The organism is Pseudomonas sp. S5F11, from assembly GCF_019641515.1.
Lineage (GTDB): Bacteria > Pseudomonadota > Gammaproteobacteria > Pseudomonadales > Pseudomonadaceae > Aquipseudomonas > Aquipseudomonas rhodesiae.
The window spans coordinates 4694572-4809914 of record NZ_JAIFJZ010000001.1 but is presented as its reverse complement, the minus strand read 5'-3'; the positions used below and the strand labels follow the sequence as shown (position 1 = coordinate 4809914).

The window sequence follows — 115343 nt, the reverse complement described above, 5'->3', positions numbered from 1 at the left end:
TGGCATACCAGCAGAATGCCTGTCGCCGCATAACTTCTGATCAACCAAAATTAAACGTGGGCCCCTTCTCCACAGGTTGATTTGCACCGTGTCAGGCCTTGTTACAATTCCACGCCCCTTCCTATAATCCCTGCGGCTTATCCAAGCTCTGCCAGACCGCGTGCTACCCGCACTCAGCGCGTCCAGGCATCGATTCACCATGTCCGACCGGTGTTCGCTCCCATCCCGAGCCGCCCCGCGTGCAACCCTGATCCATGGGTGTTCGACCAATAATAATCCGCGTCCAAACGCGCAACGACCGTCAGGGATACCGCCATGAGCACCACCTATAACGAGGCCGCAACAGCCGCCCCGAGCAACTCCACCGCACGGGTCGCTACCGCGAGCATCGTCGGCACTGCCATCGAGTTCTATGATTTCTATATCTACGCCACCGCTGCGGCACTGGTGATCGGCCCGGTGTTCTTCCCGCAGAGTTCGGGCACCGCGCAGATGTTGGCGTCTTTCCTCACTTTCGGTATCGCCTTTATTGCCCGCCCGCTGGGCTCGGCACTGTTCGGCCATTTCGGCGATCGCATCGGCCGCAAGTCCACACTGGTGGCTTCGTTGCTGCTGATGGGCGTGTGTACGACGCTGATCGGCTTGCTACCCGGCTATGACAGCATTGGAGCCTGGGCGCCGATCCTGTTGTGTGTGCTGCGTTTCGGGCAAGGCCTGGGCCTTGGCGGCGAATGGGGTGGCGCGGCGCTGCTGGCCACCGAGAACGCGCCCAAGGGTAAGCGCGCCTGGTTCGGTATGTTCCCGCAACTAGGCCCTTCCATTGGTTTTCTGGCAGCCAACGGCCTGTTTCTGATCCTGGCCATGAGCCTGAGCGACGAACAGTTCCGCAGTTGGGGCTGGCGCATCCCATTCATCCTCAGCGCCGCGCTGGTGATGGTCGGTTTGTATGCGCGTCTGAAGCTGCATGAAACGCCGGTGTTCGCCAAGGCCGTAGCCAAGCAAGCACCAGTGAAAGTGCCGCTGGTGGAGCTGTTCAGCCAGCATTGGTTGCCAGTGCTGCTGGGCGCCGCGTCGATGGTTGTGTGCTATGCGCTGTTCTACATCACCACCGCATTTTCTCTGAGCTATGGTGTTTCCACCCTGGGTTACAGCCGCGAGACGTTCCTCGGCCTGCTGTGCTTCGCCGTGTTGTTCATGGGCCTGGCCACGCCGATTGCCGCCTTGGCCAGCGACCGCTATGGCCGCAAACCCGTGCTGATCGTCGGTGCGATTCTGGCGATTCTGTCCGGTTTCACCATGGAACCACTGCTGACCCATGGTTCCACCTGGGCCGTGGCCTTGTTCCTGGCATTGGAGCTGTTTCTGATGGGCGTGACGTTCGCACCGATGGGCGCCTTGCTGCCGGAGCTGTTCCCGACCCGCGTGCGTTATACCGGGGCTTCGGCGGCGTATAACCTGGGTGGCATCGTTGGCGCATCGGCCGCGCCGTTTTTCGCGACCAAGCTGGTGGCGATGGGCGGGCTGAGTTATGTCGGTGGATATGTGTCGGCAGCGGCACTGCTCAGTTTGATTGCCGTGCTGTGCCTGAAGGAGACGCGGGATAACGATTTGAACAGGGTGGGCTGATAGGCCGCTATCGGGGGCAAGCCCCCTCCCACTTTGATTTGTGAATACAGTCAAATGTGGGAGGGGGCTTGCCCCCGATGCTTTTAGAGTTCTACAACAACCGCTTTGGAAGCACGGGTAGCCTTGGCCCGAGCCGCTTCAATCGACTCATCCCGCGCCAACGCCACACCCATGCGGCGCTGGCCATTCACTTCTGGCTTACCGAACAGACGCAATGCCGTATCCGGCTCGCTCAAAGCCGCGCCGAGATTGGCGAAAGCGGTCTGGGTCGACTGCCCTTCCACCAGGATCACCGCCGACGCCGATGGCCCGAACTGACGGATCAACGGGATCGGCAGGCCGAGAATGGCGCGTGCGTGCAAGGCGAATTGCGACAGGTCCTGGGAAATCAGGGTCACCAGGCCGGTGTCATGCGGGCGCGGCGATACTTCGCTGAACCACACTTGATCGCCCTTGATGAACAATTCCACGCCGAACAAACCACGTCCGCCCAGAGCCTCGGTCACGGCCTTGGCCACGCGCTCGGATTCGGCCAGGGCAATCGGGCTCATGGCCTGTGGCTGCCAGGATTCCTGGTAGTCGCCTTTTTCCTGACGATGACCAACCGGCGCGCAGAACGTGGTGCCGCCGATATGGCGCACGGTCAGCAAGGTGATTTCGTAGTCGAAATCGATAAAGCCTTCGATGATCACCCGGCCTTTACCGGCACGTCCGCCTTCCTGGGCATAGTCCCAGGCTTTCTGCACGTCATCGGCGCTGCGCAACAGGCTCTGGCCCTTGCCCGACGAACTCATCACCGGCTTGACCACACACGGGAAGCCCAGGTCCTGAACGGCCTTGCTGTAGTCCTCGAAGGTGTCGGCGAAGTGGTACGGCGAGGTCGGCAGGTCCAGCTCCTCGGCGGCCAGGCGACGGATGCCTTCACGGTTCATGGTCAGCGACGTGGCGCGTGCGGTCGGGATCACGGTGAAGCCTTCGGCCTCCAGCTCCACCAGGGTAGCGGTGGCGATGGCTTCGATTTCCGGCACGATGAAGTGCGGTTTTTCCGCTTCGATCACCGCACGCAAGGCGGCGCCGTCAAGCATGTTGATCACATGACTACGATGGGCCACCTGCATGGCCGGCGCATTGGCGTAACGATCCACGGCAATCACTTCAACGCCCAGGCGTTGCAGTTCGATTACCACTTCCTTGCCCAGTTCACCGCAGCCACACAGCAAAACGCGGGTCGCGGTTGGCGACAATGGAGTTCCGATTCGGGTCATCTCAGGTCCTCAGGGGAGCGGATCATGGGGAGAAAGGCCGGCATTTTACATGAACTGTAAAAATTGGCCTCAGTTGGCGACCGCCCGTTTGCGCACGCGCCAGGCCATGATCAGCCACACCGCAGTGACCCCGGCGAATTTCGACACCAGCGCGGTGCCCACCACCATCGGCGTCAACGCGCCGATCAGGCCGAAGAAGATAAACGTATCGAGGGGGATGCTCAGCGCCGAACTTATCCACAGGCGATCGTGGAGCGGGCGCTTGGTGATGGTGAATACCAGCCAGTCGATGCACTCGGACACCGCGAATGCCGTGGCACTGGCCAGGGCGATGGACGGGTCGGAGGTGATATAGGACAGCACCAGCGCGGCCAGCATGGCGATGATCGCACCGTGGCCGAAGCGGGTTTGCACCATGTCGCGAAGGATAAACACCAGGCCACCCCAGGCGGACCAGATCACATCCAGGTGAGGGGCGGTGGAGAAGGCGAAGTTGATCAGCACGACGCTGCTGATATAGGCGATCAGGAAGAGCATGGCGGGATGGGCCCTGTGTATAAGGGGCACAGGGTACTTCACATTAAGACAGATGTCGTCTGGGGGGCCTTATCGGGGGCAAGCCCCTCCCACACGCTTTCAAATGTGGGAGGGGGCTTGCCCCCGATAGCAATAGTTCAGGCGCCAGATTTACCAGAAGCCATAAACACCAACCCATTCGCCAAGGCCCGCTCATGGCACAAGCCCAACACTACCCGGCGCTCGGCATTAGCCATGCGACTCCAACGCGTGATTTCATCCACGGTGCGCTGGCAGCCGGTACAGATGTCGTCATCATCCAGCGCGCAAATGCTCACGCAGGGCGATGCAACAGGTCGTTCAACTGCACTCATTCTTCCTGCTCAGCCAGGTCACGGGCATAACGCTGCGAATTGTGTACATAGTGCGCGGCGCTGGCCTCTAGCATCCTCTTCTGCGCCTCGGTCAGCTCACGCACCACTTTGCCCGGCGACCCCATCACCAGCGAGCCATCGGGAATCTCCTTGCCTTCGCCGATCAGCGAGTTGGCGCCGATGATGCAATGCTTGCCAATCTTCGCGCCGTTGAGCACCACCGCATTGATGCCGATCAGGCTGTAATCGCCGACGGTGCAGCCGTGCAACATGGCGTTATGGCCGATGGTCACGCCGGTGCCGAGGGTCAGCGGGTAGCCCATGTCGGTGTGCATCACGCTGCCATCCTGCACGTTGCTGTTCTTGCCGATCAGGATCAGTTCGTTGTCGCCGCGCAATACCGCGTTGAACCAGACGTTGGCGCCCTCCTCCAGTTTGACCTTGCCCACCAGCGTGGCGTTGGGCGCCACCCAGCTGTGTGGATGGGTCTCGACGCGGGCATCGCCCAGGCGGTATTTCATGGTGTTCCCTCACGGCGTTGCCATTGAATGGATGGCTTATTTATGGATAAAGCTCTTGGGCGGCTGGTGCAGGCTGATCTGCGCGTCGTCATAGAGCAGGTTGATCAGCTCGACGATCATGATCGCCGTCAGCCCCCAAATCTTGTATTCACCGAAACGGTAGCTGGGCACGTACCAACTGCGGCCCTGGTAATCGATTCGGTGGGTATGCTCCCGCGGGTCCTGTCGGAAAAAATCCAACGGGACGCTGAAGACCGCGGCAATCTCGGCATCGTTGGCCAGGTACTCCACGTAATCCGGAATCACACCTACGTAGGGGGTGACGCGGATACCGTGCAAGGAGATCAGCGGACTGAGTGGCCCGATGACCTCCACCAGGCCCGGCGCCAAGCCGATTTCTTCTTCGGCTTCACGCAGGGCGGTAAAGACCAGGTCCGGGTCTTCCGGGTCGCGACGCCCGCCGGGAAAGGCCACTTCGCCACCATGGGTCGACAGGCCGCTGGCGCGCAGGGTCAGGATCAGCTCAGGTTCGTCACTGCGGGTAATCGGCACCAGCACGGCGGCCTCGGGGAAACGTCCGTCGGTCTCCAACGTGTGCGGCGTGTGGTTGCTTACCCGGCGAAGTAGCTCGTCCAGCATGAGTCATCTCGATCTGTTGGCTACCTGGCATCATGCACCAAAGCGTGCAGGCGCCCAACCCCAAAACCATGACCGTGTCGCGAAACGACAACTTGCAGGAACGCCTGACCCCAAGCCAAGATGGATGGACTTTCCAGGAACCCCAGCATGAAATTCTGCAGCCAGTGCGGTAAACCGGTGACCCAACGCATTCCCGACGGCGACGCGCGCCTGCGCTATGTGTGCGATCACTGTTCGACCATTCATTATCAGAACCCCAACATCGTCGCCGGCACCGTGCCGGTGTGGGGCGATCAAGTGCTGTTGTGCCGCCGCGCCATCGAGCCGCGCCTGGGTTACTGGACCCTGCCCGCCGGTTTCATGGAGAACGGCGAAACCGTGGAACAGGCCGCTATGCGCGAAACCCTGGAGGAAGCCTGCGCCCGCGTACGGGACTTGAGCATCTATACCTTGATCAATGTGCCGCATATCAGCCAGGTGCATATTTTCTACCGTGCCGAGCTGATCGACCTGGACTTCGCCGCCGGCGCCGAAAGCCTGGAAGTGAAGCTGTTCGCCGAGGCTGACATCCCTTGGTCCGAGCTGGCTTTCCGCACCGTCGGGCGTACCTTAGAATGCTTCTTCGCTGACCGCCGCCAGCACGCCTACCCAGTGCGCAGCGAGTCGGTGCCGCCACTTGCCAAACCCGCCCAATAACAACGGCAGACGGCCTTCAAAGGGAAATCGTTTCAATGCGTTGGTTGCTTGCTCTGTTCTGCCTGTCGTTCGCCATGTTGTCGTCAGCCTCCACCCTGCAAACCGCGAGCGGTAAAACGGTCGAGAAGGTGCTGGTGCTCAAGTCCGCTCATCAATTGCAGTTGATCAATGACGGCAAGCCTTTCAAGACTTATCGCATTTCCCTGGGCAAAAACCCCAAAGGCCACAAACTGATCGAAGGCGACCGCCGTACCCCCGAAGGGCTGTACTGGATCGACTGGCGCAAGACCAGCGAGCGCTTCAACCTGGCCATGCACATTTCCTACCCCAATATCAGCGATGCCGCACACGCGCGCCGTGAAGGCGTGAAGCCCGGCAGCATGATCATGATCCACGGCACCCCCGACACCGAGGACTACCCGGAGCAGTGGTTTCATACCCTGGACTGGACCGACGGCTGCATCGGCATGCGCAACGTCGACATGCGCGAAGTCTGGAACCTGGTCAAAGACGGCACCCTGATCGAGATCCGGCCGTAACCGTCGACCGCTCGTAAAATAATTCAAAAACTTCTATCGCCCCTGGCGAGGCCTAACGGTGAATACCAGTTCACCGCGCGGGCCTGTGCATTTCTGCGCGCCACAAAGACCTCTCTAATACCACTTACCAAACAGCACCAATATCGCGCCCTAAATCATGGATTCGCACCGTTTTGGCAGCATTGACATGGTATCTAAGTGGTATTAGCTTGCGCCCCATACCGAGTGCCAAAACACCAATAACCGCATCGGACACCTCACAAATGAACCACATCCTCACCCTGCGCCCCGACGACAAACAATCCACGCCGCTGTACCTGCAATTGGCGCGCAATCTGGAGGCCGCCATTCATGCCGGTCGATGGACGTCCGAACAAGCCCTGCCGTCGGAGCGAACACTCAGCGAGCAGTTGAGCATTTCGCGGGTTACTGCGCGCAAGGCGCTGGAAGTGTTGCTCAGCCAGGGCCTGATCCGCCGCAGCCAGGGCTCCGGGACGTTTATCACGCCGCGCCTGGAGCAGCCGTTGTCGCGCCTGTCGGGGTTCAGCGAGATGTTGCGCCTCAAGGGGTTCGTGCCCAGCTCACAGTGGCTGGAGCGCGAGATCACCCCGCCGACCCATGAAGAACTGATCCGCCTGGGCCTGTCGCCCACCGACAAAGTCGCGCGGCTCAAGCGCCTGCGTAAGGCCGATGACACGGTGATGGCGATCGAGATGACCACCCTGCCCGCCAGCGTACTGCCGCAGCCGCAGTCCGTCGGCAACTCGCTGTACGAATACCTGGACGGCGTCAACAAACCCATCATGCGCGCGCTGCAGCATATTCAGGCGATCAACGCCTCGGACGAGTTCGCCACCCTGGTGGGCATCGCCCCCGGCACCGCCATGCTGCTGATGACCCGGGTCGGCTACACCGCCGACAACACACCGATCGAAATCACCGACACCTACTGTCGCAACGACTACTACGACTTCGTCGCCGAACTTCGACGTTAAAACGCCCTGCGGCGCTGACGTTGCGACCCCTTGCGAGACACAGAGAACTGCCCATGTCCGAAGACAATATCCTTACGCCCCAAGGCTGGGTGCGCGGCCGCCTGGTGCACGAGCACGGCAAGGTCGTCGCCGTCCACGGCCAGCCGTGCGACCCGGCCGACAACGACCTGCCCTACCTGCTGCCCGGTTTTATCGACCTGCATGTACACGGCGGTGGCGGCAAGGACATCATGGAAGGCGCCACGGCCTTCGAGACCATCACCCGCACCCATGTGCGCTTCGGCACCACCTCGCTGCTGGCCACCACCATGACCGCACCGGTGGATGAAATCTCCAGTGTCCTCGGCCAGCTCGGCGCGTTCTGCGAGCAACGCCCCGTTGGCTGCGCCCGGGTACTTGGGGTGCATCTGGAAGGGCCCTACATCAATCCGGGAAAACTCGGCGCCCAACCCAACTTCGCCCACACCGCGCTGATGGTCGAAGTGGAAGCCTATCTGCGACTGGCGCCGATCCGGGTGATCACTATTGCTCCGGAAATCGCCGGCCATGACGGCCTGATCCGCGCCCTCAGCCAACGCGGCGTGCGCATGCAGATCGGTCACACCCTGGGCAGCTATGAAGAGGGCGTTGCGGCCCTAGCCGCCGGCGCTACCAGCTTCACCCATTTGTACAACGCCATGAGCCCCCTGCATCACCGCGAACCCGGCATTGTCGGCGCCGCGCTGGCCCATGCCACCTACGCCGAATTGATCCCGGATTTGCTGCACGTACACCCCGGCGCCATCCGCGTGGCGTTGCGGTCGATCCCGTGCCTGTACTGCGTCACCGACTCCACCGCCGCCGCCGGCATGCCCGACGGTGAATACAAGCTGGGCAGCCACACCGTGACCAAATGCCTGGGCGGCGTGCGTCTGGCCGACGGCACCCTGGCCGGCAGCACCCTGACCATGGATCAGGCGCTGCGCAACCTGGTGAAGATCGGCCTGCCGCTTCACGAAGCCTCGCAGCGCCTGTCGCAATTCCCCGCGGATTACCTGGGCCTGGAAGAACGCGGCCGCCTGCAACCCGGCAGCTTTGCCGACTGCGTGCGCCTGGACCGTTCCCTGCACCTCACTGACGTAATGGTCGAAGGAGACACCATTGACTTCAAAAATGCTTGAAGAGGCCCTGGCCTCCGCTGACGCGGTTGCCGCGCAGTTGCAACGTTTGGATCCGTTGCTGGAAGAGATTGCCGGTCGCCTGCGTCGCCAGCCGCCGCAAGTGGCGATGACCATCGCCCGCGGCAGCTCCGACCATGCCGCCAGTTACTTCGCCTACTTGGCCATGCAGCATGTGGGTGTGCCGGTGGCGTCGTTGCCGATGTCGGTGGTCACGTTGCTGCAAGCGCCGTTGAAGGTCAGTGGCCAGGTGGCGTTCGGGTTTTCCCAATCGGGCCAGAGCCCGGATCTGGTCAACAGCCTGCGCCTGCTGCGCAAGCGTGGCGCCTTGAGCATCTCGTTGGTCAATGCCGAAGATTCGCCCCTGGAAGCCGCGTGCGAATTCCACGTACCGCTGTGCGCCGGGCCGGAACTGAGTGTCGCCGCCACCAAGAGTTTTATCGCCACCCTCAGCGCCACGGCGCAGTTGATCGGCCACTGGAACCAGGAAGCCGAGCTGCTGCGCGCCTGCCGCGCATTGCCCGATGAATTGCGCGCCGCCGCCAAGCAGGATTGGACCCCCGCCATCAACGCCCTGCGCGACAGCCAACGCCTGATGGTGATCGGTCGTGGCGCCGGTTTCGCCATTGCCCAGGAGGCCGCGCTCAAGCTCAAGGAAACCTCGGCGATCCAGGCCGAAGCCTTCAGCAGCGCCGAAGTACGTCACGGCCCGATGGCCTTGATCGATGACAACTACCCGCTGTTGGTGTTCGCCCCGCGCGGCGCCGAGCAGGCTGGTCTGCTGAGCTTGGCCACCGACATGCGCCAACGCGGCGCCCGCGTGCTGCTGGCCGCGCCGGACGATATCGCCGAACGCGACCTGACCCTGAGCCGCGCCGAACACCCGAGCCTGGACCCGATCCTGGCGATCCAGAGTTTCTACGTGATGGCGGCCGGCCTGGCGGTGGCGCGAGGCATGGACCCGGACCAGCCGCGCCACCTGAGCAAAGTCACCCGCACCCACTGAGTCGCTTGCCGTGTTTTCCTGATGAGTACCGTGCCCATGTCCAATAACAACAATGACCTGACCCTCAGCGCCCCTTTAAGCGGGCCGGTGCTGGCCCTGCGCAATGTGCCCGACGAGGTATTCGCCAGCGGTGCCATGGGCGACGGCCTGGCCATCGATCCGTTGAACGATTGCCTGCACGCGCCGTGCGACGGCGAGATCATCCAAGTAGCCCGCACCGGCCATGCGCTGACGATCCGAGCCGACAACGGCGCCGAACTACTGATGCACGTGGGCATCGACACGGTGGCGCTCAACGGCCAGGGCTTTGCCCTGCGCGTAGAACAGGGCGCGCGGGTCAGCCGGGGCCAGGTGTTGCTGCAGTTCGACCTGGACCGCGTCGCACGCCACTGCAAAAGCCTGATCAGCCTGATCATCCTCACCAATGGCGAGCACTTCCAATTGCATCCGCTGGGGATTGATTCGGTCAAGGTCGGCGAGCCGTTGATGCAGATTACGGCGCGCGCGGCCGCTTCGGTGCGCACGGCTGTGGACAACAGCGACGCTGAAGCCAGCGCCCAGGTGCGCGTCACGCATCGGGGCGGTTTGCATGCGCGTCCGGCGGCGCTGATCCGCAAGGCGGCGCAGGGGTTCAGCAGCCAGTCACGCCTGCATTTTGCCGGGCACTCGGCGGCGTGCGACAGCTTGATGGGCGTGATGGGGCTGGGCGTGGGAGAAGGCGACGAGGTGCGCGTGACATGCCGCGGCAAGGATTGCGAAGCCGCACTGCAAGCGTTGGTGGCGGCGCTGTCCCAGCCCATCGGCGATGCCCCTCACGCGCCAGCCGCCGCCGCGCCCGTGCGGGTCACTGCCGAGGCCGGCGTGCTGCAAGGCGTGTGCGCGGCGCCCGGGCTGGTGTGCGGGCCGCTGTTGCGCATGGCCGGTGTGGAGCTGGCGCCCGATCCCGGCAATCATCAAGCCGATGAACAACTGCAGCGCCTGGACGCGGCGCTGGAACAAGTGCGCGGAGAAATCCGCGCCACCCTGGCACAGGCCCGCCACCGTAAAGCCGTGGAGGAAGAAGAGATCTTCTCCGCCCATTTGGCCTTGCTGGAAGACCCCGCGTTGCTGGACGCCGCCAACGCCGCCATCGAACGCGGCAGCGCGGCCACCCACGCCTGGCGCGATGCGATCCAGGCCCAGTGCCAGGTGTTGCTGGGCTTGGGCAAGCCGCTGTTCGCCGAACGCGCCAATGACCTGCGCGACCTGCAGCAACGGGTGCTACGTGCATTGCTTGGCGAAGCCTGGCAGTTCGAACTGCCCGCCGGGGCCATCGTCAGCGCCCATGAACTGACCCCATCGGACCTGCTGCAATTGAGTGCACAACACGCGGTGGGCCTATGCATGGCCGAAGGCGGCGCCACCTCCCATGTGGCGATCCTCGCCCGAGGCAAAGGGCTGCCGTGTGTGGTCGCCCTCGGCGCTGAAGTGCTCGACGTGCCCCAAGGCCAACGGGTGGTGCTCGACGCGGCCAATGGGCGCCTCGAATTGGCGCCCAGCGAGGCACGTCACGCCGAAGTGCATCGGATTCGCGACGCGCAAAAACGGCGGCGCCAGCAGCAACAAACCCAGGCACACCAGCCGGCGCAGACCCGCGACGGGGTGAGCATTGAAGTGGCGGCCAATGTCGCCTCCAGCGCCGAGGCACAGGTAGCGTTCGAGAACGGTGCCGATGGCGTCGGCCTGCTGCGCACCGAATTCCTGTTCGTCGACCGTCGCACCGCGCCGGATGAGCAGGAGCAACGCCAGGCCTATCAAGCGGTGCTGGATGCCATGGGCGACAAATCGGTGATCATCCGCACCATCGATGTGGGCGGTGACAAACAGCTCGACTATCTGCCGCTGCCGGCGGAAGCCAACCCGGTGCTGGGCTTGCGTGGTATTCGCCTGGCCCAGGTACGGCCCCAATTGCTCGATCAACAACTGCGCGCGCTGTTGCAAGTCACGCCGCTGGAGCGTTGCCGCATCCTGCTGCCGATGGTCAGCGAAGTCGACGAACTGCTGCACATCCGCCAGCGTCTCGACCAACTGTGTATGGAGCTGGAACTGAGCGTGCGTCCGGAACTGGGCGTGATGATCGAAGTGCCTGCCGCCGCGCTATTGGCCGAGCAACTGGCCCGGCATGCGGATTTTCTCTCCATCGGCACCAACGACCTGTCCCAGTACACCTTGGCCATGGACCGCGACCACGCGGGGCTCGCGGCCCGCGTTGATGCCCTGCACCCGGCGCTGTTGCGCCTGATCGCCCAAACCTGCGCCGGCGCGGCCAAGCACGGGCGTTGGGTCGGCGTGTGCGGCGCCCTGGCCTCCGATCCGCTCGCCACCCCGGTACTGGTGGGGCTGGGGGTCAGCGAGCTGTCCGTCAGCCCGCTTCAAATAGCCGAGATCAAAGACCGCGTCCGCCATCTGGAGGCGGCGCACTGCCGGCAACTGAGCCAAGGGCTGCTCGACCTGAGCAGTGCCGCGGCCGTTCGCCAAGCCTGTCAACGCCACTGGCCGCTGAGCTGACAACAACAAGAAAAAGGGAGACATGCCATGTACCAGCACTTTATCGAAGGCCTGCAACGCCTGGGCCGTGCACTGATGCTGCCAATTGCGATCCTGCCGATCGCCGGCCTGCTGCTGCGCCTGGGCGACACCGACCTTCTGAACATTGCGGTGATGCACGATGCCGGTCAGGCGATTTTCGCCAACCTGGCGCTGATCTTCGCCATCGGTATCGCCGTGGGTTTTGCCCGCGACAATAACGGCACCGCCGGCTTGGCCGGGGCCATCGGCTATTTGGTGATGATCTCCACCCTCAAGGTGATGGACACCACGATCAACATGGGCATGCTCGCCGGTATCGCCAGCGGCTTGATGGCCGGGGCGCTGTACAACCGCTTCAAGGACATCAAGCTGCCGGAGTACCTGGCGTTTTTCGGCGGCCGGCGGTTTGTGCCGATTGTCACCGGGTTCTCTGCCGTGGGCCTGGGCGTGGTGTTCGGCCTGATCTGGCCACCGATCCAGCATGGCATTAACAGCTTCGGCGTACTGCTGATGGAAAGCGGCAGCCTCGGCGCATTCGTATTCGGCGTGTTCAACCGCCTGCTGATCGTCACCGGTCTGCACCACATCCTCAACAACATGGCCTGGTTCGTGTTCGGCAGTTTTACCGACCCGGCCACCGGCGCGGTGGTCACGGGCGACCTGACCCGCTACTTTGCCGGCGACCCCAAGGGCGGCCAGTTCATGACCGGCATGTTCCCGGTGATGCTGTTCGGCCTGCCCGCCGCGTGCCTGGCGATGTACCGTAACGCTTTGCCGGAGCGGCGCAAGGTCATGGGCGGGATTTTCCTGTCGATGGCCCTGACATCGTTTCTGACCGGGGTGACCGAGCCGATCGAATTCGCCTTCATGTTCCTCGCGCCATTTTTATACCTGATCCATGCGGTACTGACGGGTCTGTCGATGGCCGTCACCAATATGTTGAACATCCACCTCGGCTTTACCTTCTCCGGTGGCTTTATCGATATGGTGCTGGGTTGGGGCAAGTCCACCAATGGTTGGTTGGTGGTCCCGGTCGGCTTGGCGTATGCGCTGATCTACTACAGCGTGTTCAGCTATTGCATCCGCCGCTTCAACCTGAAAACGCCGGGGCGTGAAGATATCCAAGCCGCGCCGACGCAAAACCTGACCGACGACCAACGCGCCAGCGCCTACATCCGCGCCCTGGGCGGCGCGGACAACCTGCTCAGCGTCGGCGCCTGCACCACCCGCCTGCGCTTGGACATGGTGGATCGCAACAAAGCGCTGGATGCCGACCTCAAGGCGCTGGGCGCCATGGCCGTGGTGCGCCCCGGCAACGGTGGCAGCCTGCAGGTGGTGGTCGGGCCGATGGCCGATAGCATCGCCGATGAAATTCGCTTGGCCATGCCGTCATTCGTCGCTACCGCACCGGTGGCAGCGGCACCTGTGGATAAACCGAAAGCCGTGAATGAGCAGCACGCCGAGCAATGGCTGAACGCCTTGGGCGGACGCGCGAATGTGCGCCAATTGGAAGCGCTGGCCATGACCCGCCTGCGGGTGGTGCTGGGCGATGATTCAGCCTTGTCCGAAGCGCAACTGACGGCGCTGGGCTGCCAGGGCATCAGCCAGCTCGACAGCGGCGTTTGGCACCTGCTGGTCGGTGACAAGGCAGCCGGATTGGGCGAGGCGCTGGAACGCCTGACCCGCCCGCTCAACGCCTGACCGGCGGGGGGCACCACTGACTTATCTACAGCCCGTTCACGGCGCCATTCTCCAAGCTAAGGGTTCTTTCCCTCAGCATGGAGAATGTGCCCGTGAGCACGTCCAGCCCCCCTATTGCCCCGACGTTCGATGAGATAAAGGCCTACCTCAATCAAATCGGCCAGCATCTGCTCGAATCCCCCACACTGTTGATCCCGGAGAAAGCCCCCTCGCCCGACCTGCGTTATCTCGAACGCTTGAACGGGCTGATCCGTGGTGCCCGCCGGCAATACCTTGAACATGCGCGTGTCCACTACGGAACACTGCGCGACAGCGATCTGCGCAGCGAAGCAGGACAAGCCTTGCTCGCCACCCTCAAGGCCAACCTCGATACCCGGTTGCGACAACTGGATCTGGCCCACCAGATCGACGGCAAGCCGCGCAAATCCTTTATGACCTTCGACGCCGGCTTCATCGCCCTGACCCACGAAGCCAAGCTCGGCGTGCAGGATCGGCTGTTGCACCCGCAAGAAGGCGCGATGCTGGAAAAGGTATCGCTGTACCCGACCCTGCGCCCGGGGCTGTATGCGTTGCGCTTCAGCTATCAGGAGCAGACCGTCGAGCTGGCCGGTGCGTTTGTGGTGACCGAAAAAAACCATCCCCTGCCGAGCAGCCTCACCGCCCCGCAGGATGTCGGCCAGGTGCTGCTGTTCACTCCAGCGCGGGGCGTCGAGTCATTCGATTCATTGGCGCTGCTGGACAGACGCCTGCACCAGCAGTTCGAACACCCCGCCAGCACCGAGGAATTCAGGGCGCTGCTGCCAGTGCGCTACCAAGCATTGGGCAGCAGTGGAATCTGGCCGCTGACGCTGTCGCCCATCAGCGATAAGCCGCTGTTCGAGCACGTCAACCAAGTGCTGATCGACCGGCGCACCCTGGACATCGAGCGCGCGTTAAGCCTTGTGGACAACCCGGACCAGAACGCCGCGCAACTCATTGAGGCTGTCGAGCATGCCATCGAGGCCGCCCTGCCCGACCTCACCGCCCGCCTTGAACTGCGAGCCCAGACCCTGCTCGAACGCTGCCTGCGTTACAGCGCGCCGGACTGGTACCGCAGCGCCAGCGAGGTTGCGCGCAGCACCCTGGCCGAGCGCCTCAAGGGCTACGATCAGGCGCGCCGGGCAATGCTGGAGGTGTTGAACCCGGCCACCACCCCCCGCACGCTGGCACGCTATCAATGGCTGGAACGGCTGGCGGACGAGTTGGACATCCACGACCTGGAACCCCAGCACCTGCTGGTCAGCACCCGACGCTTCGTCCCCAATGTCGGCCATTACGATCACGACCGCACGCTGATCGAGCTGGCCTTGCGCGGCCTGCACACCGACGATGAAAAGCCGGGCTCCGACTTCCTCGCCAACACCGTCCTCACCTACCAGGATGCGCCCCTGCCAGCGGCCTATCAGGATCTGAACGTCGCCTGGCTGGCGCAGCAAATGGTCACCCTGCAACCGCGCCTGGACTTCGCCGATGCACAACGCGATTTGCATGGCCGGGCAGAAGTGCGGCGCGCGGTTGAGCACATGCTCGATCAACGTATCGTCGCATTGGCGTATATCGCCCACCTGCAGGGTCATCTGCTGGAGAGCGACCTGCAACTGCTTGAGCGTCTGCGCGAAGGCACCGACCCGCAGCTCAGCGCCGCCACCGTAGGGGCCAATACCCTGTCGCTGCACGGCGCACAGCTTCAGGACCTGTGGGTGCTGCGCCGTACGAACGCCAGCGGCGTCGTGGACCGCGTGCTGCTGTGCACCCCTGAAGCGCCACGCGACCAGCAATTCAAGGCCTTCGACACGGAACGGGCCTGCCAGCAACATATCCTCGGCTGGACCCTGGACAACGGCCTGAAGGCCGCGCCGGGGAGCATGACCGATTACCTGATCACCCGCGTGCCGCTGCGTTTTCGCGCGGCCATGCAGCACGTATTAAGCAACCTGAGCCTCAAATACCACGCCGAGGAATACAAAGAGGTCACCTTCAGCACCACCGCCAGCCACGCCGAATGCCTGCAAGCGATGTCGCGCCATGTGCTGTCGGCGCGTATCGACGACTATGCGTTCAGCACCCCGAACTGGTACCGCTCGACCACCGATGAGGTGCGCAAACAACTGGTGACCGCCGCCGAGGACGCCGAAGGGGCGCTGCAGGCCTACCACGAACATCCGCTCTCGGAGGCTAATTTCCACAGCTTCAACACCTACCTCCATGACCAGGCCCGACAACGCTTGAATGGCCTGCTGGGCCGCCCAGGGAATGACGTCGACCCGGATACCGTCTGGGTCTATGCCCCGCCGACATTAGTTCTTGCCTCGCGCCCCGAACCGTTGACCTACACCCAATTGTTTCGCGACGGCTACGCCGACGGGGTGGGCTTTCTCGATGAGAAATTTTCCCGCTCGGCCACCTTCAGGGGCCCGGAGGGTATCGACCTGAGCGCACTGACCGCCGAAAAGGTCGCGCGCTCGGTCACAGGGGTGTGGATCGGTCAGCGCTATACAGACAAAGTCAGACGCGAGCTGCTGAATGCCGACAGCCCGGCCTATGACTTCCGGCGCAATGCCATTCTGGCCATCACCCAACGCCAGTTGCTCAGTGCCGCCATCGAGGCGCAGCTCAAAGGCGACATCGCCGGGGTGGACTTGAATTGGCTGAAAAAAAGCATCGCCAGCCTGGGCGACACCACCGTGCAAACCCGCAAGACCTACGCCATCCACCGCTTGATGATCGATGGCGATTGGGTGATCGACACCTACCTGTTCAGCCACGCCGACAACCCGGTCCTGCTGTACACCCCGCAAGCGCCCGACGGCATCAGCTTTCGCGAGGCTCGGCTGTTCAATTACCTGCTCAAGACCCAGCCCGGCTGGATCGGCTACCTGGTCAACCGGGTCGGCGTTCAATCCCAGGCGCGAGTACGCAGCTTTCTGGAAGAAGCGCGGCGCCTACTGCCCGCGCACTTGGATAGAACCGGCCTCAGTCCGGCGCGCTACGACCCCATAGCCGGCGTGCCGCCTGTTACCGACCTGCGTCAGCTGCTGTACAACATGAAACTGCAACGCAAGATCGACAACGTCACGGGCACCACGGTCAACCGCACGCAAATGGTGACCGGCATTCTCTGGACCTGTGTGGAATGGGTCACCGCTATCGCCACCGCGCCCTACCCGGTGCTGAGCCTGAGTACCGGGATGTTGCTGGCTTTCAAGGACGCCATGCTCGCCCTGCACGCCTATCACCAGGGCGACACCGGCGCGACACTGGAACACCTAGCCGGGTACCTGTTCAACAGCGCCGGCGCGGTGTTCACCGACTTGCGCCCGGTATTGCGCGGCCTCAAGCCGACTGGCAAACCGTTGCGTCTGGCCGCAGCCAAGAACGAACACCTGCGCGCCATGAAATTGATCCGGCAACTGGAGCCCGCCCCTGCGGTGCCCGCCAACATGCAGCCGGTGATGTTCGAAGGGCAAGCCTTGTGGGCGAGCCGTACGCCGGATGTGATCGGGCGCTATTTGCTGTATCGGCTCGATCCGCTCAGCGGCAAGTTGGTCTCGACCACCCGCGTGGCCGCCCCCAATGCCGAGGGCGTCTGGCGTCGTACCGGAGTGGCCGGCGGCGGCCCGAAATATGAAGCGCTGCCAGAGACACCACAACCGTTTGCCCAGTATGAAATGCCGGAGAAACACTGGCGCGACCTGACGACGGTGATCAACCCGAACGTGCGCGAAGAACTCATACGGCTGGGCCGCGAACGCGACGTGCCGGCCTATACGGTGTTGTCGTCCGCGGCCGACAGCGTGAAACACTTGCAGCCGGTTTACGTGCAAAAAGTCGAGCAGCTGATCAAGGATGCGCGCAATTTTTTCCGATTCCTCGACCCGATCCCCACACGCGCGCCCGCGCCCCCCAAAGAGGCGAGCACAACCTTCAGGCAACTGCTCGACAGCGATGTGTTCGCCGGCAACAAGAACCTGGTCATTGGGGCGGTACCCGGCTCCATCGCCAGTAAACAGGTGCTGATGCAACAGATGGACGCCCTGATCGAAAAAGGCTTCAAGCGCCTGTACGTGGAATACCTGCCGGGGGACGTGTTCCGGCCGAAACTGGAGAAATTCAACAAGGGCCAGTCCTGGCGGCACATCCAACAGCATATGCGGAGTATCGACAGCGCCTTCGGCATCGCCGACGACGCCGAGTTTTCCTACGCTGCCCTGCTAGGTAAAGCGCAGGAAAAAAAGGTGAAAATCTGCGCCCTTGATGCCACGACGTCCTATCAACTCGAAGACTCGCTGACCCTGCTCGGTAATACGCCGTCCACCACGCCACGGGGCAATGACCTGAGAAACTTCTACTCCCATAAAGTGATTCAAGCCGACAGCGTCGACGCCATGGATGAACGCTGGGTGGCCTTGGTCGAACCGTCCCGGATGCGCAGCTTCAATCAAACCCCGGGGCTGGCCGACCTGCACAATGCGGTGGCGTTGCGCATCGACGACGTGGGTGCGAACCAACCTGTCGGCCTTTGGCTGGATACTCCCGGCGCGATTCCCGGCGATGGACTGGCCAAGGCCGATTACCGTATGACCCTGCACACCGGCTACAAAGCCCCCCAACCCAGTATCGCGGAGAGTGCACCCCAGCCCGGTCACTTCAGTGAGTTCGACATTGCGCCGACCTTCAGGGACGACATCGCCAGCCTGGCCGAACACCCCAGGGGCCTGGACACGCGTTACGCCCCCAGCGGTGCCCGCAGTCGTGAAGCATTCGATGCCTTTGTGGCGCTACGCACGCAGTTGAAGGCCAAGGCCCGAGCGTTTTTTGCCGACTATCACGCCACGCCCCGACCGGAACTGCCGCACCTGAGAACGGACACCACACCGGAAGCTTTCCTCAAGCAGGTCAGTGACAGCACGTTCTCGGGGCTGGTGATTGGCGAAGCCCACTCGGCCCAGGCCAGCAAAGCGTTCCTGCGCAAACAGATGAAGACCCTCAAGCAACAAGGCTTCAAAACCTTATATGTCGAGCACCTGCTGACCGACCTGCATCAGGCACAACTGGACCTGTTCCATCGCACCCAGCGCCTGCCCGACGAACTCAAGGCTTACCTCAAGCGCCAGGACAGCGGGCATATGCCGCTGTACCGAGGCCCTAACAGTTATTCCGAAGTGATTCAGGCCGCCGGCAAATATGGCATTCGCGTTCGCGCCCTGGACTGCACCGCCAGCTATCACGTCAAAGGCCTGGAGGGCATCACCGATCGCAATCAACTGTTCAGCTATTTTGCCGCTCAGGTAATCAAGGCCGACCAGACGGCCCATGGCCCGCACAAATGGGTGGCGTTCGTAGGTAGCGGCCACACCAATACCCAGCTCGGGGTGCCGGGGCTGGCCGAATTGCAGGGCGCCATCAGCCTGCATATTCGCGACGTCGCGCCCACCCTGTCGCGCAGCCTGCATCGCGGTTATTGGGAGACGGACATTCAGGGCGCCTACTGGATTGCCGTGCGTAGCGACTTCAAGCTGGACGTCGGTATCGCAGGCACCCAGACGCCCCTGCCCTTTCCTGCCGCTGACCGCTCGAAACTGACTCGACCCGGTTTCTTTCTGGTGGAACGCCCATCAGCTGCCGAAACCAACATCCTGCACCGCTCCCGTAGCGGCGAGATCGTTTCCACGCCCATCCAGGTGGATGACAACGGGCTGTTTTTCATCGACCGCTGGAACATGAAAGAACAGCGCTTCGAGTTCCAGAACACCCTGATCGAAGCCTTGAGGGAAGAGGTGAAACTGACACCGGCCCCCTGAACACCGGCCACAAAAAACCCGCCGACCATAAAGGCTCGGCGGGTTGCTTGGAGTGGCTGCCGGCAGATCAGAAATCCGCCAACGACCACACTTCATACGCAGGTGTTTCGTAGGGATGGCTGACCTTTAACGCAGCCACTGCGGCTACGATCAAATCGTCCGCCACCACCATCTCAACTTTCCACTCATCGACCACTTCAACCTCGCCGACTTGCCCGAGAAACGGCTGGCTGCCGTCCAACGCGCGAAACTGGCCGCGGCCCAGTACTTTCCAGGCGCAGCTGTCGTAGTCGCCGATGCGCCCGCCGCCAGCTGCAAAGACGGCGGTTTTCACCGTCTCCACATGGCTGTCGGGCACAAAGAAGCTGAGCTTGTACACCGCCTCAGTTCACCCACACGCGCGCGTTGCGGAACATGCGCATCCAGGCACCGTCTTCGTTCCACTCTTCAGGACGCCACGAGTTCTGCACCGCGCGGAACACGCGCTCCGGGTGCGGCATCATGATGGTCACGCGGCCGTCGCGGCTGGTCAGGCCGGTGATCCCACGCGGCGAGCCGTTCGGGTTGGCCGGGTAGGTCTCGGTGACCTTGCCGTGGTTGTCGACGAAACGCAGGGCCACGGTGCCGGACAGGTCGGCTTCCAGCAGTGCCTCTTCGCTTTCGAACTCGGCATGGCCTTCACCGTGGGCGATGGCGATCGGCATGCGCGAACCGGCCATGCCTTGCAGGAAGATCGAGTTGGACTCCTGCACCTGCACCATGGCGACACGGGCTTCGAACTGCTCGGAGCGGTTGCGCACAAAGTGCGGCCAGAACTCACTGCCCGGGATCAGCTCGTGAAGGTTGGACATCATCTGGCAACCGTTGCACACACCCAGGGTGAAGCTGTCGTTGCGCTCGAAGAAGCCCTGGAACGCATCGCGGGCACGGCTGTTGAACAGCGCCGACTTGGCCCAGCCTTCGCCGGCACCCAGCACGTCGCCATAGGAGAAACCGCCGCAGGCCACCAGGCCCTTGAACTCGTTGAGGTCGACGCGACCGGCGAGGATGTCGCTCATGTGCACGTCGATCGCATTGAAGCCGGCGCGGTCGAACGCCGCCGCCATTTCCACCTGACCGTTGACGCCCTGCTCACGCAGCACCGCCACCTGTGGGCGGATGCCTTTCTTGATGTACGGCGCGGCGATGTCCTGGTTGACGTCGAAGCTGAGCTTGGTGCTCAGGCCCGGGTTGTCTTCTTCCAGGATCACGTCGAATTCCTGCTCGGCGCAGTCGGCGTTATCGCGCAGGCGTTGGATCTGGTAGCTGGTCTCGGCCCACTGGCGTTGCAGCAGACGACGCTGGCCGCTGAACACGGTGTCGCCGTTGAAGGAGATATTGATTTCGCCGTTGTTGATCGGCTGACCGATCACCGCGACGCAATCGGCCAGGCCGGCCGCGCTGAACTGAGCCAGCACATCCGGAGTGGCGTCCTGACGGACCTGGATCACTGCACCCAACTCTTCGTTGAACAGGATGCCGTTGATCTCGGACGCATCCTCGGCAACGCTGTCGAGCACGATGTTCAGGCCGCAGTGACCGGCGAAGGCCATTTCCACGACGCTGGTCAGCAAGCCGCCGTCGGAACGGTCGTGGTAGGCCAGCAGGTGGCCGTCGGCGTTAAGGCCCTGGATCACGGCGAAGAAGGCTTTGAGGTCTTCGGCGTCGTCGACGTCCGGGGCCTGCTTGCCGAGCTTGCCGTGGGTCTGCGCCAGGATCGAGGCGCCCATGCGGTTCTGGCCACGGCCCAGGTCGATCAGCACCAGGTCAGTGGTGCCCTTGTCCATGCGCAGTTGCGGGGTGAGGGTCTGGCGGATGTCGGTAACCGGCGCAAAACCGGTGACGATCAGCGACAGCGGCGAGGTGACGCTCTTGTCGGTGCCGTCTTCGTTCCAGCGGGTGGCCATGGACATCGAGTCCTTGCCCACCGGGATGGTAATGCCCAGCTCAGGGCACAGCTCCATGCCGACGGCTTTCACGGTGTCGTACAGGCGCGCGTCTTCACCCGGGTGGCCGGCGGCGGACATCCAGTTGGCCGACAATTTGATGTCAGACAGCTTGCCGATGCGCGATGCGGCGATGTTGGTGAGGGTTTCGCCAATGGCCATGCGGCCCGACGCCGGAGCGTCCAGCAGGGCCAGCGGGGTACGCTCGCCCATGGCCATGGCTTCACCGGTATAAACGTCGAAGCTGGTGGCGGTGACGGCCACGTCAGCCACCGGGACCTGCCACGGGCCGACCATTTGGTCACGGGCCACCAGGCCGGTGATGGTGCGGTCGCCGATGGTGATCAGGAAGCTCTTGCTCGCCACGGCCGGGTGATGCAGCACGCGTTCGATGCTGTCGGCCAGTTCCAGCTTGCTTGGGTCGAAATCATCGCCCAGTTCGGTTTCACGTACCGCCGAACGGTGCATGCGCGGGGCTTTGCCCAGCAGCACTTCGAGGGGCATGTCCACCGGGCTGTTGCCGAAGTGGCTGTCGGTGACGGTCAGTTGCGGTTCGGCAGTGGCTTCGCCGACCACGGCAAATGGGCAGCGCTCACGCTCGCAGATGGCCTGGAAGCGCGCGAAGTCGTCGGCGCCGACGGCCAGCACGTAACGCTCCTGGGATTCGTTGCTCCAGATTTCGTGCGGGGCCATGCCCGGCTCGTCGTTTGGAATATTGCGCAGTTCGAAGCGGCCGCCACGGTCGCCATCGTTGACCAGCTCCGGGAAGGCGTTGGACAGACCGCCCGCGCCGACGTCGTGAATAAAGCTGATGGGGTTCTTGTCACCCAGTTGCCAGCAACGGTCGATGACTTCCTGGCAACGGCGTTCCATTTCCGGGTTTTCGCGCTGTACGGACGCGAAGTCCAGGTCCGCCGAGCTGGTGCCGGTGGCCATGGAGGAAGCAGCGCCGCCGCCCAGGCCGATCAGCATCGCCGGGCCGCCGAGCACGATCAGCTTGGAGCCGACCAGGATCTCGCCTTTCTTGACGTGTTCTTCACGGATGTTGCCCATACCGCCGGCCAGCATGATCGGCTTGTGGTAACCGCGCACTTCATCGCCACGGGGGGTGGTGATGGACTGTTCAAAGGTACGGAAGTAGCCGGTCAGGGCCGGACGGCCGAACTCGTTGTTGAACGCGGCACCGCCCAGCGGGCCTTCGATCATGATGTCCAGCGCGGTGACGATGCGCTCGGGCTTGCCGTACGGCACTTCCCACGGCTGTTCGAAGCCCGGGATCTGCAGGTTGGAGACGGTAAAACCGGTGAGGCCGGCCTTGGGCTTGGCGCCGCGACCGGTAGCACCTTCGTCGCGGATCTCGCCGCCGGAACCGGTGGCTGCGCCTGGGAACGGGGCAATCGCGGTCGGGTGGTTGTGGGTCTCGACCTTCATCAGGATATGCACCGGCTCCTGCACCGCGCCGTACTGGCGGGTCTCGGGGTCCGGGAAGAAACGGCCGGCGACGGAGCCGACGATTACCGAGGCGTTGTCCTTATAAGCAGAAAGAACGCCTTCGCTGTGCATCACGTAGGTGTTCTTGATCATGCCGAACAGGCTTTTTTCCTGGCTTTCGCCGTCGATGTCCCAACTGGCGTTGAAGATCTTGTGGCGGCAATGCTCGGAGTTGGCCTGGGCGAACATCATCAGTTCGATGTCGTGGGGGTTGCGCTTGAGGCCGTTGAAGGCGTTGACCAGATAGTCGATCTCGTCTTCGGCCAGGGCCAGGCCCAGTTCGGTATTGGCCTTCTCGAGGGCGGCGCGGCCACCGCCGAGCACATCAATCGCGGTCAGCGGCTTGGGCTCGGCATGGCTGAACAGACCGGCGGCCTGTTCCAACTGGCCGACGATGATCTGGGTCATGCGGTCGTGCAGGCTGCTGGCGATCAGCTCGGCTTCGGCCTCGCTGAACTGCCCGGCGACGTAGAAGGCGATACCGCGTTCCAGGCGCTGGATATTCGACAGGCCGCAGTTGCGGGCAATGTCGCTGGCCTTGCTCGACCAGGGCGAGATGGTGCCGAACCGTGGCAGAACCAGGAACAAGCGGCCGGTCGGCTCTTGAACGGGAACGCTTGGGCCGTACTTCAGAAGGCGTGCCAGCACTTGCTGTTCGTCGGCGGTCAAAACGCCGCTCACGTCGGCGAAGTGAGCAAATTCAGCGTACAAGCCTGTAACAGCTGGAACCTTCTGGCTCAGTTGCTCAAGGAGTTTGCTGTGGCGAAAGGCAGAAAGGGCAGGAGCGCCGCGCAGGATCAACATCTTCGGGACAGCCTCGGGAAGGGGTGTGCTTTGAGGCCGTGCATTCTAGCGTAAACCGCCGCCAACGGCACCCGAAACGGTATCGCTGGCCGCTGCCGAACGTCAGTTGGCCGCGATTGCACCTTATCGCGGCGTCATCCGCTGCATTCCGCGCAGTTATTTTAACCGTCACAAACGCCCGCCAACGCCCATTTCTGCGGGCTGCAGCACAGTTTTGGCGGCGCTAGCAGACAAGTCCTGCGCTGTCGAGATATGGCGCCGTGGGCCGTTTGCGTATACTGCGCAGATGTTCTCCCCAACTGCTTTGCGCCCGCGATGCGCCAGATGGCTCATCGCAACCGGACTCTTCCTGATGCTCAGCGCCTGTGTTGATAAACCCAGCACGCTCGAGCGAATCAAGGAGGATGGCGTATTGCGGGTGGTTACTCGAAACAGTCCAGCCACTTATTTCCAGGACCGCAACGGTGAAACCGGTTTCGAGTACGAACTGGTCAAGCGCTTTGCCGATGATCTTGGGGTGAAGCTGGAAATCGAGACCGCCGACAACCTTGACGACCTGTTCGGCCAGTTGGGCAAACCCAACGGCCCGGTGCTCGCCGCCGCGGGCCTGGTGAGCAGCGAACAGCGTCAGCAACAGGTGCGTTTCTCCCATCCTTATTTGGAAGTCACTCCGCAGATCATCTACCGCAACGGCCAATCGCGGCCGACCAACGCGGCGGATCTGGTGGGCAAGAAGATCATGGTGCTCAAGGGCAGCACCCACGCCGAACAACTGGCCGATCTGAAAAAGCAAAATCCTGCCATCGAATACGAAGAATCCGACGCGGTCGAGGTGGTCGATTTGCTGCGCATGGTGGACGAGGGCCAAATCGACCTGACCCTGGTGGACTCCAACGAAGTGGCGATGAACCAGGTGTATTTCCCCAATGTGCGCGTGGCCTTCGACTTGGGCAATGCCAGCAACCAGAGCTGGGCCGTGGCCGCCGGGGATGACAACAGCCTGCTCAACGAGGTCAACAGTTACCTCGACAAGGTGCAGAAGAACGGCACCCTGCAACGGCTAAAAGACCGCTATTACGGGCATGTCGACGTACTGGGTTACGTCGGCGCCTATACCTTCGCCCAGCATTTGCAGCAACGCCTGCCCAAATATGAAAAGCACTTCCGGGCATATGCCAAGGCAGAAAAGGTCGATTGGCGCCTGCTGGCGGCCATCGGTTACCAGGAATCACTGTGGCAGCCGGCCGTCACCTCCAAGACCGGCGTGCGCGGCCTGATGATGCTGACCCAGAACACCGCCCAGGCGATGGGCGTGTCCAACCGCCTGGATGCCCGGCAAAGCATCATGGGCGGCGCCAAGTACCTGGCCAAGATCAAGGACGAACTGGACGACAAGATCGCCGAACCGGACCGCACCTGGTTCGCCCTCGCCGCCTACAACGTGGGCACCGGCCATCTGGAAGACGCTCGCACGTTGGCCAAGCGCGAAGGCCTGAACCCGAACAAATGGCTGGACGTAAAGAAAATGCTACCGCGCCTGTCCCAGAAGCAGTGGTATAGCAAAACCCGCTACGGCTACGCGCGGGGCGGCGAACCTGTGCACTTCGTGGCGAACATCCGGCGCTACTACGACATTCTCACCTGGGTGACCCAGCCGCAGCTGGAAGGCAACCAGGTGGTCGAAGGCAACCTGCATGTGCCGGGTATCGACAAGACCAAGCCGCCGGAAGACACCCCGCCACTCTGAGCGCAATATTTCAGACGCCGCCAATTGGCTTTACTTGGCTCAAAGGCCGGTGAGCAGATGGACTACGCCGCCCGGTAACACCATCACGCCAGCAATACCCGACGCCCTTAACCCCGCCTCATCCAGCCGCCCCGCATCCTCCAATTGCACCCGCACCCGCGTCAGTGCCACGCGCTGTTGCGACTTGAGGTTATCCGCCCCGCCCAACGCACTCAGCACCGCGGCCGACAACTCATTCTGCGTTGGCGCGGCTACGGTTTCCGCCACCAGATCCGGAGTAAGGGCCTTCCAGAACGCCCGCTGCAATTTCTCGAACATGCTCAAAGCTCCACGACAGGTGAGGTTTCAACGGTGGCCGCCTGGTACATGCGCAATGCCTCGCGCACTTGGGCGGCTTCTTCCAGGCCCAGGACCTGACGGGCGATGATCTGGCAGTCAGCCAGGTCCAGTTCGCGCACCGTGGCCTTGATAGTGGGGATCAACGGGACGCTGACCGACAGCTCATCCACCCCCAACCCGATCAACACCGGCACCGCCAGCGCTTCGGACGCCAGCGCACCGCACACGCCCACCCACTTGCCGTGGGCATGGGCAGCCTTGACCGTTGTGTCGATCAGCCGCAATACCGCCGGGTGGAAGCTGTCGGCCTGACTGGCCAGGCGCGGATGGTCACGGTCCATGGCCAGGGTGTATTGGGTCAGGTCATTGGTGCCGATGGAGAAAAAGTCCACATGGGGAGCGAAGACGTCCGCCATCAATGCAGCGGACGGCACTTCGATCATGATGCCCAGTTTCGGTAGCGTCGCGAGCCCGAGCGCCGACGCTTCTTCTTGAAGAATCCGCCGAGCAAGGTGCAACTCAGAGAGCAGGCTGACCATCGGCAGCATGATATGCAGCCGTGCGAAACCGGCGCTGGCGAGGATCGCGCGGAACTGTTCGCGCAACAATTGCGGCCGCTCCAGGCATAGGCGAATGCCGCGCAGACCGAGGAATGGGTTGTTCTCGGCGTCCATCGGCACATAGGCCAAAGGTTTGTCACCGCCGACATCCAGGGTGCGCACCACCAGATTGCGCTCGGTGCCCAAGGCACGGGCGATGGCGGTGTAGGTGGCGGCTTGTTCGTCGGGGCTGGGGGCGCGGTTGCGGTCCAGGTAGAGAAATTCCGAACGCAGCAGGCCGACGCCTTCGCCGCCCAGGCCCAGGGACTGCTCCACTTCCGGCAACGAAGCAACGTTGGCGGTGACTTCGACATGATGCCCATCGCGGGTGATTGCAGGAACACCGGCCTGCGCCATGTCCCGCTGATGACGCAGCAGCTGTTGCGCGCGCGCCGTTTCCAACTGCTCGATTTGCGCCAGGTCCGGGTCCAACTGCAACGTACCCTGATCGGCGTCCAGCAAGACATACCGAGCATTGGCCAGCGCCAGCACTTCAGGCGACACGCCGCAAATCGCCGGCAGGCCAAGGGCCCGGGCGAGGATGGCGACATGGCTGGTGGCGCCACCGCCGACCGTGACAAAGCCCAGCACCTTGCGCGTGTCCAGGCTGGCGGTTTGCGAAGGGGTGAGTTGCTCGGCGATCAGGATCGCGCGCTCGGGCAAGTCCCAAGCGCTGTCTTGAATGCCTAGGATCAGTTTCAACACACGCTGGCCGACATCCGCCAGGTCCGCGGCCCGCTCGGCGATCAGCGCATTGCCCAAGCCCTGGAAGAGTTCCACGGTGGCGGCGGTGGCACGGTTCCAGGCAAAGGCTGCGCTCTTGCCCTCGGCCAATAATCCGTGGGCTTGTTCCAGTAATGTCGGGTCTTCAAGCAGTTCCTGATGGGCACGAAAGATCTCCGCCTGGGCACTGCCGACGGCATCGTCCTGCAAGGCTTGAAGCGCTTGGGTCGCGGCCGCCAGACCACGGGCCAACGCTGCCTGCTCAACGGCCTGCCCGGCGCCCTGCTCAGTGATGTTCAACACAGGCTCGGCCACTTGAAACACTTGGCCGAACGCCGCCCCCGGCGATGCACACACGCCCCTTAGTAGCGTGGCCGGCAACACCGGTTGCTCCGGTGCTGTCGGTGTCGTAACGGCCTCGCCACAGCCTTGCGTCAACAACGCAACCAACGCCGCGATCGCGGCCTCGGCGTCTTCCCCCGCCGCACTCACTTGCACGCTGTCGCCCTGCACGGTTTGCAGGGCCATGATCGCCACCAGCGATTTGGCATTGGCGCTCTGGGTTTGCTTGTGCAGGTAGATGCTTGCGCTAAACGCTTTCGCGGTCTGGGCCAATACAGCCGCCGGGCGGGCGTGCAGGCCGTTGGCATTCGGCAAGGTCAGCGGCTTGGAGAACAGGGCGTCGCCCTCCTCCTCATCGGCCTCTTCTATCCGATTGCCAGGGGCTACCTGCAACACGGGCTGGCCCAGTTCCACCAGGCCGCTTGCCAGAGGCGTGAAGGGCTCGCCGCTGACCACCAGCATCAGGGTCAGCACACTGCGCGCGTTGAGCGCCACATAGTCGGCATCGAATTCGATCAGGGCTTGCCCCGCCTCCACCCGCTGGCCTTCCTCGACCAGACGGATGAAGCCCTTGCCGGCCAGGCTTACAGTGTCCAGGCCGATATGCATCAGCACCTGCACGCCGTTGTCATCGGTGATGCTGACCGCATGCCCAGTATCCTGGATATTGCTGATCACCCCGGCCAGCGGCGCGCAGAGGGTCTGCGATGTTGGGTCGATGCACAGGCCGTCGCCGATCATGCGGCTGGCGAATACCGGGTCGGGCACCTTGTCCAGCGCCAGCAGTACACCCGACAAGGGCGCCCGCAATTCCAGGGTTTGCGTTGCGATCATGACTTCACCTGCTGTTTTGTTCTGTAAAAATCACGGGGTGGATGCGTATGCCAGGGGTGTCTTACTTCCACCAGTATTCAACCTGCACACCCACGTTCGACCCATGCCGCGCCGTGCCATAGGAACCGGTGTCGGACAACGCCGAGCCCGCCGCCAATTCATTCGCCGCACGCTTGGCCGCTTCGTTCCAGGTCGCATAGGTGTAGTACAAGCGCACTTCCGGTCGCGCCCAGAAATCCGGGCCTTTGGGCGACCAGGTCGGGGCGAAGGTAAATTTGCTCAGTTTGCGCGTGCCGCCGGTGGCGTCGACTTGATCGTGCCCCAGTTCGGTGACCAGTTTGAATTGTTCGCTGAGCGCATACGCAGGCCGTACGCCGATGGACATCCAGGTCTGATCCTGGCTGCCGGGCCGAATGTCCTTCTGGTACACCGCCTCGATCTGCCCACCGAAACGCGGGGTCACCTGCCAGTCGAAAAACTCCACGGCGCGATAACTTTTGCTGCTGTTGTCCAGGAAGGTATTGCCGGTGTAGCCCAGGCCGGTGCCGGGGCCTTCGCCGTACTGCACGGCGAATTTGTTCTTGCCGCCCAGGAAGGGTTTTTGCACATGCTGCGCGGTCAGCGCCCAACCGCTGTGGGTATCGCGCCCACCGGCCTTTTCGATATAGCTCAAGCCCAGCTCCAGCTCGCCGCCGGGGTTGGTCTTGAAGCCCGCGACGTTGAAATCGTGACGGGTGGCGTATTCCTTCTGGTACAGGTTGTCCTTGCGGGAAATTGCATAGCTGTACTTGAGGTCGCCGATCAGCACGTCCTCGATACCGCCGCCCGTGGCGCTCTGGTTCCAGTAGTAGAAGTCGGAAATATGGATGTCGTTACGTTTGTAGTAACGCCGACCGGCCCACAGCGAACCGCCGTTGAGGGCAGGCAGGTTCGACCATTGCGCATACATCTGCGGCATGCGCGCGGAGCCGTTGTCTTCGCCTTGGAATTTAAGGGCGCGGTCGTACTTGTTGTAGAGCGAGGCCATCGCATCGACGCTGAGTACCGAGCCATCGTCGAAGGTCAACAGGTCCTGACGCAGTTCCAGTTCGGCGTACTGCTCGCATTCGTTGCCCAGGCGGTATTTGGTTTGCGCCCCCGGCAACTGGAAACACTGCTGTGGGCCACTGCCCGTGGAAGTCCCCGCGCCACTGCGCAGGTAACCGGCGAATTCCAGGGCCTGGGCGCCGAATGGCAGACTCAGGCAGGAGGCAACGAGGCCGAGCTTTACGGTGGTTTTCATGAAGCACTCCAATATTTTTATTATGTTTTTTTGCAGCGCCCCTGCACTCCCATACAGGGGTTACAGCGGGTCTCAGTCCTTCAAATGCAGCACAAAAGATTCGTACGGACGCAACACCACCGTGGTGGTGCGTTGCGGGCAGTCGGGGTAGTTGCTGATCAGCAGGCGTTGCTCGGTCGCCGCACCAATCACCTCGTCAGGCAGTTGGATCTCACAGGGCTGGCCGTAGAAGTTGTTCAGCACCAGCAGGCGCTCGCCGAGGCCTTCGCGCAGGTAGGCCCAGACCTGCAAATGGTCTTGCAGCAGTGGCCGGTAAACGCCCTCTTGGATCAGCGGTTCGTGACGACGCAAGGCGATCAGCGCGCGGTAGTGGTGCAGCACGGAGTCGGGATCGTCGAGTTGGTGTTCGACATTGATGTGCGCCGCACTGGCCGGGATGCCGATCCACGGCTCGCCGCTGCTGAAACCGGCATTTGGCTGCGCGTTCCATTGCATGGGCGTACGGCCGTTGTCGCGGGACTTCTGCATGATCGCGGCCATGCTCGCCGCTTCGGATTCGCCCGCATCGCGCTTGAGGCGGAAGATGTTCAGGGTCTCCACATCGCGGTACTGCTCGATCCTGTCGAAGCCCGGATTGGGCATGCCCAGTTCTTCGCCCTGGTACACAAACGGCGTGCCTTGGAGAAAGTGCAGCGCAGTGGCGAGCATCTTGGCCGAGACCACGCGGTACTCGCCGTCATCACCGAAGCGCGAGACCACTCGCGGCTGGTCGTGGTTACACCAGAACAGCGCGTTCCAGCCGCCGCCGGCCTGCATGCCCAGTTGCCAGTCGGAAAGGATCTGCTTGAGTTGCAGGAAATCGAAGTCGGCCTTCACCCACTTTTGCAGGTTCGGGTAATCCACTTTCAAGTGGTGAAAGTTGAAGGTCATCGACAGCTCTTTCGACTCGGGCCGAGAGTAGCGGATGCAATGTTCCAGGCTGGTGGACGACATTTCGCCGACATTGATCAAGTCATGCCCCTCGAAGACTTCGCGGTGCATTTCCTGCAGGTACGCGTGCACGTTCGGGCCATCGGTGTAGAAACGGCGGCCGTCGCTGCTGTCTTCAGGGAAATCGGCGGGTTTGGAGATCAGGTTGATCACATCCAGGCGGAAACCGCCCACGCCTTTGTCACGCCAGAAGCGCATGAGCTTGAACACTTCGGCGCGCACCTTGGGGTTGTCCCAATTGAGGTCCGCCTGGGTGTGATCGAACAGATGCAGGAAATACTGGCCGGTTTGCGCCTCGTACTCCCAGGCCGAACCACCAAACTTGGATTCCCAGTTGTTCGGCTGGTCGCGCCAGATATAGAAGTCGCGGTAGGGGTTGTCGAGGCTGCTGCGTGCCTGCTGGAACCATTCATGCTCGATGGAGGTGTGGTTAACCACAATGTCGAGCATCAACTTGATGCCGCGCTTGGCCGCTTCGGCGATCAGCAAGTCGCAGTCGGCCATGGTCCCGTAGCTGGGGTCGATGGCGTAGTAGTCGCTGATGTCGTAGCCGTTGTCCCGTTGCGGCGAACGCAGGAACGGCGTGATCCACAAACAATCCACGCCTAGCCATTGGAGGTAGTCGAGCTTGTCCACGATGCCCAGCAGATCACCGGTGGCGTTACCCGCGTGACTGTGGAAGCTTTTGGGGTAGATCTGGTAGATCACCGAGTGTTGCCAGTCTTGCATGGTGGGTTCCTTTAGTAGGGTTTTGTGCTGGCCTCTCGGGCCTCATCGGGAGCACGTCGAACCGTCGCGCCGCCCTCCCACAGGGTGTAAGCATTCCAACTGTGGGAAGGGGGCTTGCCCCGATAGCGATAGTTCAGGCGACGCGATAACCCGGCCGAACAATCTTCATGCTCAACGCACAGGTCAAAACAAACGGCACGACCATCGCGATGACCATCCCGATCACAAAAACCGCGATGGATTGCGGCACGATCGAAATAAACCCAGGCAAGCCTCCCACCCCGATGGCCGAGGCCTGCACCTTGTTCAGCGACAGGAAAATGCTGCCCAGGGCCGACCCCACCAACGCCGCATAAAACGGAAACTTGAAGCGCAGGTTCACCCCGAACATCGCTGGTTCCGTGATGCCGAAATACGCGGAAATCGCAGAGGTGGAGGCCATGCTTTTGTCCCGCGCATTGCGGGTGGTGTAGAACACGGCGAGTGCGGCACTGCCCTGGGCCAGGTTGGACATCACGATCATCGGCCAGATAAAGGTGCCGCCCTGGGTAGAGATCAGTTGCAGGTCCACGGCCAGGAACATGTGGTGCATGCCGGTGATCACCAGCGGCGCATACAGCAGGCCGAAAATCGCCCCACCGACCATCGGCGCCAGGTCGAACAGGGTGACCACGCCTTCGGTGATCAGGATGCCAAGGTGACGGGTCACCGGGCCGATGATCGCCAAGGCCAGCACACCGGTGACCACGATGGTGGTGATGGGCACTACCAGCAATTGAATCGAATTGGGCACCCGTGCCCGCAGCCACTTCTCGATCACGCTCATCACATAGGCGGCCATCAGGATCGGCAGGATCTGCCCCTGGTAGCCGACTTTTTCGATCCTGAACCAGCCGAAAATGTCGAAGTACGGCAGGCTCTGGCCATCCAGACCGGCGACGGCCTTGCCGTAGTTCCAGGCGTTGAGCAGGTCCGGATGCACCAGCATCAAGCCGAGTACGATGCCGAGGATTTCACTGCCGCCGAAACGCTTGGCCGCCGACCAACCCACCAGCGCCGGGAGGAACACGAACGAGGTATTGGCCATCAGGTTGATCAGGCTCCACAGGCCATCCAGGTTCGGATAGGCCTCCAGCAGCGTCTTGCCCTCGATGAACATGCCCTTGGCGCCCATCAGGTTGTTGATGCCCATAAGCAGGCCGGCAATGATCAGCGCGGGCAGGATCGGCATAAACACATCGGAGAACACGCGGACCAGGCGCTGCATGGGGTTGGTCTTGTCGCCGCCGGCTTTCTTGACGTCGGCGATGGTCGAGGCGGCAAGGCCGGTTTGCTCGCGCAGGGCGGCGTAGACCTTTTCCACTTCACCCGGACCGATCACCACTTGAAACAGGCCGCCGGTAAAGAACGAACCCTTGACCAGATCGACCTGGTTCAGCGCGCTGCCATTGACCCGGCTGGGGTCCTTGAGCGCCAGGCGCAGGCGGGTCACGCAGTGTGCGGCTTGCTCCAGGTTGTCGCTGCCTCCGAGGTGCTCGAGGATCTCGCGGGCGATATTCGAATAGTCGTGGCTCATGCTTGGTTTCCACTTTGGTTTTTTTATTTGGGGGCAGTCATTGGCAGCACGCCGAAAGCAAAAGTACTCGTACAGACGAGTTAAAGCAACAACTCGTCTGTACGAGTTTGAAATTGTTTTTTCCTGATTTTCTGTAGGAATCTGCTGAGCCCCATGGAAGCCGCAGCAACCAAGGGCTCAATGGACAAACCCTATCGGTAGCACTAAGGTTCGAGCCTGAATAAGCCGGGCACAGAGCCATCCCCATGAGCAAATACAACCAGATCTATAGCGATCTGCTTGCCAGCATCACCACTGAACGCCTGCAACGTGGTACGCGCCTCCCCTCCGAAACCGAATTGATGGAAAGCTACCAGGCCAGCCGAGGCACCGTGCGCCGCGCCATCGAACAATTGCAGGAGCGTGGGTTTGCGCAAAAGATCCACGGCAAGGGCACGTTTGTGTTGTCGCCCAACCCGATCGAGTTTCAGCTGGGCGGCATTGTCAGCTTCCACGAAACCCACGCCGACCTCGGCGATGACGTCCTGACCGAAGTGGTCGAATTCACCCAGATCCCGCTGGAGGGTTCGCTGCTGCAACACATCGAAGCCGAACCCGGCACGCTGATCACCCGCATCAAACGGGTACGACACATCGATGGCAAACGCGTGATCCTCGACATCAACCACTTCGTCGCCGACCTGATCCCAGGCTTGGACCGCACCATTGCCGAGCAGTCGATCTACGCGTTCATCGAACAGACGTTGCAGCTGCAAATCAGCTACGCCCAACGCACCATCAAAGCCCTGCCACGCAGCAAAGACGACCAGGCCCACCTGGACCTCGACGGCCAGAGCCATGTGATCGTGGTGAGCAACCAGACATTCTTCCAGGATGGACGGCAGTTCGAGTACACCGAGTCGCGGCATACGCTGGATAAGTTTTACTTTTCGGATATTGCGCGGCGGTGAGCCGAGTCAGGAAAAAGCAATGGCGTTAAGTCATCTGCTGCGAACTCCCCCTATGTTGAGTAGAGACTTTTCCTGCCGTCGGCCATTGGCCGGCGTCTGTAAAGCCTGGTTGGTGATGCTCAGCGCGCTTCTCATCGCCTGCCAGACGCCGCGTGAGGCGCTGCAACAACTAGCTCAAGAGCATGGCCGACACTGGGAGGTCTTGCCGGGACATGCGTTCCCCCTCTTCATCCTTGCACCGCGAACTGCCGAAAAAATGACTCGCCTGCGTGTCTATTTGGAAGGCGATGGGCATTCCTGGGCCACGGCCACACAACCCAGCCTGGACCCAAGCCCGCATAATCTCTTGGTGCCACGGTTGGCGGTCGACGATCCGACGCCGAACGTTTACTTGGCACGCCCCTGCCAGTTCGTGATGGCCGCAACCTGTCAAACCTCACTCTGGACCGATCGACGATTTTCTCAGGCAGTGGTCGACCGTCTCAGCCAGGCCATGGACCAACTGAAACAGCGATATGGCAATCGTGAGTTCGAACTGGTGGGGTATTCAGGAGGCGCCGCTCTGGCATTATTGCTGGCGGCGCAGCGCAATGATGTGACCCAAGTGCAAACCCTTGCCGGCAATCTCAGCCCACGTCTGTGGGCGGCGATGAAAGGGTTGTCCCCGCTCGACGGTTCACTGGAACCGCTGGACTACCGTGATCGACTCGTCTTAATACCCCAGCGTCATTTCATCGCAGAAGCTGACTCAATCATTCCGAGTCATTTAGCCGATCAGTACCAACAGGCACTTGGCTCGCCCCTCTCCCAATGCGTGCATGTACCAGGGGCAAGTCATGATGAGGGGTGGGAAGCGGCATGGAGCCGATGGGCTAAAACTCCGTTGGCGCATCAGCGTCTTGAGACTGAGAGTAGGCAGATCCCTTTGAAACAACCCACTACCTCCCCCATCAGGCTCCGCGCGGCCCGTGACAGCGCCAATGACCCTGAAGTTCCAGCTATTGCTGATTAATTCCGTAAAGTTTAAAAAAATAACTGAAACGTCGCATTTTTTAGCTTTTTTCCCGGCCTTAGTCATTTTCTTGATGAATTGTCCTACACGCATCGTGTAAATTCGGCCGCGCTTGAATCAGCACTCACTGACAAGCTGGCAGGGATGCCTAAAAGACGGACGCTGACGCGCGCGTTATTCCCTGTCAGTTTCCGCCCTGTAAGGATACTGCCTTGAACATTTCCCACCTGCGCCGCTCGTTGTTGGCGCTGTCCGTTGCGGCTGCCACTGCCACTGCCACGGTCCATGCCGCACCCGCACCCGACTTCAACTATGACCTGAGCAACGGGGCCTACAACAGCGACGGCGATGTTTTCAATAACGCCACCCTGGCCGGGACCTCGCAAAACGCAGGTGTCGGCCTGCTCAACGTGACCCTGGCGGGCAATCTGATCAATCAGGGCAACATCAACCTGACGACCACCAGCCCCAGCGACGTCCCGTCCGGCATCGCCGTACTTCTTAATTCCAACATCGCGGGCGACCTGGTCAATAACGGCGACATTACGGTGAGCGGCAACGGCGCGATGGGGCTGGACCTGTATCAGGCGAATATCGCGGGCAACGTAAACAACAACGGCAAGATCAGTGTGACTGGCCAAAACGCCAACGGCATGATGATCACCTCGACTCAGGCGCGCATCAATAACTCGGGCACGATCACCGCTCGCGGCCTCGATTCAGCGGGCATCGAGATCGAGAACGCGCGCTTCACCGGGCAGATGACAGGCGCGCCCTTCACAAGCGATATCAACAACAGCGGGACTATCTCCGGCGAAGGCATGGGTATCCACTTCGTCAACCTCGACACCTCCGGCGGCTTCGACACCCTCTCCATCAGGCAGACAGGTGGCCTGATCGAAGGCGGCATTGCGGCAATTCTGGTGAACGACAACGCCTCACCCTCGTATTTCTACTGGCAAGGTGGTCAGGTCAAGGGTGACCTGCTGGGCCTCAGTGGCGTGCTGGTGCAAGGCGAGGCGATGTTCGATGGCTCGACCATCCGCGCCGGTTTCGTTGATATCGACGGTGGCCGCCTGACGCTGCTTCGCCCGCAGACCACCATCGTCGGCGACCTCGACATGGACAGCGACACTGCGCGCCTGCGTCTGCTGCTTGATAACGACACGCTGCCCAACGCGCCGATCCTGAAAGTCACCGGCAATACCTTCTTCTCTGCAGGCAGCCAGATCGAATTGCAGGCCCGCTCCGATGACTTCCGCACCTCGGCCGCGGGCAACCGCTACACCCTTATCAATTCCGGTACGTGGGAAGACCCGGAGAACCTGTCCGTGGTTTCCTCCTCGGCCCTGCTTGAAGTGAAGAACTTCGGCATTGAAGGCCAGGACGTGAAAGCACTGGTTGCCACCCGCAATGATGAAGTCGTCACACAAGACCTGCTGGGTGCCCACGGCTCGCGTAATGCGGTGAATGCCATCAAGCCGTTCAAGAACACGGTGATGGGCCAACTGGACGAAAGCGACCCGGTATTCCAAAGCTTCGCCAACGCCGCCACCGCCGAAGAGCTGGCCAAACTGGCCGAAACCCTGACGCCGGATGTCAGCCGTGGGGCGATCAACGCTGCCACCAACAGCCAGAACTTGGTCGCAAGCGCCATCAACCGTCGTGCCAGCAAAGCGCGCAGCGGTTTGTCCTCCGGTGACGTGCTGGCAGAACAAGGCGTATGGCTGCAAGCGCTGTCCAGCGATGCCGACCAAGACAGTCGCCACGGTGTCGCAGGCTACGACGCCAACACCAACGGCATCGCCGTGGGCGCCGACGGCAAGGTCAACGCCGAGACCACCGTAGGCCTGGCTTACAGCTACCTGACCAGCGACGTCAAATCCGACCTGGGCAACAAAACCGATGTCAGCGGCCACGCATTGACCCTGTACGGCAACTGGGCCCGTGACAACTTCTTTGTCGACACCTCGCTGATGTATGGCTGGAACGACAACGAATCCAAACGCTACATCGCCGGCACCCGTGCCAAGGCCGACTACGACAGTGAGATCTTTGGCGTCAACGCACTGGCCGGCTACACGTTCCAGCTCAACAAGCAGTGGCTGCTGGAACCTCAGGTCGGTGCGCGCTATGCAAATGTGTCGATGGATTCGTACCACGAGAAAGGCAGCTCAGCCGCCCTCAACGTCGGCAGCCAGCGCTATGAAATCGGCGAAATGGGCCTGGGCGCTCGCCTGGCGGCCGCTTTTGACCTAGGTGCAGGCAGCCTGGAACCGGAAGCCAAGCTGATGGCCTGGCACGACTTCATCGGCGACAAGGCCGGCACCACCTCCACCTTCGTACTCGGCGGCACCCCATTCACCACCACCGGCGCCACACCAGCGCGCGACAGCTACGAGCTGGGCCTGGGTGCAAACTACCGAGTGGGCGCTTGGAGCGTGGGAGGGACATACAACTACCTGACCAGCAGTGGTTTCGACGCCGACACTTTCAGTGCGAACGTGCGTTACGACTTCTGATAAACCCCTTCGCTAGAAACAACAAAACCCGCCAATGCGGGTTTTGTTGTTTCAGGCTGGTGGTTTGCGGCGGGTGGGCGCCGTAGCCGACGCATCGTAGGCATCGCCAACAGCTGCTAAGTTTCGTAGGAAATTTTGTAGGTCTTGCCTAGCCGTTCGACACGTGCAAACCCGAGTTCGCCAAGGTGCATACCCGCGATAACAATCTTATCCGAGCTAACAACACTCAATAGTTTGGATCGTGTTTCGGCGCTAAGAAGCGGATCTTGGTCGAATGCAATGGACACATCGGGACGAGCAATCTGAATTTGGGGGAAATGAACGATATCCCCCCAAACCAGCAGACTACGATCATTGGAATCGAGACGATAACCGCAATGTCCTGCGGTATGCCCCAGAAGAGGCATCGCACTGATGCCAGGCAGAACTTCGTTATCAGTAAACGTGCGCGTCTTCTCCCGATACTGATCGAACACCTTGCGAGCAAACAGAAAGTTGCCACGAGCCCGCTCACTCGCTCGGCTGAGGTTGCCATCATCCTTCCAAAAAGAAACCTCGCGCTGGTGGACGACTAACTCTGCATCGGGAAAGGCTGCTTCCCCTGAAGAGTCAAGCAGGCCACCAACATGGTCGGGATGTGCATGGGTCAGAAGAATGGTGTCAATGTCAGCGGGTTGCACCCCAGCAAGCGCGAGATTCGCCTTTAACTTTCCGCCCCACTGCTTGAAACCACCAGCCCCCGCATCGATGAGGATCGTGCGGCCCCTTCCACGCACCAGGTAACAGTTGATGTGAATCGAGGATGGGTCGCTCACACCTGCGTCCTGCTGCAACTTGTAAGCCTGCGTAGAATTAATGTTGGAGAGAAGATCCAGACTTGCGCAAAGGTATCCATCACTGATGGCCGTAATCGAAAAGTCGCCGATCTGCTGGCCCGGAAATTTCATGTCGTTCATTGCGGCACTCCTTGCGAATCATCAGTTCCGCGCGTAGAGGGTATCGGCTGGATAGCCGAAGCAACGGATGTGTGCCGTGAGCCCGGCATGGCGTTTTATTGCCTCATCCAGTCGCGCCATGAAATCGTCCATGACCGATGGCGTTCTGAACGGTTCGAGGCGGTACTTGATTTGCGCGTAAGCAGGATGCCCACGCCCCTGGCGAGCAGCGACATAGATGACATGCACGTTGTCCAGCGCAGCCTGGAGGACGTCCGTGCAAAGCCGGGTGCATCGTTCGGTGAGTTCCGCCAGATTCGCTTCGGGCGGCATCTTTTGCGCCTGGATAAAGATCGTCAGGTTAGGCATATCGATTCTGCCCCTGCGTCTGGGGCGCTGCTCCATTACCACTGGTCAATTGCGCAGCCATCGGGGCATAGAGGTGTACGTTCTTTGGAAGGGTATTTGCACCAAGACTAATGGCGCTATCCAGCTTCGCCAGCCACCTGTTTTCAGGACATTTCTCCAGTGCGACCGCCCACATCTGCTCAGGCGTAAGCCCCATCTCGATGAGCGGCTCGGGACCGACTGCGCTCACGATCAGATACTCGCCTTCACCGATGGCAGGCGCGCGCTCAGGGCCGCCGTAAAGATTGCGGTGCCAATCGGTAATGTACTGCTGCCAGCGTGCGAAGTTGCCCCCGCCCTTCTGGCGATACTCATCACTTTCAAGCACAGCCAGACCGTCGATCGAGTGCATGGCCAGGTACACAGGGCAACCAGCGCTAATCGCTTTGAAGCGTTGCGAAGTATGGAACCCACTCACGGAAATAAGCGCGGGTAGCTTTTCCAGGCTATAGAAATCATTCCACTGTGCTTCGCTGACTGGGTCGGCAAAGCTGCACTCGACGGTATAGATCATGGATAGCTTGCTACCGGCCTTTTCGTAGGTCCGGCCCTCCGTGTTGATGTCTAGTCATGCTATGACCTTGATCACGGCGTATAAAACGATTATTCGGTATGCTTCAGTGACGAAAGATCAAGCTAAGCTGGATCGCCATCATCAGAACGGGAACGCTCATGCGAAGGAAGATCCCCAGCAGCACGGCACTGACAGCATTTGAAGCCGCCGCCCGCCACGGCAGTTTCGCGCGCGCGGCAGAGGAACTGTCTTTGACTGAAGGAGCTATCAGTCGCCAGATCGGCCGGTTGGAAGCCTTCCTCGGGGTCACGCTGTTTGAGCGGATCGGCAATCGTGTCCGACTCCTTCCTAACGGAGAGCGTTACGCGGCGCAGGTTCGCGAATCACTTGACCGCTTGGATCGGGACAGTCAGTACTTAATGGGGCAGCCGAACGATGGCGCAAGCCTGGACATTGCCACTATCCCAACGTTCGCGATGCGATGGCTCATCCCTCGCTTGGGACGCTTCCAGCAGAAGCATCCGAACATTACTGTGCATTTGGCCGAGCGCATGGAGCCCTTCGTCCTGGCCGGCAGCGGATTCGATGCTGCCATCCATTTCGAACACCCGGCGTGGACGGGCATGCAAACTCACCAACTTTTGCATGAAGTGCTGGTTCCGGTTTGCCATCCTGGACTTCTGACAGGACGCAATCGAACAACCGCATTGGACGAATTACCGCGCCTTCACCGACGACAGAACCCTGACGCTTGGCAACACTACTCCCAAGAGGTGGGAAGCCCGCTGACCAATCCTGCAATTGGCGCACGCTTTGATCTCCATGGAATGTTGATAGAAGCCGCATTGGCCGGCCTCGGCGTTGCGCTAGTACCGCGCCTGTACGTTGAGACCGAACTGGCGTCAGGAAGCCTGATCGCCCCGTGGCCGGACGGAAAAACCATCTCTAAAACCTTCTGCCTCATCCTCCCTGAGCCCATCGAATTGGGTAGAGAGCCAATACAAGCTTTTGCTCAATGGCTGCTCGACGAAGCAAAGAAGGGAACAGAACTTGCCCGCGGCGATCATCTTCTTCGCCTCCCCTAGACGCTCACACGCTTGAGCCAGGGTGATTCCGCCTAAGCCGTAACGACCGGAGCTGACGTCACACAGACACGCTGCCTGGCGATGCACAAAGCTGCCAGAATTTGCCAACCCCAAAAAGCCAAAAGCCCGCAGTTACGCGGGCTCCAGGGCATTTTTTGCTAGTGGGTGCCGGACAATGCCGGACGTCCAATCATTCCCACTCAATGGTCGCTGGCGGCTTGCTCGACACGTCATACGTCACGCGCGAGATACCTTCGATCTCATTGATGATACGGCCGCTGACGGTTTCCAGCAGTTCGTACGGCAGGTGTGCCCAGCGGGCGGTCATGAAGTCGATGGTTTCCACTGCGCGCAGGGCCACGACCCAGGCGTAACGACGGCCATCGCCGACCACGCCAACCGACTTGACCGGCTGGAACACCACGAACGCCTGGCTGACTTTGTGGTACCAGTCGGCCTTGCGCAGTTCTTCGATGAAGATATGGTCGGCGCGACGCAGCAGGTCGGCGTATTCCTTCTTCACTTCACCAAGGATACGCACGCCCAGGCCCGGGCCTGGGAAGGGGTGACGGTAGACCATGTCGTACGGCAGGCCCAGTTCCAGGCCCAGGCGACGGACTTCGTCCTTGAACAGTTCGCGCAGCGGTTCGACCAGCTTGAGGTTCATTTCCTCAGGCAGGCCACCCACGTTGTGGTGGGACTTGATCACGTGGGCCTTGCCGCTCTTGGCGCCGGCCGACTCGATCACGTCGGGGTAGATGGTGCCCTGGGCGAGGTACTTGATGTTGTCCAGTTTGCTGGACTGGGCATCGAACACGTCGATGAAGGTGCGACCGATGATCTTGCGCTTCTTCTCCGGGTCGGACTCGCCGGCCAGGTTATTCAGGAATTGCTCTTCGGCGTTGGCGCGGATCACTTTGACGCCCATGTTCTCGGCGAACATGGCCATCACTTGCTCGCCTTCGTGCAGGCGCAGCAGGCCGTTGTCGACGAACACGCAAGTCAGTTGGTCGCCGATGGCCTTGTGCAGCAGCGCAGCAACCACGGAGGAGTCAACGCCGCCCGACAGACCGAGCAGCACGTTGTCGGTACCGACCTGGGCGCGTACTTGGGCGATGGCGTCTTCAGCGATTTTCGACGGGGTCCACAGGGCTTCACACTCGCAGATATCGAGGATGAAGCGCGACAGAATGCGCCCGCCTTGCTTGGTGTGGGTCACTTCCGGGTGGAACTGCACGCCGTAGTAGCGACGCTCGTCGCTGAACATGCCGGCGATCGGGCAGCTCGGGGTGCTGGCCAGGATGTGGAAGTCTTCCGGCATCTTGGTGACCTTGTCACCATGGCTCATCCATACGTCGAGGCCGAACAGGCCGTCGGCGTCGACGTGATCTTCGATGCCGTCCAGCAGGCGGCTCTTGCCGACCACGTCCACACGGGCGTAACCGAACTCACGCAACTCAGAACCTTCGACCTTGCCGCCCAGTTGCTCGGCCATGGTCTGCATGCCGTAGCAAATACCGAAGACCGGCACGCCCAGGTCGAACACGGCTTGTGGGCAGCGCGGGCTGTTGGCTTCGTGCACGGACTCGGGGCCGCCGGCGAGGATGACACCTTTAGGGGCGAATTCGCGGATCGCTTCGTCGTCCATGTCGAACGGATGCAGTTCGCAATACACGCCGATTTCACGCACGCGGCGGGCGATCAGTTGGGTGTACTGGGAACCGAAGTCGAGGATCAGGATGCGGTGGGCGTGAATGTCGAGGGCCATGAAGTCAGTCTCGTCTAATGAATCAGAAACAACTCGGGGCTGAAGAACAGCCCCGGTTACTTAACATTTTGCTGGAAGCTTCAACCTACGCGGTAGTTTGGCGCTTCCTTGGTGATCTGCACGTCGTGGACATGGGATTCAGCCATGCCGGCGCCGGTGATCCGTACGAACTCTGGCTTGGTGCGCATTTCGTCGATGTTGGCGCTGCCGGTGTAGCCCATGGAGGAACGCAGGCCACCCATCAGTTGATGGATGATGGCGCTCAGGGTGCCCTTGTACGGCACACGGCCTTCGATACCTTCCGGAACGAGCTTCTCAGCGCCAGCCGAGGAGTCCTGGAAGTAACGGTCGGAAGAACCTTGCGCCTGGGACATGGCGCCCAACGAACCCATGCCGCGGTAAGCCTTGTACGAACGGCCCTGGAACAGTTCGATTTCGCCCGGCGCCTCTTCGGTACCGGCGAACATCGAGCCCATCATCACGCAGGAGGCACCGGCGACGATGGCCTTGGACAGGTCACCGGAGAAACGGATGCCGCCGTCGGCGATCAACGGTACGCCAGTGCCTTCAAGGGCAGCGGCGACGTTGGCGATGGCGCTGATTTGCGGCACGCCCACACCAGCGACGATCCGGGTGGTGCAGATCGAGCCAGGGCCGATACCGACCTTGACCGCATCCGCGCCCGCTTCGGCCAGAGCCTTGGCGGCAGCGCCGGTGGCGATGTTGCCGCCGATCACTTGCACTTCAGGGAAATTCTGTTTGACCCAACGTACGCGGTCGATCACGCCTTTGGAGTGACCGTGGGCGGTGTCGACCACCACCACGTCCACACCGGCAGCGACCAGGGCCGCAACGCGGTCACCCGTGTCTTTACCGGTGCCGACGGCGGCGCCGACGCGCAGACGACCTTGGTCATCCTTGCTCGCCAGCGGGTAAGCCTTGGCTTTTTCGATGTCGTTGACGGTCATCATGCCCTTGAGGGCGAATTTGTCGTCGACGATCAGCACGCGCTCGATGCGGTGCTTGTGCAGCAATTCGCGCACGTCGTTCTTGTCGGCGCCTTCCTTGACCGTGACCAGACGCTCTTTAGGCGTCATCACTTCGCGGACGGTGACTTCAAGACGGTTCTCGAAACGCACGTCACGGGAGGTAACGATGCCGACCAGGTCGCCATCGTGCAGTACCGGAACGCCGGAGATGTTGTGCAGGCGGGTCAGGTCGAACAGGTCACGCACGGTAGCGTCGGCTTCGATGGTGATCGGATCCTTCACCACACCGGCTTCGTAACGCTTGACCTTGCGCACTTCGGCAGCTTGCTGCTCGATGGTCATGTTCTTGTGGATGATGCCGATGCCGCCTTCCTGAGCCATGGCAATGGCCAGACGGGCTTCGGTGACGGTGTCCATGGCAGCGGAGACCAGGGGAATATTCAGCTCGATGCCACGGGTTAGGCGGGTCTTGAGACTGACTTCGTTAGGAAGCACCTCGGAATAACCAGGCACTAGGAGAATGTCGTCGAATGTCAGAGCTTCTTGGCTGATACGCAGCATCGCGGGGGCTCCCGAGCGGGAAAATGGAAGCGCGCCATTATATACATGCACCCTGCCTGGCTCAATGTAAAACTCTGACAAACTTGGTAATACTGATAGATGGATTAAAGTTCGACCTTGACCCAACTGATCTTCTGGTCCAGCCAATCGGCAAATTCGTCGATAAAGCTCTGCTTGAAGCCCGCTTCGGCCCAGTTATTGAAGATAAATCCCAGGTTGGAAAACCCGCACTCCTGCAAGAACAGAAAGCCGTTGATGTCATCTTCATGCCCGCACAGTGGGCAGGTGAAGTTGTCGGTGTGGCCGGGCATCCAGTCTTCCAGGCTTTCGAACAACGCCTCCCCCACTTCCCGCCGACACTCCGGGCAGCCGGCCTCGCCAAGAAAGCCTTTGGCGGGCGTGTAGATACAGCGTTTATAGATAATTTCCAGCCCATTGACCGGCTCGTTGAACGGTAGCGCTTCGGGATACAACACCACGGCGCGGGCGCCGTCGGCCAGGGCATAGCCCATGCGGTTGCCGGTGCGGCCGCAGGTGGTCAGTTCTTCCTTGACGATATTCTTGCGCACCAGCCAGCGCACGATTGCCCGAGCGCGGGGTTCGTGCACGGGCAAAGTGGAGATTTTCGGAACAAGGATGCTTTGGGAATTCATGGGAGTCCTGCGGTGTGGCTTCTGACGCCTGGGAGGACGGCAGCTTAATCCCTGAAGAAATCAGGTCAAGTATTCAAATACCGTCCAATCAACGCAATGCCGCTGGCCAGCACCAGCCAAGTCACCAAGCGCACGAATGCCTCCCGCGACAGGCGCATCGTCAACCTGCGCCCTGCCCACAACCCCACAGCCATCGCCGGCAACAAGCACACAGCGAGCAGCAACAGCGGTAAGTCCGCATACACGCCGGCGATCAGGAACAGACTCAAGCGCACCACAGTGCTGCAACTGATCAACGCACTTTGAGTGGCGCGCGCCGCGTCCTTGGGCAGACGACTGTTCAGATAGATCGCATACAAAAAACCGCCGCTGCCGAACAGCGCACCAAAAAGCCCGCCGATCGTCCCCATCGGGATCGACCAACCCGCAGCCAACTGCGTCGGGCGGGCCTTTATCGCCAGGCTATAAAGGGCGTAGGCACTGATAAACAACCCCATCAACAGCAGCAATAGGTCGGAATGCAGATTGAGCAAAAACACCACGCCCAAGGTACAACCGACGGCCATGCACGGCAGCAGGCGCAATAACTCGGGCTTGCTCACGTCTCGTCGGGTTTGCAGCAAACCGCCAAATGCCGCGACAAAATCCAACAGCACCAGCAGCGGGATGATCTTCGACAGCGGCATAAACAAAATCAACACCGGCCCGGCCACCAGCGCCGTGCCAAAGCCGGCGATGCCGAACACGATATAGGCAACGGCCACGCCCACGCCGATCACGAGCCATTCCAAACCGCTAAACGACCACTGACTCATCAGCTCAACCGGGCCCATGGGTGATTCCTTGCAAGAGATGGCGTTCACTTTAGCCATCGACGAGCGTTGCGACTAATATCTTCAAATCCTTCAAGCCATCTTAAAAAGGCATAACGTGTGATCTCCACCCGTCAATTGCGCTACTTCGTTGAAATCGCCGACAGCGGCAGTTTCAGTGCCGCGGCCGAGCGCCTGTTCGTCGCGCAATCGGCCTTGAGCCGGCAAATCAAGGCGCTTGAGCACCAACTGCAAACGCCGCTGTTCGAACGCACGGCGCGTCAACCGAAGCTGACCGCGGCGGGCGAAGCGTTTTACCCTCGGGCGCGCAACCTGCTGAGCGAACTGCATAAGGCCAGTGAAGTGGCGACCCAGATCGGCAGCGGCCAGGTCGGCACCCTGCGTCTGAGCCATTCGAGCACCGTGCCGATGAGCGGCGTGCTGCTGCGCGGCATCAGTGCCTGGCTGGAGCGCTGCCCTGGGGTGTCGGTGGATATCGCCAAGATGTCCTCCGAAGCGCAGCTGGAAGAGATCGCCGACGGCCGCCTGGACATCGGCCTGCTGCGCTTGCCGGTGTTGCGCCAGCGCGAAGGCGTGCGTGTACAGCCTTTATACAGCGAGCCCTTGATGCTGGCGGTGCCGCCGAACCATGCGCTGGCTGGCCGTGATGCGCCCATTGAGCTGGCGCAGCTGCGGGATGAGGCGTTTATTTCGATCCCCCATCCACAGCGCGGCGGTTTGAGTTATCTGTCCGCCGAGCTGTGCATGCGCGCCGGTTTCTTCCCCAAGGCGGCTCGGGTGATGTCGCGCAAGACCACGCAGTTGCAGTTGATCCAGGCCGGTTTCGGTATTGCCTTGTTACCAAAATCCATGCAGGACATTGCACCTGCCAACCTGCGTTTTTTACCCCTGGCCGAGCCGGACTGCCTCAGCACCGTGGCCCTGGCCTGCGCGCAATGGCCGAGCGCGCTGGTCGAGCAATTCTGCCAAACCCTAAGCGAATGCCTATAAACTGCCGCCCATGATTAAAGACCTGTTGCCATGATTAAAGACCCGTTTGCCCGTCTGGGCCTGGACCGGGAAGTTCTGACTGTCAGCCAGCTCAACGGCCGTGCGCGGGTGTTGCTGGAAGACGTGTTCGCCAATATCTGGGTCGAAGGCGAAATCTCCAACCTCGCCCGCCCGGCGTCCGGCCACGTGTATTTCACCCTCAAGGACAGTGGCGCCCAGGTGCGCTGCGCATTGTTTCGCAGTAACGCCGCACGGGTTCGGCAGGCCTTGAAGGATGGCCTGGCGGTGAAGGTGCGCGGCAAGGTCTCGTTGTTTGAGGGCCGTGGTGATTACCAGTTGATTCTCGACACCGTGGAGCCCGCCGGCGACGGTGCGCTGCGCTTGGCCTTCGATGCGCTGAAAGAAAAACTCAGCGCCGAAGGTCTGTTCAGCGCCGAGCGCAAAGTGCCGCTGCCGGCCCACCCGCAGCGCATCGGCATCATCAGCTCACCCACCGGCGCGGTGATCCGCGACATCATCAGCGTATTCCGTCGCCGTGCGCCGCAGGTGCAACTGACGTTGATCCCCACCGCCGTGCAAGGCCGCGAAGCCATCCCGCAAATTGTACGGGCGCTGAAACTGGCGGATGCGCGCGGCTTCGACGCATTGATCCTGGCCCGTGGCGGCGGTTCGCTGGAGGACCTCTGGTGCTTCAACGAAGAAGCCGTGGCCCGTGCGGTGGATGCCTGCGTAACCCCTATTGTCAGCGCCGTCGGCCATGAAACCGATGTGTCGATCAGCGACTTCGTGGCTGACGTGCGCGCACCCACGCCGTCCGCTGCCGCCGAGCTGCTGGCGCCGGATTCAAGCCATCTGGTGCGCCAAGTGGAGAACCTGCATCGGCGCCTGGTGATGCTGATGCGCAACCGCCTGCGGCACGACCGCTTGCGACTTGAGGGCATGGCCCGCCGCCTGCGTCATCCGGGCGAACGTCTGCGCCAACAGGCCCAACGCCTGGACGACCTGGACATGCGCCTGCGCCGTGCCTTCGAGCGTAGCCTCAACACCCGTCGCGAGCGCTTGATCCGCCTGGAAACCCGCCTCGCCGGCCAGCATCCGGGACGCCAACTGGCCCTATTGCGCCAGCGCTTGGACAGCCTCGCCGAACGCCTGCCGCGCGCCATGCGCGAAGGCCTCAAGGCGCGTCGTCTGCAATTGCAAAGCCAGGTGCAGACGCTGCAGGTGGTCAGCCCGCTGGCCACCCTGGGCCGCGGCTACAGCATCCTGCTGGACGAGCGTGGCCAAGCCATTCGCAATGCCGCGCAGACCCACACCGGCCAGCGTCTGACCGCGCGACTCGGTGAAGGCCAATTGCAAGTGCGGGTGGAAGACAACCACCTGACACCCGTTACCCTTTCGTTACTGGATTGATCGATGCCACGTCTTTTTAGCCTGTTGATGCTGCTATGCCTGACCTTTAACGCCCACGCCGACAGTTACATCAGCCGCACCCTGAACAAACCGGTGCCGGGCGGCGTAGCAGTGGTCGAGCTGGGCCCTTCGGCAACGGCGCCCAAAGCCACGTATCAAGGCAAGCCGGTGCTGGTGGTCAAGGAACAGGACAATTGGCTGGCGATCGTCGGCATTCCGCTGACGGTCAAACCCGGCAACGAGCGCATCAGCAGCGGCGGCCGCAGCCTGCCCTTTATCGTCGGCTATAAAAAGTACCCGGAACAGCGCATCACCTTGAAGAATAAAAGCCAGGTCAACCCTGCCCCGGCGCAGCTCAAGCGCATCGAGGCCGAGCTGGCGGTACAGATCAAGGCTTACCGCAGTTTCAGCCCGAACCTGCCGAGCAATCTGGTGCTGGACAAACCGGTCAACGGTCCGCTGTCGAGCAAGTTCGGCGTGCGCCGCTTTTTCAACGGCGAAGAGCGCAACCCGCATTCGGGCCTGGACTTCGCGGTGCCCGCCGGCACGCCGATCAAAACGCCCGCAAACGGCAAAGTGATTCTGGTGGGCAATTACTTTTTCAACGGCAATACCGTGTTCGTCGATCATGGCCAAGGCTTTATCAGCATGTTCTGCCACATGTCCACGATCGACGTGAAGGTCGGCCAGCAACTGGTGCGAGGCGCGGTGGTGGGCAAGGTCGGCTCGACCGGTCGCGCGACGGGGCCGCACATGCACTGGAACGTCAGCCTTAACGATGCGCGGGTGGACCCAGCGATCTTTATTGGCGCATTCCAACCTTGATATCCGCGATTGCGCGCCTAAGAATTGGCGCGCAATAAAAACCACATCACACCCGAATAATTGGCAGAAAATCTCGATCAGGCTGCACAATAAAGAACTTCTATCAATTTTTTTCGACTGCTTGCCATCATTCACCTCGGCGGTTAGGGTTGGACCTATGAAAACCTCTCACACCCTCATTCAGCTCCGCCAGCACCGCAGCCTGTGCCTTGTCAGCGCACGACTGCCAGGCTGAATCGATCTGCCTCGTCTTGTGCTTTATCCCCAATAACAGTTCCACGGCAGGCCGCCTCTTCTCGGCCCCTACACAAAGGATTTCCCGATGAGCATGCTCAAAGACCCGTCTTCGAAGTACCGCGCGTTCCCGACCATCGATATCCCGGACCGCACCTGGCCATCGAAAACCATCACCGCCGCGCCAATCTGGTGCAGTTCCGACTTGCGTGATGGCAACCAATCGCTGATCGAACCGATGGATGCGGTAAAAAAATTGCGCTTCTGGAAAACCCTGGTCGCAGTGGGCGTGAAGGAAATCGAGGCCTCATTCCCGGCGGCCTCGCAGACCGACTTCGACTTTGTGCGCACCCTGATCGAAGACAACCACATCCCCGAGGACACCACCATCCAGGTGCTGACCCAGGGCCGTGAAGACTTGATCGCACGTACCTTCGAATCTCTGCGCGGAGCCAAGAAGGCCATCGTGCACTTGTACAACGCCACCTCGCCGTCGTTCCGCCGCATCGTGTTCAACCAGGACAAGGACGGTATCAAGGCGATTGCAGTCAACGCCGCCAAGCTGTTCGTCAAATACGCCGCCCAGCAACCGGAAACCCAGTGGACTTTCGAGTACTCGCCTGAGACCTTCAGCGCCACCGAACTGGAGTTCGCCAAGGAAGTCTGCGACGCCGTGATCGAGGTGTGGAACCCGACACCGGAGCACAAGGTCATCCTCAACCTGCCGGCCACCGTGGAGTGCGCCACGCCGAATATCTATGCCGACCAGATCGAGTGGTTCGGTCGTCATATCAACCGCCGTGACAGCGTGATCATCAGCCTGCACACCCACAACGACCGTGGTACCGGCGTGGCTGCCACCGAATTGGGCCTGATGGCCGGTGCCGACCGTGTCGAAGGCTGCCTGTTCGGCAACGGCGAGCGCACCGGTAACGTCGATCTGGTCACCGTGGCCCTGAACCTCTATACCCAGGGCGTGGACCCTGAGCTGGATTTCTCCGATATCGACGGCGTGCGTAAAGTCGTTGAAGAGTGCAACCAGATCCAGGTCCACCCACGTCACCCGTACGTCGGCGACCTGGTTCACACCGCGTTCTCCGGCTCCCACCAGGATGCGATCCGCAAGGGCTTTGCCCAGCAGAAATCCGACGCGCTGTGGGAAGTCCCGTACTTGCCGATCGACCCTGCAGACATCGGCCGCAGCTACGAGGCCGTGATCCGCGTCAACAGCCAGTCAGGCAAGGGTGGCATCGCCTACCTGCTGGAACAGGAATACGACATCAGCTTGCCGCGTCGCATGCAGATCGAGTTCAGCCAAGTCGTGCAGGCCGAAACCGACCGCGTGGGCCTGGAGATGACCGCACCGCAAATCTATGCGTTGCTGCAGCGTGAATACCTGCAAGCCAACACACCGTATGCGTTGGTCAGCCATCGCTTGCAGGAAGAGAACGGCAACAGTTTCGTCGAGGTGGAAGTCTCCGGCAAAGGCCAGGGCGAAACCAACCTGCACTGGAAAGGCAAAGGCAACGGCGCGCTGGAAGCCTTGGTGGCCGGCCTGCCGGTGGCGGTCGAGATCATGGACTACAACGAACACGCGATCGGCGCGGGCACCAACGCCAAGGCTGCGGCCTATATCGAACTGCGCGTGAACGGCGAACGCCCGGTGCATGGCGTGGGCATCGATGAAAACATCACCACGGCCAGCTTCAAGGCATTGTTCAGTGCACTGAACCGCTCGTTGAGCCAGTTGGAAGCTAAGGCGGCGTAAACGTCGACCGCTGAGTGGCAAAGGCCCCTAGGTGTGAATCCAGGGGCCTTTTTATTGAGCGTCAGATTTGGGTTGACTGTCAGGGACTCATCGGGGGCAAGCCCCCTCCCACAGGTTGATTTGTGAATACACACAAAATGTGGGAGGGGGCTTGCCCCCGATAACTGTCAGTCAGACGAACTGAAAACTATCGGCATCCAGATGCGCCGGAAACCGGGCGCGATACGCCGCCAACTCCGCCGCCTCCAGCTTCACCTGAAACACCCCGTCAGCCTCCCCCGCACTGAGCAGTGTCTCTCCCTGGAAGTCCAGCACCTGACTGTCGCCGGTGTAGGCAAAGCCTTTACCGTCGGTGCCGACCCGATTCACCGCGGCTACATAACACAGGTTTTCGATGGCCCGCGCCGGTAGCAAGCGGTTCCAGTGCTGGCGCCGGGCGCCGGGCCAGTTGGCCGTGTACAACAGCAGGTCAGTGTCTTGGGCGTCGCGGCTCCATACCGGGAAGCGCAGGTCGTAGCAAATCAACGGGCGTATACGCCAGCCCTTAAATTCGAACTGCACTTGGCGCTCGCCGGGGGTGTAGTGATTGTGCTCACCGGCCATGCGGAATAGATGGCGCTTGTCGTAGTGCAACACCTCGCCATCCGGCCGTGCCCATAGCAAGCGATTGCGGTGGCTGCCATCGGCGGCCTGGATGATCACACTGCCGGTGATCACTGCGTCGTATTTGACCGCTTGGGATTGCAACCACTGCTGGGTGGGACCGTGTTCCGGTTCGGCGAGGGCCTGGGACTCCATGGAGAAACCCGTGGTAAACATCTCGGGCAGTACGATCAGATCGGCTCCCCTGGCCTGCTCCAGCAGCAGTTCAAAATGCTCAAGGTTGGCCTGGCGGTCGTGCCAGGCCAGGGTGGTCTGGATCAGGGCAATCGTCAGATCGGGCAGTGCAGTCAGATCACGCATAGTTTTTCGGCTGCCTGGCGCAGCGTGTCCTCACGTTTGGCAAAGCACAAGCGCACCAGGCGCTGGCCTTGGGGTGGGTGCTGGTAGAACACCGAGATCGGAATGCTCGCCACGCCATGTTCACGGGTCATCCACAGCGACATGGCGACGTCATCCAGATCCGGGCGTATCTGTGAGTAGTCCACCAATTGGAAGTAAGTACCGGTCACCCGGGTAAAGCTCAAGCGCGACGGCGCCAGCAAGTCGCAGAACAGGTCGCGCTTGGCCTGATAGAACGCCGGCAGTTCGTCGACATGCTCCGGGTGTTCGGCCATAAAGTCAGCCAATGCGCACTGCAACGGTGTCACACCACAGAAATTGACGTATTGGTGCACCTTGCGCAGTTCGGCCGTCAGCGCCGGTGGGGCGACGACATAGCCGGTTTTCCAGCCGGTGACGTGATAGGTCTTGCCAAAGGAGCTGACCGCGAACGCACGTTGGTACAGCTCCTCATGGGCCAACACGCTGACGTGAGAGACCCCGTCGAATACCAAGTGCTCGTAAACCTCATCGCTGACCAGGTAAATATCGCGATCGCGGATCAGTTCAGCCAATTGGTCCAGCTCAGCACGGCTGATCAACGCGCCGGTCGGGTTGTGGGGGGTGTTGAGGATGATCATGCGCGTGCGCGGCGAAAGCGCCGCCTTGATCCGTTCAAAGTCCAGCGCGAAGCCTTGCAGGCTCAGTTGCACATGCACGCAACGGCCGCCGGCCAGCTCCACCGAGGGTTCATAGCTGTCGTAGCACGGGTCGAACACGATGACTTCGTCGCCGCTGCGAATCACTGCCTGGATGGCGCAAAAGATCGCGGCAGTCGCGCCAGGCGTGATGGTCACTTCGGTGTCGGGATTGACCGTAACCCCATAGCTACGGGCGATCTTGGCCGCCACTTGCTGACGCAGAGCCGGCAAACCCGTCATAGGCGAATATTGGTTATGGCCGGCGGCAACATGCTTGCCCACCGCGTCGAGCAAACCTTGAGGCCCGTTGAAATCGGGGAAACCCTGGGACAGGTTGAGGGCGCCGGTTTCAGCGGCGAGTTGCGACATGGTGGTAAAAATGGTCGTGCCGACCGTTGGCAGCTTGCTGGTGATCATCGAAGGCCCCTGCGGATGAGCCCCAAGTTTTAAGCTGCCAACCCGGTTGGGTCAAGGCACAAACCGGCGCGCACAAAAAAGGGCTCATCAAGAGCCCTTTCTGCGAAGTCGATATCAGCGCTTGTCGCGGCGCTTTTTGTCGGCTTTTTTGTGGTGAGTCATCAAACGACGCTTCTTGTTCACCTGACGGTCAGTCAGTGTGTTCTTGTTGCCTTCGTATGGGTTCTCGCCACCTTTGAACTCGATACGAATCGGCGTACCGACCAGTTTCAAGACGCGGCGGTAGGTGTTTTCCAGGTAACGCACGTAGGACTTGGGCACCTTCTCGATCTGGTTACCGTGGATCACGATAATCGGCGGGTTGGCACCACCCAAGTGGGCGTAACGCAGCTTGATCCGACGGTTGTTGACCATCGGCGGCGCGTGCTCGCCCACTGCGTCTTCCAGGATCTGGGTCAGACGGTTGGTCGGCCAACGGGTGACCGCGGACTTGAACGAGTTCTGTACGGAGGCATACAGGTTACCCACGCCAGTGCCGTGCAACGCCGAGATGAAGTGGATATCCGCAAACTCGACGAAGAACAGCCGACGCTGCAGCTCGACCTTGACGAAGTCGCGCTCGCTCGGCGTCATGCCGTCCCACTTGTTGATCGCGATCACCAGTGCCCGACCGGCCTCCAGGGCGAAGCCCAGCAGGTTGAGGTCGTGGTCCACCACGCCTTCACGGGCGTCCATCACAAAGATCACCACGTTGGCGTCCTTGATGGCTTGCAGGGTCTTCACCACGGAGAATTTTTCAACTTCCTCATGGATCTTGCCGCGCTTGCGCACACCGGCGGTGTCGATCAGCGTGTACTTCTCGTCGTTGCGTTCGAACGGGATGTAGATGCTGTCGCGGGTGGTGCCTGGCTGGTCATAGACGATAACGCGGTCTTCACCGAGCATGCGGTTGACCAGGGTCGACTTGCCCACATTGGGGCGGCCGATAATGGCGATCTTGATACCGTCTTTTTCGCTCGGGCCAGGAATGCGCTTGGCTTCCTCGCCTTCGGCGACGATCTCTTCTTCGCCCTCTTCTTCCTCGACATCATCTTTCGGGAAGTCGCGCAGAGCGATTTCCAACATCTGAGTGATGCCGCGACCGTGGGCACCGGCAATCGGGATCGCGTCACCCAGGCCCATCGGGCTGAATTCGGCACGGGCCTGCTCAGGATCGATGTTGTCGATCTTGTTGGCGACCAGGTAGGAGCGTTTGTTGCGCTTGCGCAGGTGCTCGCCGATCATTTGGTCGGCAGCGGTGTAGCCCGCGCGGGCGTCCACCAGGAACAACACGACATCGGCTTCTTCAATGGCTAGCAGCGACTGCTCGGCCATTTTTTCGTCCATGCCATGCTCGTCACCGGAGATACCACCGGTGTCGACGATAATGTAGGAGCGCCCTTGCCACTTTGCCTCACCGTATTGGCGATCACGGGTCAGACCGGACAAGTCGCCGACAATGGCGTCGCGAGTCCTGGTCAGGCGGTTGAACAAGGTGGACTTGCCGACGTTAGGTCGGCCCACCAGGGCGATTACGGGAACCATGCGGCTCTCCACTTCGTTATTTCAGAAAATACAAAAGCCGCTGCAGGGCAGCGGCTGGTGCTCGGGGCAGCATATTCATGCCGCATGCCCTGCCGAAGCAGGGCCGCCTGGGGGTGACCCCAAGCATAGTCAAACCTTTACTTGATGGTCAGGGCTTCCAGCTTGCCGCTGTTGCCATACACATAAAGCATGTTACCCACCACCAGCGGACGCGCACGCAGGCCGTCGCTGTCGATACGCTCGCGACCGACAAAACGACCGTCCACCTGGCTCAGCAGGTGCAGGTAGCCTTCGAAGTCGCCGACCGCCACATAGCTGGAGAATACTTCCGGCGCCGACAACTGACGGCGAGCCAGCGAGTCGTTGCTCCACAACGCAGTGGTAGTACGCTCGTCGACGCTTTCCACGGTTCCCGACGCCAGGCTTACATAGACGCTGCCAAGCCCCTGCGCGACACCGGCGTAGCTGGAAGCATCACGCTGCCAGTTCACACGACCGGTCTGCAGGTCCAGTGCCGCGACACGGCCTTGGTAAGTGGCGACGTAGAGGGTTTCGCCCGACAGCAGCAAGCCGCCATCGATATCCACAACGCGGTCCAGCTCGGAACGACCTTGTGGGATGGCCACGCGGGTTTCCCAGGCCGGTACGCCGTTAAGCGTATCAAGCGCGACCACTTTACCGGTCGACAGACCTACCACGGCAAGATTATTGGTCACTACCGGACCGCTGGTACCGCGCAAGGTCAACACCGCCGGGGTACTGTCGTACAACCAGCGCTGTTCGCCGGTGCTGGCGTCCAGGCCAATCACACGGTCGTCCTGGGTCTGCACCACGACCACATTGCCATTGGTGGCAGGGGGTGCGAGTACTTCACTGGTCACGCGAGCGCGCCATTTCTCTTCACCGGTGCTGGAATCCAGCGCCACGACTTCGCCCTTGAGCGTGCCCAGCATTACCAAGCCATAACCCACGCCAACGGCGCCGGACACTGGCAGTTCCAGGTCTTTCTTCCACTTGACGTCGCCGTTCATGCGATCCATGGAGATCACAACGCCGGTCACGTCAGCGGCAACGATGTTTTCACCGTCGATAGCCGGCACCAACATATTGTAGGTTTCGCCCTGACCGTCACCGATGGAGCGGCTCCACTGCTTTTGCAGGACCACTTCTTCCTTGAAGCTGGTCAGCTCGGCCGGAGGCAGTTCTTTTTTACTGTTGCTGCTGCAACCCGCGGCCAGAACGGCCAGAGCCAGCAATGCTGCATGTTTCCAACGGATCACGTCACGCATCCCCTTTGGCCAAGTCGTCCAGCTTGATTTGTAAGCCACCGACCGCCGCTTCATCAGACAGCGCCGCCTTGGCTTTTTGGTACGCAGCATTCGCTTCGTCGGTACGACCCAATTGGACCAGCAGGTCGCCCTTGAGCTCTTCGCGAGTGGCTACAAATGCTTTGTCAGCATCGCCGTCGAGCAGTTTGAGTGCTTCGTCAGCTTTGTTCTGTGCCGCCATCACCTGAGCCAGGCGCTGACGCGCGATTTCACCCAGGGTCGGGTTGGTCGGCTTGTCGACGATGGCTTTCAGCTCGGTGGCTGCATCATCCAGCTTGCCGGTATCGACCGCGACTTTCGCGACGAACAGGCTGCCGTACTGGGCGTAGGTGCTGCCGCCGAATTCGTTCTTCAGCTTGCCGGCCAGGTCGGCCACGCGCGCCGGATCGGGCTTACCGTCCGGTGTCAGGGTGGTTTCCAGCAATTGCTGATAAACGATCGAGGCGCCTTGGGATTGGTTGGCCTGATACTTGGTCCAGGCTTGCCAGCCGAACACCACCACTAAAGCCAGCAGACCGCCGGTAACCAGGGGCTTGCCGTTACGCTGCCACCAGTCCTTGAACTCGGCCAACTGCTCATCATCAGTACTCGACACCCCAATACTCCTTAATCGCTAAATTCGGCTGTTCGACAGCTTCAACCCTGCACGACGCAGGTGGCCAAGTGCGCTGCGAGCGCATCAAAGGCAATATTCTGTTGCTCGCCCTGGCCACGCAGGGGTTTGAAACCTATCACTTGCTGGGCCAACTCGTCATCGCCCAGGATCAATGCGTACAACGCACCGCTCTTGTCGGCTTTCTTGAACTGACTCTTGAAGCTGCCCGCGCCGGCGTTGATCTGCAGGCGCAGGTTTGGCAGTTGGTCGCGCACCTTTTCGCTCAAGGCCAGTGCAGCCAACTCGGCGGCCTCGCCAAAGGCGCACAGGTACACATCCACCTGACGGGAAATTTCTTCCGGCACCTGCTCCAGGGTTTCCAGTAGCAGGATCAAGCGCTCGATGCCCATGGCAAAACCTACGCCGGTGGTCGGCTTGCCGCCCATCTGCTCGACCAGGCCATCATAACGGCCACCGGCACACACGGTGCCCTGGGCGCCGAGCTTGTCGGTAACCCATTCGAATACGGTTTTGCTGTAGTAATCCAGGCCACGTACCAATTTCGGATTGATCACGTAGGGAATACCGGCCGCATCGAGGCGAGCCTTGAGGCCTTCGAAGTGCGTGCGGGATTCGTCGTCCAGGTAATCGGCCATTTTCGGCGCATCGACCAGGACCGCCTGGGTATCGGCGTTCTTGGTGTCCAGCACGCGCAGCGGGTTGGTCTTCAGACGGCGCTGGCTGTCTTCATCCAACTGATCCACGCGCGCGGACAGGAATTCAACCAGGGCTTCGCGATAGCGCCCACGGGACTCGCTGGTGCCCAGGCTGTTGAGTTCAAGCTTGACCGCATCGCGGATGCCCAGCATGCCCCACAGGCGCCATGTCAGCACGATCAATTCGGCGTCAATGTCCGGGCCATCGAGGTTGAACACTTCCAGGCCGATCTGATGAAACTGGCGATAACGGCCCTTCTGCGGACGCTCGTGACGAAACATGGGGCCGATGTACCACAGTTTCTGCGGCTGGCCGCCACCGGTCAGGCCGTGTTCGAGTACTGCGCGCACGCAGGCGGCAGTACCTTCCGGACGCAGGGTCAGGGAGTCGCCGTTGCGGTCTTCGAAGGTGTACATCTCTTTTTCGACGATGTCGGTCACTTCACCGATGGAGCGCTTGAACAACTCGGTGAACTCGACGATTGGCATGCGGATCTGCTTGTAACCGTAGTTATCCAGCAGGCGCGCGACAGTTCCCTCAAAATAGCGCCACAGTGGCGTCTGGTCGGGCAGGATGTCGTTCATGCCACGAATGGCTTGCAGAGACTTGCTCACATCAAATCCTTAAATTCGTTCTTAGCCGCGTGCGATCAGCGCTGCGTCAGCCGCGACCTTCTCGGCCGCTTTCTCGCGGATCAGCCGTTCAAGCTCATCCACCAGATTGTCATTCGTCAACTTCTGCGACGGTTTGCCGTCGATGTAAATCAGGTTCGGTGTACCGCCGGTCAAGCCAATATGGGCTTCCTTGGCTTCACCCGGCCCGTTGACCACACAACCGATCACCGCGACATCCAGCGGTACCAGCAGATCTTCGAGGCGCCCTTCCAGATCGTTCATGGTTTTCACCACGTCGAAATTCTGCCGCGAGCAGCTCGGGCAGGCGATGAAGTTGATGCCTCGGGAACGCAAATGCAGGGATTTGAGAATGTCGTAGCCGACTTTCACTTCCTCTACCGGGTCTGCCGCCAGGGAGATGCGGATGGTATCGCCAATCCCTTCGGCGAGCAGCATACCGAGACCCACAGCAGATTTCACTGTGCCTGAGCGCAAACCGCCCGCTTCGGTGATACCCAGGTGCAGCGGCTGCACGATTTCCTTGGCCAATAAACGGTAGGCTTCTACCGCCATGAACACATCGGAGGCCTTTACGCTGACCTTGAAGTCCTGGAAATTCAGGCGCTCCAGATGTTCAACGTGGCGCAACGCCGACTCAACCAGCGCCGCCGGGGTTGGCTCGCCGTATTTTTTTTGCAGGTCTTTTTCCAGGGAACCGGCGTTGACGCCGATACGGATAGGGATCCCACGATCACGCGCGGCATCCACCACCGCACGCACGCGGTCTTCGCGACCGATGTTGCCCGGGTTGATGCGCAGGCAGTCCACACCCAGCTCGGCAACGCGCAACGCAATGCGGTAGTCGAAGTGAATGTCGGCCACCAACGGCACTTTGACCAATTGCTTGATACGACCGAATGCCTCAGCGGCATCCATGTCCGGCACGGACACCCGCACGATGTCCACGCCGGCAGCTTCCAGGCGATTGATCTGGGCAACGGTTGCGGCCACATCATTGGTGTCGCTGTTGGTCATGCTCTGCACCGCGATGGGAGCATCGCCGCCCACCGGCACCGAGCCGACCCAGATCTTGCGCGATACGCGACGTTTGATTGGAGATTCGCCGTGCATGACTATTGTCCCAACTTGAGGCGAGCGGTCTCGCCACTGGTGAACGGCGCCACGTCCACAGGCTGGCCGTTATAGGCCACTTGTGCGCCTCGGGCGTAGCCCAGACGCAGCGTCAAAGGAGGCTTGCCGCCCTGGTCCAGCGTATCGCCCTTGCGCTTGAGACCGCTAAACAGCACTTTGCCATTGCCATCGGTGAGCTGCGTCCAGCAATCAGCGATGAAAGTGATCTGTACGCGCCCGTCACCGGCAATCAACGCAGGCGTGGTGGGCGGCGAAATCGCCGGGGTGGCCGGAGCAGCCGGGGCGGCGGTTGCTGGAGCCTGTGCGGGCACGGCAGGCACATGGGCTTGAGCGGCAGGCGCAGCCGGTGTTGCGGGGGCCGCAGGCGCGGTCGCAGCCGGAGCGGTTTCCGATGCGAGCGGTTGCTCAGTGGCCAACGGCGCCTCAGGCGTGGTCTGCCCCTCGACAACGGCCTGGTCTTCCGGCTCATCCAGCGGATGAATCTGGGTGGTGCCATCGGCGCTTTCGACTTCGACATGCTCCATGGCGTTACTGGTCATGTCCTTGGTGCGCTGGGAGGTCTGGTCTTGCCACCAGACAAAACCGCCGCCAATTACGGCGATCAGCAGCAAAAGGCTAACAATTCGCAAAATAGTGTGAGAAACGCGTACCGGCTCTTCGATACGTCCCAGGCCATGCACGCTGCTGCCTTGGGAGTCGGTGCCGGTGTACTGGTCGAACTCCTGAACCAATACGGTCTGGTCGATACCGAGCAATTTGGCATAAGCGCGGATATAGCCACGGGCGAAGGTATGCCCAGGCAACTTGTCGAACGCGCCTGCTTCAAGGTTAGACAGGGACGTAGTGGTCAAATTGAGCTTGAGGGCCACTTCCGCCAGCGACCAACCATTGCTTTCGCGGGCCTGACGCAAGGTCTCGCCTGGGTTTACGCGATTAGCTGCTACAACTTCCGGGTGCGCCGCTTTCATCATTGCTCCGACAGGTATTGCTGATATTCCGGGGTACCGGGATAGAGTCGTTCGAGTTGCTGGCCAAACCGTGCGGCCGTGTCGCGTTCTTCATGAACCGTCGCCAGGCGCACGCCGAGCAATAGACTACGTGCATTTTGCCCGCTGAGCAGGCTAAAACGTTCGTAATAGTCGCGGGCCGGCACATAATGCCTGTCTTCATAAGACAACTCAGCCATTTCGAGCAAGGCACGCGGCTGGCGAGCGTTCAAATGCAGAGCCTTTTCCAGATGCCGGCGGGCGTCTTCACGCTGGCCGAGGCGCACCGCAGTAACCCCGAGATTTTCGAATACCCGCGAGCGCTCAGGGTAGAGAGTATCAACGCTTGCTCGTTGGAAATAATCGGCGGCCTGCTCATATCGTTTCTGCGCGAACAGGAAGCTACCGTAGTTGTTCAGCAACCGTGGGTCGTCAGGACGGGCAGCCAGGGCCTTCTTGAAATAACCGTCAGCCAGCTCCGGCTCGGCCTGGGCTTGAAAGACCAGCGCCAACGCTGCATTAGCATCGGCATCATCGCCGTCCAGCTCAAGGGCCTTTTTCAACGGCACCTTGGCCTGTTCGCTCATGCCCTGCTGCAAATAGCCCAACCCCAACTGCACATAAGCGACTCGCGCTTCGTCACGGCCCTTGCCGGTTTGCAAAGGGTGGTCATGGCCCGATGAAACACACCCGGCGATACCGGTAATCAGCAGAAGCAGCGCAAGGCGCAAGGGCATAGAGATCCTCTCTCAGGTTCGATTCACAGCGCTTTGCGGCATATCGTCGGCGGCGCTCAGTTCGCGCACCGCAATATAACGTTCGCTGCGACGGGTGCGATCCAGCACCTGTCCTACCAATTGGCCACAGGCGGCGTCGATGTCTTCACCACGGGTGGTGCGTACGGTGACATTGAAGCCGGCCTGGTGCAGTTGATCCTGGAAACGACGGATGGCGTTGTTGCTCGGCCGCTCGTAGCCAGAATGGGGAAACGGGTTAAACGGAATCAGGTTGATCTTGCACGGGATGTTCTTGAGCAACTCGATCATCTCGACGGCGTGTTCGACCTTGTCGTTGATGTCTTTGAGCAAGGTGTACTCGATGGTCAGCACGCGCTTTTCGCCCAGGGACGACATGTAGCGCTGGCAAGATTCGAGCAGCATCTTAAGCGGATACTTCTTGTTGATCGGCACCAATTGGTTACGCAATGCGTCATTGGGTGCGTGCAGCGACAACGCCAGGGAGACGTCGATGTGCTTGGACAGCTCATCGATCATCGGCACCACGCCGGAGGTCGAGAGGGTCACACGGCGCTTGGAGATGCCGTAGCCCAGGTCGTCCATCATCAGGTGCATGGCCGAAACGACGTTGTCGAAGTTCAGCAGCGGCTCACCCATGCCCATCATCACCACGTTGGTGATGGCACGGTCGACGGTTGCCGGGACGCTGCCAAAGGATTTGTTGGCAATCCACACCTGGCCGATGACTTCGGCGGCCGTGAGGTTGCTATTGAAGCCTTGCTTGCCGGTGGAGCAGAAACTGCAATCCAGGGCACAGCCTGCCTGGGACGAAACGCACAATGTGCCGCGCTTGCCCTGGGGAATGTAAACGGTCTCGACGCAGCTGCCGGACGCCACACGCACCACCCACTTACGGGTGCCGTCGCTGGAAATGTCCTCGCTGACCACTTCGGGACCACGGACCTCAGCAATGGCCTTGAGCTTGTCGCGCAAGGCCTTGCTGACGTTCGTCATGGCGTCGAAATCGTCGACGCCAAAGTGGTGAATCCACTTCATTACCTGACCGGCACGGAAACGCTTCTCCCCGATTGAGTCGAAGAATTTTTCCATTTCCTGTTGAGTCAGACCCAGCAGGTTGGTTTTTACAGTCGATGTAGTCATGGATTCACCTTCACTCTTAAGCCGATGCTTAGCGAGTGGTTACTTCAGTAGCTGCGAAGAAGTACGAGATTTCGCGAGCGGCAGCGGCTTCGGAGTCCGAACCGTGTACAGCGTTGGCGTCGATGGATTCAGCGAAATCGGCACGGATGGTGCCGGCAGCTGCTTCTTTAGGGTTGGTAGCGCCCATCAGCTCACGGTTCAGAGCGATAGCGTTTTCGCCTTCCAGCACCTGAACGACAACAGGACCGGAGATCATGAAAGCAACCAGGTCACCGAAGAAACCACGCTCTTTGTGCTCAGCGTAGAAGCCTTCAGCTTCAGCTTTGGACAGTTGCTTGAGTTTCGAAGCTACCACCTTCAGGCCGGCTTTTTCGAAACGAGTGGTGATCTCGCCGATGACGTTTTTTGCAACAGCGTCAGGCTTGATGATGGAGAAAGTGCGTTGAACAGCCATGGTGTAACTCCAGAAACGGTAATTTACGAAAAATTAAACCCGCGAATTATACGCGGGTTATTGGGTATTGCCTAACTGCGTAAAAAGGCGGTTCAGTCTGCTTCTTCGATCCACAGGCCTTGAATCGCCTCCAGAACCTTTTCGCCGCCCCGGTCCGGGACGTCGTCAAAGTCAGGCAGCTCCAATACCAAATTACGCAACTTGACGAAGTTGACCGTTAGAGGATTGACCTCAGGGTGAGCTTCAGCAAGTTGTATAGCGATTTCTTGTACATCAACCCATTTCAGGCTCATGACATTTCCTTGAATCAATGCGGCGCTTCGGCTGCATGGTTGAGCGAATATTTCGGGATTTCCACAGTGAGATCTTCAGTTCCCACTCTCGCCTGGCAACTCAGGCGCGATGTCGGCTCAAGGCCCCACGCCCTGTCAAGGTAGTCTTCTTCCAGATCGTCGGCCTCGTTGAGGCTATCAAAACCTTTACGAATGATGCAGTGGCAGGTGGTACAGGCGTTCACGCCACCACAGGCACTTTCGATCTCGATGTGGTGGTCATGGGCAACTTCAAGAAGGGACTTGCCGGTCTCAGCCTGCACGACCATGCCATCCGGGCAATGCTCGGCGTGCGGTAGAAAAGTGACCTGCGGCATCAGTTATTCCTCAATTTCATTCAGGTTGCGGCCCGCCAGCGCGGCTTTAACCGTCTGATCCATACGGCGGGCGGCAAAGGCATCGGTGACTTGCGACAGGCGCTTGGTCTGCTGTTCGATGGCATAACCATCGTTACCTTTCATCAGTTCGGCCAATTCCTGCATCTGCAAGTCAATGACCATGCGTTCTTCAGCGTCCAGCAGGCGTTCGCCATCGACATCCAGGGCGCCCTGCACCGCCTCGAGCAGACGCTGGGCGTCCACTTGCTGTTCGCGCAACACCCGGGCGACCTTGTCGTCACTGGCGTGCTGGAACGAATCCTTGAGCATTTTGGCGATTTCGCCGTCGGTCAGGCCGTAGGACGGCTTGACCTGGATGCTGGCTTCAACACCCGAGCCCAGTTCGCGCGCGGCCACATTGAGCAATCCATCGGCGTCGACCTGGAACGTCACGCGAATCTTCGCCGCACCGGCAACCATCGCCGGAATGCCGCGCAGTTCGAAGCGCGCCAGGGAGCGGCAGTCACTGATCAGCTCGCGCTCGCCTTGCAGCACATGAATCATCATGGCCGTTTGGCCGTCTTTGTACGTGGTGAAATCTTGGGCACGGGCAACGGGGATGGTGGTGTTACGTGGAATCACCTTCTCCATCAGGCCGCCCATGGTTTCCAGACCCAGCGACAACGGAATCACGTCGAGTAACAGCAATTCGCCGCCATCGCGCTTGTTACCGGCCAAAGTATCGGCCTGGATGGCTGCACCGATGGCAACTACCTGATCCGGGTCGATTTCAGTCAACGGCTGACGACCAAACGCCTCAGCCACGGCCTCTCGCACGCGCGGCACACGGGTGGAGCCACCGACCATCACCACAGCCCCTACTTCTTCCAGCTCGATACCGGAGTCGCGCACGGCACGGCGGCATGCCTTGAGGCTGCGGGCAACCATCGGCTCGATCAGCGCATCGAAGGTCTCGCGAGTCAGTTGAGCCGACCAGTCGCCGTAGGAAACTTCAACGGACGCGGCGTCAGTCAACGCCTCTTTCGCCGCACAGGCAGTTTGTAGCAGGTTGCGCTGCGCGCCCGGATCGAGATCGGCGGACAAGCCCGCGCCGCTGATGATCCAACCCGCGATGGCGTGATCGAAGTCATCACCGCCCAGGGCACTATCGCCGCCGGTGGCCAGCACTTCGAACACACCACCGGTCAGGCGCAGGATGGAGATATCAAAGGTGCCGCCACCCAGGTCATAAATAGCGACCAGGCCTTCGGCGTGCTGGTCCAGGCCATAGGCTACTGCGGCCGCAGTCGGCTCATTGAGCAAACGCAGCACATTCAGACCGGCGAGCTTCGCCGCGTCTTTGGTGGCTTGGCGCTGTGCGTCATCGAAGTACGCGGGCACGGTAATCACCGCGCCAACCAGCTCGCCACCCAGGGTGGTTTCCGCGCGCAAGCGCAGCACCTTGAGAATTTCCGCCGACACTTCCACCGGGCTTTTTGGGCCCTGGACGGTGTCGATAAACGGCATATGGGACTCGCCGCCAACAAAGCGATACGGCAGTTGATCGCCCAATTGCTTGACGTCGGATAGCCCACGGCCCATCAGGCGTTTAACAGAAAGCACCGTGTTGAGCGGGTCGGCCGAGGCCGCGAGCCTGGCTGATTCGCCTACTTCGACGCTGTCAGCGTGGTAACGCACGGCGGACGGCAGGATCACCTGGCCATCGGCATCGGGCAATGGCTCAGATAGGCCGCTGCGCAAGGCAGCGACCAGGGAATTGGTGGTGCCCAGGTCAATCCCCACCGCCAGGCGTCGCTGGTGCGGTTGTGGGCTTTGGCCGGGTTCGGCGATCTGCAGTAGAGCCATGGTAATCAGGTCTTATCTGTCTATCAGGCGTGCAACGGGGCAGCACTGGGTTAATCGTCGAGGCGCTCTTCTAGCTGGCGCACTTCGTAGGAGAGCTTGTCGAGAAACTGCATGCGCCGCATCAGGCGTTCGGCCTGTTCGCGTTGCGCTGCATCATCCCAACAGGCTGCGAAGCTTTCGTTGAGCTCATCCTGGGCCGTTTTCAGGCGTCGCTTGAAGACCGCGACGCCCGCCAGATCGGCGTCGTCCTGCAAGTCTTCCAGCTCCTCGCGCCACTGCATCTGCTGCATCAGAAAGTCGGGGTCATGCACGGTGACTTCCAACGGCAACTCGCCCCCGTTCATCGCGAGCAGGTAGCGCGCGCGTTTCGGCGGACTCTTGAGGGTCTGATAGGCTTCGTTGAGGCTGGCCGATTGCTCCAGCGCCAGGCGCTGCTCACGCTCGGAAGCGTCGGCAAAGCGGTCCGGATGCACCCCACGCGCCAACTCTCGATAGCGCGTGGCAAGCTGCTCAAGGTCGAGCCGAAAGCTCGGCTGCAACTCGAATAAAGCGAAATGACAAGGAGTACCCACGAGTAGCCTCAGATGTTGAAGCTTTCGCCGCAGCCACATTCACCGCGAACGTTGGGGTTGTTGAACTTGAAGCCTTCGTTCAACCCTTCCTTGACGAAATCGAGTTCGGTGCCGTCCAGGTAGGTCAGGCTTTTAGGATCGATGATCACCTTCTCGCCGTGACTCTCGAACACCTGGTCTTCCGCCACTACCTCGTCGACAAACTCCAGCACGTAGGCAAGGCCGGAACAGCCTGTGGTGCGAACACCCAGACGAATCCCCTCACCTTTACCGCGCCCATCCAGGGAGCGTCGCACGTGCCGCGCAGCCGCTTCTGTCATGCTGATAGCCATCGTTGACTCCTTACTCGTCGCCAAATGCTTAGATCAAGCCTTTCTTCTGCTTGTAGTCGCGAACGGCGGCCTTGATGGCGTCTTCAGCGAGCACGGAGCAGTGGATTTTCACGGGCGGCAGCGCCAGCTCTTCAGCCAGCTGGGTGTTGCTGATGGTGACAGCTTCATCCAGGGTCTTGCCTTTCATCCATTCGGTCGCCAGGGAGCTGGAGGCGATGGCCGAACCGCAACCGTAGGTCTTGAACTTAGCGTCTTCAATCACGCCAGCGTCGTTGACCTTGATCTGCAGGCGCATCACATCGCCGCACGCGGGAGCGCCGACCATGCCGGTGCCGACATCCGGGTCTTGCGCGTCCATCTTGCCGACGTTGCGCGGGTTTTCGTAGTGGTCGATGACCTTTTCACTGTAAGCCATGGTACTGAATCCTCACTCATCAGGGCCGCTCTGGAACCCTGTAGAAACGCCTGCGTTTTCCGCCACGTTCCTACAGAGCTGGGGTGGCGGCTTCTATAGTTAGTGTGCCGCCCACTCGATTTTGGAAATGTCGACACCGTCTTTGTACATGTCCCACAGCGGCGACAGCGTACGCAGTTTGTTGACCGCTTCGCAGACTTTCTGCGCGGCGTAATCGACTTCTTCTTCGGTGGTGAAACGGCCAAACGTAAAGCGGATCGAGCTGTGCGCCAGTTCGTCGTTGCGGCCCAGGGCACGCAGCACGTAGGACGGCTCAAGGGAAGCCGAGGTGCAGGCCGAACCGGAGGAAACCGCCAGGTCCTTGAGCGCCATGATCAGCGACTCGCCTTCGACGTAGTTGAAGCTCAAATTCAGATTGTGCGGTACGCGGGCGGTCATGCTGCCGTTGATGTACAGCTCTTCAAGGTTCTCGACCTGTTTGAAGAAGCGATCGCTCAACGCCTTGATGCGCACGTTTTCAGCAGCCATGTCTTCCTTGGCTACACGGAACGCCTCACCCATGCCGACGATCTGGTGGGTCGCCAGGGTGCCCGAACGCATACCGCGCTCGTGACCGCCGCCGTGCATGGTGGCTTCGATGCGCACACGCGGCTTGCGGCTCACGTACAGCGCGCCAATGCCTTTGGGGCCGTAAGTCTTGTGCGCAGAGAACGACATCAGGTCGACTTTCAACTTCGACAGATCGATATCGACCTTGCCAGTGGACTGCGCCGCATCGACGTGCAGCAACACGCCCTTGGAGCGGGTCAGCTCGCCGATCGCGGCGATGTCATTGATGGTGCCGATTTCGTTGTTAACGTGGATCACGGAAACCAGGATGGTGTCTTCACGCAGCGCGGCTTCGATCATGGCCGGAGTGACGATGCCGTCGGTGGTCGGCTCCAGGTAAGTCACCTCGAAACCTTCACGCTCCAGTTGGCGCATGGTGTCGAGGACAGCCTTGTGCTCAATCTTGGTGGTGATCAGGTGCTTGCCCTTGGTCGCGTAGAAATGCGCGGCACCCTTGATAGCCAGGTTATCGGACTCGGTGGCACCGGAGGTCCAGACGATTTCACGCGGATCGGCGCCGACCAGATCAGCAACCTGGCGACGAGCGTTCTCGACCGCTTCCTCGGCTTTCCAGCCGAAAACGTGGGAACGGGAGGCCGGGTTGCCGAAGTTTCCGTCAACCAGCAGGCATTCGCTCATCTTTTGCGCGACACGCGGATCAACCGGGGTGGTCGCTGAGTAATCAAGGTAAATCGGCAATTTCATGGACTTTCTCCTAAATCAGGCTGGCTGGCGTGCCGTTAGCTCTGCGGCTGTCACTCGACGGCGGACGCTTCAATCTTGTCCAGACGCGGCGCCTTGGTGTTGCAACGGCGCTGGTCCTGACGCTGGGCTACTTCTTGAACCTCACGGCGAGTCACAAGATCAGCCAAGCTGATACCACTCAAAAACTCATGGATCTGCAGGCTCAAATCACACCACAAGTGATGTGTAAGGCAGGTATCGCCGGCATGGCAGTCACCCAACCCCTGGCATTTTGTGGCATCGACCGATTCGTTGACCGCGTCGATTACCTGGGCTACCTGAATGCCCTGCATATCGCGGGACAATTGATAGCCACCGCCCGGCCCACGCACACTGGAGACCAGATTACTGCGGCGCAATTTGGCGAACAGTTGCTCAAGGTAGGACAGGGAAATGCCTTGACGCTCGGAGATATCGGCCAGGGACACCGGCCCAGTTTGCGCGTGCAAGGCCAAGTCGAGCATGGCAGTCACCGCGTATCGGCCTTTTGTAGTCAGTCTCATGGACAAGTACCAAGGTGTTTCAGAATGGGAGCAAGTATGCGATTCCCGAGTATTTAAGTCAACTATAAGACCTAGTACTTTAGTCAGGATTACCCGTAAAAAGGGCGCGCGAATCATAGCAGGATGGGGTTGGATCGAACAGCGAGAACAGGATCGACCAGGAATTGCGAGACCAATGGAGCCAAAAACTGGGAGGGCTCGCCCCTCCCATGGGGTTTGGTGGCTTCAGCCGGCCTTCGTGACAGCTTCGTCCTTGATTTCGGCGAAGTCCTCTTCACGCAGCTCAGGCAGATCTTTCGCACAGTAAGTGCTACCCAGCTCCTTCAGTGCACCGCACATACCATCCAACTTTCCATCCACCGCTTGCAGATGGTCGAGCAACTGGCCGATGGCGCGTGCGACCGGGTCGGGCATGTCTTCGCTGACGCCATACGCATCGAAACCGATTTTCTCGGCCATGGCCTTGCGCTTGGCCTCTTGCTCATCACCGACTTCCGGCTTGACGATGATGCGCCCCGGAATACCCACCACCGTGGCGCCAGGCGGAACCGCCTTGGTCACCACAGCATTGGAGCCCACCTTGGCACCAGCGCCGACCGTGAACGGACCAAGCACCTTGGCGCCCGCCCCGACCACCACACCATCGCCCAACGTAGGGTGGCGCTTACCTTTATTCCAACTGGTGCCGCCCAGGGTCACGCCTTGATAAAGCGTCACGTCGTCGCCGATCTCAGCGGTTTCACCAATAACGATGCCCATGCCGTGATCAATGAAGAAGCGCCGCCCCACCTTGGCGCCCGGATGAATCTCGATCCCGGTCAGCCAGCGACCGAAATTCGACACCAGCCGCGCCAGCCATTTCCAGCCCATATTCCACAAAGCACCGGACAGACGATGGATCCAGATCGCGTGCATGCCCGGATAGCAGGTCAGCACTTCAAAGGCGTTGCGTGCAGCCGGGTCACGGTGAAAAACACTCTGGATATCTTCTCGCAAACGCTCGAACATTTTTAATCCTTCCGCTTGAGGAGTTCGCCACGGGCCGCTTTCTGGGTTTCCGTGAGGATGCCACGCAATATATTCATTTCCGCCCGGCTGACCGAGCTGCGCCCGTACAGGCGGCGCAGGCGCGCCATCAAGTGCCGCGGTTTTTCAGGATCGAGGAATTCGATGGCCACCAGAGTATGTTCCAGATGCTCATAGAATCGCTCCAGCTCGTCCATGGTGGCCAACTCACCACTTTTAGTGGACGCCACTTCATCCTTCTCGACCTTGCTCGGCTGCCCTTCGGCGGCCAGCCAGGCCATGCGCACTTCATAGCTCAATACCTGCACCGCCGCCCCCAGGTTCAGCGAACTGAACTCGGGGTCTGAGGGAATGTGCACATGAAAGTGACATCGCTGCAGCTCCTCATTGGTCAGGCCGGAATCTTCACGGCCAAATACCAAGGCGATTTCAGCGCCGCCGGCCGCCTCCTCCACCACCTTGGTCCCGCACTCTCGCGGGTCCAGCAATGGCCACGGGATACGACGGTCGCGGGCACTGGTGCCCAGCACCAGGTTGCAACCGACCAAGGCATCTTCCAAGGTGGCGACGACCTGGGCCTTTTCAAGGATGTCATTGGCGCCCGACGCGCGCGCGTCAGCCTCGTGGTGCGGGAACACACGCGGCTCGACCAGCACCAGGCGCGTCAGCCCCATGTTTTTCATGGCTCGCGCCACCCCACCGATATTGCCGGGATGACTGGTATTGACCAAGACGACACGAATGTTTTGCAGCAAGGGAGGCGCTCTCGGACACAGGAAAGGGGAGCAAATCTTACAGAACAGCCTAAGGTTATGCCATGAAAGCGAACGTCGTCCTTCACCTGAAGAAAGTTTCTGCTAGAATGCCCGGCTTTCTTTAACAACCTTAGGTGACACATCCATGCAGCCCATGCTGAATATCGCGCTGCGCGCCGCCCGCAGCGCCAGTGAATTGATCTTCCGCTCCATCGAGCGCCTGGATACCATCAAGGTCGACGAAAAAGACGCCAAGGATTATGTATCCGAGGTGGATCGCGCCGCCGAACAGAAAATCATCGATGCGCTGCGCAAGGCCTACCCTACCCACGGCATCCTCGGCGAAGAAACCGGTTTGCACAAAGGCAGCGGCGAAGGCGAAGACTACCTGTGGATCATCGATCCACTGGACGGCACCACCAACTTCCTGCGCGGTATCCCGCACTTTGCCGTGAGTATTGCCTGCAAATACCGTGGCCGCTTGGAACACGCGGTTGTACTCGACCCGGTTCGCCAGGAAGAATTCACCGCCAGCCGTGGCCGTGGCGCCCAGCTCAATGGCCGTCGCCTGCGCGTCAGCGGTCGCACCAGCCTGGACGGCGCTCTTCTGGGCACTGGCTTCCCATTCCGTGACGACCAGATGGATAACCTGGAAAACTACCTTGGCATGTTCCGCGCCCTGGTTGGCCAGACCGCCGGCATCCGCCGCGCCGGCGCTGCCAGCCTGGACCTGGCCTACGTTGCCGCCGGTCGTTTTGACGCGTTCTGGGAGTCGGGCCTGTCCGAATGGGACATGGCCGCAGGCGCACTGCTGATTCAAGAAGCAGGCGGCCTGGTGAGCGACTTCACCGGCGGTCACGACTTCCTGGAAAAAGGCCACGTCGTTGCCGGTAACACCAAATGCTTCAAGGCAGTTCTGACGGCGATCCAGCCGCACCTGCCGGCCTCGCTGAAGCGTTAAGCGAGCGAGCAAAAAAAAAGCACCCTTCGGGGTGCTTTTTTTGTGCCTGGGATTTGGTGCGAGCCTAAATGCCAAGAGCACCACAAATAAAATGCGGGAGGGGGCTAGCCCCTCCCGCATTCTGAACTGCACACGCCATTGAATCTGCGTCTGGACGAGTATTACTGCTGGTTTTGACCGAGGACGAGACGACCCTCCTTGTCGACCGGAATCTGGCCGCCTGGATCACGATCCATGCGCACCGAACCTTCCTTGCCATCCAAGGTGTACCGTACGTCATAGCCGACAACCTTGTCGCTGATGTCGTTGACGGTGTTACAACGGGTTTGCGTGGTGGTGTAGGTATCGCGGTTCTGCATACCTTCCTGCACCTTGTTGCCGGCGTAACCACCACCTACCGCACCGGCCACGGTGGCCAGTTTCTTACCGTTGCCGCCGCCGATCTGGTTACCCAGCAGGCCACCTGCGAGGGCGCCGACGACGGTACCGGCGATTTGATGCTGATCCTGCACCGGACGCTGCCGGGTCACGGTGACGTCCTTGCAGACCTCACGCGGGGTTTTGATCTGGGTCTTGACCGGCTGCACCGCCAGTACTTGCGCATACTCAGGGCCGCTTTTTACCAGGCTGTAGGTGGCGACAGCACCCCCGGCAGTTACACCGACAGCACCCAATACCGCACCAACCAGTAACGACTTGTTCACGTTGAACCTCCTGACCATCACAAACGAACCGAAAGGTCCGCGCTATACCCAGCCTTGGAGCAAAAAAAAAGGCACGAGTTCAATACTCGTGCCTTCTTTGTAACAACGATCAACAAGCGCCCATCAAGGACGATCGTCGACTTCCTTGTCGGTGATGGCCGGAGGAATCAGGTCTTCGCTGTTGAGGTTCAGCCAGATCAACACCACGTTGGCGATGTAGATCGACGAGTAGGTACCCGCCAGAACGCCGATGAACAGCGCCAGGGAGAAGCCCCACAGGTTGTCGCCACCGAAGATCATCAACGCCGCGATCGCCAGCAAGGTGGAAATCGACGTGGCCATGGTCCGCAGCAGGGTCTGGGTGGTGGAGATGTTGATGTTCTCGATCAACGTCGCCTTGCGCAGTACACGGAAGTTCTCGCGAACCCGGTCGAATACCACGATGGTGTCGTTGAGCGAATAACCAATGATCGCCAGCACCGCCGCCAGCACCGTCAGGTCGAAAGTGACCTGAAAGTAAGCCAGGATGCCTACGGTTACGATCACGTCATGGATCAGCGACACAATGGCGCCGACGCCGAATTTCCACTGAAAGCGGAACGCCAGGTAGATCATGATGCCGACCAGCGCCATCAGCATGCCGAGGCCGCCCTGGTCGCGCAGCTCTTCACCCACTTGCGGGCCCACGAACTCGACGCGCTTGACCGACGCCGGGTTATCACCGCCGACCTTCTGCAAAGCCTCGGCCACCTGGTGACCCAGTTGCGGGTCTTCGCCAGGCATACGCACCAGCAGATCGGTGGTAGCGCCGAAGTTCTGCACCACGGCTTCGTGATAACCGGCCTTGACCAGTTCGTTGCGCACCAGGGTGACGTCGGCCGGCTTCTCGTAGGTCAGCTCGATGAGCGTACCGCCGGTGAAGTCCAGCCCGTAGTTCAGGCCCTTATGGAACCAGCTGAACAATGCCAGAACGGTAAGGAGCACTGTGGCGCCGAACGCAATGTTGCGAACGCCCATGAAGTTGATTGTACGTAACATGGCAGCCCCTTAAATCCACAACTTCTTGAAGTCACGTCCGCCAAAGATCAGGTTGACCATTGCGCGGGTCACCATGATGGCCGTGAACATCGAGGTAAAGATACCGAGGGACATGGTCACCGCAAAACCTTTGACCGGGCCGGTGCCCATGGCAAAGAGAATCCCACCGACCAGCAATGTGGTCAGGTTGGAGTCGAGAATCGCGGTAAATGCCCGGCCGAAGCCTTCGTTGATTGCGCGCTGCACCGTCATGCCAGCGGCGATCTCTTCACGAATTCGCGAGAAGATCAGCACGTTGGCATCCACCGCCATACCCATGGTGAGTACGATACCGGCGATACCCGGCAGGGTCAGCGTTGCCCCCAGCAGCGACATCAAAGCCAGCAGCATCACCATGTTGCCCGCCAGGGCCACAGTGGCGATGACACCGAAGAAGCGGTAGATGGCGATGATGAACAGCGATACGAAAAGCATGCCCCACAAGGCTGCGTCGATACCCTTGGTGATGTTGTCCGCACCCAGGCTCGGGCCAATGGTACGTTCTTCGGCGAAGTACATCGGCGCGGCCAGGCCACCGGCGCGAAGCAGCAGCGCCAGTTCGGAAGATTCACCCTGGCCGTTCAGGCCGGTGATGCGGAATTGAGCACCCAGCGGTGACTGAATGGTCGCCAGGCTGATGATTTTCTTCTCTTCCTTGAACGACTGCACCGGTACGTCTTTCTCGACGCCGTTGACCATTTGCTTGGTGTAGGTAGTGATCGGGCGTTGCTCGATGAAGATCACCGCCATGCTGCGACCGACGTTGCTGCGCGTGGCGCGACTCATCAGTTCACCGCCATGGCCATCCAGGCGGATGTTCACTTCAGGAGTGCCGTGCTCGCCGAAACCGGCCTTGGCGTCGGTCACCTGATCACCGGTGATGATCAAGCCACGCTCGATCAGCGCCGGAGGACGGTTGCCTTCGCGGAACTCGAACTCTTCGGCAGTAGCACGGGTAGCGCCCGGCTCAGCCGCCAAACGGAATTCCAGGTTGGCGGTCTTGCCCAGGATACGCTTGGCTTCAGCGGTATCCTGCACACCCGGCAGCTCAACCACGATACGGTTGGCGCCCTGGCGCTGTACGATCGGCTCGGCCACACCCAGTTCGTTGACGCGGTTACGCACCGTGGTCAAGTTCTGCTTGATGGAGTATTCGCGGATTTCCGCGATCTTGGCCGGGCTCATCGCCAGACGCAGTACAGGTTGACCATTCAGGTCGGCCGGTACGATGTCGAAATCGTTGAAGTTCTTACGGATCAGCGCACGGGCCTGTTCACGGGACGCTTCGTCAGAGAAGCCCAGCTGGATGGCACCGTTGAGCTGCGGCAGGCTGCGATAACGCAGCTTTTCTTTGCGCAGCAGGCTCTTCACGTCGCCTTCGTAGACCTTGAGGCGGGCGTCGAGGGCTTTGTCCATGTCGACTTCCAGCAGGAAGTGCACGCCACCGGACAAGTCCAGACCCAGCTTCATCGGGTGCGCGCCAATGCTGCGCAGCCATTGCGGTGTGGTTTGCGCCAGGTTGAGCGCGACCACATAGTCGTCGCCCATGGCCTTGCGCACAACATCCTTGGCCGGCAATTGGTCTTCCTGCTTGGTCAGGCGCAACAAGCCGCCTTTCGCACCAGCCGCCAATGTTGCCGCCTTGACCTGGATACCCGCATCGGTGAGCGCCTTGCTCGCGCGGTCCAGATCAGCCTGATTGACCTGCAGCGAAGTGCTGGCGCCAGTGATCTGGATCGCCGGGTCATCAGGATAGAGATTGGGAGCGGAATAAATAAAACCGATCGCCAGCACCGCCAGGATCAGTACGTATTTCCACAGAGGGTATTTGTTCAGCATCACGCCGCCCGCTTATAACGCGGGGCGCCTTGCGCGCCCCGTCGATTGGTAAAGGTTGTTACTTAGATCGCTTTGAGCGTGCCTTTAGGCAGCGTGGCGGCGATGGCGCCCTTCTGGAACTTCATTTCAACGGTGTCGGAGACTTCCAGTACCACGAAAGCATCGGAAACCTTGGTGATCTTGCCGGCGATACCGCCAGTGGTGACCACTTCGTCGCCTTTCTGCAGGCTGCTGAGCAGGTTCTTCTGCTCTTTGGCACGCTTGGCCTGTGGACGCCAGATCATCAGGTAGAAGATGACCAGGAAGCCGACCAGGAAAATCCACTCGAAACCACCGCCCATAGGGCCCGCAGCGGCAGGCGCAGCGGCGTCGGCCATGGCGTTAGAGATAAAAAAGCTCATTTAGCACTCCAGTTGCAAATAGTGAATCTTAGGGTCGGGAAACTCAGTCCAAGGGCGGCACAGGGAGCCCGCGCTTGGCATAGAAGGCATCGACGAAGGCGGCCAATGTACCCTGTTGAATAGCCTCGCGCAAACCAGCCATCAGGACTTGGTAATGACGCAAATTGTGGATGGTATTCAACATGCTACCCAGCATTTCTCCGCACTTGTCCAGATGGTGCAGATAAGCACGGGAGAAGTTCTGGCAGGTGTAGCAATCACAGGTGGGATCCAGCGGCGAATCATCATGGCGATGGAACGCGTTACGGATCTTCAGCACGCCTGTATCGATGAACAGATGCCCATTGCGGGCATTACGGGTTGGCATCACGCAATCGAACATGTCCACACCGCGGCGCACACCCTCTACGAGATCTTCCGGTTTGCCAACGCCCATAAGGTAACGAGGTTTGTCAGCCGGCATCAGGCCCGGCAGATAATCCAGCACCTTTATCATCTCGTGCTTGGGCTCGCCCACGGACAGACCGCCGATGGCCAGGCCGTCGAAGCCGATTTTGTCGAGGCCTTCCAGCGAGCGCTTGCGCAGGCTTTCATGCATGCCGCCCTGGACGATACCGAACAACGCCGCGGTGTTATCGCCATGGGCGTTTTTCGAACGTTGGGCCCAACGCAGCGACAACTCCATGGACACCCGCGCGACGTCTTCGTCGGCCGGGTACGGCGTGCACTCGTCGAAAATCATCACGATGTCCGAACCCAGGTCACGCTGCACCTGCATCGACTCTTCCGGCCCCATGAACACTTTGGAACCGTCCACCGGCGAGGCGAAGGTTACGCCCTCCTCCTTGATCTTGCGCATGGCGCCCAGGCTGAACACCTGGAAACCACCGGAGTCGGTGAGGATCGGGCCCTGCCACTTCATGAAGTCATGCAAGTCGCCATGCTTCTTGATCACTTCCGTGCCCGGGCGCAGCCACAGGTGGAAAGTGTTGCCGAGGATAATCTCGGCGCCGGTGGCGACGATATCGCGCGGCAGCATGCCCTTGACGGTGCCGTAGGTGCCGACAGGCATAAACGCCGGGGTCTCCACGGTGCCACGCGGGAACGTCAGGCGACCGCGACGGGCCTTACCGTCGGTGGCCAGCAATTCAAACGACATACGACTCATAGTTGTTCCTCTGGGCCGCGCGGCGCCGGGTTACGGGTGATGAACATCGCATCACCGTAGCTGAAAAAACGGTATCCATTTTCGATGGCGGCTTGATAAGCGGCCATGGTCTCGGGATAACCGGCAAATGCCGACACCAGCATCAACAGCGTGGATTCCGGCAAATGGAAGTTGGTGACCAGGCAATCGACCACATGGAACGGTCGGCCTGGGTAAATGAAGATATCGGTGTCGCCGCTAAACGGCTTGAGCACGCCGTCGCGCGCCGCGCTTTCCAGGGAGCGCACGCTAGTGGTGCCCACCGCAATCACCCGCCCGCCGCGCGACTTGCACGCGTTGACCGCGTCCACCACATCCTGAGTGACCTCCAGCCATTCGCTGTGCATATGGTGGTCTTCGATGTTCTCCACACGCACCGGCTGAAACGTGCCGGCCCCCACGTGCAGGGTCACATAGGCAGTCTCGACGCCTTTGGCGGCAATCGCCTCCAGCAGCGGCTGGTCGAAATGCAGCCCGGCCGTAGGCGCGGCCACCGCACCCAGGCGCTGGGAATACACGGTCTGATAGCGTTCGCGGTCAGCGTCTTCATCCGGGCGGTCGATATAAGGAGGCAACGGCATATGGCCGACGCGCTCCAGCAATGGCAGGACTTCTTCGGCGAACTTCAGCTCGAACAGCGCATCATGACGCGCCACCATCTCGGCTTCGCCACCGCCATCGATAAGAAGGCTCGATCCCGGTTTCGGCGACTTGCTGGAGCGCACATGGGCCAGCACGCGATGGCTGTCCAGCACCCGCTCCACCAGAATTTCCAGCTTGCCGCCGGAGGCTTTCTGGCCAAACAGCCGCGCCGGAATCACCCGGGTATTGTTGAACACCATCAGATCACCTGGGCGTAAATGCTCAAGCAAATCAGTGAATTGACGGTGTGCGAGGGCACCGCTTGGCCCGTCCAGGGTCAGCAGTCGACTGGCGTGCCGCTCGGCCAAAGGGTGGCGAGCGATCAGCGAATCAGGGAGCTCAAAAGTAAAGTCAGCAACGCGCATGATGGGGTTCGTCTAGCAGGGCCGGGAAGTCTAGCGGAAATAGTCAAAATTGACCATGAAACGTGATTGACCAACGGTAATCACCTCTCTATACTTCGCCGCCATTGAGCCCTGATGGCGGAATTGGTAGACGCGGCGGATTCAAAATCCGTTTTCGAAAGGAGTGGGAGTTCGAGTCTCCCTCGGGGCACCATCTTAAAAAAAGACCTTGAAATTCAAGGTCTTTTTTTTCGCCTGTCGAAAAGTGGGCAGTCTGCTGATTTATTGCTCAGCGCCTCTTTCAGCTGAAACACAGTTCACTGTAGGAGCTAGGCTCGAAGCGGCAGAGGGGAAAGTCGTAATCGGCCCCGATTACACAACCGGCCGCCCTTGCCGGGCGGCCGGTAAACTTACTTGAACAGCGCAATCACCACGCACGCCAGTGTGATCGCCAGTGCCGGCCATTGCATGGGCAAGAAAAAGAAATGGTGGCGCACGCCATCTTCATGCACTTCCCTATTCAGCACAAAACCCAGCACCGTGTTGATGGCCGAGCCGATCCCCACGCCCATCAGCAGTTGCGTCAACGAGGTGTTGCCCGGCTTGACGCTGGGGTCGGGCCACAACACCATCAGCAACAAAATCATGGCAACCGGTGTGAACAGCGTCAGCCAGCCTGCGCCGCGATAGATCATCGTTTAATCCCTTTATGCACAATCAACGATTACGCGAGCGGTTCACGCCAGCTCGCGCGTTTGGGTTTGAGCCGTGAGCACTGCGTCGAGCGCATGCAGGAACAGGTCGTGGCTCAGGATGCCGGTGGCGATGGTCGACAGGACCGGTTGGCCGCTGTCGTCTTTGATCACCACTTTTTCGCTCCAGGCGTTGAGGTCGACGCTGCGCAATGACGACATCGGCACCTTACGGCCCTGGTATTCCAGGCACTGAGCGCTCACCAGGATGGGCGCCGTGGTGATCTTGAGGAAATTACCGCTCATGCGCTTGCCCCACACTTGGCCGGAGCTGATGCAATTGAACGTCACCGCCCCGCCCGACTCCAGCACACTGAGCACTCCCGGCATGCGCGCGCGGACGTGCAGTTCGCGCACCAATTGCTGGAATTTTTGAAAACCCTTGAGGCTTTCAATCACGCGATGAAACGGCTCGGCGGCCGTGCGACGGTAGGCCAGGTTGGTGATCAAGCCTGTCATCACCGTTTGCCCGGAGCTGAACAGATACAAGTCCTGGATCTCGATAAACGGGGTGTAGTCGCGCTGGCCTTGGTTGATGCGTGCGATGCCATGCTCGTACACATCGTAAGCGGTACTGCGCAATTTCTTATGCCAGGCGTAAAGGCCGAATACACACAGCCCAAGAATGGCCAGAAAGCCACTGGTGAGATTGATCAGCGACTGCCCGCTGCTGAAGTTGATCGTCATGCCCCGGGACGTTGTGACACCGATAGGCCCTTCATTACCCGGCGGCAGGATCGTACCCAGATACAGCACAAATCCCGCGAGCGCCAACAGCGCAACGCCGAGTATCAGGCTGAAAATGAGAAAACCTTTGCCATGGCGAAAGCTCGCGATCAGCTCGCCGGTGGCGGATGAATCAGGTGTGGAGGATGGCTGCATAAGTACTTGCGTCCCTGTAAGTGAGTCAAACGTGCCGATTCAACATCGCACCGGTCCACTGGCTGGCTGCGCGAGCTGGGCACGGCGGGTTGGAACATGGCTAATTAATATCGTTCCGCGGAGCGCTTGAGGTGCAAGCGTTTGAGGTCTTTTTTTTCAGCCGCAGAACAGTGATCATCGCGCTCCGCCCGCACACCGAGGAAGCCCCACCATGGAATTGACGCTGGAAGCTGTTGCGCTCTTCGCACTCAAACTGGTGCATGAAACCGACGGCGGCAGCCCGGTATTGCGCGACGACCCGGCGATGGCCGCGTATGAGCGTGAAGTGTTTGGATTGCTGGTGCGCCAAGGGGACTTGCGCCTGATTCAACGTAAGCTCGATGAATGCGTGATGCAGGCGCTGCAGGCGTTGGGCGGAACGGAGACGGTGTTGGGGCGTGAGTTGGAGAGACTGGCCGCCGACACTCGAAAAGCCTCTACCCTGGAGGAACTCGATGCCCCGCTCGACGCACTCAAGCATTACCTCAAAGCTATCCAGTGACACCTTCCATTGAAGGAACGCGCCTGACCGCGATGAGTGTCAACTTATGCGGCGTCACAGACCGACCACAAGGACCGTTACATGATCGACTTCAACAACAAAGGCTTCTTCAAACTCAAACAAAACAATGAATACGCCGAACGCGTCTCGGCCCTGCTGCTCGATGGCGAAGAAGTGGTGGATGCCTACAAGGCCATGCGCGACGGCGTGGTATTCACCACCAAACGCATCATCGCGGTGAACGTGCAAGGCATCACCGGCAGTAAGAAGGACTTCACATCACTGCCGTACAAAAACATCGTGGCGTATTCGGTGGAAACGTCCGGGACCTTCGACCTGGATTCGGAGTTGGAGATTTACTTTTCATCCCTGGGCAAAGTGAAATTCGAGTTCACTGGGAAGACCTCGATTGTGGAAATCTCGCGGCTGATTTCCAAGCATTTGCTGACGTGATCAATCGGCCAGAAGTATCGCCTGGCGAAGGAGTGCTTACTTGGACGGGAACGTCTCAAGATACGCCAGGATATTTTCTATCTTCTCCTGATCGCTGATACCCCAGAAGATCATCCGCGTGCCGCTCACTACCTTCTTGGGGTCTTCGATGTACGCGGCGAGTTTCTCGCGGGTCCAGACCACGCCGGAGTTTTTCATCGCGTCGGAATACTGGTAGTCATCGGTGGTGCCGGCGGGGCGGTCGATGATGCCATTGAGTTGCGGGCCGAAACCGCCGCGCGCGCCTTCGCCGATGCTGTGGCAGCCGCCGCAGGTCTTGGTGAAGAGCTTACCGCCGGCTTCGGCATCGCCGGCGGCGAAGGCTGGGGCGGTGTTGAGAATCAGGGCGAGGGTCAGTAAGGCGTACTTCATGGGCGACTCCACATCGACGGTTGCGGGAATTATGCCTGGCATCTCCATCCGGATCACCGCCGCCTGCAATACCATCGGTGCAAACACGCAACCTAGACACCCTGAACGACCACCCATCGCCTGGGACACATCCAATCGAACCTATACCGCTGCGCTCCACTCCACCTAACTGAACCCTGATGGTGGAGTAAGGATCATGGCTCAGCCATCGATTTTGGTATTGGAAGACGACGAAATTATTCGGGCGTTGATGGTGGATGTACTGGAGGATTTCGGCGCGATTGTGACGTCGTTTCCCTCAGCGGATGAAGGGATGATTTACCTGGAACGCGAGGACGACCCCGTGGACCTGATTGTCAGCGACATACAAATGCCTGGCCTGCTCAATGGTTATGACTTGAGCCGAGTGGTTGCCCATCGCTGGCCATCAGTGCGGGTGCTGCTGACCTCGGGCAATACAAAAATGGCTGAAGAACTCGGCGGTTCCGTGCGTTTCCTGCCCAAGCCATGGAGCACTGAGCATCTGATCGAATGCGTGCAAACAGCGTTGACCCAGCAAGGTTCGTCTCTGCACTGATAGCGCCGCAATATCACCTCAACCGAACTTCACGGTACTTTGTAAGGTCAGTCATAAGGCAAGGAGCGACTTTTCTGATCCGCTGGTCAGGCTTTTCGCCTTGTGCGTACAGTCAATGGCCATGAGTTGTGTAGAATCGTCGCCCATTTCCACGCGTCATTCATGGCCGGCAGGCCCACAGCTCGAGCTATTTGCATGCTTTCAAAGGCCCATGACGTTGGTGCGCCCTCATTGCTTGACGCGTTACGCACAGGCACCAGCCTGTTGCACGTTGCGCTGGAAAAGCGTCTGCCATTTTTTTCCGAGCGCCTGGATGCCGACGGCTACCGGCGCCTGCTGCAGGCCTATCACGGGTTTTACGCCCCCATTGAAGCGGCGCTGTATGCCAGTGGGCTGATCCCGGCGGGATTCGATACTGCCCTGCGTGTGAAAACGCCAACATTGGTCAGCGACCTGCACGGTCTTGGCCTGGATGACGCCGCTATCAACGCCCTGCCCCACTGCACCGCCCTGCCGCGCCTCGACACCCCTGCGGCGTGCCTCGGTGTGTTGTATGTGCTCGAAGGCGCAACGTTGGGCGGCCAGGTGCTGCGCCGGGAAATGGCCCAGCGCTTTGGCATCGATGCCACCAACGGTGGCGCGTTTCTTGATGTGTATGGCCCTGAGACGGGCCGGCGCTGGAAAGACTTTCTCGATTATCTGGGCATTCAGGCGCTAGACGCCGAAGCCCAACAGCTCGCGGTACATGCCGCCCGTTCGACATTCAGCGGCTTTGAGCGATGGCTCGACAGCCAGGAGGTACTGCTATGAAACCCCAAGATTTTGAACAGCTGCTTGCCAACTGCGCCGACGAACCCATTCGCTTTCCTGGGGCGATTCAGCCTCACGGTGTGCTGCTGACGCTGTCCGAGCCAGACCTGAAGATCATCCAAGTGAGCGCCAACGTCGCTACGCTGTTCAACCGCACGCCCGAGGCGCTGTTGGGCCAGCCGCTGCACAGCCTGATCGGCACCGAACACGCCCAGGCCGTGCAGGCCATGGCCGAACTCAACACCTTTACCGATGCGCCGCCGCTGCACGTGACGCTCAACGGCGCTGAGTTCGAAGGTTTGTTGCACCGCCACCAAAATGTGCTGGTGCTGGAATTCGAACCCCACCTCAAGGATTTTCAACCACGGGCCCTGAACGGTCGCACCAGTGATCTGGGCAAGATGCTGCGCCGCTTGCAGTCGGCAAAAACCCTGGCGGCGCTGTACGACATCAGCGTCACGGAAATCCAGGCCATGACCGGTTATGACCGGGTGCTCATCTACCGCTTCGAAGAAGAAGGCCATGGTCAGGTGATTGCCGAAGCATCCGCTCCGTCCATGGAATTGTTCAACGGGCTGTTCTTCCCTGCGTCTGACATCCCCGAACAGGCTCGCGAGCTGTACCGCACCAACTGGCTGCGGATTATCCCGAACGCCGATTACACGCCGGTGCCGCTGGTGCCCAAATTGCGCCCAGATACCGGCGAACCGCTGGACCTGAGTTTTGCGACGCTGCGCAGTGTGTCGCCGATTCATTGCCAGTACATGCAGAACATGGGCGTGTTGTCGTCCATGAGCATTTCGCTGATGAAAGGCGACAAACTCTGGGGCCTGATCAGTTGCGGCAACCGCACCCCGCTGCTGGTACCGAACGAACTGCGTACCGCCTGCCAGACCATCGGCCAGGTACTCTCGCTGCAGATCAGCGCCATGGAGGCTCTGGACCTGAGCCACCAGCGCGAAGAAAAAGTCGAAGCCTTGGCCCAACTGGACAAAGCCATGAAAGCCTCGGACCACAACGTGTTCGACGGCCTGGCCAAGCAACCGCGCTTGCTCATGGACCTGACCCTGGCCGGCGGCGTGGCGATCATCGAAGACAAACAACTGCACCGCTACGGCAACTGCCCGGAACCGGCGCAGATCCGGGCGTTGCACAAGTGGCTGCAAGCCAGTGGCGAACCGGTGTTCGCCAGCCATAACCTGGCCTCGGTTTACCCTCCGGCGGCGGAGTTTCAGCAAGTGGCCAGCGGCGTATTGGCCATGGGCCTGCCCAAGCCGGTGGACAACGGTGTGCTGTGGTTCCGCCCCGAGGTCAAAGAGAATATCAATTGGAGCGGCGACCCGAAAAAACCGCTGGACCTGGAAAATTCCGACGCTGGTATGCGCCTGCGCCCACGCACGTCGTTTGAAATCTGGAAAGTGGAAATGGCCGGCATCTCCACCAAGTGGAGCCACGGCGACCTGTTCGCCGCCAACGACCTGCGCCGCTCCGCCCTGGAAAACGACCTGGCCCGCCAGGTCGAGCGCGAGCAACAGGCCGTGCGCGCCCGTGATGACCTGGTGGCGGTGGTGTCCCACGACCTGCGCAACCCGATGACTGTCATCTCGATGCTCTGCGGCATGATGCAAAAAGCCTTCAGCTCCGAAGGCCCACACACCTCACGACGTATTTCCTCGGCCATCGACACCATGCAACAAGCCGCCGGGCGCATGAATGTGTTGCTGGAAGACCTGCTCGACACCTCGAAAATCGAGGCCGGCCGCTATGTGGTCAAGCCCGTGGCGCTGGATGTGAACCAGATGTTCGAGGAGGCGTACTCCTTGCTGGCACCGTTGGCGATGGAAAAAGGCATCGACCTGTCATTCAACGCCGAACCTGGCCTGCAGATTAAAGGCGACCCTGAGCGCTTGTTCCAAGTGCTGTCGAACCTGATCGGCAACGCCATCAAGTTCACCCCGCGCCAGGGCAATATCGGCATCAGTGCCATGAGCAACGGCGAGGAAATTGTGTTTTCGGTGCGCGACTCCGGCGAAGGTATTGCCCCAGAGCTGTTGCCGTATGTGTTCGACCGCTACTGGACACAGACCGAAAACAATCCCACCGGCAGCGGGCTGGGGCTGTATATCACCCAAGGCATCGTGCAGGCCCACGGCGGCAAGATCGTGGCTGAAAGTGAAGTGGGCCGTGGCAGTGAGTTCCGATTCACAGTGCCGAAGGTGATGCAGGATGCCCATACCTGATCGGTCCGGCTGTAGGGCTCGATGGGCCTAAACCGCCATTGCCGTTACACGTTGCCATGAGGTGTTTATAGCTCCAGCACCTCGCGCCTCTATAAGTTTGGCCCGGCTTCGCAGACGCGGAGCCCATCTAACTTACAGAAGGATATTTTTATGCTTGGAGCTATCAGTCCGTTCCTAGGCCATCTGCAACTCCCCACCCCACAACACGATGATGTAGCCCTGCAACGCAACAAGCGCAGCCTGGACAGCCACTCACTCCCGCTTGATACCCAGCAAACCGATAACGCCCCACGTCACAACCGGCGCCGAGGCAGCGGCAGCCTGGACAGCCTCGGCAAGGGCAACCTGCTCTAGAGCGGCCTACGGAGGGCAGCCCGCTGCCCTTCGTACACCCCATGCCTTAACAAAACACTGACATTCATTGCGCTAACCTTGCCGGTTCTAGCCTGGCCGGAGCCCATCCCTGCATGCTGCACCCCGACAACCTGCCCGCCGTACTTGCCGGCCCTTTGCTACGACGTCTCGAACCCAGGCGCCTGGTGCTGTGGCTGACTGGCAGTCGTCCCCTGGACCTGACCTTGAAGCTGCAATGGGCCGGACACACGCTGCACATCCCGCTGGATCAAGGCCAGTGCCAAGTCATTCCCATAGGCCGCCAGGCCTTTGTGCACCTGATCGATGTGCCGCTGGACGAAGCGCTGCCTCAGGACGAGGTCATCCACTACGACCTGCTGATCGACGGCCTCGGTATCGCCCATTGGGCGGCGCATCTGCTGTATGCCGACGCGCCATCACCACATTTTGTCCTGCACAGTCGCATCCACCAGCTCGTGCACGGTTCCTGCCGCAAACCTCACCACGCCGCCGAAGACGGCCTGCTCTGCGTCGATCGCCTGCTCGACGATGCGCACACGCTCGATGAGCGTCCAGCCTTGCTGATGATGAGCGGCGACCAGGTTTACGCCGACGATGTGGCCGGGCCGATGCTTAGGGCGATCCACGCACTGATCGCGCGCCTGGGCCTGTTCGACGAACATCTGGAAGGCGCCGTGGTGGACGACAGCGCCAGCCTCTACGGGCACCGCGCCAGCTATTACCATCGCGCGGACCTGCTGCCGGCGCTGGACAGCAATCAGACCCTGCGCGAGCGCTTCTTCGGCGGCGTGAAAAAGCCGATTTTCACCAGCAGCACCGCCGACAACCATCTGGTCACCTTTGCCGAAGTCATGGCGATGTACCTGCTGGTGTGGTCCCCCACGCCCTGGACCTTGATCGAAACCCAAGCGCCGCCACTTAGCCCGGACGAATCGGCGCGCTATGCGCGCGAGCACGTGCCGATCGAGCGCTTTCGCGACGGCCTGCCCGGCGTAGCGCGAGTCTTCGCGCACCTGTCCACCCTGATGATCTTTGACGATCACGACATCACCGACGATTGGAACCTCAGCGCCCAATGGGAAGAAACCGCCTACGGCCACCCGTTTTCCAAACGCATCATCGGCAATGCCCTGCTCGCCTATCTGCTGTGCCAGGGTTGGGGCAACCACCCGGATGCCTTTGTCGAACTGGTGCCGCCCATCCAGGCGCTGACCGCTCACGTCCCCGACAACCATCTCGACGCCGCCGCCCAGGATGGCTTGCTGGCCACGTTGCTCAAATTTCAACAATGGCATTACGTGCTGCCCAGCACGCCCGCCTTGGTGGTGCTCGACACCCGCACCCGGCGCTGGCGCAGTGAGTTCACCCTCAAGCAACCCTCCGGCCTGCTGGACTGGGAAGCTTTGAGCGAACTGCAACAGGAACTGCTGGACCACCCGTCGGCGATCATCGTCTCGCCTGCGCCGATCTTCGGCGTCAAGCTGATCGAGACAGTGCAGAAGGTCTTCAGCTGGTGCGGCCACCCGCTGCTGGTGGACGCGGAAAACTGGATGGCCCACCGGGGCGCCGCCCAGGTGATCCTCAATATTTTCCGCCACTCGCGTACGCCGGGTAACTACGTGATTCTCTCCGGTGACGTGCATTACTCGTTCGTCTATGCCGTGCTGATCCGCCACCGCAATGCCGGCCCCCGGATCTGGCAGATCACCAGCAGCGGCATCAAGAACGAATTTCCCCGGCGCCTGCTGGAATGGTTCGACCGTCTCAACCGCTGGCTATACTCACCCCGTTCGCCGCTCAACTGGTTCACACGCCGTCGCACCATGCAGGTCGTACCGCATGTTCCGGAACATGCCGAGGCCGGCGAACGGTTATGGAACTCGGCGGGCATCGGTCAGGTGTTTTTCAACGAACAAGGTCAACCGGACGCAATCTACCAACACAATGCGAATGGGAAGGCTCGCACACGGATGGTTGCGCCCACGCCATAGCGCGCGGCGGCGCACACAGCGCGCATGCAAGGAGCAAAAGCAATGGGCGATACCTCAGGCAGCAACCCGGCGAAGCAGGATTTCTCGCACCTCAACGCCGACATGCTGCACACCATCCTGGAGCTGGTCAGCGACGGCATTTGGGACTGGAACGCCAACACCGGGTTCGTCTACCGCAATCCGGGCTGGTACGAAATGCTGGGCTACCCGCGGCATGCGCTGGAGAACACGCTGTTCACCTGGGAAAACATCATTCATCCGGAGGACTACCCCCAGGTGATGGCGCTGTTCGATGACTACATCAACCGCCGCGCGCCGCACTACCAAACCGAATACCGTTGCCGAAAAAAAGATGGCAGCTACCTATGGATCGAGGACCGCGGCTACGTGATCGCGCGTAACCCCGACGGTTCGGTGGCGCGCATGGTCGGCGCCCATCGCGACATTCAAGCGCGCAAATATTCAGTCGCCCAACTCGAACAACGCAACCAGTCGCTGGAAGCGCTGGTGGCCGAACGCACCCGTGAACTGGCACGGGTCAACCAGCAACTCAAATTGCAGTTGGACGAAAACCGCGCCTTGGCCGAGCGGGACGCCTTGACCCTGGTTGCCAACCGCTATCGCCTGGAAAAAACCCTGCTGCAAGCGTGCGAACGTGCCCAGCGCTTCCGCCTGCCGCTGGCCCTGATCGCCATGGACATCGATGACTTCAAGCCCATCAACGACCGCTATGGTCACGGCGCTGGCGACCAGACCCTGGTGCGGGTGGTGGAGTGCCTGGAGAGCTGCATTCGCCCGTGTGATCTGCTGGCACGCTGGGGTGGCGATGAATTCATGGTGATCCTGCCCGAAAGCACCCTGGAAACGGCCAAGGCGTTGGCCGAGCAGATCTGCCGCAAGATACGCACCATACAGGCACCCGGCGACTTCGCCGTCACCCTGAGCCTGGGCGTGGCCGAGCGCCACGCGGATGAATCTCCCGCTGCCCTAATGGAGCGCGCCGATCAAGCGTTGTATCGCGCCAAGGCCGCGGGCAAGGCCGGGGTGTCGGAATAACCGGAGGCGTCAGCGCAGCGGCGCGCACTTGAGCAGTGTCGACCGGTTTATCCGCCCCCCCTTCGGCAGTAGCTCCTTCCGATTTGGAATGACCCAAAGACTTTATTTCGTTTGCGACAGGCCCCGGCGGGCGGCTTAGATAAAAAACGCCCCGCCACTGCCGAGTCCCGGATTCATGAGCCACGCCACCGTCAGCCAGTCGATTTCCATCGTCCACCCCATCAGCCTCAGCCACGGCAAGAACGCCGAAGTGTGGGATACCACAGGCAAGCGCTATATCGACTTCGTCGGCGGCATCGGTGTGCTCAACCTCGGCCATTGCCACCCGCAGGTAGTCGAGGCGATTCGCGAGCAGGCTACTCGGCTCACGCACTATGCCTTCAACGCCGCGCCGCACGCGCCCTACATCGAGCTGATGGCACGCCTGAGTGATTTTATCCCTGTGAGCTACCCGGTCAGCGGCATGCTCACCAACAGCGGCGCGGAAGCGGCGGAAAACGCTTTGAAGATCGTGCGCGGCGCCACCGGCCGCACTGCGGTGATCGCCTTTGACGGTGCCTTCCATGGCCGCACCCTGGCCACCTTGAACCTTAACGGCAAGGTCGCGCCCTACAAGCAAAAGGTCGGCGTACTGCCCGGCCCGGTGTATCACCTGCCGTATCCCAGCGCCGACAACGGCGTGACCTGCGCCGACGCACTGAAGGCCATGGAGCGTTTGTTCAGCGTGGAAATCGATGTGGAAGACGTCGCCTGTTTCATCATCGAACCGGTGCAGGGCGAAGGCGGCTTCCTGGCCCTGGACGTCGAATTTGCCCAGGCGCTGCGGCGTTTCTGCGACGAGAAACAGATCCTGCTGATTGCCGACGAAATCCAATCGGGCTTCGGCCGTACCGGTCAACGCTTCGCGTTTTCGCGCCTGGGCATTGAGCCGGACTTGATCTTGCTGGGCAAAAGCATTGCCGGCGGTGTACCGCTGGGGGCGGTGGTCGGGCGCAAAAACCTGATGGACAACTTGCCCAAAGGCGGCCTGGGCGGTACGTACTCCGGCAACCCTATCGCCTGCGCGGCGGCGCTGGCCACCCTGGAGGTGATGACGGACGCAAACTTGCACGCGTGGGGCGCGCAGCAGGAAGCCGCGATTGTCCGCCGCTACGCGACCTGGCGCGACCAAGCGCTGTCGCCCTACCTCGGGCGCATGACCGGCGTCGGCGCCATGCGCGGCATCGAACTGGCCAACGCCGACGGCACGCCGGCGCCCCGGCAATTGACGCAACTGCTCGGCCTGGCGCGGGACGCCGGGTTGCTGCTGATGCCCAGCGGCAAGGCGCGGCACATCATCCGCCTGCTGGCACCGCTGACCACAGAGCCGGCGGTGCTGGAAGAAGGGCTGGATATCCTTGAAGCCTGCTTCAAGCGCCTGGATCAGTAGCGCGCATCTACCGGTTTGCCGCCGTTCGGCCAGTCTTTGACCTTGTCCGGGAAGTCCGGACGCGGCTGCCCGGAAAAGTACGCCGCGACGTCCACCGCTTCCTGTTCCGTCAAGCCACCCTGCCCCAGCGGGAAGCGCTCGTGGAAGCCAATCGGCATGTTGCGTTGGACGAACGCGGCGGCCGTGTAGGTGCGCGCCATCCCCGCACCGATATTGAACGACTGCTCGCCCCACAGCGGCGGGTAGATCCATTCACCGTCGGCACGGGTCAGGCCCTGGCCATTGTCGCCATGGCACACCGCGCATTGCTTGGCGTACACCGCTTTGCCATTGGCCAGGTCGGGTTTGAGCGTCGGGTCGACCTTACCCACGCCGCGCCCGGCGACTTTGTCCTGCGGGCGGGTGTTGTTTTTCATCCAGTCGAAATACGCCACCATCGCCTGCATATCCGCCGATTGCGGCGCCAGCGGCTTGCCGTTCATGGACCGGCGGAAACAGCCGTTGATGCGCTCCTCCAACGTGATCACCTTGCCGGCACGCGGGGCATAACCGGGGAAAAACGCCGACACCCCTACGAACGGCGATCCATCGGCCACCGTGCCTGCGTTGAGATGGCAACTGGTGCAGTTCAGCGCGTTGCCGACATTGTCCGGCAGCAGTGCCTTGGTCTGCAGATGCAACCGCATGCCACGCAGCACCTGGTCGGCATTCGGCGCGGCCAGCAACTCGGCCAGACGCGGAGTTTGGAACGCGGACATGTCACTGCTGGCCGGGTTGAGCTGCTCGCGCAGGGTTTTCACCTGCGCGGGGCTGACCGGCGTGCCCTGGTTGCCCCAGTGGGTGCGCACAAAACTGAGGATCTCGGCGATCTCCTGGTCGGCCAGCCGCGCGAACCCAGGCATGGTGTAGACCCGCGGATGGGTGGCGGTTTGCGCGGTTGCCCAGCCGGTGAGGGTGATATGCAAAAGAGATGTTGGGTTAGCGGCGACCACGCTCGGGTTGCCGGCCAACGGCGGGAACAGGCCCTTCACGCCGGCACCGTCACTGCGGTGGCAGTCGCTGCAGAACTGCATGTAGCCCAGGCCGCCACGACTGCTGAACAGGTCGTCAGGCACGGCAGCCGGGGCTTTGGCCACGGCAGGCATCGGCAGATCCTCCTGGCCCGCCGGCAGGGATTTTAAGTAACGGGCGATGGCAATCAGGTCGTCATCACTGAAATGCTGGGTGCTGTGATGGATCACATCGGCCATGTTGCCCGACACTGTGGCAAAACGGTTTTGCCCGGTCTTGAGCAGTTGCACGGTGTCGTCAACGGTCCACAGGTTGCGCAGGCTCAAGGCGCGCCAATGCTCGACGGTTTCCCCCGCCAGGTAGTGCTGGCCGCCGCGCTCGGTATCGCTCATGGCTTTTTCCTGGAACGCGATGCCCCTCGGCGTATGGCACGAGCCGCAATGCCCCAGGCCCTGAACCAAGTAGGCGCCACGGTTGAGCCCCGCGTCGCGGCCCGGATCGGGTTGGAAGGGTTGCTTGTCGAGAAAGGCGAAATTCCACAGCGCCAAGCCCCAGCGCTGATTGAACGGAAAGCCCATGTCCGCCGGCAGGTTGTCCTGGCGGACCGCCGGCACGCCCTGCATCAGGTAGGCGTACAACGCGCGCATGTCCTCTTCGCTGATCTTCGCGTAGGACGGATACGGCATCGCCGGGTACAAGTTCATACCACTGGGGGTAACGCCTTCGCGCATGACGCGGTCGAACTGCTCGAAGGTGTAGCGCCCGATGCCTGTCTCGGCATCGGGCGTGATATTGCTGGAGTAGATCGTCCCCATCGGCGTACTCAACGCCAGTCCGCCGGCCATCAGCGCGCCTGGCTTGGCGGTGTGACAGGCAATGCAGTCGCCGAGTTGGGCGACGTAGTGGCCGCGTTCGAGCAGAGGGGTGTCGGGCGTGCTGGCGTGCAGCGAGAGGGACAGGCACATCAGCATCCCCACGAAGCTGACGCGTAAGAGGGCAAACATCATCGCAATAGTCCTTTAAGAACCTGGCGTGGAGCGGTCTCCTCGGCGCAGGTCTGCAATTGTTTTTATGCGTTCTCAGGCAAATAGTCGGGGGCGCAATCAGCCCCAAGGTTGTTGTAAACCACTCTCCGGCATGGCCTTTTGATATGGATCAGCGGAACGCCGAAGGCAGTGTGCCGCCTTGACCTGACTGACCTGCCCCTTGAAAATGCGCGACGCTTTTTTGTCTCCGTTTATTGAAGTAGTGAACTATTAATGTCCGATTCCTACACCGCAGAATCCGTCGTCGCCTTGGCCTCCAAAGCTGAATACGAAAACGCCATCAATCTTTCACAGCATGTGCCAGCGGCCAAGACCATCAGCGAGATGGTGCTGGACGCATTTCACACTTCCAAGGAGAGCGACCAGATCCGCGAACTGCGCGTCGCCATCCGCCAGGCCCACGATGCGTTCGACGACGACAAGGCCTACGACCTGATGGGCCAGCTCAAGCAACTCAAGGACGCCGAAGCCGCCGACAACCTGGCCCTGGAAGACTTAAGCAGCAAGTTCTCCATCAGCCGCATCCTGTCCAGCTTCAAGGACGACCCCGAGTTTCAGGAACTGGTCTACGGCCTGGCCCTCAAGGTGCTGAACCAGACCCATCAAGCCATCAGCAACCCGAGCGCCGGCAAGGGCAAGGCGGCACGCGCCAAGAAAGACGCCGAAGTGTTCGTGATCAGCAAGGACGGCATCAGCGTCACCCTGCCGCTGCGCACGCCACGCTCCAAGCTGAACGTGGACCGTGAAGCGTTCGAGTTTCTAGGGTTCAGCTTTGTGGGCGAAGGGGATGACGCCGAGCTGGAACGTGAGTCGTTCACCGACAACAACGGCGCCGAGTTGCCGGTCAACCGCAAGAACGTGGTGAATGCCTTGCAACAGAAGACCGCATTTGATGGGTACAGCATCGCGCAGCAATAACACCTGGGACTTCATTGAGGGAGGAGCGTCGCCCTTCCCTCATGGAGTCCTGCGCTAAACCCGCGCGGCAAACACCTCACGAAAGCGCGCCATCTCCTGCTTGTTCCCCACTGTCACCCTTACCCACTGCGGCCAGTTCTGCCACACCCGGCCGATCAATACGCCTTCGGCGGCGAGCTTTTCGATGACCTGCTGCGCGGGCTGCTTGACGTCGATCATGAAGCAATTGCTGTGGGAAGCGGTGCAAGTGAAACCACGGCCCTTGAGCCAGGCCAGGGTTTCATCGCGTAACTGGGCATTGAGGGCTTTACGCTGGGGCAGCAGTTTGACGTCCTCCAGGCTGGCAAGGCCGCCAAGCAACGACGAGCCCGCCGGCACATTGTCGCCGCCAAACACCGCCAGCCGCTCCAGCAACGTCGGGTGGCCGATGGCCAGGCCCAGGCGTGCGCCCGCCATGCCGTAGATTTTCGAGAAGGTGCGCAGCACCAGCAGGTCGTCGTGGTCCTTGACCCAACTGACCACGCTCGGGGCGTCGGCGAAGTCGATGTAAGCCTCGTCCACCACCAGCACGCTGCCCTTGGGCTTGTTCGCCAGTGCGTCGCGAATGGCCTGGGTGGGAGTCAGGGTGCCGGTGGGGTTGTTGGGGTTGCACAGGTAGAGCATGCCGGCCTGGGGGGCGGCGGCGAGCATGGCGGGGATATCGTGGGCGTGGTGGGCGTCGAGGTTCACTTCATGCACCGGCGCCTTGTGCGCTTCGGCGGCCTGGCGCGGTACTTCGTAGGATGGCGTGGCCATTACCAGGCCACGGGTATCGCTGGTGAACGCCAGCACCGCATAACGCAACGCCGCCATGGAGCCTGAAAACACCGCCACCTGTTCTTCGGCAATGCCCTGTTGCTGAGCGAACAATGCGGCCAATGCATACATGTGGTTGTACGGGTAGCGCCCGGCAGTGGCGATGCCGCGCTGCATCGCCTCACGGGCTGCCAGGGCTGGACCGTAGGGGCTTTCGTTGTAGTTGAGACGGACCTTGTCGGCCTTGGCCGGCGGCGTCGCCGCGACCGCCCAGTCCAAGCGCCCCAGCAAGGGCAAGGCGGCGCTGAAGGCGAGAAGGGACCGACGACTCACGCTGACCATGGTGACTACTCCTTGTAGGCGGGTGATGGATTCGCACAGTGCGTACAGAGGGGTATGACGAGATAAGCGTGGGCAGATTTAACCTGACGCCCGAGAAAAACCCACATCACCGCAGAGCAGGAACAGGGTCGCAGTGGGGAGGAGCATTGCGCACCCTCCCCCACGCTAAGGCCGAATAGCCCTAGTTGAGCTGCAACTTATGCTTGAGGCTGTGCATGACCTGCGCCTTGTTCTGCAGGTATTCGTTCAGGCCGCGAGCGCGCAGGTTGCAGGCGTCGCATTCGCCGCAGCCGGTGCCGATCACGCCGTTGTAGCAGGTCAAGGTGTGTTCGCGCACCAGATCCAACTGATGGTGGTAATCGGCCAGGGCCCAGGTCTCGGCCTTGTTCAGCCACATCAGCGGCGTATCCAGCCGTACGTCGTACTCCATGCCCAGCTTGAGCGCCTGGTTCAGGGCTTTGACGAACTCATCGCGGCAGTCGGGGTAGCCCGAGAAGTCGGTTTCGCACACGCCAGTAATGACCGTCTCGGCCTTGACCTGGTACGCGTAGATCGCCGCCAGGGTCAGGAACAGGATATTGCGCCCCGGTACAAAGGTGCTCGGCAGGCTTTCGCCGGAACTGTTCACGGTGGGCACGGGGATGTTGTCGCGGGTAAGACTACTGATGGCCAACTCGTTGAGCAGGGACACATCCATCACTTTGTGCACCGTGGCGCCCAGTTGCTTGGCTAGCTGGCGGGCCACTTCGATTTCCGCCACATGGCGCTGGCCATAATCGAACGTGATGCAGTGCACTTCGTCATACAACGCCAGTGCCTGGATCAGGCAGGTCGTCGAGTCCTGCCCGCCACTGAACACCATTACGGCTTTTTTACTCATCGCTGTGCTTCCTGGATGCGTGGAATGGGGGATAGTTTAGAGGCCATGCCATAAAAAACCCCGCGCTTCTTGCGAAGGCGGGGCCTTTTACTGCTCGGACCACTCAGTGGGCGTAGGTCAGCAAAAGCTCTTTCGGTACTTGGAAATCCAGGGACATCATCACGCTCAGCGCGGTGATGGTGAAGATCGAGAACACGAACAGCTTGCGCGCCCAGACGGTGTCGTCCACCGCCTTGTAGCCGGTCCACGCCATGTACAACCAGTACATGCCCATGGCGGCGGCGACGGCGAGGTAGCTCATGCCGGCGTAGCCGCTGAAGGTCAACATCAAGGTCGCCACAAGGAAGGCCAGGATGTAGAGCAAGATGTGTTTCTTGGCCACCTGGATGCCACGTTTTACCGGCAGAACCGGGATCGACGCAGCCAGGTAGTCATTGAAGCGGAAAATCGCGATGGCGTAGGAATGCGGCATCTGCCACAGGCTGAACATCACCAGCAGCGTCAGCGCGGCCATGTCGAAGCTATTGGTCACAGCCACATAACCAATCACCGGCGGCATCGCCCCCGACAGACTGCCCACCAGCGTGCCGTGAACCGACTTGCGCTTGAGGTACAGGCTGTAGAGGCCGACGTAGATGACAAAACCGATCACGGCAAACAACGCCGCCAACGGGTTGGCCACCTTGTACAACAGGGCCACACCGGCAACACCCAGGACGGTCGCGTAGACCAGTGCCAGTTTCAGGGAGATAAGGCCCTGCACCAGCACACGGTTCTTGGTGCGTTCCATCTTGATATCGATGTCACGGTCGATGCAGTTGTTGAAGACACAACCGGAAGCTACCACCAGGGATGTGCCGATCATTGCAGCCAGGAAGATGGCCAGATCGACATGTCCCTTGGAGGCCAGGAAGAAACCGCCCGCCACAGAAAGCACGTTACCGAAAATGATCCCCGGTTTGGTGATTTGGATAAAGTGCTTAAGCGACATCGGGTCTTACCTCACTTCGCCATCATGTAGGTGTGGATGCTGAACATGATCCACAGCGACAGACCAACCAGCAGAACGATCACCAGGCCGGCGAACACGAACGCAATCACGTTCTCGCGCTGGGCCTCGGAGCGGTCCAGGTGCAGGAAGTACACCAGGTGAACCAGTACCTGAATCACTGCGAACGCCAGGACGATCATCAAGGTGATCGACTTCGGCAGGGTCGGGTACATCACCAGGCCGAACGGGATCAGGGTCAGGATGACCGACAGGATGAAGCCGATAGCGTAAGACTTGACGCTGCCGTGGCTTGCATCGTGGCTGTCATGGGAGTGTGCATTAGCCATTACAGAGTCCCCATCAGGTAGACAACGGTGAATACGCAGATCCAGACCACGTCCAGGAAGTGCCAGAACAGGCTCAGGCAGCTCAGGCGGGTCTTGTTGGTGTTGGTCAGGCCGTGCTTATTGACCTGATACATCATCACCGCCATCCACAGCAGACCGGCCGAGACGTGCAGACCGTGGGTGCCGACCAGCGTGAAGAACGCCGACAGGAAACCGGAACGGTGCGGGCCGTAGCCTTCGGAGATCAGCAGGTGGAACTCGTTGATCTCCATGCCGATAAAGCCCAGGCCGAACAGGAAGGTCAGCGCCAACCAGCTCAGCACGCCTTTCTTGTTGCCCTTGTAGAAGGCCAACATGGCGAAGCCGTAGGTGATCGAACTGAACAACAGCAAGGCGGTTTCGCCGAGCACGTAAGGCAGTTCGAAGATGTCGTGGCCCGACGGGCCACCCGCTACGTTGTTTACCAGTACCGCGTACACCGCGAAGATCGACGCAAACAAGATGCAGTCGGTCATCAGGTAGAGCCAGAAACCGAAGACGGTCATTGGCCCCGAGTCGTGGTGATGGTCATCGTGCCCATGGTCATCGACATGGGCGTGTCCAGCATTGGTCACTAAGTTCGACATGGTTTAAGCCTGTTCCAACGAGGTTTCTACACGGTTGGCCGGGATTTTCTTCTCGGCGACCAGGCGAGCGTGCTGCTCGGCTTCGATGCGTTCGATCGTTTCGACCGGCACCATGTAGCCTTGATCATCACGTGCGGCGTGGACGATGAAGTAACCGATGGTACCCACCAGGCTCACGATCGCCAGCCACCAGATGTGCCAGATCATCGCGAAACCGAACACGGTCAACAGCGCACCCATCACCACGCCAGTGGCGGTGTTGCTTGGCATGTGGATCGGTTCGTAGTGTTTAGGCTTCTGGTACGCAGTACCGTCTTCCTTGGCTTCGGTGAACGCATCGATCGTGTTCGCAGTCGGGATCACGGCGAAGTTGTAGAACGGTGGTGGCGACGAGGTCGACCATTCCAGGGTGTGGCCGTTCCATGGGTCGCCGGATTCGCACATGTTCTGCTTGCGATCACGCACGCTGACATACAGCTGGATCAGCTGGCAGGCGATACCCACCGCAATCATCACCGCACCGAACATGGCGACGTACAGGTACGGCACCCACTCAGGGTTGGTGGTGGCGTTCAGACGACGGGTCATGCCCATGAAGCCCAGTGCATAAAGCGGCATGAACGCGACGAAGAAGCCCGAGATCCAGAACCAGAACGCAGCCTTGCCCCAACCTTCGTGCAGCTTGAAGCCGAACGCTTTCGGGAAGTAGAAGCTGAAACCGGCGATGTAACCGAATACCGCACCGCCGATGATCACGTTGTGGAAGTGCGCGATCACGAACAGGCTGTTGTGCAGCACGAAGTCAGCACCCGGGATGGCCAGCAGTACGCCGGTCATGCCGCCGATGGCGAAGGTCACCATAAAGCCCAGGGTCCACAGCACCTGGCTGGTGATGCGCAGACGGCCGTGGTAGATGGTGAACAGCCAGTTGAATAGCTTCACCCCCGTCGGGATGGAAATCAGCATGGTTGCCAAGCCGAAGAAGGCGTTGACGCTGGCCCCCGAACCCATGGTGAAGAAGTGGTGCAGCCACACCATGAAGCCCAGTACGGAAATTGCGCCCGATGCGTAAACCATCGAGTGGTGACCGAACAGGCGCTTGCCGGTAAAGGTCGAGATCACTTCGGAGAAGATACCGAACGCTGGCAGGATCAGGATGTACACCTCAGGGTGACCCCATGCCCAGAACAGGTTCACGTACATCATTGGATTGCCACCAAGTTCGTTGGTGAAAATGTGGAAATCCAGGTAACGGTCAAGCGACAGCAGCGCCATGGTTGCGGCCAGGATCGGGAACGAAGCCACGATCAGGACGTTTGCCCAGGTGCAGGTCCAGGTGAAGATCGGCATGTCCATCAGTTTCATGCCAGGAGCGCGCATTTTCAGGACGGTGGCCAGGAAGTTGACCCCCGTCAGCGTCGTCCCTAGCCCTGATAGCTGTAGCGCCCAGATGTAGTAGTCCACACCCACACCAGGGCTGTACTGAATGCCCGACAGCGGCGGATACGCAACCCAACCGGTCTTGGCGAATTCGCCGACGCCCAGGGATACGTTGATCAGCACCACGCCGGAAACCAGCAGCCAGAAGCTCAGGGAGTTCAGGAACGGATAGGCCACGTCACGCGCGCCGATCTGCAGCGGCACTGCCAGGTTCATCAGGCCGGTGAAGAATGGCATCGCCATGAAGATGATCATGATCACACCGTGAGCGGTGAAGATCTGGTCATAGTGTTCAGGTGGCAGGTAGCCAGGCGAACCCTCGGTGGCCATGGCCAACTGGGTACGCATCATGATGGCGTCGGCAAAACCGCGCAGCAGCATGACCATGGCGACGATGATGTACATCACGCCGATTTTCTTGTGGTCGACTGAAGTCAGCCACTCGGTCCACAGGTAGGTCCACTTCTTGAAGTAAGTGATACCCGCGAACAGTGCCAGACCACCCAGCGCGATCATGGCGATGGTCACCATCACGATCGGCTCGTGGAACGGGACCGCATCCCAACTTAATTTACCAAACATCGTTTACTCCTCTGCCCCAGCAGTTGAATGCGCGCCCGTCTCAGAACCTTCAACCGCGGCCACTTCTTTCTTCTCGTGCTTGACCGGCTTGCCTGGCTTCATACCTTCGTACTTGTCGACGATTTTCTGAAACAGGTTCGGCTCGTACGAGGAGTACAGCGCGACAGGGTTGTTCTGGCTTGGTTTGGCCAGGGCGTCGTATTCAGCTTGATCAAGCTGTTTAGGTGCGGCCTTGACTTCGGCTACCCAGGCGTTGAAGTCTTCCTGGCTCGTCGAGATCGCTTTGAATTTCATGCCGGTGAAGCCAGCGCCGCTGTAGTTGGCGGAGATGCCTTCCATTTCAGCTTTCTGGTTGGCGATCAGGTGCAGCTTGGTCTGCATGCCTGCCATCGCGTAGATCTGGCCGCCCAGGGCTGGGATGAAGAACGAGTTCATCACGGCGTCGGAGGTGATCTTGAAGTTCAGCGGAGTGTGCTCCGGGAAGCGGATCTGGTTAACCGTGGCAATACCTAGGTCCGGGTAGATGAACAGCCACTTCCAGTCCAGCGCGACCACTTCGATATTGATCGGCTTGGCGTCCGATTCCAGCGGACGGTACGGGTCCAGCGCGTGGGTGGACTTGTAGGTCACATAACCCAGGGCAATGATGATGAGGATCGGAACCAGCCACACCGCGATTTCGATCTTGGTGGAGTGCGACCACTTCGGCGCGTAGGTGGCGCTGGTGTTCGACGCGCGGTATTTCCAGGCGAAGGCGAAGGTCATGATGATCACAGGGACCACGACCAGCAGCATCAGCAGGGTGGCGGTGATGATCAGGTTTCGTTCATCCAGACCGACCTGTCCTTTTGGGTCGAGCAAGGTCCACTTGCAGCCTCCCAGCATTAACATCATGCCAAGCAGCGGCAAAAAGCCTAGTAATCGGGGGTACCTGTTTTTACTCATCTCACGACCTCTAAAGCAGCTTGCGCAATGCAGTTGGGTTTTGATCGCCAACACTTCACCCTGCCAAGGGTTGGCATTTCTCTTCGATTGAATAAGAGCCTGCTCGCACGCCATGAATGGACGATTTACGAGCCTGCGGTGAGTTCTTATTCGATTTCGTGGTTAAAGGCCTTGTTACAGACCAATTCCATTTGGTGCGGATAGTTGAAAGGCTGCCGGAACCTGGGGTCGCACAGAGCCATCCATCTGCCCCTCGACCGCTCCAATGCTCAAATATTGAACAGCACCGGACATTCAGTGCGGGCGATTGTAGTTAGCTAGCGATGTATAAACCATGTCTTATAAAGAAATAATTTTTATCGAAAGCAGCAATAATCCTTCACCAAAATTGCAAAGGTCGGGGATCTTATCGTGTTCGATTCTCAACAAAAACCACAAAAATTGCCGTGTTATAGGGCAATCCGCCACATCCCTTACCCTCTGTAAGGGCTTGCCAAAGCCATCCAAGTCCCCATAAAACAAGGCATTCGGACATCATCGAATGGCGCGGACGGCGCGTAGTTCCTGACATAGGCCAGACGATGAAGTGACAGCACAATTTGACCGTTCGGTGCAAATTTAAGCGGGGTTGCGGGGGATCAGAAATGTCCTGCGACAGCTTCCGTGTGACAACATGTCGCACACTGCGCGCAGCGGAAATTGTCCGACGTCATGCTCTGTTCATAAAAGCCTACCTGCGAAAACGCCCCGGCCCTCCAGCGGAGGAACCGGGGCGTTTTCGTGTAGGGGCTCAGGCCGTGTGACGGCGATTGCGGTAAATGCCCAGCGGCACCAGGATCACGGTCAGCACAAAAGCCACCAGCGCCCATTGCGCCAGGGACAGCCCAAGGATCGGTGGGTAAGGCGTGCTGCAGAAACCATCGACCTGAAAGCCCAGCGGGAAGACCTTGGCCAGCGGCAGGTCATCGACGATGGGCTGCAGCACATCGACGCCACAACTGACCTGGGGAAAGAACTGGGTATACACATGATGGCCCGCCGCTGCGACCCCGCCGAGGGCGCTGAGGATCACCAAGCCTTCGAAAAACGTGAGGGCGCCTTTGCGGGGCATGGCGGCGCCGATAAAGGCGAAGATGGCAATCAACAACAAGGCATAACGCTGCAAGATGCACAGTGGGCAAGGCGCTTCGCCCAACACCACCTGCATGTACAAGGCCCCGCCGATCAACGCCAGGCAGATGATGCCCAGCAACACCAGAAAGCGCCGCTCCCTGCCTAAACGCAATTCGTCACTCATCTCCGTTTCCCTTTGTTTGGTTGTGCCTGTAGGCGCGAGTTTACACACAGGCAGTGGTTTAAACAGAGACGGGTTAACGGCGGATTAATCGCGAGAAATGGAAAACCAAATGTGGGAGGGGGACTGGCTGATGCACCCCTATCGGACGCAGAGGTATTGGGCAGAGACATCTACACATCTTCGCTGTAAACAGAAAGTGACGTTCTTGTAGTGAGCGGGCTTGCCCCGCGCTGGGGCGCGAAGCGGCCCCACTCCAGGCGATGTAAATTTCACCTGACACATCGAGGTCCCTGGGTTTGGGGCCGCTTCGCAGCCCAGCGCGGGGCAAGCCCGCTCACCACAGCAGGCCCCCTCCCACATTGTTGACCTATAGGTCCTATTCCAAGGCCGCCGCCGGGCCGAAGAATTCGTAGCGGCTTTGTTTCTCGGGTACGCCCAAGGCCTTGAGGTGGCGTTTGATCGCGGCCATGAAGCCTTTAGGTCCCAGGAAGTAAGCATCCAGGTCGCGCTGTTCAGGCAACCATGCGGCCAGTTGTTCCTGGCTGAGCAGGCCGACCTTGTCCGCCGCCGGGCTCACGCCGTCGTCTTCGGCATAGCAATAGAAACGCTTGAGCTGCGGGTGCTTGACCGCCAGGGCGTCGACCCAGTCGCGAAACGCATGCACGCCGCCGTTACGCGCGCAGTGGATAAAATGCACCGGGCGCTCGGTGGCCAGCGCCGCTTCGAGCATCGGCAGGGTCGGGGTGATGCCTACGCCGCCGCTGATCAGCACCAACGGCTTATCGCTGGCGGCCAGGGTGAACTCTCCCGCCGGCGGGAACAGGTCGAGGGTCGCGCCCACCTGCAACTCATCATGCAGGTAATTGGACACTCGCCCGCCGGCTTCACGCTTGACGCTGATACGGTACTGCCCAGCATCGCTCAACGCCGAGAGGGAATAGTTGCGACGCACCTCTTCGCCGTCCAACACCAGCGTCATACCGATGTACTGGCCTGGCGCAGCCGCCAGGATCGGGCCGTTATCCACCGGGGTGAAATAGAAGGAGGTGATCTCGGCGCTCTCCTCTACCCGCTTGACCAGCGTGAACGACCGCGCACCGCGCCAGCCGCCAGGGGCTTGGGCTTTCTCGTCGTAAATGGCCGCTTCGGCGCCGATCAGGATATCCGCCAATTGCCCGTAGGCCGCGCCCCAGGCATTCATCACCTCCGGCGTGGCGATCTCGCTGCCCAGCACTTCAGAAATCGCCCGCAGCAGGCAGGCGCCCACAATCGGGTAATGCTCCGGCAGGATCTGCAAGGCCACATGTTTATTGATGATCTTGGCCACCAGATCGCCCAGTTGATCCAACTGGTCAATATGTCGCGCGTACATCAGCACCCCATTGGCCAGGGCGCGGGGCTGATCGCCGCTGGCCTGGTGGGCCTGGTTGAACAGCGGGCGAACTTCGGGGTACTCGGACAGCATCATGCGGTAGAAATGGGTGATCAGCGCTTCGCCGCCACTTTCCAACAGAGGCACGGTGGATTTGACGATGGCACGGTCTTGGGCACTAAGCATGAGAGCCTCCAGGGCTTCTTTAAGGATTACCCTTGAGTACTCAGCATTCGTGCCAACTAAAAATTCGTTATTTATCAGCTATTTGAAATAGATGTAGTCAGTATGACTTCCTACACGCTAGAGTCATAAGGACTACAAGGAGTCATTATGACTGCGCACTCACTGCTCACCACCCTCCTGCCTTTAGTGGCCGACCTGTCCCGCGATCTGCCGGAGGGCGAGCGTTACCGCCGCTTGCTGCAAGCCATGCGCACTCTGCTGCCCTGCGACGCCGCCGCGCTGTTGCGCCTGGACGGTGAAGCGCTGGTGCCGCTGGCGGTGGACGGCCTGAGCGCCGATACCCTGGGCCGACGCTTCAAGGTCAGCGAACACCCACGGTTTGCGGTGTTGCTCGCCAGCCCCGGCCCCACGCGCTTCGACAGCGACAGCGAGTTGCCCGACCCGTATGACGGCCTGGTGGACGGCCTGCACGGGCACCTGCCAGTGCATGACTGCATGGGCTGCCCGTTGTTTGTCGACGACCGGCCCTGGGGCCTGCTGACCCTCGATGCGCTCGACACCGAGCGCTTCGAACGGGTCGAGCTGGACGCCCTGCAAGCCTTCGCCAGCCTGGCCGCCGCCACCGTCAATGTGGCCGAACGCATCGAACGCCTGGCCCTGCGCGCCGAAGACGAACACCAACGCGCCGAAATCTACCGTCAGGCCAGCGGCCAACAACACAAGGAAATGATCGGCCAGAGCAAAAGCCACAAGCGCCTGGTGGAAGAAATCAAACTGGTGGGCGGCAGCGACCTCACCGTGCTGATCACCGGTGAAACCGGGGTGGGCAAGGAGTTGGTGGCCCAGGCGATTCACGCCGCTTCGGCGCGTGCCGACAAACCGCTGATCAGCCTCAACTGCGCGGCCCTGCCGGAAACCCTGGTGGAGAGCGAGCTGTTCGGTCATGTGCGTGGCGCCTTCACCGGCGCGCTGAACGAGCGTCGGGGCAAGTTCGAGCTGGCCAACGGCGGCACCTTGTTTCTCGACGAAGTGGGCGAGCTGTCCCTGACGGTGCAGGCCAAACTGCTGCGGGTGCTGCAAAGCGGTCAGCTGCAGCGCCTGGGCTCGGACAAGGAACACCACGTGGATGTGCGCCTGATCGCCGCCACCAACCGCGACCTGGCCGATGAGGTGCGCAATGGCCGCTATCGCGCCGACTTCTACCACCGCCTGAGTGTTTACCCGCTGCAAGTACCGGCCCTGCGCGAACGCGGTCGCGACGTGCTGCTGCTGGCGGGTTTCTTCCTCGAACAGAACCGTTCACGCATGGGCCTGGGCAGTCTGCGCCTGACCGGCGATGCCCAGGCAGCCTTGCTGGCCTACAACTGGCCAGGCAACGTGCGGGAGCTGGAACATTTGATCGGGCGCAGCGCGCTCAAGGCCCTGGGAAACTGTCGCGAACGTCCGAGGATTCTCAGCCTGAGCGCCGCCGACCTCGACCTGCCCGACGTCAGCGCGCCGCTAATCGAAGCCCAGCTACCATCGACGCCCATCACCGGCGATTTGCGCCAGGCCACCGAAGATTACCAACGGCAAATCATCAACACCTGCCTGGAACGCCACCAGCACAACTGGGCCAGCACCGCCCGCGAACTCGGCCTCAACCGCGCCAACCTCGCCCGCCTGGCCAAGCGCCTGGGGATAAAATAGCTCGCTGAACTCGGTGAAACGAGGGGGTAAGTCCTGAGGCCAGTCAGACCCACCCCAGGCAATGACTATCAAAAGTGGGAGGGGGCTTGCCCCCGATAAGGGTGCGTCAGTGATAGCTGGGCTGACTGTCACACTGTAATCGGGGGCAAGCCCCCTCCCACATTTGGTCCCGTCCAGGACAGAAATTCATTCACTGAGTCCTTTACTGATGGGCATCAGTGACTTGCCCCCTGTTCAGACTGTTCTCGTGTTCAAGACCGGACTCACAATCTTGGGCTTGCGAAATACCAACACATTCCCCGCCATCACCAACCCCAGCCCCACCAGCGCCGGGGCGGTCCACTGATAGCCCTCGGCGAACGCCGACACATTCAACGCCACCACCGGAAACAACACCGTGCAATACGCCGCACGCTCCGGCCCCATACGCCCGACCAGCGTCAAATACGCGGTAAACCCAATCACCGACCCCGGAATCACCAGGTACCACAACGCGCCGATATACCGCGCGCTCCAGTCCATCTCGAACGGAATGCCACGCAGCACACACCAGGTCGCCAGCATGGCCGCGCCATACGCCATGCCCCAGGCATTGGTGGTCAGTGGCCTGAGCCCGGCCTTCTGCTGCAAGCTCGACAACATATTGCCGGCTGAGAAACACATCGTCCCCAACAGCGCCAACCCCAGGCCCAGCAAGGTCTGCGGGCTGGCGGTGTGCCCCACCAGCTCTGGCCAGAACAACAACCCCAACCCTGCCAACCCAAGGCCACCGCCCATCAACACGTTGCGGGCCACGCGCTGGCCGAAAAAGACCCGCGCGTTCAACGCGTTCCACAGCGTCGCGGTGGAAAACACCACCGCCACCAACCCGCTGGGGATCCATTGGCTGGCCGTGAGAAAGCACATGAAGTTGACGCAAAACAGGCACAACCCCTGGGCCAGGCAGATCAGGTGCCCGCGCCGGTTCATCACCTGCAACTTGCGGCTGAGCAATAGCAACGCAAACAACACCAACGCCGCCAGGGCGAAGCGATAGACGATGGACACGGGAATCGCTACCACGCCCAGTTGCCACTTGAGGGCGATCCAGGTGGTGCCCCAGATCAGCACGGTGAGTAAGTACAGGAAAAGGTTCATGACAGGCTCCATCGATTGAGCCTCAGTGTCGCCCCCAAGGCGCGCCCGGCTCTTGCACATTCTTGCGCTTTTGTCGGGTGCGCAGCGCACAGCGCCGGCAGTGCGGAGTAGGATGCAAGGCGTCGGAGAGTACACGCCATGTCAGATCTGGAATCCCTGCAAGTCTTCCAAGCCCTCAACCGCTCGCCCCACGCCCGCCTGGAAGCCTGCGCCGAGCTGGGTGACGGCCTCGCCGCGGCGCTGTGGAGCAATCATCATGACTCCCAGGACTACCAAGCGCCGGGGCATCACACCCTGTCGTGCTATGTGGGCGGCGGCACCGGTACGTTTCGGCGCGACCGGCCCGACACCAAGGGCGGCCCCGACAAGCTGTGCATCCTGCCCGCCGAGCATCAGTCCGGGTGGGTGATCAACGGCGAAATCCGCCTGGCCCATGTGTACTTCAGCCAGGAACAATTTGCCCTCGGTTGCGTGACCCTGCTCGACCGCGAACCACGCACTGTGCAGTTGCACGAGAGCACGTTTGTGGAAGACCCCAGGCAAGCCCAACGCTTTCACCAGTTGATCGCCCTGAACTGGCAGGAACCCGCCGAGCGTTTGCTGACCAGCAGCCTGGCCCACGAACTGCTCAACCACACTTTGCTCAGCCAGGTCGGCCTGCGCGACGGGTTGCGTTTGAAGGGCGGACTGGCGCCGCACCAACGCCGGTTGTTGGTGGACTACATCGATTACCACTTGGAGGCTCCGCTCAGCCTCGGCCAATTGGCCGGGTTGTGCGCGTTGTCGGAATACCACTTTGCGCGGATGTTCCGTCAAAGCTTCGGCCTGCCGCCCCATCAATACCTGCTGGCGCGCCGCCTGGCTCGTGCGCAGAGTCTGTTGCGGGGCGGCACCCTGCCCCTTGGCGAGATTGCGCTGATATGCGGCTTCTCCAGCGCCAGCCATTTCACTCACCGCTTCCGCCAGGCCATGGGCGCCACGCCTGGGGAATATCGCCAGGCGTTCTGCGCCTAGGTCATCAAGCCCAACGTCTTGGCCTTGGCCACCGCCTGGGTACGCCGCTCCACGCCGAGCTTGCTGTGGATGCGCCGTGCATGGGTCTTGACGGTGTGCAGGGAGATAAACAATCGGTCGGCGATTTCCAGGTTGGAGTTGCCCAGGGCAATCAATTGCAGCACTTCCAACTCGCGCTGACTGAGTGGGTTTTCCACCGTGCCCGGGCTTGAGGCCTGGGGCTCCATCCCCAGTTCGCTCAACAGCCCCGGCGAGCGCAGACGCAATTCGCGAATCGCTTGCTGCACCTGGCAGCGCGCCGCCAATTCAAGCCCGGCGTGCAATGAACGACGCGCCAGGCCGGCATCGCCCAGTTGCCAAGCCACTTCGCCCAGCACCAGATGCAATTCGGTTTCCAGACAGAGCATGCCGCGCTGGTGGGTGGCGTCCAGCAGCGCTTGCAGGCGTGCCAGCGGCTGTTCGGCGCAACCCAGTTTTACCTCGGCCAGCACCAATAAGTATTCGAGGCGCGGGATCAACTCCAGGGTGGCCGGCGGCGCTTGTTTGGCCAGCGGCCCACGGAAGTGGCGCAGCACGCGGCGCAGCGCTTCCACGGTCAACTCGGCGCGGCCCTGCTGCAACCAGAAATGCCCGCTGACCAGCAGCAACACTGCGCGGTACACGGTGTCCGGCACCTGGCGTTGCTGCATCAGCCGTTCGGCCTCGCGCAGTTGAATGAATGCCTGGGCGTAATCGCCTCGGTTGGCCGCCAGCAGCGCCAGGCCAAGAAACCCGTAGAGCACGCGTTTGTCCTGGCTGTGCAGGCACAGGGGCAAGCCACTCTCAAAACACTCCTCGGCCAAGGCATCCTGCCCCTGGCGCAACGCCAGGTGCCCGCGGCGCAAGGCGATACGCCCGAGCAACGGTCCGGCCTTGAGCCGCTGCTTGAGCAACATCGTCTGCATATGCTCCAGCAGGCTCTGTGCCCGATGCGGCGCGCCGCGCTGTTCCAGTAACTGCGCGTGATCCAGCTCCAACAACGCTTCCAACAGCAATGAGCCATGGGCGCGCGCCAGGCACAGGGCTTCGCGGTTGAGGGTTTGTGCCACGTCCAATTCACCGCGCAGCAAGGCTTGCTGAGTGAGTCCCGACAGGCACATCAACCGCGAGGTCCAGGCGCTGTCGGGCAAGGCTTGCAAGGCCTCGATAAAGTGCGCGCGCGAACCCTCGGCGTCGCCGTCCAAATGCAGCAACCACCCCCACTGTGCCTGCCAGCGCGCCAGCAAGTGGCGCTGTTGCGCCGCCGTCGGTTGCGGGGCGAAACGCGCAAGTTGGTCGATGCACACCGCCGCCTGCTCGAAGCGCCCGGCAAACAGCAGCGCCGCCGTGACCAGCCCCACCAACTGCGCTGAACCGAGCATCAGTTCGTCGCCATGCTCCTCGTGCAGGCGCAACAGCAACACCGCGTTCTGCTGACGGAACAGGTCTTCGAAACTGAAATGCTGCAACAGGCTTACCGCCACTTCGTATTCTTCGGCCAGCAGCGCCTGTTCGAAGGCGGCCTGCCAGTCCTGCTCGGCGGTGAACCATTGGCAGGCGCGACGGTGCCAGGAGCGCTTGGTCGGCCAGGGCTCGTCGCGTATCAAGCGTGCCAGGGGTGGGAACACCTGCAACCAATCGCTGCTTTCCCACGCTTGGATAAACGCGCCGAGGGCCTGTAGGTCACGCAGGTACTGATCACCGTCGCCCGCGCCGAACAGGTGCTCGCACAGTCCGGTGTTGAAACGCGGCAGGTGGGCCAGCACGCGCCACGCGTCGGCCAGTTCGGGGGGCAACGTGCTGAACAGTTCGTGTTGCAGGTAATCGAGTAGGGTCTTGTCGGGATGCCCGTCGCCCAGCAACGCGATGCGCACACCGGCGCACCAGCCGGCGCTGAATTGCAGTACGCCCTCGACGGACTGCCCCGGCGCATGGCTGAGCAGCGCCTGGATCTCTGCGGCGCTGAAGGCCAGCTCCGCGCCGCATTCCAGCAGTTCGTCGTCCAGCAGCAGCCGCGGCCAATTGCACGCCGGCCGCCGCCGCGCGCCTAGCCACCAGGTCAGCGCCGGGCTGCTGGCGGTGAACAGGCGGTCGAGCAAGGCATCGGTTGCGGGGGCGGGCAAGCGGCAAAAGTCATCGAGGAACAACCACGCCGGCGCCTGCCAGCGACCCAGGTCCTGTAGCAACGTGGCTTCATCGGTAAAGGGCAACCCCAGGTTATGCGCCAAGCGCTGGCAGAGATCGAGGGGGTCGAGCGCCACGCCATTGAGCGGCAACCAGTACACCTGACAGCCTTCGGGCGCCTGCAATGCGCACTCGGCAAGCAACGCGCTCTTGCCACTGCCGCCGGGGGCGCACACCAACTTTACCCGCGCGGCAGACGCCAGCAACGGCTCAGCCAGTCGCGGGCGCAGCAGATGATGGGCGGACAGCCGAGGCATGAATCCAGGACGGTCCAGGCAGCGAGTCATGGCGGTCATTGCTGCATCCTGCGTTTTTATTGTTATGCAACCTGACGCGTACCCTAGACCCGTGGCGGGCGATTGTTGAAGAAGTATTCAGCGGGGTGATTGAAGGCCATGCATAAAACCCAAGGTGGGAGGGGACTAGCCTCCTCCCACCTTTGCTCCGGGATCAGCGCACGCCTTCGGCTCGCAACGCCGCCGGGGTGTAGTCCGCCGCCTTGGCCGCGAACCCGAACACGAAGCTGCTCTTCTCCTCGTTCTTCATCCCCAGCGCGATATAACGCCCGGCGATCAAGTCATACAGGGTCTCGACGGTATACGCCGGCACCTGATGGTCGTAGTAGAACTGCGAATGACCTTCGGCAACCCGCCACAGTTGGCCACGGCCGTCATAGTGATCCACCAGCGCGACTTGCCAGCTGTCTTCATCGATGTACATGTGACGCTTGGCATAGATGTGGCGCTCGCTCGGCTTGACCGTGCCGACCACTTCCCATACGCGGTGCAGCTCGTAGCGGGTCAGGTCCTGGTTGATGTGGCCGGCCTTGATGATGTCGTCGTACTTGAGCGACGGCGAGTCGAGCTTGTAGCTGTTGTAGGGGATGTACATCTCTTTTTTGCCCACCAGCTTCCAGTCATAGCGGTCGGGCGCGCCGGAGAACATGTCGAAGTTGTCGGTGGTGCGCAGGCCGTCGGACGCGGTGCCCGGCCCGTCATAGGACACTTGCGGCGCCCGCCGCACGCGGCGTTGACCGGCGTTGTAGATCCACGCCAGGCGCGGCTCTTTCACCTGGTCGAGGGTTTCGTGCACCAGCAGCACGTTACCCGCCAGGCGCGCCGGCGCGGTCACCGATTGCTTGAAGTAACTCAACACGTTGGCCGCCTTGGCCGGGTCGATATCCGGGATGGCCTGTGGCACCGCCACTTCTTCCTCGAAGCGGATCGGCGTGTAGCTGCCATTGGTCTGTGGGGTGGCCTGGGTGATGATGCGACGCAGGTTGCCGCCGTGATAACGGGTGATGTGGTTCCACAGCACTTCCACGCCATTCTTGGGAATCGGGAACGCGTAGTAACGATTGCCGGTGAAGTTCTCCAGGCCGTTACCGTCGTTGATCGCCTTTACGTTCAGCGCGCTGCGTTTGATTGATTCATAGATATCAGGCGGCAGGTTCACCGTGCGGTGGCTGGGGTAGACCGGAATCTTGTAGGTCTCGGGGTAGCGCTTGAACATCGCCACTTGGCCGTCGGACAGTTTGTCCTTGTACTTGTCCACCGTAGCGGCGGTGATCACAAACAGCGGTTTTTCATTGGCGAACGGGTCAGCCAGAAAGCCTTTGCTGTCCACCGCGCCGGCATTTTTGGGGATGCCACCGGTCCAGGCCGGGATCGAACCGTCGGCATTACCAGCCTTCTCCGCGCCCACCGGAGTGAGGGTGGTGCCAAGCTTGGCGGCTTCCTCCGGGGAAACCGCGGCCCATACGTTGGCGGCCAACAAGCTGAGGGCCAACACTGCAATTGTCTTACGCATACGTTCTTGTCCTTCTCTAAGCCAAATCAGAAGTTCACGCCGAAGCTGAGGGCGAGGAAGTCACGGTCGGTCAGGGTGTTGTAGTCGCCGCCGAAGAAGTCGGTGTAGCTGAGGCTGGCGGTGTAGGTGCTGCGGTAGTCGGCATCGACGCCCACGCTGATGGCCTTGGCGCCTTTGTTGAAGAGGCCGTTGGGGCCGTAGCCGGCAACGTCATGGGACCAGGACAGGTTGGGTTTGAGGTTCACCCCGGCAATCGCGTTGTTGTAGTCCAGGATCGCCCGCGCGCGGTAACCCCAGGACGTCGAGGTGACGAAACCGTCGGTGTCGCCCTGGAATCCGTAAGCGCCATACACCGAGTCGCGGCCGTAACGCAGTTTGGATTTGTCTTCCAGGCCCGCCACATGCACCACGGCCGCTTCGCCCACCACCGTCAGACGCTCAGCGCCCAACACCTGGTCGAAGAACTGGGTCATGGAGCTCTGGATTTGGGTGATTTCCTTGCGGCGGTAGCCGGTGTTGTCATCCCCGAAGTTGCTGCGAATCGGCGAGGCCGCCTGGCCGGCGACCGGGTTGATCAAGGCCAGGGTCAGGTCGGTGGTATTCAGTTGCACCGGCGCATTCGGCCGGTAGCTGATCTCCCCGGTCCAGGCCGTGCCGGTGGGCAACGTGGTGGAGAAACTGGCGCCGAACAGTCGGATATCTTCCGGGTAATCGAGGTAGTACTGGCCACGCCCGAGCATCAGGCTTTGCACCAGGCCCGCACCGGAGCCGGGTGCCAGGCCATTGGCCGCGCCGGCGATGGCGCCGAGGGTGGCCAGGCTGGTGTTGTTGGTGATGGTGCCCACGGTCGGGGTACGGCTGTGGTAGTTCATGAAGTACAGGCCGTACTCGGTGTCGTCGCCCAACCAGCGCAACGCGGCGCCGAACTGGCCGGAATCCCGCGCATCGCGGTCGCCGGCACGCCGTACGATCACCCCTTCATTGGCCACACTAAAACCCTGGCCGAACGCCGCCGCTACCGGTTGCAAAGGGCGGATGGCCGGGTTGCCGACGGTGTAGTTATTGGTGCAACCGTCCGCCGCCACATCGCCACCGAAGAACGTGCCGCAGTTGTCCAACACGGTCTGGTCCCATTCCAGCTGATAGAAACCTTCCACGGTCAGCTGGTTGGTCAGGCTCTGGGACGCAAACAGCATGTTCACCGGGATCAGGCCTTCCTTGATCTCGGCGCCCGGCCGACGAAACGCCGACACGTCGATCGGGTTGATGCTGTTGATGGAGTTACCGATGAAGGTGCTTTCGCCCCAACTGACCACCTGCTTACCGGCGCGCACGGTGCCCGGCAGGTCGCCCAGGGAATAGTTGTGGTAGACGAACGCATCGAGGATCTCTGCGCCGCTGGATTTGGCGCCTTCCTTGCGGTTGTGGTCGCTGATGGGCTTGAACTCGCGGTCTTCGTCCTTGAGTTCGAAGTCGTACCAGTATTTGCCGCGCACGAACACGCCGGTATCGCCGTACTTCAGCTCCAGATCGTGCAAGCCTTTAAAGATTTTGGAGAAGGTCTCGCCCTTCTTGAAGTTGAGGCGTCCGTCATCCCCCGTGGAAGCCTGGCCCGTGCCGCCGTTGACGGTGCCCACGAGCTTCTTGTCGGCATCGCGCATGCCCCAACTCGAACCGACCGACAGCGACGAATCGAATTGCCCTTCGATCTCGCCAATGTTGAACGAAACAGCCTGCGCCTGAGCACAGCAACCCAACGCAACCGCAGCAGCCAGCGCCTGTGGCGTGAAGATGGCGCGCATTGTTGTTTTTGTCATGCGTCTTCCCCGGTGAGTGACAGAAGGCCCCACCCTACTGCCGCGCATCAGGAGCGATAAGCGCACCAAGGAGGGATTCGTGTTGTCGTTCGAAAGGATTACAGGCCGCTCTGGCTGGGTGCGGGCGCGGGTATGCGCCGGGTGGATGGCGCACTATCAGGAGCATGGATGGCGAACTTAAGACTGTTGCCGGATACGTAACAGTCCTTGTCCTGAACCGCTATTACTCATCTTGTTACAAACCGCTATTCTGCCCGGGCTTTCAGGGCAAACCGCCCGCTTCCAGGTTTGGAAGACAAGCTCAAGTTCAATAGATTGATGCCTTCTTTCAATCTGTTACCGGTGTTCACTGACGTTGATTTGTTGCTCCTTGATCAAACGTCTTACTTCGGCCGCTGCCTGTGCAGCGGCCTTTTTTATGCGCGAAACAAACGGGGCGCCATCAGCGCCCCGTGGGATTCAAGCATGTTCAGGCAATGATCACAGGCTGTATTTCTGCAAGTTGGCCATCATCTCCTTCAACGCTTCGATATTGTCCTTGGGGTGCGCGGCGCCTTCGAAGTCGCAGATCTGCGCCCAATGGGCGGCCACGTCGTCCGGGGAGAACCCGGCTTCGGGGTCGAAGCCCACGCCCAGGCTGCGCTCCCAGCGGGTCTTGCCGATCCAGCCGCCGCCCACTTCGAACAGCCCCGAGGTTTCCTGGCAGGCCTCACTGCCCAAGTACACCACCAGCGGGCTGACCAGCTCCGGCTTGAGGCGTTCGAACACCTGCGGCGGAATCAGGCCTTCGGTCATGCGCGTGGCGCCGGTCGGGGCGATGGCGTTGACCAGGATGTTGTTCTTGCGGCCTTCCAGCGCCAGGGTGCGGGTCAGGCCGTACAGGCCGAGCTTGGCCATGCCGTAGTTGGACTGGCCGAAGTTGCCGTAGATGCCCGAGGTGGACGCGGTGAAGATCACCCGGCCATAACCTTGCTCGCGCAGATGGGGCCAGGCGGCGCGGGTGACTTTGTAGGCGCCTTCGACATGCACCCGGTAAACCAGGTCCCAGTCACTGTCGTTCATTTTATGAAAGGTTTTGTCCCGCAGAATGCCGGCGTTGTTGACCACCACGTCGATACGGCCAAACGCATCGAGAGCGTTCTGCACGATCTTGTCACCGTCGGTGACAGAGTCATGGTTGGCCTCGGCGATACCGCCCGCCGCACGAATCTCCGCCACCACACGGTCAGCCGCCGACGCACTGGCGCCCTCGCCCTGGGTCGAACCGCCGAGATCGTTGACCAGCACCTTGGCGCCATGCCGGGCGAACAACAGCGCATGGGCCCGGCCCAAGCCGCCGCCGGCACCGGTGACGATCACGACCTTATCCTGAAACTGCACTGACTCACTCATACCGAACTCCAATGGCGACAATGGGAATGGCTGGAGTGTCAGGCACAGGGCCTTTGGTCACAATAAATACGGTCGCGGCTGAATGGTGCGCGATAAGGCTGAGGGATATTGCGTGCCTCAGGAATAGGCCACCTGCGACGCGGGCCGCCCGACCCGATCACGAAATGCCAGGTAGTGCTTGAGCACCTGCACCGGCGCCTCGACCTGTGGGTAATGGCCGATATTGGCCAGCAGCACCGTGTCGGCATTCGGTATCAACTGCTGGTAACGCTCCACCATGTGGGCACCGGAAATCGGGTCGATCTCGCCGTCGATCACCCGCAACGGCACGCCTCCCCTTTGCATGGCTTGCACCCAACGATCGCGCAGGCGCCGACGTTGGGGGATGTAAGCGATCAATTTGTGCAAGATGCGCGGGCCATCGTTGCAACTGATCAGGCTCCAGTAATCATCCAGGGCACTTTCGCTGGGGCGGGTGGAGGGGCCGAAAATCTGGCTGAAGCTTTTCGACAGGGCATTGCGCCCGAAGGCCCGCCCGATCATCCAGCCCAATGGGCTGAGAAGGAGTTTCTGCACCAGCGCCGGGCGATGGGTTTCCGGAAACAGCCCACCGTTGAGAAACACCCCGCTGGCCATCCGGAAGCGGCCTTCATAGTGCCGCGCCAGCAGTTCCTGGGCGACGCTGTCGCCATAGTCGTGGGCCAACACATGCACCGGTTGACCCACACGCAGGTGGTCGAGCAGGGCCTGCTGCAAATCCGCCTGTTCCAGCAGGCAGTAGCCATGGTCCATGGGCTTGTCCGAATCGCCGAAACCGAGCATGTCGCAGGCGATCACCAGGTAGCGCTGGGCCAGGGCTTGCCACAGGTAATGCCAGTCCCAACTGGCCGTGGGAAAACCGTGGATCAGCAACAGCGGCTCGCCCTGCCCCGCTACCCAGTAGCGGATGGTACGGCCATGAAAGTCGAAATCCTGGCCACGCTTGCGCCAGGCTCGAAGCGGGATCTCGGCGATTGGCATCAGGTTTTATACCCAGGGTTTTGATGGTCCAGCTTACGCAACAACGCCGGCCAGGCCAGCGCGCCGCCCATGCCTTGAGCGCTCTTGGTGACGGCCGCGCTCATGGCCTTCGCTCCCGCGAGAATCTGCGGCTCGATGCCAATCAGCTCGGCGCCGCCGGTTTGCGCCAGTACTTGGATTTCGCAGGCGCGCTGGAAGATAAACATCATTAGGAACGTGTCGGCGATGCTGGCGCCACAGGTCAGCAGGCCATGGTTGTGCAACATCAGAAATTGACTGTCGCCCAGATCGGCTTGCAGGCGGGCCTTTTCCTCGTGGTTCAGCGCCACCCCTTCGTAAGCGTGATAGGCCAGGCTGGAGAGCACGAAGATCGATTGCTGACTGATGGGCAATACGCCCTGTTTCTGCGCAGCCACGGCGACACCGGCGGCGGTGTGGGTGTGCAGCACGCAGGTCACATCGTGGCGCACTTCATGGATGGCGCTGTGGATGGTGTAGCCGGCCGGGTTGATGTCATAGGGGCTGTCCATGCGCTTGTTGCCGGCCTGGTCGACCTTGACCAGGCTCGACGCGGTAATCTCGTGGAACATCAGGCCGTAGGGGTTGATCAGGAAATCGTCGGTGCCCGGCACTTTGGCCGAGATATGGGTGAAGATCAGATCGTCCCAACCATGCATCGCCACCAGGCGATAGCACGCGGCAAGGTCGACACGCGTTTGCCACTCGGCCGCGCTGACCTGGGCCTGGACATTGTGTGGCGATACAACCGGGGCTAGGCTCACGGTGATGACCTCCTTGGCGCACGTTCTTATTGTTTTTTTTGAGGGATGGGCCAGTCTAGTCAGGCGGCTTGGCTGGCGGAGTCGCCTTGGCAGCCAGCTTGATGACTGTGCGAGTCAGCTTTGAGAATAGTTGAAATTCGTACAGGCGCCGTCAGAGAAGCGCCGCCAATAAAGGCGCGGCAAACAGGTTGAGCAGGCCGGTCAGCACCATCACCAGGCCAGCCACCGAGCCTTCTTCGCCACCCACCTCATGGGCGCGGCTCACACCCGCACCATGGGCGCCTACCCCGAACAGCGCGCCACGCGCCAACGGCGTGCGCAAAGGCAGCCATTTGAGCAACACGCCGCCGAGCATGGCGCCGATCACCCCGGTGAACATCACGAATACAGCCGTGAGTTCCGGCACCCCGCCCAGGTCGGATGACACCGGCATCGCGAACGGCGTAGTGATCGAGCGCGGCACCAGCGACAACGCCACCGAGCTGTCTAACGCAAGCGCTTTGGCCAGGCCAAACGAGGTGGCGATGGAGGCTGCGCTGCCCGCCACCATCCCCAGCAACAACGCCGACCAGTGGCGCGCCAACAAACGGCGCTGCTGCCATATAGGCACCGCGAACGCCACGGTGACCGGGCCTAGCACCCCAATCAACCAGTGGGTGTCGGTGGCGTATTCGGCATAGGCGGTATGCATCGGCACCGCCACCGCCAGCAGCAACACCGGCACCAGGACCAACGGCGACAACAGATAACGCCCGGTGCGTCGATACAACCAACGGCTGAAGACATAGGCGCCGAGGGTCAGCGCAAGCCAGAACACCGGCATCAGTTCAAGCTTCATGGCGCAACCTCCAGCGGCACACCAGCTCCACGGTAAACGCCGTGACCAGCATCACCGCCAAGGTGCTGCAACCGATCACCAGCAGGATGCGCCAGCCTTCGTTGCGTACCAGGCCGCCGTAGTCCAACAGGCTCATCAATGCAGGAATAAAGAACAGCAGCATTTCCGCCATTAACACACCGGCGCCCAATTGCAGCGTGGCCGGTTGCACCAAGCCACTGGCGAAGGCCACCAGCAACAAGCCCAGGCCCACCACGCCGCCGGGAATCGGCCAGGCCAGCCAGGCGGCCAATTGGCATCCCAGCAGGTAGATAGCCAGCAGCACCACCAGTTCGGTCAACAGGCGGCCAAGGGGTTTAAAGGTAAGACGATTCATGGTTGGGGTCCTCGCAGGGCTTCTATTTTAAAGAGGCCATGCCTATCCCCGAAGCGAATTGTTAGACTGCCAGCCATTCCAGACTGGAATCGGACCCATGGAATTCAAACAGCTGCGCAGTTTTGTCGAAGTGGTTCATCGCGGTGGGTTTACCCAGGCCGGTAAAACCCTGCACATCAGCCAATCGGCGGTCAGTAAGCAGGTCGCACAATTGGAATACAGCCTCGGCACGCCGCTGCTGGAGCGCACCGGTTCGCACATTCGGTTGACCGCCGCCGGCCGCGTCGTGTTGCAACGCGCCGAAGCCATGCTGCGCTTGCAAAGCGAACTGCAGAGCGAACTGGACGACATGCAACAGCTCACCCGTGGCGAGTTACGCCTGGGCCTGCCGCAGCTAGGCGGCGATACCTTGTTCGCCGAGCTATTTGCCGAATACCGCCGACGCTACCCCAACGTGACCATCCAATTGCTGGAAGGCGGCACGCGCAGCATCGAACAGGCGATTCTCAACGGCGAATTGGAAGTGGGCGGCAGCCTGATGCCCAGCGATCCGGCGTT

Annotated in this window: 101 protein-coding genes, 1 tRNA gene and 1 pseudogene (2 of these 103 only partly in view); 35 read left to right on the top strand and 68 right to left on the bottom strand. The window is 60.8% G+C overall.

The window, feature by feature from the left end; genetic code table 11:
- Positions 1-33: the final stretch of a transporter associated domain-containing protein gene (locus K1567_RS21695; protein ID WP_169868183.1), read on the top strand. The gene continues 1206 nt to the left of window position 1, outside the view; 33 of the gene's 1239 nt are visible here — the last part of the coding sequence; the start codon falls outside the window, past its left edge; the stop codon is at positions 31-33.
- A 282-nt stretch (positions 34-315) separates the two neighbouring features.
- Complete coding sequence (locus K1567_RS21690) at positions 316-1626, top strand: MFS transporter (protein WP_034100341.1); 1311 nt, start codon at positions 316-318, stop codon at positions 1624-1626.
- 83 nt (positions 1627-1709) lie between these two features.
- On the opposite strand, the gene purT is transcribed toward K1567_RS21690, so the two are convergent.
- The 5 genes from purT to K1567_RS21665 form a co-directional block, all read right to left on the bottom strand.
- On the bottom strand, positions 1710-2891 hold the full coding sequence (gene purT / locus K1567_RS21685) for a formate-dependent phosphoribosylglycinamide formyltransferase (RefSeq protein ID WP_017139720.1): 1182 nt from the start codon (positions 2889-2891) through the stop codon (positions 1710-1712).
- Positions 2892-2960: 69 nt separating this feature from the next.
- On the bottom strand, positions 2961-3428 hold the full coding sequence (locus tag K1567_RS21680; protein ID WP_034100344.1) for a VUT family protein: 468 nt from the start codon (positions 3426-3428) through the stop codon (positions 2961-2963).
- A gap of 137 nt (positions 3429-3565) precedes the next feature.
- Complete coding sequence (locus tag K1567_RS21675) at positions 3566-3781, bottom strand: DUF1289 domain-containing protein (protein WP_034100345.1); 216 nt, start codon at positions 3779-3781, stop codon at positions 3566-3568.
- Complete coding sequence (locus K1567_RS21670; RefSeq protein WP_034139191.1) at positions 3778-4302, bottom strand: gamma carbonic anhydrase family protein; 525 nt, start codon at positions 4300-4302, stop codon at positions 3778-3780. Before K1567_RS21670 ends, K1567_RS21675 begins: the two co-directional genes overlap by 4 nt.
- Positions 4303-4338: 36 nt before the next feature.
- Complete coding sequence (locus K1567_RS21665) at positions 4339-4941, bottom strand: CoA pyrophosphatase (RefSeq protein ID WP_034100348.1); 603 nt, start codon at positions 4939-4941, stop codon at positions 4339-4341.
- A 147-nt stretch (positions 4942-5088) separates the two neighbouring features.
- Between K1567_RS21665 and K1567_RS21660 the strand changes: the two genes are divergently transcribed.
- From K1567_RS21660 to K1567_RS21625, 8 genes are all read left to right on the top strand, one after another.
- Positions 5089-5637, top strand: coding sequence for an NUDIX hydrolase (locus K1567_RS21660; protein ID WP_034115015.1), 549 nt, complete (start codon positions 5089-5091; stop codon positions 5635-5637).
- Positions 5638-5672: 35 nt separating this feature from the next.
- Entirely contained in the window at positions 5673-6176 is a 504-nt protein-coding gene (locus K1567_RS21655; protein WP_213547939.1) for a murein L,D-transpeptidase family protein, read from the top strand.
- Between the two features lie 263 nt (positions 6177-6439).
- Positions 6440-7171 (top strand): GntR family transcriptional regulator, encoded by a 732-nt coding sequence (locus K1567_RS21650; protein ID WP_040269357.1) that lies wholly within the window; start codon positions 6440-6442, stop codon positions 7169-7171.
- Positions 7172-7224: 53 nt separating this feature from the next.
- Positions 7225-8331: an N-acetylglucosamine-6-phosphate deacetylase gene (gene nagA, locus K1567_RS21645; RefSeq protein ID WP_220698845.1), complete on the top strand. Its 1107-nt coding sequence runs from the start codon at positions 7225-7227 to the stop codon at positions 8329-8331.
- On the top strand, positions 8312-9334 hold the full coding sequence (locus tag K1567_RS21640) for an SIS domain-containing protein (RefSeq protein ID WP_152331837.1): 1023 nt from the start codon (positions 8312-8314) through the stop codon (positions 9332-9334). Before nagA ends, K1567_RS21640 begins: the two co-directional genes overlap by 20 nt.
- 36 nt (positions 9335-9370) lie before the next feature.
- Positions 9371-11881, top strand: a complete 2511-nt coding sequence (gene ptsP / locus K1567_RS21635) for a phosphoenolpyruvate--protein phosphotransferase (protein ID WP_220698844.1) — start codon at positions 9371-9373, stop codon at positions 11879-11881.
- Between the two features lie 27 nt (positions 11882-11908).
- Positions 11909-13603, top strand: a complete 1695-nt coding sequence (nagE, locus tag K1567_RS21630) for an N-acetylglucosamine-specific PTS transporter subunit IIBC (protein WP_220698843.1) — start codon at positions 11909-11911, stop codon at positions 13601-13603.
- Positions 13604-13695: 92 nt separating this feature from the next.
- Entirely contained in the window at positions 13696-19443 is a 5748-nt protein-coding gene (locus tag K1567_RS21625) for a membrane-targeted effector domain-containing toxin (protein ID WP_220698842.1), read from the top strand.
- 67 nt (positions 19444-19510) lie between these two features.
- On the opposite strand, the gene K1567_RS21620 is transcribed toward K1567_RS21625, so the two are convergent.
- Together K1567_RS21620 and purL are read right to left on the bottom strand one after the other, a co-directional pair.
- The gene (locus K1567_RS21620) at positions 19511-19822 is read right to left on the bottom strand and encodes a YqfO family protein (protein ID WP_220698841.1); all 312 of its coding nucleotides are present in this window, start codon (positions 19820-19822) and stop codon (positions 19511-19513) included.
- A gap of 4 nt (positions 19823-19826) precedes the next feature.
- On the bottom strand, positions 19827-23723 hold the full coding sequence (gene purL, locus K1567_RS21615; protein WP_047882468.1) for a phosphoribosylformylglycinamidine synthase: 3897 nt from the start codon (positions 23721-23723) through the stop codon (positions 19827-19829).
- 286 nt (positions 23724-24009) lie between these two features.
- On the opposite strand from purL, the gene mltF reads away from it, so the two are divergent.
- Positions 24010-25470 carry a membrane-bound lytic murein transglycosylase MltF gene (gene mltF / locus K1567_RS21610; RefSeq protein ID WP_167416632.1) on the top strand — a complete coding sequence of 487 codons (1461 nt, stop codon included), beginning with the start codon at positions 24010-24012 and terminating at the stop codon, positions 25468-25470.
- A 39-nt stretch (positions 25471-25509) separates the two neighbouring features.
- On the opposite strand, the gene K1567_RS21605 is transcribed toward mltF, so the two are convergent.
- From K1567_RS21605 to treP, 5 genes are all read right to left on the bottom strand, one after another.
- Positions 25510-25788, bottom strand: a complete 279-nt coding sequence (locus tag K1567_RS21605; RefSeq protein WP_169868824.1) for a PTS transporter subunit EIIB — start codon at positions 25786-25788, stop codon at positions 25510-25512.
- A gap of 2 nt (positions 25789-25790) precedes the next feature.
- Positions 25791-28307, bottom strand: a complete 2517-nt coding sequence (ptsP, locus tag K1567_RS21600; protein ID WP_220698840.1) for a phosphoenolpyruvate--protein phosphotransferase — start codon at positions 28305-28307, stop codon at positions 25791-25793.
- Between the two features lie 61 nt (positions 28308-28368).
- On the bottom strand, positions 28369-29589 hold the full coding sequence (locus tag K1567_RS21595) for a carbohydrate porin (RefSeq protein WP_047882466.1): 1221 nt from the start codon (positions 29587-29589) through the stop codon (positions 28369-28371).
- Between the two features lie 72 nt (positions 29590-29661).
- On the bottom strand, positions 29662-31308 hold the full coding sequence (gene treC / locus K1567_RS21590) for an alpha,alpha-phosphotrehalase (RefSeq protein ID WP_040269369.1): 1647 nt from the start codon (positions 31306-31308) through the stop codon (positions 29662-29664).
- A gap of 133 nt (positions 31309-31441) precedes the next feature.
- Positions 31442-32884, bottom strand: coding sequence for a PTS system trehalose-specific EIIBC component (gene treP / locus K1567_RS21585; protein ID WP_034100377.1), 1443 nt, complete (start codon positions 32882-32884; stop codon positions 31442-31444).
- A gap of 245 nt (positions 32885-33129) precedes the next feature.
- Between treP and treR the strand changes: the two genes are divergently transcribed.
- From treR to K1567_RS21570, 3 genes are all read left to right on the top strand, one after another.
- Entirely contained in the window at positions 33130-33834 is a 705-nt protein-coding gene (treR, locus tag K1567_RS21580; RefSeq protein ID WP_047882465.1) for a trehalose operon repressor, read from the top strand.
- A gap of 115 nt (positions 33835-33949) precedes the next feature.
- Entirely contained in the window at positions 33950-34846 is an 897-nt protein-coding gene (locus K1567_RS21575; protein ID WP_236238706.1) for an alpha/beta hydrolase, read from the top strand.
- Positions 34847-35058: 212 nt separating this feature from the next.
- Entirely contained in the window at positions 35059-37368 is a 2310-nt protein-coding gene (locus K1567_RS21570) for an autotransporter outer membrane beta-barrel domain-containing protein (protein ID WP_047882464.1), read from the top strand.
- A gap of 116 nt (positions 37369-37484) precedes the next feature.
- Here K1567_RS21570 and K1567_RS21565 read toward each other — a convergent pair whose 3' ends face one another.
- Genes K1567_RS21565 through K1567_RS21555 form a run of 3 tightly spaced genes read right to left on the bottom strand, consistent with a single transcriptional unit; the run spans position 37485 to position 39225 of the window.
- A complete protein-coding gene (locus K1567_RS21565; RefSeq protein ID WP_047882463.1) occupies positions 37485-38324 on the bottom strand; it encodes an MBL fold metallo-hydrolase in 840 nt (279 codons plus the stop codon).
- A gap of 21 nt (positions 38325-38345) precedes the next feature.
- The gene (locus tag K1567_RS21560) at positions 38346-38672 is read right to left on the bottom strand and encodes a hypothetical protein (RefSeq protein WP_034100383.1); all 327 of its coding nucleotides are present in this window, start codon (positions 38670-38672) and stop codon (positions 38346-38348) included.
- Positions 38665-39225, bottom strand: a complete 561-nt coding sequence (locus K1567_RS21555; protein ID WP_047882462.1) for a hypothetical protein — start codon at positions 39223-39225, stop codon at positions 38665-38667. Before K1567_RS21555 ends, K1567_RS21560 begins: the two co-directional genes overlap by 8 nt.
- A 158-nt stretch (positions 39226-39383) precedes the next feature.
- On the opposite strand from K1567_RS21555, the gene K1567_RS21550 reads away from it, so the two are divergent.
- The gene (locus K1567_RS21550; RefSeq protein WP_034139218.1) at positions 39384-40310 is read left to right on the top strand and encodes a LysR substrate-binding domain-containing protein; all 927 of its coding nucleotides are present in this window, start codon (positions 39384-39386) and stop codon (positions 40308-40310) included.
- 190 nt (positions 40311-40500) lie between these two features.
- Here K1567_RS21550 and guaA read toward each other — a convergent pair whose 3' ends face one another.
- The 4 genes from guaA to K1567_RS21530 all read right to left on the bottom strand — a co-directional run bounded on the left by guaA (position 40501) and on the right by K1567_RS21530 (position 45114).
- On the bottom strand, positions 40501-42078 hold the full coding sequence (guaA, locus tag K1567_RS21545; RefSeq protein WP_034100389.1) for a glutamine-hydrolyzing GMP synthase: 1578 nt from the start codon (positions 42076-42078) through the stop codon (positions 40501-40503).
- Positions 42079-42158: 80 nt separating this feature from the next.
- The gene (gene guaB, locus K1567_RS21540; RefSeq protein ID WP_034115028.1) at positions 42159-43628 is read right to left on the bottom strand and encodes an IMP dehydrogenase; all 1470 of its coding nucleotides are present in this window, start codon (positions 43626-43628) and stop codon (positions 42159-42161) included.
- Positions 43629-43732: 104 nt separating this feature from the next.
- Complete coding sequence (locus tag K1567_RS21535) at positions 43733-44281, bottom strand: hypothetical protein (protein WP_034100393.1); 549 nt, start codon at positions 44279-44281, stop codon at positions 43733-43735.
- A 65-nt stretch (positions 44282-44346) separates the two neighbouring features.
- Positions 44347-45114 (bottom strand): sulfite exporter TauE/SafE family protein, encoded by a 768-nt coding sequence (locus K1567_RS21530; RefSeq protein ID WP_047882451.1) that lies wholly within the window; start codon positions 45112-45114, stop codon positions 44347-44349.
- Between the two features lie 99 nt (positions 45115-45213).
- Between K1567_RS21530 and K1567_RS21525 the strand changes: the two genes are divergently transcribed.
- From K1567_RS21525 to leuA, 4 genes are all read left to right on the top strand, one after another.
- Positions 45214-46104, top strand: a complete 891-nt coding sequence (locus tag K1567_RS21525) for a LysR family transcriptional regulator (protein ID WP_220698839.1) — start codon at positions 45214-45216, stop codon at positions 46102-46104.
- Between the two features lie 30 nt (positions 46105-46134).
- A complete protein-coding gene (gene xseA, locus K1567_RS21520) occupies positions 46135-47514 on the top strand; it encodes an exodeoxyribonuclease VII large subunit (protein WP_034115029.1) in 1380 nt (459 codons plus the stop codon).
- Between the two features lie 3 nt (positions 47515-47517).
- The gene (locus K1567_RS21515) at positions 47518-48339 is read left to right on the top strand and encodes a M23 family metallopeptidase (RefSeq protein WP_034139223.1); all 822 of its coding nucleotides are present in this window, start codon (positions 47518-47520) and stop codon (positions 48337-48339) included.
- 322 nt (positions 48340-48661) lie between these two features.
- Positions 48662-50341: a 2-isopropylmalate synthase gene (gene leuA / locus K1567_RS21510; protein ID WP_034100403.1), complete on the top strand. Its 1680-nt coding sequence runs from the start codon at positions 48662-48664 to the stop codon at positions 50339-50341.
- A 171-nt stretch (positions 50342-50512) separates the two neighbouring features.
- Here leuA and K1567_RS21505 read toward each other — a convergent pair whose 3' ends face one another.
- From K1567_RS21505 to trmJ, 21 genes are all read right to left on the bottom strand, one after another.
- Positions 50513-51304 carry an amidohydrolase gene (locus K1567_RS21505; RefSeq protein ID WP_220698838.1) on the bottom strand — a complete coding sequence of 264 codons (792 nt, stop codon included), beginning with the start codon at positions 51302-51304 and terminating at the stop codon, positions 50513-50515.
- Complete coding sequence (locus tag K1567_RS21500; protein ID WP_220698837.1) at positions 51292-52440, bottom strand: pyridoxal phosphate-dependent aminotransferase; 1149 nt, start codon at positions 52438-52440, stop codon at positions 51292-51294. The genes K1567_RS21505 and K1567_RS21500 overlap by 13 nt, the downstream gene beginning before the upstream one ends.
- A 114-nt stretch (positions 52441-52554) precedes the next feature.
- Complete coding sequence (der, locus tag K1567_RS21495; RefSeq protein ID WP_034100410.1) at positions 52555-54024, bottom strand: ribosome biogenesis GTPase Der; 1470 nt, start codon at positions 54022-54024, stop codon at positions 52555-52557.
- 137 nt (positions 54025-54161) lie between these two features.
- Complete coding sequence (gene bamB / locus K1567_RS21490) at positions 54162-55313, bottom strand: outer membrane protein assembly factor BamB (RefSeq protein ID WP_034100413.1); 1152 nt, start codon at positions 55311-55313, stop codon at positions 54162-54164.
- Positions 55306-55947, bottom strand: a complete 642-nt coding sequence (locus K1567_RS21485) for a YfgM family protein (RefSeq protein WP_034100415.1) — start codon at positions 55945-55947, stop codon at positions 55306-55308. The genes bamB and K1567_RS21485 overlap by 8 nt, the downstream gene beginning before the upstream one ends.
- Before the next feature lie 41 nt (positions 55948-55988).
- Complete coding sequence (gene hisS / locus K1567_RS21480) at positions 55989-57278, bottom strand: histidine--tRNA ligase (RefSeq protein WP_034100417.1); 1290 nt, start codon at positions 57276-57278, stop codon at positions 55989-55991.
- Positions 57279-57299: 21 nt separating this feature from the next.
- Entirely contained in the window at positions 57300-58409 is a 1110-nt protein-coding gene (ispG, locus tag K1567_RS21475; protein WP_034100419.1) for a flavodoxin-dependent (E)-4-hydroxy-3-methylbut-2-enyl-diphosphate synthase, read from the bottom strand.
- A gap of 2 nt (positions 58410-58411) precedes the next feature.
- On the bottom strand, positions 58412-59398 hold the full coding sequence (locus K1567_RS21470) for a RodZ family helix-turn-helix domain-containing protein (RefSeq protein ID WP_034100421.1): 987 nt from the start codon (positions 59396-59398) through the stop codon (positions 58412-58414).
- Complete coding sequence (pilW, locus tag K1567_RS21465; RefSeq protein WP_034100422.1) at positions 59398-60153, bottom strand: type IV pilus biogenesis/stability protein PilW; 756 nt, start codon at positions 60151-60153, stop codon at positions 59398-59400. The genes K1567_RS21470 and pilW overlap by 1 nt, the downstream gene beginning before the upstream one ends.
- Before the next feature lie 12 nt (positions 60154-60165).
- Positions 60166-61314, bottom strand: a complete 1149-nt coding sequence (gene rlmN, locus K1567_RS21460) for a 23S rRNA (adenine(2503)-C(2))-methyltransferase RlmN (RefSeq protein ID WP_034100424.1) — start codon at positions 61312-61314, stop codon at positions 60166-60168.
- Between the two features lie 28 nt (positions 61315-61342).
- On the bottom strand, positions 61343-61768 hold the full coding sequence (ndk, locus tag K1567_RS21455) for a nucleoside-diphosphate kinase (protein ID WP_034100426.1): 426 nt from the start codon (positions 61766-61768) through the stop codon (positions 61343-61345).
- 92 nt (positions 61769-61860) lie between these two features.
- Positions 61861-62061: a Fe-S cluster assembly protein IscX gene (gene iscX, locus K1567_RS21450; RefSeq protein WP_034100428.1), complete on the bottom strand. Its 201-nt coding sequence runs from the start codon at positions 62059-62061 to the stop codon at positions 61861-61863.
- A 14-nt stretch (positions 62062-62075) separates the two neighbouring features.
- On the bottom strand, positions 62076-62417 hold the full coding sequence (fdx, locus tag K1567_RS21445; protein ID WP_034100430.1) for an ISC system 2Fe-2S type ferredoxin: 342 nt from the start codon (positions 62415-62417) through the stop codon (positions 62076-62078).
- Between the two features lie 3 nt (positions 62418-62420).
- A complete protein-coding gene (gene hscA / locus K1567_RS21440; protein WP_034115035.1) occupies positions 62421-64283 on the bottom strand; it encodes a Fe-S protein assembly chaperone HscA in 1863 nt (620 codons plus the stop codon).
- Between the two features lie 50 nt (positions 64284-64333).
- Positions 64334-64855, bottom strand: coding sequence for a co-chaperone HscB (gene hscB, locus K1567_RS21435; RefSeq protein ID WP_034100433.1), 522 nt, complete (start codon positions 64853-64855; stop codon positions 64334-64336).
- An 8-nt stretch (positions 64856-64863) separates the two neighbouring features.
- Positions 64864-65187, bottom strand: coding sequence for an iron-sulfur cluster assembly protein IscA (iscA, locus tag K1567_RS21430; RefSeq protein WP_010565230.1), 324 nt, complete (start codon positions 65185-65187; stop codon positions 64864-64866).
- A gap of 28 nt (positions 65188-65215) precedes the next feature.
- A complete protein-coding gene (gene iscU / locus K1567_RS21425) occupies positions 65216-65602 on the bottom strand; it encodes a Fe-S cluster assembly scaffold IscU (protein WP_034100437.1) in 387 nt (128 codons plus the stop codon).
- A 99-nt stretch (positions 65603-65701) separates the two neighbouring features.
- Positions 65702-66916 carry an IscS subfamily cysteine desulfurase gene (locus K1567_RS21420; protein ID WP_034100439.1) on the bottom strand — a complete coding sequence of 405 codons (1215 nt, stop codon included), beginning with the start codon at positions 66914-66916 and terminating at the stop codon, positions 65702-65704.
- A 50-nt stretch (positions 66917-66966) separates the two neighbouring features.
- The gene (gene iscR, locus K1567_RS21415) at positions 66967-67458 is read right to left on the bottom strand and encodes a Fe-S cluster assembly transcriptional regulator IscR (protein ID WP_003194020.1); all 492 of its coding nucleotides are present in this window, start codon (positions 67456-67458) and stop codon (positions 66967-66969) included.
- A gap of 225 nt (positions 67459-67683) precedes the next feature.
- On the bottom strand, positions 67684-68466 hold the full coding sequence (gene cysE / locus K1567_RS21410) for a serine O-acetyltransferase (protein ID WP_034100442.1): 783 nt from the start codon (positions 68464-68466) through the stop codon (positions 67684-67686).
- 2 nt (positions 68467-68468) lie between these two features.
- Complete coding sequence (gene trmJ / locus K1567_RS21405; RefSeq protein WP_034100444.1) at positions 68469-69239, bottom strand: tRNA (cytosine(32)/uridine(32)-2'-O)-methyltransferase TrmJ; 771 nt, start codon at positions 69237-69239, stop codon at positions 68469-68471.
- A 145-nt stretch (positions 69240-69384) separates the two neighbouring features.
- Between trmJ and suhB the strand changes: the two genes are divergently transcribed.
- A complete protein-coding gene (suhB, locus tag K1567_RS21400) occupies positions 69385-70200 on the top strand; it encodes an inositol-phosphate phosphatase (RefSeq protein ID WP_003175971.1) in 816 nt (271 codons plus the stop codon).
- Between the two features lie 161 nt (positions 70201-70361).
- On the opposite strand, the gene K1567_RS21395 is transcribed toward suhB, so the two are convergent.
- The 6 genes from K1567_RS21395 to queA form a co-directional block, all read right to left on the bottom strand.
- Positions 70362-70904: a glycine zipper 2TM domain-containing protein gene (locus K1567_RS21395; protein WP_034100446.1), complete on the bottom strand. Its 543-nt coding sequence runs from the start codon at positions 70902-70904 to the stop codon at positions 70362-70364.
- Positions 70905-71027: 123 nt separating this feature from the next.
- On the bottom strand, positions 71028-71942 hold the full coding sequence (secF, locus tag K1567_RS21390) for a protein translocase subunit SecF (RefSeq protein ID WP_034115036.1): 915 nt from the start codon (positions 71940-71942) through the stop codon (positions 71028-71030).
- A gap of 9 nt (positions 71943-71951) precedes the next feature.
- Positions 71952-73820: a protein translocase subunit SecD gene (secD, locus tag K1567_RS21385; protein WP_034115037.1), complete on the bottom strand. Its 1869-nt coding sequence runs from the start codon at positions 73818-73820 to the stop codon at positions 71952-71954.
- A gap of 62 nt (positions 73821-73882) precedes the next feature.
- Entirely contained in the window at positions 73883-74221 is a 339-nt protein-coding gene (gene yajC / locus K1567_RS21380) for a preprotein translocase subunit YajC (protein WP_010565221.1), read from the bottom strand.
- Positions 74222-74264: 43 nt separating this feature from the next.
- Positions 74265-75380 (bottom strand): tRNA guanosine(34) transglycosylase Tgt, encoded by a 1116-nt coding sequence (tgt, locus tag K1567_RS21375; protein WP_010565220.1) that lies wholly within the window; start codon positions 75378-75380, stop codon positions 74265-74267.
- 5 nt (positions 75381-75385) lie between these two features.
- Positions 75386-76435 carry a tRNA preQ1(34) S-adenosylmethionine ribosyltransferase-isomerase QueA gene (gene queA / locus K1567_RS21370; RefSeq protein WP_034100452.1) on the bottom strand — a complete coding sequence of 350 codons (1050 nt, stop codon included), beginning with the start codon at positions 76433-76435 and terminating at the stop codon, positions 75386-75388.
- A gap of 108 nt (positions 76436-76543) precedes the next feature.
- Between queA and K1567_RS21365 the strand changes: the two genes are divergently transcribed.
- Positions 76544-76628: transfer RNA gene (locus tag K1567_RS21365), tRNA-Leu, on the top strand.
- 196 nt (positions 76629-76824) lie between these two features.
- Here the strand turns inward: K1567_RS21365 and K1567_RS21360 are convergent.
- Together K1567_RS21360 and K1567_RS21355 are read right to left on the bottom strand one after the other, a co-directional pair.
- Positions 76825-77109, bottom strand: coding sequence for a hypothetical protein (locus tag K1567_RS21360; protein ID WP_034100467.1), 285 nt, complete (start codon positions 77107-77109; stop codon positions 76825-76827).
- 42 nt (positions 77110-77151) lie between these two features.
- A complete protein-coding gene (locus K1567_RS21355) occupies positions 77152-78048 on the bottom strand; it encodes a hypothetical protein (RefSeq protein ID WP_169903787.1) in 897 nt (298 codons plus the stop codon).
- Positions 78049-78259: 211 nt separating this feature from the next.
- On the opposite strand from K1567_RS21355, the gene K1567_RS21350 reads away from it, so the two are divergent.
- Positions 78260-78589, top strand: coding sequence for a hypothetical protein (locus K1567_RS21350; protein ID WP_034100472.1), 330 nt, complete (start codon positions 78260-78262; stop codon positions 78587-78589).
- Positions 78590-78670: 81 nt separating this feature from the next.
- A complete protein-coding gene (locus K1567_RS21345; RefSeq protein ID WP_015885780.1) occupies positions 78671-79042 on the top strand; it encodes a PH domain-containing protein in 372 nt (123 codons plus the stop codon).
- Between the two features lie 36 nt (positions 79043-79078).
- Here the strand turns inward: K1567_RS21345 and K1567_RS21340 are convergent, their stop codons facing one another.
- The gene (locus K1567_RS21340) at positions 79079-79453 is read right to left on the bottom strand and encodes a cytochrome c family protein (RefSeq protein ID WP_184336189.1); all 375 of its coding nucleotides are present in this window, start codon (positions 79451-79453) and stop codon (positions 79079-79081) included.
- Between the two features lie 196 nt (positions 79454-79649).
- On the opposite strand from K1567_RS21340, the gene K1567_RS21335 reads away from it, so the two are divergent.
- The 7 genes from K1567_RS21335 to K1567_RS21305 all read left to right on the top strand — a co-directional run bounded on the left by K1567_RS21335 (position 79650) and on the right by K1567_RS21305 (position 87931).
- Positions 79650-80030, top strand: coding sequence for a response regulator (locus K1567_RS21335; RefSeq protein WP_034100478.1), 381 nt, complete (start codon positions 79650-79652; stop codon positions 80028-80030).
- A 195-nt stretch (positions 80031-80225) separates the two neighbouring features.
- Entirely contained in the window at positions 80226-80840 is a 615-nt protein-coding gene (locus K1567_RS21330) for a biliverdin-producing heme oxygenase (protein WP_034100480.1), read from the top strand.
- Entirely contained in the window at positions 80837-83080 is a 2244-nt protein-coding gene (locus K1567_RS21325; protein WP_034100482.1) for an ATP-binding protein, read from the top strand. The genes K1567_RS21330 and K1567_RS21325 overlap by 4 nt, the downstream gene beginning before the upstream one ends.
- Before the next feature lie 150 nt (positions 83081-83230).
- Entirely contained in the window at positions 83231-83434 is a 204-nt protein-coding gene (locus K1567_RS21320; RefSeq protein ID WP_034100484.1) for a hypothetical protein, read from the top strand.
- A 113-nt stretch (positions 83435-83547) separates the two neighbouring features.
- Positions 83548-85446: an isoleucyl-tRNA synthetase gene (locus K1567_RS21315; RefSeq protein WP_034100486.1), complete on the top strand. Its 1899-nt coding sequence runs from the start codon at positions 83548-83550 to the stop codon at positions 85444-85446.
- 42 nt (positions 85447-85488) lie between these two features.
- The gene (locus K1567_RS21310; RefSeq protein WP_094065537.1) at positions 85489-86502 is read left to right on the top strand and encodes a sensor domain-containing diguanylate cyclase; all 1014 of its coding nucleotides are present in this window, start codon (positions 85489-85491) and stop codon (positions 86500-86502) included.
- Positions 86503-86677: 175 nt separating this feature from the next.
- The gene (locus tag K1567_RS21305) at positions 86678-87931 is read left to right on the top strand and encodes an aspartate aminotransferase family protein (protein ID WP_220698836.1); all 1254 of its coding nucleotides are present in this window, start codon (positions 86678-86680) and stop codon (positions 87929-87931) included.
- Here the strand turns inward: K1567_RS21305 and K1567_RS21300 are convergent.
- Entirely contained in the window at positions 87925-89949 is a 2025-nt protein-coding gene (locus K1567_RS21300) for a c-type cytochrome (RefSeq protein WP_184336192.1), read from the bottom strand. The genes K1567_RS21305 and K1567_RS21300 overlap by 7 nt on opposite strands.
- Before the next feature lie 252 nt (positions 89950-90201).
- On the opposite strand from K1567_RS21300, the gene K1567_RS21295 reads away from it, so the two are divergent.
- Positions 90202-90906 carry a hypothetical protein gene (locus K1567_RS21295; RefSeq protein WP_034100494.1) on the top strand — a complete coding sequence of 235 codons (705 nt, stop codon included), beginning with the start codon at positions 90202-90204 and terminating at the stop codon, positions 90904-90906.
- A gap of 54 nt (positions 90907-90960) precedes the next feature.
- Here K1567_RS21295 and K1567_RS21290 read toward each other — a convergent pair whose 3' ends face one another.
- The 7 genes from K1567_RS21290 to cyoA all read right to left on the bottom strand — a co-directional run bounded on the left by K1567_RS21290 (position 90961) and on the right by cyoA (position 97854).
- A complete protein-coding gene (locus tag K1567_RS21290) occupies positions 90961-92043 on the bottom strand; it encodes a pyridoxal phosphate-dependent aminotransferase (protein ID WP_040269406.1) in 1083 nt (360 codons plus the stop codon).
- Positions 92044-92224: 181 nt separating this feature from the next.
- Entirely contained in the window at positions 92225-92923 is a 699-nt protein-coding gene (gene queC / locus K1567_RS21285) for a 7-cyano-7-deazaguanine synthase QueC (protein WP_034100498.1), read from the bottom strand.
- Between the two features lie 103 nt (positions 92924-93026).
- On the bottom strand, positions 93027-93914 hold the full coding sequence (gene cyoE / locus K1567_RS21280; protein WP_034100500.1) for a heme o synthase: 888 nt from the start codon (positions 93912-93914) through the stop codon (positions 93027-93029).
- Positions 93915-93925: 11 nt separating this feature from the next.
- A complete protein-coding gene (gene cyoD / locus K1567_RS21275; RefSeq protein WP_003176003.1) occupies positions 93926-94261 on the bottom strand; it encodes a cytochrome o ubiquinol oxidase subunit IV in 336 nt (111 codons plus the stop codon).
- Complete coding sequence (locus tag K1567_RS21270; protein ID WP_024077337.1) at positions 94261-94887, bottom strand: cytochrome o ubiquinol oxidase subunit III; 627 nt, start codon at positions 94885-94887, stop codon at positions 94261-94263. Before K1567_RS21270 ends, cyoD begins: the two co-directional genes overlap by 1 nt.
- A 3-nt stretch (positions 94888-94890) precedes the next feature.
- Positions 94891-96909, bottom strand: coding sequence for a cytochrome o ubiquinol oxidase subunit I (gene cyoB, locus K1567_RS21265; RefSeq protein ID WP_034100504.1), 2019 nt, complete (start codon positions 96907-96909; stop codon positions 94891-94893).
- A gap of 3 nt (positions 96910-96912) precedes the next feature.
- On the bottom strand, positions 96913-97854 hold the full coding sequence (gene cyoA / locus K1567_RS21260; protein WP_034100506.1) for a ubiquinol oxidase subunit II: 942 nt from the start codon (positions 97852-97854) through the stop codon (positions 96913-96915).
- A 27-nt stretch (positions 97855-97881) separates the two neighbouring features.
- Here cyoA and K1567_RS27790 point away from each other — a divergent pair.
- Positions 97882-98171, top strand: a pseudogene (locus tag K1567_RS27790) (hypothetical protein).
- Between the two features lie 473 nt (positions 98172-98644).
- Here K1567_RS27790 and K1567_RS21255 read toward each other — a convergent pair.
- Both K1567_RS21255 and hmpA read right to left on the bottom strand, forming a co-directional pair.
- A complete protein-coding gene (locus K1567_RS21255) occupies positions 98645-99151 on the bottom strand; it encodes a disulfide bond formation protein B (RefSeq protein WP_034100508.1) in 507 nt (168 codons plus the stop codon).
- Positions 99152-99527: 376 nt separating this feature from the next.
- The gene (gene hmpA / locus K1567_RS21250; RefSeq protein ID WP_169868785.1) at positions 99528-100709 is read right to left on the bottom strand and encodes an NO-inducible flavohemoprotein; all 1182 of its coding nucleotides are present in this window, start codon (positions 100707-100709) and stop codon (positions 99528-99530) included.
- A gap of 147 nt (positions 100710-100856) precedes the next feature.
- Here hmpA and norR point away from each other — a divergent pair, with 147 nt between their 5' ends.
- The gene (gene norR / locus K1567_RS21245; protein WP_034100512.1) at positions 100857-102398 is read left to right on the top strand and encodes a nitric oxide reductase transcriptional regulator NorR; all 1542 of its coding nucleotides are present in this window, start codon (positions 100857-100859) and stop codon (positions 102396-102398) included.
- Positions 102399-102632: 234 nt separating this feature from the next.
- Here norR and K1567_RS21240 read toward each other — a convergent pair whose 3' ends face one another.
- Positions 102633-103535 carry a DMT family transporter gene (locus tag K1567_RS21240; protein WP_169868786.1) on the bottom strand — a complete coding sequence of 301 codons (903 nt, stop codon included), beginning with the start codon at positions 103533-103535 and terminating at the stop codon, positions 102633-102635.
- A 138-nt stretch (positions 103536-103673) separates the two neighbouring features.
- On the opposite strand from K1567_RS21240, the gene K1567_RS21235 reads away from it, so the two are divergent.
- Positions 103674-104549, top strand: coding sequence for an AraC family transcriptional regulator (locus K1567_RS21235; RefSeq protein ID WP_169868787.1), 876 nt, complete (start codon positions 103674-103676; stop codon positions 104547-104549).
- Here the strand turns inward: K1567_RS21235 and K1567_RS21230 are convergent.
- The 8 genes from K1567_RS21230 to K1567_RS21195 form a co-directional block, all read right to left on the bottom strand.
- On the bottom strand, positions 104546-107047 hold the full coding sequence (locus K1567_RS21230; RefSeq protein ID WP_034115054.1) for a LuxR C-terminal-related transcriptional regulator: 2502 nt from the start codon (positions 107045-107047) through the stop codon (positions 104546-104548). The two genes, K1567_RS21235 and K1567_RS21230, sit on opposite strands and share 4 nt — an antisense overlap.
- Positions 107048-107201: 154 nt before the next feature.
- Positions 107202-108560: a DUF1329 domain-containing protein gene (locus tag K1567_RS21225; RefSeq protein ID WP_034100521.1), complete on the bottom strand. Its 1359-nt coding sequence runs from the start codon at positions 108558-108560 to the stop codon at positions 107202-107204.
- A gap of 26 nt (positions 108561-108586) precedes the next feature.
- A complete protein-coding gene (locus K1567_RS21220) occupies positions 108587-110377 on the bottom strand; it encodes a DUF1302 domain-containing protein (protein ID WP_371264009.1) in 1791 nt (596 codons plus the stop codon).
- Positions 110378-110857: 480 nt separating this feature from the next.
- A complete protein-coding gene (locus tag K1567_RS21215; protein WP_169868788.1) occupies positions 110858-111769 on the bottom strand; it encodes an SDR family oxidoreductase in 912 nt (303 codons plus the stop codon).
- A 117-nt stretch (positions 111770-111886) separates the two neighbouring features.
- Positions 111887-112789, bottom strand: a complete 903-nt coding sequence (locus K1567_RS21210) for an alpha/beta fold hydrolase (protein WP_034115056.1) — start codon at positions 112787-112789, stop codon at positions 111887-111889.
- A complete protein-coding gene (locus tag K1567_RS21205; RefSeq protein ID WP_034115057.1) occupies positions 112789-113571 on the bottom strand; it encodes a class II aldolase/adducin family protein in 783 nt (260 codons plus the stop codon). Before K1567_RS21205 ends, K1567_RS21210 begins: the two co-directional genes overlap by 1 nt.
- Before the next feature lie 151 nt (positions 113572-113722).
- On the bottom strand, positions 113723-114409 hold the full coding sequence (locus K1567_RS21200; protein ID WP_040269416.1) for an LrgB family protein: 687 nt from the start codon (positions 114407-114409) through the stop codon (positions 113723-113725).
- Positions 114399-114785: a CidA/LrgA family protein gene (locus K1567_RS21195; RefSeq protein WP_034100536.1), complete on the bottom strand. Its 387-nt coding sequence runs from the start codon at positions 114783-114785 to the stop codon at positions 114399-114401. Before K1567_RS21195 ends, K1567_RS21200 begins: the two co-directional genes overlap by 11 nt.
- 97 nt (positions 114786-114882) lie before the next feature.
- Between K1567_RS21195 and K1567_RS21190 the strand changes: the two genes are divergently transcribed.
- On the top strand, positions 114883-115343 hold the 5' portion of the coding sequence (locus K1567_RS21190; protein ID WP_169868789.1) for a LysR family transcriptional regulator. The gene runs 436 nt beyond the window's last position; only the first 461 of its 897 coding nucleotides appear in the window; it begins with the start codon at positions 114883-114885; its stop codon lies beyond the right edge, outside the window.

Excerpts from the sequence above, each read along its gene's own strand:
- cyoA (WP_034100506.1), bottom strand. The coding sequence starts at position 97,854 with ATGAGTAAAAACAGGTACCCCCGATTACTAGGCTTTTTGCCGCTGCTT.
- K1567_RS21595 (WP_047882466.1), bottom strand. The coding sequence starts at position 29,589 with ATGAAAACCACCGTAAAGCTCGGCCTCGTTGCCTCCTGCCTGAGTCTG.
- treR (WP_047882465.1), top strand. The coding sequence starts at position 33,130 with ATGAGCAAATACAACCAGATCTATAGCGATCTGCTTGCCAGCATCACC.
- queA (WP_034100452.1), bottom strand. The coding sequence starts at position 76,435 with ATGCGCGTTGCTGACTTTACTTTTGAGCTCCCTGATTCGCTGATCGCT.
- nagA (WP_220698845.1), top strand. The coding sequence starts at position 7,225 with ATGTCCGAAGACAATATCCTTACGCCCCAAGGCTGGGTGCGCGGCCGC.
- K1567_RS21680 (WP_034100344.1), bottom strand. The coding sequence starts at position 3,428 with ATGCTCTTCCTGATCGCCTATATCAGCAGCGTCGTGCTGATCAACTTC.
- K1567_RS21560 (WP_034100383.1), bottom strand. The coding sequence starts at position 38,672 with ATGCCTAACCTGACGATCTTTATCCAGGCGCAAAAGATGCCGCCCGAA.
- K1567_RS21690 (WP_034100341.1), top strand. The coding sequence starts at position 316 with ATGAGCACCACCTATAACGAGGCCGCAACAGCCGCCCCGAGCAACTCC.
- K1567_RS21500 (WP_220698837.1), bottom strand. The coding sequence starts at position 52,440 with ATGATCACCAGCAAGCTGCCAACGGTCGGCACGACCATTTTTACCACC.
- pilW (WP_034100422.1), bottom strand. The coding sequence starts at position 60,153 with ATGCCCTTGCGCCTTGCGCTGCTTCTGCTGATTACCGGTATCGCCGGG.
- treC (WP_040269369.1), bottom strand. The coding sequence starts at position 31,308 with ATGCAAGACTGGCAACACTCGGTGATCTACCAGATCTACCCCAAAAGC.
- ndk (WP_034100426.1), bottom strand. The coding sequence starts at position 61,768 with ATGGCTGTTCAACGCACTTTCTCCATCATCAAGCCTGACGCTGTTGCA.
- K1567_RS21215 (WP_169868788.1), bottom strand. The coding sequence starts at position 111,769 with ATGAGTGAGTCAGTGCAGTTTCAGGATAAGGTCGTGATCGTCACCGGT.
- xseA (WP_034115029.1), top strand. The coding sequence starts at position 46,135 with ATGATTAAAGACCCGTTTGCCCGTCTGGGCCTGGACCGGGAAGTTCTG.
- iscA (WP_010565230.1), bottom strand. The coding sequence starts at position 65,187 with ATGGCTATCAGCATGACAGAAGCGGCTGCGCGGCACGTGCGACGCTCC.
- suhB (WP_003175971.1), top strand. The coding sequence starts at position 69,385 with ATGCAGCCCATGCTGAATATCGCGCTGCGCGCCGCCCGCAGCGCCAGT.
- K1567_RS21305 (WP_220698836.1), top strand. The coding sequence starts at position 86,678 with ATGAGCCACGCCACCGTCAGCCAGTCGATTTCCATCGTCCACCCCATC.
- K1567_RS21355 (WP_169903787.1), bottom strand. The coding sequence starts at position 78,048 with ATGCAGCCATCCTCCACACCTGATTCATCCGCCACCGGCGAGCTGATC.
- K1567_RS21345 (WP_015885780.1), top strand. The coding sequence starts at position 78,671 with ATGATCGACTTCAACAACAAAGGCTTCTTCAAACTCAAACAAAACAAT.
- purL (WP_047882468.1), bottom strand. The coding sequence starts at position 23,723 with ATGTTGATCCTGCGCGGCGCTCCTGCCCTTTCTGCCTTTCGCCACAGC.
- bamB (WP_034100413.1), bottom strand. The coding sequence starts at position 55,313 with ATGCGTGACGTGATCCGTTGGAAACATGCAGCATTGCTGGCTCTGGCC.
- guaB (WP_034115028.1), bottom strand. The coding sequence starts at position 43,628 with ATGCTGCGTATCAGCCAAGAAGCTCTGACATTCGACGACATTCTCCTA.
- hscA (WP_034115035.1), bottom strand. The coding sequence starts at position 64,283 with ATGGCTCTACTGCAGATCGCCGAACCCGGCCAAAGCCCACAACCGCAC.
- K1567_RS21235 (WP_169868787.1), top strand. The coding sequence starts at position 103,674 with ATGTCAGATCTGGAATCCCTGCAAGTCTTCCAAGCCCTCAACCGCTCG.
- ptsP (WP_220698844.1), top strand. The coding sequence starts at position 9,371 with ATGTCCAATAACAACAATGACCTGACCCTCAGCGCCCCTTTAAGCGGG.
- K1567_RS21325 (WP_034100482.1), top strand. The coding sequence starts at position 80,837 with ATGAAACCCCAAGATTTTGAACAGCTGCTTGCCAACTGCGCCGACGAA.
- der (WP_034100410.1), bottom strand. The coding sequence starts at position 54,024 with ATGGTTCCCGTAATCGCCCTGGTGGGCCGACCTAACGTCGGCAAGTCC.
- K1567_RS21300 (WP_184336192.1), bottom strand. The coding sequence starts at position 89,949 with ATGATGTTTGCCCTCTTACGCGTCAGCTTCGTGGGGATGCTGATGTGC.
- K1567_RS21195 (WP_034100536.1), bottom strand. The coding sequence starts at position 114,785 with ATGAATCGTCTTACCTTTAAACCCCTTGGCCGCCTGTTGACCGAACTG.
- K1567_RS21555 (WP_047882462.1), bottom strand. The coding sequence starts at position 39,225 with ATGATCTATACCGTCGAGTGCAGCTTTGCCGACCCAGTCAGCGAAGCA.
- K1567_RS21575 (WP_236238706.1), top strand. The coding sequence starts at position 33,950 with ATGCTCAGCGCGCTTCTCATCGCCTGCCAGACGCCGCGTGAGGCGCTG.
- K1567_RS21530 (WP_047882451.1), bottom strand. The coding sequence starts at position 45,114 with ATGGGCCCGGTTGAGCTGATGAGTCAGTGGTCGTTTAGCGGTTTGGAA.
- rlmN (WP_034100424.1), bottom strand. The coding sequence starts at position 61,314 with ATGACTACATCGACTGTAAAAACCAACCTGCTGGGTCTGACTCAACAG.
- K1567_RS21660 (WP_034115015.1), top strand. The coding sequence starts at position 5,089 with ATGAAATTCTGCAGCCAGTGCGGTAAACCGGTGACCCAACGCATTCCC.
- K1567_RS21310 (WP_094065537.1), top strand. The coding sequence starts at position 85,489 with ATGGGCGATACCTCAGGCAGCAACCCGGCGAAGCAGGATTTCTCGCAC.
- K1567_RS21330 (WP_034100480.1), top strand. The coding sequence starts at position 80,226 with ATGCTTTCAAAGGCCCATGACGTTGGTGCGCCCTCATTGCTTGACGCG.
- secD (WP_034115037.1), bottom strand. The coding sequence starts at position 73,820 with ATGCTGAACAAATACCCTCTGTGGAAATACGTACTGATCCTGGCGGTG.
- yajC (WP_010565221.1), bottom strand. The coding sequence starts at position 74,221 with ATGAGCTTTTTTATCTCTAACGCCATGGCCGACGCCGCTGCGCCTGCC.
- K1567_RS21340 (WP_184336189.1), bottom strand. The coding sequence starts at position 79,453 with ATGAAGTACGCCTTACTGACCCTCGCCCTGATTCTCAACACCGCCCCA.
- K1567_RS21550 (WP_034139218.1), top strand. The coding sequence starts at position 39,384 with ATGCGAAGGAAGATCCCCAGCAGCACGGCACTGACAGCATTTGAAGCC.
- K1567_RS21315 (WP_034100486.1), top strand. The coding sequence starts at position 83,548 with ATGCTGCACCCCGACAACCTGCCCGCCGTACTTGCCGGCCCTTTGCTA.
- cysE (WP_034100442.1), bottom strand. The coding sequence starts at position 68,466 with ATGTTCGAGCGTTTGCGAGAAGATATCCAGAGTGTTTTTCACCGTGAC.
- K1567_RS21655 (WP_213547939.1), top strand. The coding sequence starts at position 5,673 with ATGCGTTGGTTGCTTGCTCTGTTCTGCCTGTCGTTCGCCATGTTGTCG.
- K1567_RS21210 (WP_034115056.1), bottom strand. The coding sequence starts at position 112,789 with ATGCCAATCGCCGAGATCCCGCTTCGAGCCTGGCGCAAGCGTGGCCAG.
- iscX (WP_034100428.1), bottom strand. The coding sequence starts at position 62,061 with ATGAGCCTGAAATGGGTTGATGTACAAGAAATCGCTATACAACTTGCT.
- K1567_RS21470 (WP_034100421.1), bottom strand. The coding sequence starts at position 59,398 with ATGAAAGCGGCGCACCCGGAAGTTGTAGCAGCTAATCGCGTAAACCCA.
- iscR (WP_003194020.1), bottom strand. The coding sequence starts at position 67,458 with ATGAGACTGACTACAAAAGGCCGATACGCGGTGACTGCCATGCTCGAC.
- K1567_RS21665 (WP_034100348.1), bottom strand. The coding sequence starts at position 4,941 with ATGCTGGACGAGCTACTTCGCCGGGTAAGCAACCACACGCCGCACACG.
- guaA (WP_034100389.1), bottom strand. The coding sequence starts at position 42,078 with ATGGCCCTCGACATTCACGCCCACCGCATCCTGATCCTCGACTTCGGT.
- cyoD (WP_003176003.1), bottom strand. The coding sequence starts at position 94,261 with ATGGCTAATGCACACTCCCATGACAGCCACGATGCAAGCCACGGCAGC.
- iscU (WP_034100437.1), bottom strand. The coding sequence starts at position 65,602 with ATGGCTTACAGTGAAAAGGTCATCGACCACTACGAAAACCCGCGCAAC.
- K1567_RS21220 (WP_371264009.1), bottom strand. The coding sequence starts at position 110,377 with ATGACAAAAACAACAATGCGCGCCATCTTCACGCCACAGGCGCTGGCT.
- K1567_RS21350 (WP_034100472.1), top strand. The coding sequence starts at position 78,260 with ATGGAATTGACGCTGGAAGCTGTTGCGCTCTTCGCACTCAAACTGGTG.
- norR (WP_034100512.1), top strand. The coding sequence starts at position 100,857 with ATGACTGCGCACTCACTGCTCACCACCCTCCTGCCTTTAGTGGCCGAC.
- K1567_RS21650 (WP_040269357.1), top strand. The coding sequence starts at position 6,440 with ATGAACCACATCCTCACCCTGCGCCCCGACGACAAACAATCCACGCCG.
- ptsP (WP_220698840.1), bottom strand. The coding sequence starts at position 28,307 with ATGATCGCAACGCAAACCCTGGAATTGCGGGCGCCCTTGTCGGGTGTA.
- ispG (WP_034100419.1), bottom strand. The coding sequence starts at position 58,409 with ATGCACGGCGAATCTCCAATCAAACGTCGCGTATCGCGCAAGATCTGG.
- K1567_RS21605 (WP_169868824.1), bottom strand. The coding sequence starts at position 25,788 with ATGTTCGAGAAATTGCAGCGGGCGTTCTGGAAGGCCCTTACTCCGGAT.
- K1567_RS21505 (WP_220698838.1), bottom strand. The coding sequence starts at position 51,304 with ATGCGTGATCTGACTGCACTGCCCGATCTGACGATTGCCCTGATCCAG.
- K1567_RS21670 (WP_034139191.1), bottom strand. The coding sequence starts at position 4,302 with ATGAAATACCGCCTGGGCGATGCCCGCGTCGAGACCCATCCACACAGC.
- hmpA (WP_169868785.1), bottom strand. The coding sequence starts at position 100,709 with ATGCTTAGTGCCCAAGACCGTGCCATCGTCAAATCCACCGTGCCTCTG.
- tgt (WP_010565220.1), bottom strand. The coding sequence starts at position 75,380 with ATGTCGTTTGAATTGCTGGCCACCGACGGTAAGGCCCGTCGCGGTCGC.
- mltF (WP_167416632.1), top strand. The coding sequence starts at position 24,010 with ATGTTCTCCCCAACTGCTTTGCGCCCGCGATGCGCCAGATGGCTCATC.
- nagE (WP_220698843.1), top strand. The coding sequence starts at position 11,909 with ATGTACCAGCACTTTATCGAAGGCCTGCAACGCCTGGGCCGTGCACTG.
- K1567_RS21225 (WP_034100521.1), bottom strand. The coding sequence starts at position 108,560 with ATGCGTAAGACAATTGCAGTGTTGGCCCTCAGCTTGTTGGCCGCCAAC.
- queC (WP_034100498.1), bottom strand. The coding sequence starts at position 92,923 with ATGAGTAAAAAAGCCGTAATGGTGTTCAGTGGCGGGCAGGACTCGACG.
- cyoE (WP_034100500.1), bottom strand. The coding sequence starts at position 93,914 with ATGTCGCTTAAGCACTTTATCCAAATCACCAAACCGGGGATCATTTTC.
- K1567_RS21335 (WP_034100478.1), top strand. The coding sequence starts at position 79,650 with ATGGCTCAGCCATCGATTTTGGTATTGGAAGACGACGAAATTATTCGG.
- K1567_RS21535 (WP_034100393.1), bottom strand. The coding sequence starts at position 44,281 with ATGAATTCCCAAAGCATCCTTGTTCCGAAAATCTCCACTTTGCCCGTG.
- K1567_RS21515 (WP_034139223.1), top strand. The coding sequence starts at position 47,518 with ATGCCACGTCTTTTTAGCCTGTTGATGCTGCTATGCCTGACCTTTAAC.
- K1567_RS21290 (WP_040269406.1), bottom strand. The coding sequence starts at position 92,043 with ATGGTCAGCGTGAGTCGTCGGTCCCTTCTCGCCTTCAGCGCCGCCTTG.
- K1567_RS21200 (WP_040269416.1), bottom strand. The coding sequence starts at position 114,409 with ATGAAGCTTGAACTGATGCCGGTGTTCTGGCTTGCGCTGACCCTCGGC.
- K1567_RS21320 (WP_034100484.1), top strand. The coding sequence starts at position 83,231 with ATGCTTGGAGCTATCAGTCCGTTCCTAGGCCATCTGCAACTCCCCACC.
- K1567_RS21255 (WP_034100508.1), bottom strand. The coding sequence starts at position 99,151 with ATGAGTGACGAATTGCGTTTAGGCAGGGAGCGGCGCTTTCTGGTGTTG.
- K1567_RS21565 (WP_047882463.1), bottom strand. The coding sequence starts at position 38,324 with ATGAACGACATGAAATTTCCGGGCCAGCAGATCGGCGACTTTTCGATT.
- K1567_RS21270 (WP_024077337.1), bottom strand. The coding sequence starts at position 94,887 with ATGTCGAACTTAGTGACCAATGCTGGACACGCCCATGTCGATGACCAT.
- K1567_RS21420 (WP_034100439.1), bottom strand. The coding sequence starts at position 66,916 with ATGAAATTGCCGATTTACCTTGATTACTCAGCGACCACCCCGGTTGAT.
- leuA (WP_034100403.1), top strand. The coding sequence starts at position 48,662 with ATGAGCATGCTCAAAGACCCGTCTTCGAAGTACCGCGCGTTCCCGACC.
- K1567_RS21240 (WP_169868786.1), bottom strand. The coding sequence starts at position 103,535 with ATGAACCTTTTCCTGTACTTACTCACCGTGCTGATCTGGGGCACCACC.
- secF (WP_034115036.1), bottom strand. The coding sequence starts at position 71,942 with ATGTTACGTACAATCAACTTCATGGGCGTTCGCAACATTGCGTTCGGC.
- K1567_RS21230 (WP_034115054.1), bottom strand. The coding sequence starts at position 107,047 with ATGACCGCCATGACTCGCTGCCTGGACCGTCCTGGATTCATGCCTCGG.
- fdx (WP_034100430.1), bottom strand. The coding sequence starts at position 62,417 with ATGCCGCAGGTCACTTTTCTACCGCACGCCGAGCATTGCCCGGATGGC.
- K1567_RS21295 (WP_034100494.1), top strand. The coding sequence starts at position 90,202 with ATGTCCGATTCCTACACCGCAGAATCCGTCGTCGCCTTGGCCTCCAAA.
- K1567_RS21360 (WP_034100467.1), bottom strand. The coding sequence starts at position 77,109 with ATGATCTATCGCGGCGCAGGCTGGCTGACGCTGTTCACACCGGTTGCC.
- purT (WP_017139720.1), bottom strand. The coding sequence starts at position 2,891 with ATGACCCGAATCGGAACTCCATTGTCGCCAACCGCGACCCGCGTTTTG.
- K1567_RS21675 (WP_034100345.1), bottom strand. The coding sequence starts at position 3,781 with ATGAGTGCAGTTGAACGACCTGTTGCATCGCCCTGCGTGAGCATTTGC.
- treP (WP_034100377.1), bottom strand. The coding sequence starts at position 32,884 with ATGAGCCACGACTATTCGAATATCGCCCGCGAGATCCTCGAGCACCTC.
- cyoB (WP_034100504.1), bottom strand. The coding sequence starts at position 96,909 with ATGTTTGGTAAATTAAGTTGGGATGCGGTCCCGTTCCACGAGCCGATC.